The 96,841-nt window shown below is 71.7% G+C and carries 92 protein-coding genes; 41 read left to right on the top strand and 51 right to left on the bottom strand.

The window, feature by feature from the left end; all coding sequences use genetic code 11:
- Positions 1 to 220 precede the first annotated feature (220 nt).
- The gene (locus ACQ0O7_RS29800; RefSeq protein ID WP_430786705.1) at positions 221 to 3,046 is read right to left on the bottom strand and encodes a PAS domain S-box protein; all 2,826 of its coding nucleotides are present in this window, start codon (positions 3,044 to 3,046) and stop codon (positions 221 to 223) included.
- Between the two features lie 108 nt (positions 3,047 to 3,154).
- Here ACQ0O7_RS29800 and ACQ0O7_RS29795 point away from each other — a divergent pair, with 108 nt between their 5' ends.
- Positions 3,155 to 4,507: a chitinase gene (locus ACQ0O7_RS29795; RefSeq protein ID WP_430786703.1), complete on the top strand. Its 1,353-nt coding sequence runs from the start codon at positions 3,155 to 3,157 to the stop codon at positions 4,505 to 4,507.
- A gap of 86 nt (positions 4,508 to 4,593) precedes the next feature.
- On the opposite strand, the gene ACQ0O7_RS29790 is transcribed toward ACQ0O7_RS29795, so the two are convergent.
- The gene (locus ACQ0O7_RS29790; protein WP_430786701.1) at positions 4,594 to 5,436 is read right to left on the bottom strand and encodes a hypothetical protein; all 843 of its coding nucleotides are present in this window, start codon (positions 5,434 to 5,436) and stop codon (positions 4,594 to 4,596) included.
- Between the two features lie 68 nt (positions 5,437 to 5,504).
- Here ACQ0O7_RS29790 and ACQ0O7_RS29785 point away from each other — a divergent pair, with 68 nt between their 5' ends.
- On the top strand, positions 5,505 to 6,209 hold the full coding sequence (locus ACQ0O7_RS29785; RefSeq protein WP_430786699.1) for an AraC family transcriptional regulator: 705 nt from the start codon (positions 5,505 to 5,507) through the stop codon (positions 6,207 to 6,209).
- 11 nt (positions 6,210 to 6,220) lie between these two features.
- Here ACQ0O7_RS29785 and ACQ0O7_RS29780 read toward each other — a convergent pair whose 3' ends face one another.
- Together ACQ0O7_RS29780 and ACQ0O7_RS29775 are read right to left on the bottom strand one after the other, a co-directional pair.
- Positions 6,221 to 7,450, bottom strand: a complete 1,230-nt coding sequence (locus tag ACQ0O7_RS29780) for a TadE/TadG family type IV pilus assembly protein (protein WP_430786697.1) — start codon at positions 7,448 to 7,450, stop codon at positions 6,221 to 6,223.
- Positions 7,451 to 7,458: 8 nt separating this feature from the next.
- Complete coding sequence (locus ACQ0O7_RS29775) at positions 7,459 to 8,454, bottom strand: GlxA family transcriptional regulator (protein ID WP_430786695.1); 996 nt, start codon at positions 8,452 to 8,454, stop codon at positions 7,459 to 7,461.
- Between the two features lie 52 nt (positions 8,455 to 8,506).
- Here ACQ0O7_RS29775 and ACQ0O7_RS29770 point away from each other — a divergent pair, with 52 nt between their 5' ends.
- Complete coding sequence (locus ACQ0O7_RS29770) at positions 8,507 to 9,112, top strand: DJ-1/PfpI family protein (RefSeq protein WP_430786693.1); 606 nt, start codon at positions 8,507 to 8,509, stop codon at positions 9,110 to 9,112.
- A gap of 285 nt (positions 9,113 to 9,397) precedes the next feature.
- Positions 9,398 to 9,925 carry a peptidase M23 gene (locus ACQ0O7_RS29765; RefSeq protein WP_430786691.1) on the top strand — a complete coding sequence of 176 codons (528 nt, stop codon included), beginning with the start codon at positions 9,398 to 9,400 and terminating at the stop codon, positions 9,923 to 9,925.
- 1,152 nt (positions 9,926 to 11,077) lie between these two features.
- On the opposite strand, the gene ACQ0O7_RS29760 is transcribed toward ACQ0O7_RS29765, so the two are convergent.
- Positions 11,078 to 11,602: a CGNR zinc finger domain-containing protein gene (locus ACQ0O7_RS29760; protein ID WP_430786689.1), complete on the bottom strand. Its 525-nt coding sequence runs from the start codon at positions 11,600 to 11,602 to the stop codon at positions 11,078 to 11,080.
- A gap of 208 nt (positions 11,603 to 11,810) precedes the next feature.
- On the opposite strand from ACQ0O7_RS29760, the gene ACQ0O7_RS29755 reads away from it, so the two are divergent.
- On the top strand, positions 11,811 to 12,113 hold the full coding sequence (locus tag ACQ0O7_RS29755; RefSeq protein ID WP_430786687.1) for a GlsB/YeaQ/YmgE family stress response membrane protein: 303 nt from the start codon (positions 11,811 to 11,813) through the stop codon (positions 12,111 to 12,113).
- A 257-nt stretch (positions 12,114 to 12,370) separates the two neighbouring features.
- On the opposite strand, the gene ACQ0O7_RS29750 is transcribed toward ACQ0O7_RS29755, so the two are convergent.
- Positions 12,371 to 13,036 carry a hypothetical protein gene (locus ACQ0O7_RS29750; protein WP_430786685.1) on the bottom strand — a complete coding sequence of 222 codons (666 nt, stop codon included), beginning with the start codon at positions 13,034 to 13,036 and terminating at the stop codon, positions 12,371 to 12,373.
- 212 nt (positions 13,037 to 13,248) lie between these two features.
- Between ACQ0O7_RS29750 and ACQ0O7_RS29745 the strand changes: the two genes are divergently transcribed.
- Positions 13,249 to 14,124 carry a TAXI family TRAP transporter solute-binding subunit gene (locus tag ACQ0O7_RS29745; RefSeq protein ID WP_430786683.1) on the top strand — a complete coding sequence of 292 codons (876 nt, stop codon included), beginning with the start codon at positions 13,249 to 13,251 and terminating at the stop codon, positions 14,122 to 14,124.
- Here the strand turns inward: ACQ0O7_RS29745 and ACQ0O7_RS29740 are convergent.
- The 3 genes from ACQ0O7_RS29740 to ACQ0O7_RS29730 form a co-directional block, all read right to left on the bottom strand.
- Positions 14,114 to 15,472: a sensor histidine kinase gene (locus tag ACQ0O7_RS29740; RefSeq protein ID WP_430786681.1), complete on the bottom strand. Its 1,359-nt coding sequence runs from the start codon at positions 15,470 to 15,472 to the stop codon at positions 14,114 to 14,116. The genes ACQ0O7_RS29745 and ACQ0O7_RS29740 overlap by 11 nt on opposite strands.
- A gap of 9 nt (positions 15,473 to 15,481) precedes the next feature.
- Positions 15,482 to 16,141 carry a response regulator transcription factor gene (locus ACQ0O7_RS29735; RefSeq protein WP_430786679.1) on the bottom strand — a complete coding sequence of 220 codons (660 nt, stop codon included), beginning with the start codon at positions 16,139 to 16,141 and terminating at the stop codon, positions 15,482 to 15,484.
- Positions 16,142 to 16,277: 136 nt separating this feature from the next.
- Entirely contained in the window at positions 16,278 to 16,859 is a 582-nt protein-coding gene (locus ACQ0O7_RS29730; protein WP_430786677.1) for an RICIN domain-containing protein, read from the bottom strand.
- 115 nt (positions 16,860 to 16,974) lie between these two features.
- Between ACQ0O7_RS29730 and ACQ0O7_RS29725 the strand changes: the two genes are divergently transcribed.
- A complete protein-coding gene (locus tag ACQ0O7_RS29725; protein ID WP_430786675.1) occupies positions 16,975 to 17,220 on the top strand; it encodes a hypothetical protein in 246 nt (81 codons plus the stop codon).
- Positions 17,221 to 17,228: 8 nt separating this feature from the next.
- A complete protein-coding gene (locus ACQ0O7_RS29720; protein ID WP_430786673.1) occupies positions 17,229 to 18,323 on the top strand; it encodes a serine hydrolase domain-containing protein in 1,095 nt (364 codons plus the stop codon).
- On the opposite strand, the gene ACQ0O7_RS29715 is transcribed toward ACQ0O7_RS29720, so the two are convergent.
- The 3 genes from ACQ0O7_RS29715 to ACQ0O7_RS29705 form a co-directional block, all read right to left on the bottom strand.
- On the bottom strand, positions 18,206 to 19,423 hold the full coding sequence (locus ACQ0O7_RS29715) for a glycosyltransferase family 4 protein (RefSeq protein ID WP_430786671.1): 1,218 nt from the start codon (positions 19,421 to 19,423) through the stop codon (positions 18,206 to 18,208). The genes ACQ0O7_RS29720 and ACQ0O7_RS29715 overlap by 118 nt on opposite strands.
- A 214-nt stretch (positions 19,424 to 19,637) precedes the next feature.
- Positions 19,638 to 20,603 (bottom strand): helix-turn-helix domain-containing protein, encoded by a 966-nt coding sequence (locus tag ACQ0O7_RS29710; protein WP_430786669.1) that lies wholly within the window; start codon positions 20,601 to 20,603, stop codon positions 19,638 to 19,640.
- A 9-nt stretch (positions 20,604 to 20,612) separates the two neighbouring features.
- Positions 20,613 to 21,590 (bottom strand): alpha/beta hydrolase, encoded by a 978-nt coding sequence (locus ACQ0O7_RS29705; protein ID WP_430786667.1) that lies wholly within the window; start codon positions 21,588 to 21,590, stop codon positions 20,613 to 20,615.
- Positions 21,591 to 21,874: 284 nt separating this feature from the next.
- On the opposite strand from ACQ0O7_RS29705, the gene ACQ0O7_RS29700 reads away from it, so the two are divergent.
- From ACQ0O7_RS29700 to ACQ0O7_RS29670, 7 genes are all read left to right on the top strand, one after another.
- Entirely contained in the window at positions 21,875 to 23,365 is a 1,491-nt protein-coding gene (locus ACQ0O7_RS29700; protein ID WP_430786665.1) for a cellulase family glycosylhydrolase, read from the top strand.
- A 108-nt stretch (positions 23,366 to 23,473) separates the two neighbouring features.
- Entirely contained in the window at positions 23,474 to 24,115 is a 642-nt protein-coding gene (locus ACQ0O7_RS29695) for a maleylpyruvate isomerase family mycothiol-dependent enzyme (RefSeq protein WP_430786663.1), read from the top strand.
- A gap of 186 nt (positions 24,116 to 24,301) precedes the next feature.
- A complete protein-coding gene (gene hppD / locus ACQ0O7_RS29690) occupies positions 24,302 to 25,507 on the top strand; it encodes a 4-hydroxyphenylpyruvate dioxygenase (RefSeq protein ID WP_430786661.1) in 1,206 nt (401 codons plus the stop codon).
- Positions 25,507 to 26,697 carry a homogentisate 1,2-dioxygenase gene (locus ACQ0O7_RS29685; RefSeq protein WP_430786659.1) on the top strand — a complete coding sequence of 397 codons (1,191 nt, stop codon included), beginning with the start codon at positions 25,507 to 25,509 and terminating at the stop codon, positions 26,695 to 26,697. The genes hppD and ACQ0O7_RS29685 overlap by 1 nt, the downstream gene beginning before the upstream one ends.
- The gene (locus ACQ0O7_RS29680; protein ID WP_430786655.1) at positions 26,694 to 27,428 is read left to right on the top strand and encodes a hypothetical protein; all 735 of its coding nucleotides are present in this window, start codon (positions 26,694 to 26,696) and stop codon (positions 27,426 to 27,428) included. The genes ACQ0O7_RS29685 and ACQ0O7_RS29680 overlap by 4 nt, the downstream gene beginning before the upstream one ends.
- Positions 27,425 to 28,558 carry a fumarylacetoacetase gene (gene fahA / locus ACQ0O7_RS29675; protein WP_430786653.1) on the top strand — a complete coding sequence of 378 codons (1,134 nt, stop codon included), beginning with the start codon at positions 27,425 to 27,427 and terminating at the stop codon, positions 28,556 to 28,558. Before ACQ0O7_RS29680 ends, fahA begins: the two co-directional genes overlap by 4 nt.
- Positions 28,559 to 28,622: 64 nt before the next feature.
- Entirely contained in the window at positions 28,623 to 29,090 is a 468-nt protein-coding gene (locus ACQ0O7_RS29670; RefSeq protein ID WP_430786651.1) for an RICIN domain-containing protein, read from the top strand.
- A gap of 13 nt (positions 29,091 to 29,103) precedes the next feature.
- Here the strand turns inward: ACQ0O7_RS29670 and ACQ0O7_RS29665 are convergent, their stop codons facing one another.
- From ACQ0O7_RS29665 to ACQ0O7_RS29655, 3 genes are read right to left on the bottom strand one after another with little or no spacing between them, the layout of a single operon-like run.
- Positions 29,104 to 31,362, bottom strand: coding sequence for an EAL domain-containing protein (locus ACQ0O7_RS29665; protein ID WP_430786649.1), 2,259 nt, complete (start codon positions 31,360 to 31,362; stop codon positions 29,104 to 29,106).
- Positions 31,363 to 31,393: 31 nt separating this feature from the next.
- Positions 31,394 to 31,726 carry a hypothetical protein gene (locus ACQ0O7_RS29660; RefSeq protein WP_430786713.1) on the bottom strand — a complete coding sequence of 111 codons (333 nt, stop codon included), beginning with the start codon at positions 31,724 to 31,726 and terminating at the stop codon, positions 31,394 to 31,396.
- 35 nt (positions 31,727 to 31,761) lie between these two features.
- Positions 31,762 to 33,396: an FAD-dependent oxidoreductase gene (locus tag ACQ0O7_RS29655; RefSeq protein WP_430786647.1), complete on the bottom strand. Its 1,635-nt coding sequence runs from the start codon at positions 33,394 to 33,396 to the stop codon at positions 31,762 to 31,764.
- A gap of 97 nt (positions 33,397 to 33,493) precedes the next feature.
- Here ACQ0O7_RS29655 and ACQ0O7_RS29650 point away from each other — a divergent pair, with 97 nt between their 5' ends.
- Together ACQ0O7_RS29650 and ACQ0O7_RS29645 are read left to right on the top strand one after the other, a co-directional pair.
- Positions 33,494 to 34,039: a TetR/AcrR family transcriptional regulator gene (locus ACQ0O7_RS29650; RefSeq protein WP_430786645.1), complete on the top strand. Its 546-nt coding sequence runs from the start codon at positions 33,494 to 33,496 to the stop codon at positions 34,037 to 34,039.
- Positions 34,040 to 34,118: 79 nt separating this feature from the next.
- On the top strand, positions 34,119 to 34,946 hold the full coding sequence (locus tag ACQ0O7_RS29645; RefSeq protein ID WP_430786643.1) for a S1 family peptidase: 828 nt from the start codon (positions 34,119 to 34,121) through the stop codon (positions 34,944 to 34,946).
- Between the two features lie 403 nt (positions 34,947 to 35,349).
- Here ACQ0O7_RS29645 and ACQ0O7_RS29640 read toward each other — a convergent pair whose 3' ends face one another.
- Together ACQ0O7_RS29640 and ACQ0O7_RS29635 are read right to left on the bottom strand one after the other, a co-directional pair.
- Entirely contained in the window at positions 35,350 to 35,730 is a 381-nt protein-coding gene (locus ACQ0O7_RS29640; RefSeq protein WP_430786641.1) for a YrdB family protein, read from the bottom strand.
- A 79-nt stretch (positions 35,731 to 35,809) separates the two neighbouring features.
- The gene (locus tag ACQ0O7_RS29635) at positions 35,810 to 36,991 is read right to left on the bottom strand and encodes an amidohydrolase family protein (RefSeq protein ID WP_430786639.1); all 1,182 of its coding nucleotides are present in this window, start codon (positions 36,989 to 36,991) and stop codon (positions 35,810 to 35,812) included.
- A gap of 68 nt (positions 36,992 to 37,059) precedes the next feature.
- Between ACQ0O7_RS29635 and ACQ0O7_RS29630 the strand changes: the two genes are divergently transcribed.
- Positions 37,060 to 37,557, top strand: coding sequence for a MarR family winged helix-turn-helix transcriptional regulator (locus ACQ0O7_RS29630; protein WP_430786637.1), 498 nt, complete (start codon positions 37,060 to 37,062; stop codon positions 37,555 to 37,557).
- A 91-nt stretch (positions 37,558 to 37,648) separates the two neighbouring features.
- Positions 37,649 to 38,032 carry a hypothetical protein gene (locus tag ACQ0O7_RS29625; protein WP_430786635.1) on the top strand — a complete coding sequence of 128 codons (384 nt, stop codon included), beginning with the start codon at positions 37,649 to 37,651 and terminating at the stop codon, positions 38,030 to 38,032.
- On the opposite strand, the gene ACQ0O7_RS29620 is transcribed toward ACQ0O7_RS29625, so the two are convergent.
- The 5 genes from ACQ0O7_RS29620 to ACQ0O7_RS29600 form a co-directional block, all read right to left on the bottom strand.
- Complete coding sequence (locus ACQ0O7_RS29620) at positions 37,996 to 38,832, bottom strand: DUF3626 domain-containing protein (protein ID WP_430786633.1); 837 nt, start codon at positions 38,830 to 38,832, stop codon at positions 37,996 to 37,998. The genes ACQ0O7_RS29625 and ACQ0O7_RS29620 overlap by 37 nt on opposite strands.
- A gap of 105 nt (positions 38,833 to 38,937) precedes the next feature.
- Complete coding sequence (locus ACQ0O7_RS29615; RefSeq protein WP_430786711.1) at positions 38,938 to 41,553, bottom strand: cation-translocating P-type ATPase; 2,616 nt, start codon at positions 41,551 to 41,553, stop codon at positions 38,938 to 38,940.
- Positions 41,554 to 41,612: 59 nt separating this feature from the next.
- Entirely contained in the window at positions 41,613 to 41,768 is a 156-nt protein-coding gene (locus ACQ0O7_RS29610) for a hypothetical protein (protein WP_430786631.1), read from the bottom strand.
- A gap of 3 nt (positions 41,769 to 41,771) precedes the next feature.
- Positions 41,772 to 41,927: a hypothetical protein gene (locus ACQ0O7_RS29605; RefSeq protein WP_430786629.1), complete on the bottom strand. Its 156-nt coding sequence runs from the start codon at positions 41,925 to 41,927 to the stop codon at positions 41,772 to 41,774.
- A gap of 28 nt (positions 41,928 to 41,955) precedes the next feature.
- The gene (locus ACQ0O7_RS29600; RefSeq protein WP_430786627.1) at positions 41,956 to 42,621 is read right to left on the bottom strand and encodes a CBS domain-containing protein; all 666 of its coding nucleotides are present in this window, start codon (positions 42,619 to 42,621) and stop codon (positions 41,956 to 41,958) included.
- Between the two features lie 124 nt (positions 42,622 to 42,745).
- Between ACQ0O7_RS29600 and ACQ0O7_RS29595 the strand changes: the two genes are divergently transcribed.
- Together ACQ0O7_RS29595 and ACQ0O7_RS29590 are read left to right on the top strand one after the other, a co-directional pair.
- Positions 42,746 to 43,531, top strand: a complete 786-nt coding sequence (locus ACQ0O7_RS29595) for a DsbA family protein (protein ID WP_430786625.1) — start codon at positions 42,746 to 42,748, stop codon at positions 43,529 to 43,531.
- A complete protein-coding gene (locus ACQ0O7_RS29590; RefSeq protein ID WP_430786623.1) occupies positions 43,528 to 44,145 on the top strand; it encodes a vitamin K epoxide reductase family protein in 618 nt (205 codons plus the stop codon). Before ACQ0O7_RS29595 ends, ACQ0O7_RS29590 begins: the two co-directional genes overlap by 4 nt.
- A 109-nt stretch (positions 44,146 to 44,254) precedes the next feature.
- On the opposite strand, the gene ACQ0O7_RS29585 is transcribed toward ACQ0O7_RS29590, so the two are convergent.
- The 4 genes from ACQ0O7_RS29585 to ACQ0O7_RS29570 form a co-directional block, all read right to left on the bottom strand.
- Positions 44,255 to 44,686 (bottom strand): MmcQ/YjbR family DNA-binding protein, encoded by a 432-nt coding sequence (locus ACQ0O7_RS29585; RefSeq protein ID WP_430786621.1) that lies wholly within the window; start codon positions 44,684 to 44,686, stop codon positions 44,255 to 44,257.
- Between the two features lie 249 nt (positions 44,687 to 44,935).
- Positions 44,936 to 45,547 carry a class I SAM-dependent methyltransferase gene (locus tag ACQ0O7_RS29580; protein WP_430786619.1) on the bottom strand — a complete coding sequence of 204 codons (612 nt, stop codon included), beginning with the start codon at positions 45,545 to 45,547 and terminating at the stop codon, positions 44,936 to 44,938.
- Entirely contained in the window at positions 45,522 to 46,736 is a 1,215-nt protein-coding gene (locus tag ACQ0O7_RS29575; protein WP_430786617.1) for an MFS transporter, read from the bottom strand. The genes ACQ0O7_RS29580 and ACQ0O7_RS29575 overlap by 26 nt, the downstream gene beginning before the upstream one ends.
- A gap of 65 nt (positions 46,737 to 46,801) precedes the next feature.
- Positions 46,802 to 47,104, bottom strand: coding sequence for a hypothetical protein (locus ACQ0O7_RS29570; protein ID WP_430786615.1), 303 nt, complete (start codon positions 47,102 to 47,104; stop codon positions 46,802 to 46,804).
- A 69-nt stretch (positions 47,105 to 47,173) separates the two neighbouring features.
- On the opposite strand from ACQ0O7_RS29570, the gene ACQ0O7_RS29565 reads away from it, so the two are divergent.
- The 3 genes from ACQ0O7_RS29565 to ACQ0O7_RS29555 all read left to right on the top strand — a co-directional run bounded on the left by ACQ0O7_RS29565 (position 47,174) and on the right by ACQ0O7_RS29555 (position 49,840).
- The gene (locus ACQ0O7_RS29565) at positions 47,174 to 48,472 is read left to right on the top strand and encodes a serine hydrolase domain-containing protein (protein ID WP_430786613.1); all 1,299 of its coding nucleotides are present in this window, start codon (positions 47,174 to 47,176) and stop codon (positions 48,470 to 48,472) included.
- 13 nt (positions 48,473 to 48,485) lie between these two features.
- Complete coding sequence (locus tag ACQ0O7_RS29560; protein WP_430786611.1) at positions 48,486 to 49,208, top strand: MerR family transcriptional regulator; 723 nt, start codon at positions 48,486 to 48,488, stop codon at positions 49,206 to 49,208.
- Between the two features lie 371 nt (positions 49,209 to 49,579).
- Complete coding sequence (locus ACQ0O7_RS29555; RefSeq protein WP_430786609.1) at positions 49,580 to 49,840, top strand: hypothetical protein; 261 nt, start codon at positions 49,580 to 49,582, stop codon at positions 49,838 to 49,840.
- 916 nt (positions 49,841 to 50,756) lie between these two features.
- Here ACQ0O7_RS29555 and ACQ0O7_RS29550 read toward each other — a convergent pair.
- Both ACQ0O7_RS29550 and ACQ0O7_RS29545 read right to left on the bottom strand, forming a co-directional pair.
- Positions 50,757 to 51,836 (bottom strand): sensor histidine kinase, encoded by a 1,080-nt coding sequence (locus tag ACQ0O7_RS29550; RefSeq protein ID WP_430786607.1) that lies wholly within the window; start codon positions 51,834 to 51,836, stop codon positions 50,757 to 50,759.
- Positions 51,833 to 52,492, bottom strand: a complete 660-nt coding sequence (locus ACQ0O7_RS29545) for a response regulator transcription factor (protein WP_430786605.1) — start codon at positions 52,490 to 52,492, stop codon at positions 51,833 to 51,835. The genes ACQ0O7_RS29550 and ACQ0O7_RS29545 overlap by 4 nt, the downstream gene beginning before the upstream one ends.
- Before the next feature lie 102 nt (positions 52,493 to 52,594).
- Here ACQ0O7_RS29545 and ACQ0O7_RS29540 point away from each other — a divergent pair, with 102 nt between their 5' ends.
- The 3 genes from ACQ0O7_RS29540 to ACQ0O7_RS29530 are packed head-to-tail and all read left to right on the top strand — an operon-like array spanning position 52,595 to position 55,379.
- Positions 52,595 to 53,467 carry a S1 family peptidase gene (locus ACQ0O7_RS29540; protein ID WP_430786603.1) on the top strand — a complete coding sequence of 291 codons (873 nt, stop codon included), beginning with the start codon at positions 52,595 to 52,597 and terminating at the stop codon, positions 53,465 to 53,467.
- A gap of 47 nt (positions 53,468 to 53,514) precedes the next feature.
- Entirely contained in the window at positions 53,515 to 53,895 is a 381-nt protein-coding gene (locus ACQ0O7_RS29535; RefSeq protein WP_430786601.1) for a hypothetical protein, read from the top strand.
- Complete coding sequence (locus ACQ0O7_RS29530; protein WP_430786599.1) at positions 53,892 to 55,379, top strand: multicopper oxidase family protein; 1,488 nt, start codon at positions 53,892 to 53,894, stop codon at positions 55,377 to 55,379. The genes ACQ0O7_RS29535 and ACQ0O7_RS29530 overlap by 4 nt, the downstream gene beginning before the upstream one ends.
- 5 nt (positions 55,380 to 55,384) lie before the next feature.
- Here the strand turns inward: ACQ0O7_RS29530 and ACQ0O7_RS29525 are convergent, their stop codons facing one another.
- Entirely contained in the window at positions 55,385 to 57,088 is a 1,704-nt protein-coding gene (locus ACQ0O7_RS29525; RefSeq protein ID WP_430786597.1) for a putative bifunctional diguanylate cyclase/phosphodiesterase, read from the bottom strand.
- A gap of 54 nt (positions 57,089 to 57,142) precedes the next feature.
- On the opposite strand from ACQ0O7_RS29525, the gene ACQ0O7_RS29520 reads away from it, so the two are divergent.
- The 4 genes from ACQ0O7_RS29520 to ACQ0O7_RS29505 all read left to right on the top strand — a co-directional run bounded on the left by ACQ0O7_RS29520 (position 57,143) and on the right by ACQ0O7_RS29505 (position 59,696).
- On the top strand, positions 57,143 to 57,958 hold the full coding sequence (locus ACQ0O7_RS29520) for a helix-turn-helix domain-containing protein (protein ID WP_430786595.1): 816 nt from the start codon (positions 57,143 to 57,145) through the stop codon (positions 57,956 to 57,958).
- Complete coding sequence (locus tag ACQ0O7_RS29515; protein ID WP_430786593.1) at positions 57,955 to 58,350, top strand: hypothetical protein; 396 nt, start codon at positions 57,955 to 57,957, stop codon at positions 58,348 to 58,350. The genes ACQ0O7_RS29520 and ACQ0O7_RS29515 overlap by 4 nt, the downstream gene beginning before the upstream one ends.
- Before the next feature lie 123 nt (positions 58,351 to 58,473).
- Complete coding sequence (locus ACQ0O7_RS29510; protein ID WP_430786591.1) at positions 58,474 to 59,112, top strand: DsbA family protein; 639 nt, start codon at positions 58,474 to 58,476, stop codon at positions 59,110 to 59,112.
- On the top strand, positions 59,109 to 59,696 hold the full coding sequence (locus ACQ0O7_RS29505) for a vitamin K epoxide reductase family protein (RefSeq protein ID WP_430786589.1): 588 nt from the start codon (positions 59,109 to 59,111) through the stop codon (positions 59,694 to 59,696). The genes ACQ0O7_RS29510 and ACQ0O7_RS29505 overlap by 4 nt, the downstream gene beginning before the upstream one ends.
- 106 nt (positions 59,697 to 59,802) lie before the next feature.
- Here the strand turns inward: ACQ0O7_RS29505 and ACQ0O7_RS29500 are convergent, their stop codons facing one another.
- The 9 genes from ACQ0O7_RS29500 to ACQ0O7_RS29460 are packed head-to-tail and all read right to left on the bottom strand — an operon-like array spanning position 59,803 to position 70,038.
- A complete protein-coding gene (locus tag ACQ0O7_RS29500; protein ID WP_430786587.1) occupies positions 59,803 to 61,830 on the bottom strand; it encodes a heavy metal translocating P-type ATPase in 2,028 nt (675 codons plus the stop codon).
- A gap of 34 nt (positions 61,831 to 61,864) precedes the next feature.
- Positions 61,865 to 62,227, bottom strand: a complete 363-nt coding sequence (gene cmtR, locus ACQ0O7_RS29495; RefSeq protein ID WP_430786585.1) for a Cd(II)/Pb(II)-sensing metalloregulatory transcriptional regulator CmtR — start codon at positions 62,225 to 62,227, stop codon at positions 61,865 to 61,867.
- A gap of 46 nt (positions 62,228 to 62,273) precedes the next feature.
- Entirely contained in the window at positions 62,274 to 62,558 is a 285-nt protein-coding gene (locus ACQ0O7_RS29490) for a putative quinol monooxygenase (RefSeq protein WP_430786582.1), read from the bottom strand.
- A gap of 46 nt (positions 62,559 to 62,604) precedes the next feature.
- Positions 62,605 to 63,852, bottom strand: a complete 1,248-nt coding sequence (locus ACQ0O7_RS29485) for a glycerate kinase family protein (protein WP_430786580.1) — start codon at positions 63,850 to 63,852, stop codon at positions 62,605 to 62,607.
- Between the two features lie 9 nt (positions 63,853 to 63,861).
- Positions 63,862 to 65,376: an SLC13 family permease gene (locus ACQ0O7_RS29480; RefSeq protein WP_430786578.1), complete on the bottom strand. Its 1,515-nt coding sequence runs from the start codon at positions 65,374 to 65,376 to the stop codon at positions 63,862 to 63,864.
- Positions 65,373 to 66,038 carry a response regulator transcription factor gene (locus ACQ0O7_RS29475; protein WP_430786576.1) on the bottom strand — a complete coding sequence of 222 codons (666 nt, stop codon included), beginning with the start codon at positions 66,036 to 66,038 and terminating at the stop codon, positions 65,373 to 65,375. The genes ACQ0O7_RS29480 and ACQ0O7_RS29475 overlap by 4 nt, the downstream gene beginning before the upstream one ends.
- Positions 66,035 to 67,492 (bottom strand): ATP-binding protein, encoded by a 1,458-nt coding sequence (locus tag ACQ0O7_RS29470; RefSeq protein ID WP_430786574.1) that lies wholly within the window; start codon positions 67,490 to 67,492, stop codon positions 66,035 to 66,037. The genes ACQ0O7_RS29475 and ACQ0O7_RS29470 overlap by 4 nt, the downstream gene beginning before the upstream one ends.
- The gene (locus ACQ0O7_RS29465) at positions 67,482 to 67,748 is read right to left on the bottom strand and encodes a hypothetical protein (RefSeq protein ID WP_430786572.1); all 267 of its coding nucleotides are present in this window, start codon (positions 67,746 to 67,748) and stop codon (positions 67,482 to 67,484) included. The genes ACQ0O7_RS29470 and ACQ0O7_RS29465 overlap by 11 nt, the downstream gene beginning before the upstream one ends.
- A gap of 43 nt (positions 67,749 to 67,791) precedes the next feature.
- A complete protein-coding gene (locus ACQ0O7_RS29460) occupies positions 67,792 to 70,038 on the bottom strand; it encodes a putative bifunctional diguanylate cyclase/phosphodiesterase (protein WP_430786570.1) in 2,247 nt (748 codons plus the stop codon).
- A 95-nt stretch (positions 70,039 to 70,133) separates the two neighbouring features.
- Between ACQ0O7_RS29460 and ACQ0O7_RS29455 the strand changes: the two genes are divergently transcribed.
- From ACQ0O7_RS29455 to ACQ0O7_RS29440, 4 genes are all read left to right on the top strand, one after another.
- Entirely contained in the window at positions 70,134 to 71,894 is a 1,761-nt protein-coding gene (locus ACQ0O7_RS29455; RefSeq protein WP_430786568.1) for a sensor histidine kinase, read from the top strand.
- 81 nt (positions 71,895 to 71,975) lie between these two features.
- Complete coding sequence (locus ACQ0O7_RS29450; RefSeq protein WP_430786566.1) at positions 71,976 to 72,626, top strand: DivIVA domain-containing protein; 651 nt, start codon at positions 71,976 to 71,978, stop codon at positions 72,624 to 72,626.
- Positions 72,627 to 72,675: 49 nt separating this feature from the next.
- Entirely contained in the window at positions 72,676 to 74,262 is a 1,587-nt protein-coding gene (locus tag ACQ0O7_RS29445) for a methyl-accepting chemotaxis protein (RefSeq protein WP_430786564.1), read from the top strand.
- Positions 74,263 to 74,309: 47 nt separating this feature from the next.
- Entirely contained in the window at positions 74,310 to 75,989 is a 1,680-nt protein-coding gene (locus ACQ0O7_RS29440; RefSeq protein WP_430786562.1) for an aminotransferase class V-fold PLP-dependent enzyme, read from the top strand.
- Positions 75,990 to 77,313: 1,324 nt separating this feature from the next.
- On the opposite strand, the gene ACQ0O7_RS29435 is transcribed toward ACQ0O7_RS29440, so the two are convergent.
- Entirely contained in the window at positions 77,314 to 78,162 is an 849-nt protein-coding gene (locus ACQ0O7_RS29435) for a DODA-type extradiol aromatic ring-opening family dioxygenase (RefSeq protein ID WP_430786560.1), read from the bottom strand.
- A 139-nt stretch (positions 78,163 to 78,301) separates the two neighbouring features.
- Here ACQ0O7_RS29435 and ACQ0O7_RS29430 point away from each other — a divergent pair, with 139 nt between their 5' ends.
- Positions 78,302 to 78,754 (top strand): CAP domain-containing protein, encoded by a 453-nt coding sequence (locus tag ACQ0O7_RS29430; protein WP_430786558.1) that lies wholly within the window; start codon positions 78,302 to 78,304, stop codon positions 78,752 to 78,754.
- Between the two features lie 16 nt (positions 78,755 to 78,770).
- Here the strand turns inward: ACQ0O7_RS29430 and ACQ0O7_RS29425 are convergent, their stop codons facing one another.
- The 3 genes from ACQ0O7_RS29425 to ACQ0O7_RS29415 form a co-directional block, all read right to left on the bottom strand.
- Positions 78,771 to 79,643 (bottom strand): hypothetical protein, encoded by an 873-nt coding sequence (locus ACQ0O7_RS29425; protein ID WP_430786556.1) that lies wholly within the window; start codon positions 79,641 to 79,643, stop codon positions 78,771 to 78,773.
- Between the two features lie 70 nt (positions 79,644 to 79,713).
- Positions 79,714 to 80,244 (bottom strand): substrate-binding domain-containing protein, encoded by a 531-nt coding sequence (locus ACQ0O7_RS29420; protein ID WP_430786709.1) that lies wholly within the window; start codon positions 80,242 to 80,244, stop codon positions 79,714 to 79,716.
- A 12-nt stretch (positions 80,245 to 80,256) separates the two neighbouring features.
- On the bottom strand, positions 80,257 to 80,388 hold the full coding sequence (locus ACQ0O7_RS29415; protein WP_430786554.1) for a hypothetical protein: 132 nt from the start codon (positions 80,386 to 80,388) through the stop codon (positions 80,257 to 80,259).
- A gap of 233 nt (positions 80,389 to 80,621) precedes the next feature.
- Between ACQ0O7_RS29415 and ACQ0O7_RS29410 the strand changes: the two genes are divergently transcribed.
- Positions 80,622 to 81,740 (top strand): TIR domain-containing protein, encoded by a 1,119-nt coding sequence (locus ACQ0O7_RS29410; RefSeq protein WP_430786552.1) that lies wholly within the window; start codon positions 80,622 to 80,624, stop codon positions 81,738 to 81,740.
- Between the two features lie 8 nt (positions 81,741 to 81,748).
- Here the strand turns inward: ACQ0O7_RS29410 and ACQ0O7_RS29405 are convergent, their stop codons facing one another.
- The 3 genes from ACQ0O7_RS29405 to ACQ0O7_RS29395 all read right to left on the bottom strand — a co-directional run bounded on the left by ACQ0O7_RS29405 (position 81,749) and on the right by ACQ0O7_RS29395 (position 84,025).
- A complete protein-coding gene (locus ACQ0O7_RS29405; RefSeq protein WP_430786550.1) occupies positions 81,749 to 81,967 on the bottom strand; it encodes a DUF397 domain-containing protein in 219 nt (72 codons plus the stop codon).
- A 464-nt stretch (positions 81,968 to 82,431) separates the two neighbouring features.
- Positions 82,432 to 83,046, bottom strand: a complete 615-nt coding sequence (locus ACQ0O7_RS29400) for a hypothetical protein (RefSeq protein WP_430786548.1) — start codon at positions 83,044 to 83,046, stop codon at positions 82,432 to 82,434.
- Positions 83,047 to 83,116: 70 nt separating this feature from the next.
- Entirely contained in the window at positions 83,117 to 84,025 is a 909-nt protein-coding gene (locus tag ACQ0O7_RS29395) for a Scr1 family TA system antitoxin-like transcriptional regulator (RefSeq protein WP_430786546.1), read from the bottom strand.
- Between the two features lie 269 nt (positions 84,026 to 84,294).
- Between ACQ0O7_RS29395 and ACQ0O7_RS29390 the strand changes: the two genes are divergently transcribed.
- Entirely contained in the window at positions 84,295 to 84,729 is a 435-nt protein-coding gene (locus ACQ0O7_RS29390; protein ID WP_430786544.1) for a DUF4231 domain-containing protein, read from the top strand.
- A gap of 85 nt (positions 84,730 to 84,814) precedes the next feature.
- Here the strand turns inward: ACQ0O7_RS29390 and ACQ0O7_RS29385 are convergent, their stop codons facing one another.
- A complete protein-coding gene (locus ACQ0O7_RS29385; RefSeq protein ID WP_430786542.1) occupies positions 84,815 to 87,607 on the bottom strand; it encodes a glycoside hydrolase family 2 TIM barrel-domain containing protein in 2,793 nt (930 codons plus the stop codon).
- Positions 87,608 to 87,626: 19 nt separating this feature from the next.
- Positions 87,627 to 88,520: a hypothetical protein gene (locus tag ACQ0O7_RS29380; protein ID WP_430786540.1), complete on the bottom strand. Its 894-nt coding sequence runs from the start codon at positions 88,518 to 88,520 to the stop codon at positions 87,627 to 87,629.
- A gap of 134 nt (positions 88,521 to 88,654) precedes the next feature.
- Between ACQ0O7_RS29380 and ACQ0O7_RS29375 the strand changes: the two genes are divergently transcribed.
- Positions 88,655 to 90,169: an alpha-N-arabinofuranosidase gene (locus ACQ0O7_RS29375; protein ID WP_430786538.1), complete on the top strand. Its 1,515-nt coding sequence runs from the start codon at positions 88,655 to 88,657 to the stop codon at positions 90,167 to 90,169.
- Between the two features lie 2 nt (positions 90,170 to 90,171).
- A complete protein-coding gene (locus ACQ0O7_RS29370) occupies positions 90,172 to 90,900 on the top strand; it encodes a copper homeostasis protein CutC (RefSeq protein WP_430786536.1) in 729 nt (242 codons plus the stop codon).
- A gap of 26 nt (positions 90,901 to 90,926) precedes the next feature.
- On the opposite strand, the gene ACQ0O7_RS29365 is transcribed toward ACQ0O7_RS29370, so the two are convergent.
- The 4 genes from ACQ0O7_RS29365 to ACQ0O7_RS29350 all read right to left on the bottom strand — a co-directional run bounded on the left by ACQ0O7_RS29365 (position 90,927) and on the right by ACQ0O7_RS29350 (position 95,788).
- Entirely contained in the window at positions 90,927 to 92,009 is a 1,083-nt protein-coding gene (locus ACQ0O7_RS29365) for an FUSC family protein (protein WP_430786534.1), read from the bottom strand.
- A 91-nt stretch (positions 92,010 to 92,100) separates the two neighbouring features.
- A complete protein-coding gene (locus tag ACQ0O7_RS29360) occupies positions 92,101 to 93,087 on the bottom strand; it encodes a WxL protein peptidoglycan domain-containing protein (RefSeq protein ID WP_430786532.1) in 987 nt (328 codons plus the stop codon).
- 56 nt (positions 93,088 to 93,143) lie between these two features.
- Positions 93,144 to 95,015 (bottom strand): fibronectin type III domain-containing protein, encoded by a 1,872-nt coding sequence (locus tag ACQ0O7_RS29355; protein ID WP_430786530.1) that lies wholly within the window; start codon positions 95,013 to 95,015, stop codon positions 93,144 to 93,146.
- Positions 95,016 to 95,113: 98 nt separating this feature from the next.
- On the bottom strand, positions 95,114 to 95,788 hold the full coding sequence (locus ACQ0O7_RS29350; RefSeq protein WP_430786528.1) for a hypothetical protein: 675 nt from the start codon (positions 95,786 to 95,788) through the stop codon (positions 95,114 to 95,116).
- Positions 95,789 to 95,901: 113 nt separating this feature from the next.
- On the opposite strand from ACQ0O7_RS29350, the gene ACQ0O7_RS29345 reads away from it, so the two are divergent.
- The gene (locus ACQ0O7_RS29345; protein ID WP_430786526.1) at positions 95,902 to 96,651 is read left to right on the top strand and encodes a hypothetical protein; all 750 of its coding nucleotides are present in this window, start codon (positions 95,902 to 95,904) and stop codon (positions 96,649 to 96,651) included.
- Positions 96,652 to 96,841: the final 190 nt, after the last annotated feature.

Below are 96,841 nucleotides of genomic sequence, written 5' to 3'. Positions count from 1 at the left end.
GGGAGCGGCGCACCGGACGCGGCACACGACGGCGAGCGGCGCACCGGAACGCGGCACACGACGGGGAGCGGCGCATTCGCCCGGCGGTCGCCGGACGGTCCGGTGTGCCGCCCGGCTCGCGCGGACGAGGCGGGACGATCCGATTTCCAGGACCCGGTCGGCGTACCCCCCAAGGGGTTGAGAAACGACGGAGGCCGGGAGATGGGCGCGGAACCGGTGGTCACGGACTGTCGGGCTGGGGGGCGCGCTCGCCCGGCGGCAGTGCGCAGACCTTCAGCACCTCCTGGCAGAGATTGTCCAGGCGGGAGACCGAGCGGGCGATCGCGGTGACCGCCCGCTGCTGCGGTGGGGCCAGCTCGTCCGCACCGCTGAGCAGTGACTCGGTGTAACCGCTGATCGTGGTCAGTGGGGTACGGATCTCGTGCGACAGGATGCTCATCAGGTCGCGTTTCATCGCGTCCGCCTCGGCCAGCGCGGTGTTGGTGTGCTGGAGTTCGGCGTTGCGCTCGCCGAGGGCGCGGTTGGCGACGTCCCGGTCGCGTTCGGCCGACACCCGGGCCGAGATGTCGGTGACCGCGGTGATGATGGTGGCCGGCCGGTCCAGGTGGTCGCGCAGCAGCGACACCCCGATCTGCGCCTCCACGATCCGGCCGTCCGCGGCGATCAGCCGCTGGTGCCGGTCGCCGCCCGCGTCGCCGACGAACAGGCCGGCGGCGGCCGCCCAGTTCAGGTGCCTGTCGTCGGGGTGGGTGAGGCTGTCGATGGTTCGCCCGGCCAGTTCGTCGGTGGCGTAGCCGAGGATGCCGGCGAGCGCCGGATTGGCCTGGATGACCGTGCCGTCGACGTGCAGCATCGCCTGCCCGACGGTGGAGAGCGCGAACTGGGCGTGCAGCAGCCGCTCGCGGTCGGCCAGCGCCGACTCGGCCTTGCGGCGGTCGGTGACGTCCAGGTTGACCTCCAGGATCGCGGCCGGCGCGCCGTAGTCGTCGTACTGCACCGACTGATGGCTGTGCACGGTCAGCCGGGTGCCGTCGCTGCGCAGCTGGTCCAGCTCGCCCTCCCAGCGGCTCTCCCCGGCCAGCCCGGCGTCCACCTCGGCCCGGCCGGCCGGGTACCGGGTGTCCAGCAGCCGGTCGCTGCTCTTGCCGACGACCGCCGTCGACGGCCAGCCGTAGGTCAGCTCGGCGCCGGTGTTCCAGCCGATGATCCGGGAGTCCAGGTCGCGGACGATCACCGCGATCGGGGCCAGGCGCAGCAGTTCGGCCTGCTGCTCGGCGACCGCCTTCGCGTGGTGACGTTCGGTCACGTCGGAGCAGAGGCCGTCGACGAACAGCCGGTCGCCGTCGCGCCGCGGCACACCCCGGGTCCAGATCCAGCGGGTCACCCCGTCCAGCCCGGCCATCCGGCACTCGATCTCGGCGGGCTGCTCGTCGCGGAGCTGGTCGACGTACCGGCGGTAGTTGTCCAGATCGTCGTCGTGGATGTTGCGGGCCAGGTGCTCGGTCATGTCCTGCTCGGCGGTGACCGTCTCCAGGCCGGCGCCGAACACCGCCTGGATGTTGCCCTGTGCGTGCACGGTGCGGGCCTGCCCGTCCGGCAGCAGTTCCACCGTCCACAGGAAGTCGGTCAGGTTGTCGACGATCCGGGCCAGCGAATCCCGCGCCACCGCCAGCTCCCGGTCCAGGTCGGCGGCGCGGCGCCGTTGCACCGCCTGACCGATGTACGCCGACACGCTCTCCAGGCTCGCGATCAGCTCGTCGTCGCGGACGTCCCGGCGCCGGTGATCGGCGATCATCAGCACCCCGACCACTTCGGCGCCGTCCCGCACCGGCACCGCCGCGACCGCGTGCAGCCCGGCCTCCCCGGCTTCGGCGGCCCGCGGCAGGTCGCTGCTCGGCAGGTCGGCGATCCACTGCGAGGCGCCGGCCGCCCACACCGTTCCGGGCACACCCACCCCGGGGGCGTACGCCCGGGTCACCTCCATCAGGGTGGCGATCTTCGGATCGGTGCTGTAGACCGCCAGCCGTTCCAGGCACGACTGGTCCGGGGTGCGGTGCCAGTATTCGAGGTACGGCCAGCCCAGCCGGCCGCCCAGCCCGGTCACCACGTCCCGGGCCGCCTCCTGCGCGGTGCCGCCCTGCAGCAGGATGCCCGCGACGGCCTGTTCGGTGTCGCGCAGATGCTGGGTGCGTTTGCGGTCCGAGATGTCCCGGACGAAGGTGTGAAAGGCGTGCCCGTCCGGGTCGACCAGGACCGACAGCGCGAGTTCGGCGGGGAAGACCCGGCCGTCGCGGTGCAGCAGTTCCACCTCGACCCGCTGCCCGGCCATCGCGGCCTCGGTGAGGTTCTCCAGCCCGGCCGTGTCGGCGCGCAGCCGCTCCGGGATGATCAGCTCGATCACCGGCCGCCCGATCGCCTCGGCGGCGGTCCAGCCGAAGGTCTGCTCGGCGGCCTGGTTCCAGCCGGTCACCACACCCCGGCTGTCGCCGGCGATGAAGGCGTCCAGGGTGGTGTCGACGAACCGCTGCGAGCGGGCTGCCACCTGCTCGGTCTCCCGGGTGGCCATCCGGGCGGCGATCTCCGAGGCGGCGGCCAGCCCGAGGTCCTCCATCAGCTCGATGTCGGCCGGCGACCAGATCCGGGGTTCGTGGTCGACGACGCAGAGGGTGCCGAGCACGGACCGGTCCGGGGATCGCAGCGGTACGCCGAGATAGGCGATCGCCTGGTACTCCTCGATCGACGGGTTGCCACCCAGCACCGGATCGATCCGGGCGTCGTCGACGGAGAGCGTCCGGCCCGACTCCACCACATGCTTGCAGTAGGAGTGCGAGAGTGGAATCTGCCGGGTGGCGGCCAGTTCGCCGGCCAGCCCGGTCCCGGCGGCGAAGTACTGCCGGTCGGCCTCGACCAGGGAGACCGCCGAGACCGGCGCGTTCAGCAGGCGGGAGGCCAGCGCGGTGAGCCGCTGCAGGGCTTCCGAGGGCGCGCCGTCCACCAGGCCGGTCGCGTCCACCTGCGCCAGCCGGGCCGGGTCCTGCACCGCCATGCCGAGCTCTGCCGTCTGTGCCGCCACGTCAGGTATGTCGGCACCGGGGGCGCAGACTTGACAGGGCGAACTGTTTACTTCTTCAGTTAACAGTCCTAATAATTAGCCATGCGTCGATCAGTGATCCTGGCGGTGGCGGCGACATTGGCCGCCGCGTGCTCAACCGTCTACGTGGCGGCGACCGCTAGTGCGGCCGTGGCCTGCGCCCCGGCCTGGAGCGCCACCTCCGTCTACGTCAAGGACAACGTCGCCTCCAAGGGTGGCCACAACTACACGGCCAAGTGGTGGACCCAGGGTGAGGATCCGGTCCTCAAGAGTGCGCAGTGGGACGTGTGGGTCAACAGTGGGGCCTGCGGTGGCGGCCCGTCGCCCAGTGCGTCCTCCTCTCCCTCCGCCTCGCCTACCCCCACCCCGAGTACCTCCATCCCCACCGGTGGTGTCCCGCGGCGGGCGCTGATCGGATACCTGCACGCCAGCTTCGCCAACGGGTCCGGCTATGTGCGGATGGCCGACGTGCCCGCCGACTGGGACATCGTCAACCTGTCCTTCGGTGAACCCACCACCGCCACCTCCGGCGACATCCGGTTCACCCTCTGCCCGGTCGCCGAATGCCCGAACGTGGAGTCCGAGGCCGAGTTCATCGCCGGAATCCGGGCCAAACGGGCGGCCGGCAAGAAGGTGCTGCTCTCCATCGGCGGGGCCAACGGCCAGGTGCAGCTCACCACCACCGCGGCCCGGGACGCGTTCGTCCGCTCGGTCAGCGCGATCATCGACAAGTACGGCCTGGACGGCGTCGACATCGACTTCGAGGGCCACTCGCTGTCCCTCGACACCGGCGACACCGACTTCCGCAACCCGACCACGCCCGTCATCGTCAACCTGATCAGCGCGGTCAAGAGCCTCAAGGCACGGTACGGGGCCGGCTTCGTGCTGACCATGGCACCGGAGACGTTCTTCGTGCAGCTCGGCTACCAGTACTACGGGTCGGGGCCGTGGGGTGGGCAGGATCCGCGCGCCGGCTCGTACCTCCCGGTGATCCACGCCCTCCGGGACGACATCACCGTCCTGCACGTGCAGGACTACAACTCCGGCTCGATCATGGGGCTGGACGACCAGTACCACTCGATGGGTGGCGCCGACTTCCACATCGCGATGACCGACATGCTGCTGGCCGGCTTCCCGGTGGCCGGCAACCCGGACCGGGTGTTCCCGCCGCTGCGCGAGAACCAGATCGCGTTCGGCGCCCCCAGCTCGGTCAGCGCCGGCAACGGGTATGTGGCGCCGTCCGCGGTGCAGCAGGCGGTGACCTGCCTGGTGAAGGGTTCCCAGTGCGGCTCGTACACCCCGCGCAGCGGCCTGAACCCGGACTTCCGCGGTCTGATGACGTGGTCGATCAACTGGGACCGGTTCTACGGCTGGGAGTTCAAGAACAGTCACCGCCCCTTCCTGAACGGCCTGTAGTCACGGTTCGATGAACCGCGGTGNCCGCCGCGGCGCTTTCGTGTGCCGACTTGCGGCTCGATTCGAGCCGTAAGTCGGCACACTTTCTAGAGGCGCCGGTAGGAGCGGAGGGTATCGACCGCCTGGACCGTCACCATGCCGCGCCACTCCAGGCGGGACGCCTCGCTCGGCGGCTCCCAGGTGACCGCCCAGCCGCCGTCCTCCTGCTGACCGGCGGCCAGATGATCCAGATGTGCGCCGATCTGCTCGTCGGTGAAGAATCGGCGCCACGGCGAATCGGCAGTCGGCGCGATCTGCAACGGCGTCAGCCCGTACTCGCCCGGCCGCGGCATCGGGTGGAACGACTCGTGCGCGCTCAGCTGATCGATGACGGCCGGGGCCTTCGCCAGCGCCCGCTCCCGGTCCGGCACGTGCGCCAGGAACACCAGCACCTCGGACAGCGCGTGCGCCTCGTCCGGCAGCTCGCCCGACTCGATCACGTCCCAGCAGTACCGGCTCGCCTCCGCCCGCCACGGGTGATCGACCCCGAGCCGGTGGAGGAGCCCGGCCAGCCCGGCGGTCGGGTTGACGCCCGGCACATACGTCCAATCGGTCCAGTGCGCGGCCCGCGGATAGTCCTCGATGACCGGAGACGCCAACGGCACCGCACCGTCGACAGTGACCGTGGTCAGGTAGTCGCATGCCGCCCTCACCATGTCCTCGCCGGCCGCCCCGACGGTGGCCAGCGCCTGGAACGCCACCTCGGCATCGATCGGAAGACTGGCCGGGCAGCGTTTGTCCGGTTCCAGCCCGTGACCGAAACCGCCGTCGTCGTTCTGATGGGCGCGCAGCGCGCGGACCACACCCGCGCGGTCGCCGGCGAAGAGGCGACGTTCCAGCAGACGTGCCTCACGGTCCAGAAAGCGGCTCGCGGCCGGAAGGATGCTCATACCCGCAACGCTAGAGCGCGGGCCCGGCGGCGGTCTTGAAGAAAACGGCCGCCGGGGATACTGGGCTCATGGCCTACACCGAGTGGCAGCCGCCGCCCGCCCTGCGCCCGGCGGTCGCCTGCCTGTGGCACCGCGACGTGGCCGGGGCGTCGGTGCCGGGCCTGATCCTGCCGGACGGCTGCGTGGACCTGATCTGGCAGAGCGGCCGGGGCGTCTTCCTGGCCGGCCCCGACACCAGACCGATTCCGACCACCCCAGGTCGAGATCACACCCTGATCGGCGTACGGCTGAGGCCCGGCGCCGGCGGCACCGTCCTGGGCCTCCCGCTGGACGAGGTGCGCAATCTCCGCGTCGACCTGTCCGACCTGGCGGCCACCCCCGCCCGGCCCGTTCCACCGGACCTGTCCCCGGCCGCGGCGCTGCGCCGCCTGGTGGCGCTGACCGGCGCGTTCGTCGCGGAGCGCCCGCCCGACCCGGCGATGATGGAAGCGGCCCGCCTGCTGTCGGACCCGGCGGCCCGGGTGCACGAGCTGCCCGCCCGGCTGCACCTCAGCGAGCGTCAGTTACGCCGCCGTTTCACCGCGGCCGTCGGTTACGGGCCGAAGACCCTGCACCGGGTGCTGCGCTTCCACCGTTTCCGGCACCTGCTCGGCACCACCCCGGGCCGCGGCCTGGCCGAGCTGGCGGCGGCGGCCGGATACACCGATCAGGCCCACCTGACCCGCGAGTCGGTGGCCCTGTCCGGCCGCACCCCCACGGCCCACGCCGGCTGACCGGGCACGCCTCAGCCGATCCGCCCGACGACCGTCGCGCCGAAGTTGCGGCCGTTGCCGAAGACCGGCGAGTGGCGGGGCAGCAGCACCTTGGTGAAATAGCCGTAGATGCAGCTGCCGGTGCCGCACAGCACGGTCTGCAGCGCGCCCAGCAGGCTGCCGCTGAGCAGGCTGGTCACGCCGGTGAGCACACCGCTGAGCAGCCCGGTGTAACCGGTGACGACGAACGGCGCGAACCCCACGATGTGGTACTGCGGGGCCAGCGACACCAGCTCCGGCACGATCTTGTCGAAGATCGGCACCAGGATCGGGGCGCCGGCGGTGCGCAGCGCCTGCAGCTTCTGCGCGCAGTACACGCCGACGAGCAGGCCGGACAGCACGAACGAGCGGGGCAGGTCGTCCACCTTCAGGTCGATCATGCAGTCGGCGTCCGGCGGGGTCAGGTCGGGGTTGGAGAGCCAGACGTACCCGCGGGGCCGGGTCAGGTCCACCGGGGTGGTGCAGGACGGCAGCGGCAGGCCGAGCGCGGTCAGCGGCAGCACCTGCGGGATGGCGCTGTCCTGGCCGGGAGCCGGGCTGGGCAGGCCGATCAGCTGGAACAGGCCGATGTCGTTGAGCAGCGTACCCAGCGGGTTGTAGAAGACCTGTCCGTTGTTGGTCATCCGCTCCCAGTCGCAGAGCGAGATGCCCAGGGCGAACACCTTGTCGACTGCCGGCGGCCCCCAGGCGACCCGGGCGCACGCCCCGACCCGGGTGCCCTGGTAGGTGCCGCCGGTGGCGACTCCGGCGAGGGCGGGCGGGATGATGGTGCCGCCGGTCCGGGTGATGGTGCTGGTGCGCACCTCGACCCAGTTCCCGGGGTAGGTGCCGACCGGGATCGGCGGCCGGGGCAGGCACTGTTTGGTGGTGTTCCAGGTGGGGCAGCCGGTGTCGTTGAAGCACAGCTGGGCGGCGGTCTGGCCGTCCAGGGCGTTGTTGCGGGCGTACGTCCCGGCGACCGTTGTCTGCGCGGCCGGGGTGCAGGCGGTGGGATCGTTGGCGCAGTTGATCGCCACCTTGAACGAGGCGGCGTCGGCCCCGGAGATCAACTGCTCACGTTCGTGGTAGAGCAGTCCGACATCGATCACCAGCGCACCCGAGCCGAACAGCACCGCGCTGCCGAGGAAGAGCGCGACGATCACGGCTACCCCACCGTGCTCGGAATCCCGTTTCCGCCGCCGCCGGATGAATGTGGTGAACACGCCCCGACTCAATCAAGGCCGGGACGGCTCCTCCGGCGGTCCGGCACATCTTGACCCCCGGGGGCCACCCGGAAGGCGGCCCGGTAAGCGAGCGGACTGGTGTCGTACGCCCGCCGGAACTGCAACCGCAGGTTGGCCGCACTGCCCAGCCCGGTCCGCCGGGCGATCTCCTCCACCGTCAGATCGCCGGACTCCAGCAGGATGCAGGCGGCCCGCAGCCGGGCGGTGATCAGCCAGGCGCGCGGGCTGGCGCCCAGCTCGGCGGTGAAGTCCCGGCTGAGCGTGCGGGTGGACAGCATCGCCCGGCGGGCCAGATCGGCCACCGTGATCGGCTGATCAAGGTTGGCCAGCGCCCAGTCGGTGACCTCGCGCAGCCGCCCGCCGGCCGGTGCGCTCGAGGCCAGCCGGAACTGCGCCTGCCCACCGGCCCGGTGCAGCGGGGTGACCATGTGCCGGGCCCGCCGCACCGCCGCCTGCGGCCCGTGGTCGAGGCCGATCAGATACAGACAGAGATCCAGCCCGGCGGCCAGCCCGGCACTGGTCAGCACGCTGCCCTCGTCGACGTAGAGGACCCCCGGATCGACCTCGACGGCCGGGTGCTCGCGGGCCAGGTCAGCGGCGTGCACCCAGTGCGTGGTGGCCCGGCGCCCGTCCAGCAGCCCGGCCTGGGCCAGCGCGAACGCCCCGCTGCAGATGGAGGCGACCCGGGCGCCGCGCCGGTGGGCGGCCCGCAGCGCGTCCAGCGCGATCTCCGGCACCGGGCCGCGCCGGAACCCGGGCACGATCACCGTGTCGGCGGCGGCGACCGCCTCCAGCCCGGCCTCGACGGTGATCCCGAACCCGGGCGTGGTGGTGGCGACCGGCCCGGCCGCCGTCGAGCAGAGCACCGCCCGGTAGCGGCCCAGCCCCTCATGACCGAACACCTGCGTGGCGATGGCCGCGTCGAACGCCACCACCGGCGGCAGCGCCAGCACCGCCACCAGCTTGGCCGATTCCTCACGCATGACGGCAAGCATGCCACTGGCGGGCCACCCGGCCGGCGGCGACGCTGGACCGATGAGAGTGGAGATCGTGGTCTTCGACGGATTCGACGAGCTGGACGCGTTCGGCCCGTTCGAGGTGCTGGCGGCGGCCGGCTTCGACGTGGCACTGGTGACCGCACACGAGCCGGGCCCGGTCACCAGCATGCGGGGCGTCCGGGTGGACGTGCCCACCCCACTGGGCCGGCCGGACGCGGTGGTGGTGGCCGGCGGCGGCTGGCTGAACCGGGCCGCACACGGCTCCTGGGCCGAGGCCCGGCGGGGTGTGCTGCCCCGGCGGCTGGCCGAAGTGGCCGGATCGGCCCGCTGGATGGCCTCGGTCTGCACCGGGAGCATGCTGCTGGCCGAGGCCGGCCTGCTCACCGGGCGCAACGCGACCACCAACCGGAACGCCTACGGCGAACTACGCGGGTACGGCGTGACCGTGATCGAGGAACGGGTGGTCGACGACGGCGACCGGATCACCGCCGGCGCCCTGTCCGCCGGCCTCGACCTGGGCCTGTGGCTGACCGAACGCGAACTCGGCCCGGACCGTGCCGCCCGGGTCGCCGCCAGCCTCGACTTCACCAGACGCGACCCGGTGTGGACCCGGACCAGCATCGGGATGGCCGGCGCCACCTGACAGCCGGGCCGGCCGGCGCCACCTGACAACCGGGCCGGCCGGCTCCCGCGGCAGCTGCCCGGCGGCGATCGGCAGGGCGTCACCGCCGACCGCCGGCCGGCCTCGACCACGCCGATCCGAGGCCGCCCGCTGCACCCCGCCCGGCGAGTCGGTGCCGGATCCCCGGCCGCCCGCTTCATCCCGCCCGGTGGCCACATTGATCGCAGAACTGTCCGGTGGGGTGAGGCGCCGCATGCCATCCGATCGATATCGTGCGAGCGGTTCGCGTTCCTGGAAGGTTCCGTCTTGCGCCTGCTCCTCACCGTAGTCGTCTCCGCCCTCGCCACCCTCCTGGTGCTCTCCCAGTTCCGGACGGCCGACGCCACCGTCGGCTGCCCCTCCCCCGCCGCCGCGCCGTCCACATCCTCCGAGTTGGACCGCTGGAGCAAGGAACAGGTGGCCAACGCCCGCATCATCGTCGAGATCGGAGCCGAACGCCGCATCCCGGTCCACGGCCAGGTGGTCGCGGTGGCCACCGCCCTGCAGGAGTCCACGTTGCGCAACCTGCGCGGCGGCGACCGGGACTCGATCGGCCTGTTCCAGCAGCGGCCCAGTCAGGGCTGGGGCACACCGAAGCAGCTGTCCGATCCGGCCTATCAGACCGGGAAGTTCTACGACAAGCTGGTGAAGATCAAGAACTGGGAGAAGATGCGCCTCACCGACGCCGCCCAGGCCGTGCAGATCTCGGCGTTCCCGGAGGCCTACGCCAAACACACCAAAACCGCCACCCGCCTGGTCACGGCCCTGTCCCCGTCCCCGGCCGGTTGCGGCTGACCCCCGGACCCGGTCGGCGCCTGCCCGGTTGGCGTCCGTCTCCGGGCAGGATTCTCCCTCTTCCCACCTTTTCGGTACGCCAGTAGGGCCCACACCGATCGGGACGCTCTGTCCGGTCCCCGCAAGGTGGGCGCCACTCCAGACCGCCCAGCGACCGCCGGGCCGAATGCGGTGGTCGCGGGATACACCGCAGCCCGCGGTAGCGGGCCAGTGACCAGCGGCGCGGCCCACCACCGGCCCCGAGCTCGGGTCCGCCGCTCCAGGCGGCGTCCGGCGGGCCGGGTCACGCGGTCCGAACCGCGCAGGGCGGGTCGCGCAGGCCGGGCCCCATGGGGCGGACCGCGTGGACCGGGCCGCATGGGGCGGACCGCATCGGGCGGGTCGCGTGGGCCGGGCCGCACGAGGCCGACCGCACGAGGCGAGTCTCGCGGGGCGGGTCAGCGCTCGGCGACGCGCCTCCGCATACCGGTCGACACCAGACAAGTTGTTTCCGCTGGGGGCAGTGCTCGGTGACGCGTCGTCGTGGGCTGCGTTCTGGTCTCGGTGGGCGATGGTTGCGGTTGGTAGCCATGGCGGCCGGTGCGGTCACGGTGTCGTCGACGCCACTCGCGGTAGCGCTCCCCTCAAGACCGCCTTCTCCGGCTGATCTTGTCCGATTTCCACCGATAAGAGCCGTCTTCCTTTAGCCCTCCCGCCCCACTCCCGCGAGATTTCACCGCAATTACTACCTCAGCGGCGATCTTGGAGGATTTACCACCGAATTCGGTGGTAAATCCTCCAAGATCGCCGATTTTCTGGTTGTTGCGACCGGCGGCGCGCTCCTCACGCGCCACACGAATGACACATATACATTGAATTAGATCAAAACGATCGGCATCAAGGGCTCGGTGGGCCGCCTCGACCGTGATCGACTTGCGTGCGCCCCGGGGCCGTGCGGAAGACACCACAACCGCAAGCGTTGCCGAGTAGCAACGACAGGCGGCCGCGAGCGGGTACAGGCGAGCGCGAGACGGGCTGTGTGCGCATGTGGGTGCGTCAAAGCGTGGGGCGGGTGAGCGTGGGGCGTGGGGCGTGGGGCGTGGAGCGGGGAGCGGGGAGCGTGGGGCGTGGGGCGTGGAGCGGGGAGCGGGGAGCGTGGGGCGGGTGAGGGCTTCAGTGGGTGGGGGTTCGGGCTCGGTGGCGGCGGACTGCGTCTCGGTTGCCGCAGGAGGGGGAGCAGTAACGCTGGCGGCCGGTGCGGCTGAAGTCGGCGAACGGGCGGGTGCAACCGGTGGCTGCGCAGCGGTTCAGGCGGTGGATGCCTCGGCCGGACAGGTGCTGGGCGGTTCCCACGCTGATCAACGCCCGTAAGGCGGCCGACAGCGGTAGGGACTCGTCTCGATAGTGGACGTGCCAGCCGTCGCCTGCGTGGTCGGTCAGGCGGGGGTGGGCTGAGGAGGCGGCCAGCAGCACGTTCAGGCGGCTGGCCCGGGTGTTGTGGTCGGGGGCGTCGATCACGGTCAGCCAGTCGGTCAGGAACGAATTCAGCTCCGTCAGGTCTCCGGCGTGGACCGGCATGTCCACGGTGAGACCTGCCGCACGGCAGCGGTCGGCCAGCTCGGCGGCGGTGGCGGGTGGGTCGGTCAGCAGGGCCAGGGCCAGCCGGACCGGCTCCTCGCCGTAAGGGTTGATCCGCATAATGGCATTACACCATGCTGGGTGGCATGCATCGACCAGAGGAAGATCACGTCTGGGGTACCCGGTCCAGTCATTTCACCAGCGAGGGGCGGGTCCGCTATCAGCACTGCGCTTGCGGCCGGTGGCGGGTTCTCACCGAGCGGCTCGGTGCCGCGACGTTTGACGCGCCTGTCACCCTGGGCATCGGTGGACCTTGAGGGGAGGCGCTGTGGACGCTCAGGATTATGTGACGGCGATCGTGTTCGGCGCGATCATCGGAGTGGTGGCGCGGGCCGTGTTGCCCGGGCGGCAGAGTATCGGCGTGATCCCGACGGTGCTGATCGGGATGGGTGCGGCGGTGGCCGGCACCTGGGCGGCGGATCGGTGGGAGCTGCACAGTGATCTGCTGTTCACCGTGGCGGGGCGCGGGTACGACTGGGCGGTGATCGGGGTTCAGGTGGGCATCGCGGTGGTCGGGGTGGCGATCGCGGCCCTGATGGTCAAGGCGTTCGACACCGAACGCGAGAACTGAGACACCACGCGCGAACTGAGACACCACACGAGAGCGAGATGCCACGCGAGGGCGAGATGCCACGCGAGAGCGGGATGGCACACGAGAGCGGGATGCCACGCGCGGACGAGACACCGCACGAAGACAAGACGTCGTGGGGACGGGACGCCGCGTGAGGACGAGAGCGCCGCGCGCGGCGGGCGATCAGAGGGTGGACATGGAGCGCTCGACCGCCGGACAGGACGGTCGAGCGCTCACCCCCGTACCGCAATCAAGGTTTAGACCAGGGCGTTGTCCCGCAACCGCAACCGGGGCGGGGTCGCCGGGAGTAGGTCGGCGGCGTCGGCGGGCACGGTGACCACCACGCAACCGCTGCGCCTGGTGACCTCGGCGGTCACGCCGAGCAGCCGGGCCGCGCGGACCAGGACGGCCGCGATCTCCTGGTCCCGGATCATCACGGACAGGATGTGCCGGCGGCGGCGGTGACCGGCGGCCAGTAGCGCGGCCCGCCAGGCGGCCTGGGCGAGGGTGAGGCGCTGGGTGTTGCGGGGTGAGGAGGCGCCGAGGGGTTCGGCGCCGAGCAGGGCCTGCCGGCCCTGACGCCAGGCGGCGTCGAGCATCCGGGAGGTGGCGTGCCGTTGTGATTCGTGGACCAGGACGCGTTCCACCGAGTAGCGGCGGCGCTCCCCGCCGGAGCGGGTGTCCCGCCGGGTCATGCAGCCGAGGCCGGCGAGCAGGAACTCCAGGCGTTCGGCCGGGTCCTCCCGGTCGAATTCGGCGAGTGCCTCACCGGCGCGCGGTACGGCTTTCAACGGGCCCGGCCGGAGGGTGCGGCTGGTGTCCACACACTCGACGAGGCAGGCCGACTCGAAGGCGGCGGGTAGCGCGCCGGCGAGTACGACGGCGCGTGTGGCGGCGTGATCCAACGTCGCGGTACGGTCCATCGACCTCTCCTCTCCCGTGGTTTGTCACGCCACCGTCTCCGATCGGCCGTTCGGCCGGTACACCCGTGACGCAGACTTGAGGGAAACTTGCGCGGACCGGGCCCTCCCGCGTAGGGAAACACAGTGATCTTGGAAGCACCGTGACCCTCGGAAGCACCGTGACCCTCGGAAAAAGCCGCCGGATGGCGTTGGCCGGTCTGACCCTACTCCTCATGATCACTGCCTGTGGTCGCAGCGAGACGCAGGAGCGTCAGGTGCGGATCGCCACCGGTAGCCCGACAGCGGTCTACTACGCGATCGGTGCCGCGCTGAGTGGGATCATCGAGCAGGAGCTGCCGAACGTGGACGCCAGCGTGCTGGTCACCGCGGCGTCGGCGGAGAATCTCGAACTCGTCACCCGGGGTGCGGCCGAGGTGGGTTTCACCCAGTCCGACGTGCTGGTCACCGGTGGGAAGCCGAAACCGTCGATGGTGGCGCTCGCCCGGGTCTACGACGATCTGCTGCACCTGGTGGTCCGGGCGGACAGCGGGATCGAGGAGCTGTCCGGGCTGAAGGGCCGCCGGGTGTCGGTCGGCGCGCGTGGTTCGGGCACCACGGTGACGGTGGACCGGCTGCTGTCGGTGGCCGGGATGTCGTCGTCGATCAAGCGCCGGGAGCTGAGCCTGGACGATTCGATCGCGGCGATGCGGAACCGGGAGATCGACGCGTTCTTCTTCTCCGGCGGGCTGCCGGTGAACGGGATCAAGAAGGCCGGCGGGGAGATCGGCATCCGGCTGATCGGGCTGTCCGACTGGGCGGCCGAGTTGCGCCGGGTCTACAGCGACGTGTACGTGGTGCGGGACGTCCCGACGTCGGCCTACTCGGTGCCCCCGGTGGCCACGGTGGCGGTGCCGAACCTGCTGGTGGCGTCGGAGACGATGCCGGAGGATCTGGCGTACGACCTGACCCGGCTCCTGATGGAACGCCGTGGCGCGCTGGCCACCGCGCATCCGGCCGCCGAGCGTCTCGACCTGCGGGCGGCGATCTCGACGTTGCCGGTGCCGCTGCATCCGGGGGCGGCACGCTACTACCGGTCGGTCAAGCCGTGAAGCGGATCGTCGCGGCCAGGCCGCCGGAGTCCGCCGGGGCCAGGGTGAACCGCCCGCCGGAGGCCTCCACCAGCACGGTGACGATGGACAGTCCGAGGCCGGCGCCGTCCACGTTCTGCGCGTCCGGGGCCCGCCAGAACCGTTCGGTGGCCTGACGGCACTGGTCGGCGGTCATCCCGGGGCCGGTGTCCCGGACGGTCACCTCCGCTCCCCCGTCCGTCGCCGTCAACTCCACCTCGACCCGGCCGCCCGGCGGGGTGAACTTCAGCGCGTTGTCGATCAGCGCGTCGAGGGCCTGGTCCAGCGCGGTGGCCACCGACCGGATCGGCACCGGCTCGTCGGGCACGTCGGCGGTCAGGTCGACTCCGCGCCGTTCGGCCAGTGGCAGCCAGGCTTTGACCCGGTCGGTGGTCAGCCCGGCCGCGTCGGCGATCTCCAGCCCGGGACGGCCACGTTCGGCCTGGGCCAGGGCCAGCAGCCCGTCCAGCACCCCGGCCAGCCGGTCGGTCTCCTCCAGCGCCGACTCCCGGTCGGCCCGCAGGTATTCGTCGTCGTAGTGGCTGCCCAGGTCCTCGATGCGCAGCCGGAGCACGGTGAGCGGGTTGCGCAGCTGGTGGCTGGCGTGGGCGACGAACTCACGCTGCCGCTGCATCGCCTCGGACACCGCGTCGGCCATCTCGTTGAAGCTGGCCGACAGCCGGCGCAGCTCGGGCGGGCCCAGGCCGGGTGGCACCCGGGCGGCGCTGTCGCCGGCGGCGATCTCGTGGGCGGCCGCGTCCAGCCCGGTCACCGGTTTGAGCACCCAGCCGGCCAGCCGGTGCGCGGTGGTCAGGCAGGCGGCCACCGCGAGCACCCCGACCAGGGCCAGCACCAGCCACACCGACAGCACGGCGCGGCGGCTGCGGTCGGTCGGTGAGACGGTCAGGATGACACCCAGCACGGCGCCGCCGTCACTGATCGGGACGGCCACCACCAGCGGTTCGCGCTCCCACGGCCACAGGGTGGCGGGGCTGCCGACCTGGTGCCCGGCGAGCGCCCCGCGGATCGCCGGCTCCGGGTGCTCCGGGAACGAGCCGTAGACGCTGAGCAGCCGCTGGTCCTGGTCGACGAGCATGGTGCCGATGCCGTACAGCTCCTGGTAGCGGCGCAGCTCCTCGGTGAGGGTGTCCAACTCGCCGCTGCGGACCGCGGGCGCGGCCAGTGAGGCGAACCGGGTGGCGTCGGCGAGCCGGTCGGCGACGGCACGCTCGGTCTCCCGGCTGGCCACCGTGACGGCCAGCGGGATCTCCAGGGCGAGCAGCGTGATGCACAGCAGCAGCAGGTAGGTGACCACCAGCCGCCTGCGCACCCGACCTCCCTACGTTGCCCGCAAACGGTAGCCGACGCCCCGGACGGTCTGCACCAGGTCGGCGTCTCCCAGTTTGGTACGCAACGAGGCCACGTGGACCTCCAGGGTGTGTTTGCCGGACCAGGTGGTCTGCCAGACGTCCAGCATGATGCGCTCGCGGGTGAGTGCCACCCCGGGCTGGCGGGCCAGTGAGGCCAGGATGTCGAACTCCTTGCGGGTCAGGTTGGCCGGGGTGCGATGCACCTCGACGGTGCGCGCGCCGAGGTCGATGCGCAGCGGCCCGACCTGCACGATCGTCGGGGCGGCCGGGGCCTGCCGGACCGAGCGGCGCAGCAGCGCCTCGATCCGGGCCTGCAGCTCGGCCATCGAGAACGGTTTGACCACGTAGTCGTCGGCGCCGGTGCGCAGCCCGGTGACCCGGTCGCGCTCCTCGCCGCGGGCGGTGACGGCGATGATGCCCAGGTGCTCGTTGCGGGCGCGCAGGGTGCGGCACACGTCGAGGCCGTCGCCGTCGGGCAGGTTGAGGTCGAGCAGCACCAGGTCGGCGGGTGCGGCCTCGAGGGCGGCGGTGGCCGTGGCGGCGTGCTCCACCGCGTAGCCCCGGCGTTGCAGCATCGAGGTCATCACCGCACCGACCCGGCGGTCGTCCTCCACGAGCAAAATCCGCATCGGTCTCCGCCCCCTCGTCGATCGAAGGCCGAACGGTAATCGGCGTTTGTTTCCGGGAGACGTCCGGAAACCACTCGCAGCATATTGGCCCTTGACAGTAAGCACCATCTGTCAGGCACGTAATGCAGGACGCCCCTTACTGGGCCTTGCCGTTGTCGACGAACACGTAGGTGGTCAGCAGCGGAGCGTCACCGAGCTCCTCGACGATCAGACCGGACCTGGTGATCTGCAGGAAGGCGCTGCCGCTGGCGATCGAGTGGATCGGGCGTTTCCCGCCGTCCTTCTCGCCGTTCGGGGTGATCGACCACAGCTGATCGGCCTTGCCGTCGCAGGCGGCGGCCACCACGGTCAGCGAGCGGGATCCGTTGTTCTTGACGGCCAGGCACTCCGGGTCCGCCTCGGCGGTCTCGATCCGGTAGCCGTCGCCGGCCGGGGTGAGCACGAAGAGCGCACGGGGCGCGTCACCGTCGGTGATGCCGAGGTTGCCCCGCTCGTCCAGGGCGACGATGCCCTCGGAGGACTCGATCGGTTTGATCACCACTTGCCGCTTGCCGTTCAGGATCGGGTCGCTCGCCGGCGGCACAGTCGTGGTGGCCGATGCCGATGCCGAGGCCGGTGCGGGAGCCGGGGTCGGGGCCGCAGTCTTCTCCTCAGCGCACGCCTGCTGGGTCAGAGCGAGAGCGGCGACGGCGGTGATCATGCCGAGTCTGCGGAGCACGGGATTCCCCTTCATCTGTGGACCTGCGGTGCCGACGATCCTTCCCGGACATCAGGGTCGGCGAATCACACATTCGTGCCGTCCGCCGCCGGGCACTGACGGTTCCTCCCACCCGGTGACCGTTGTGGATCAGCGTCTACGACGAGATCCGCGACTTCCCGCCGTCCCGGTGGGCCCGGATCCCCCCGAACAGGCCGGGCTGCCCCGGCACCGCGAGCGCCGGGCCGCCGGCCTGGACCACCGCCGGACCGTCCGGTCCGGCGGCTGCCTCGACGACCCCGAGGTCCACACCGTCCAGACCACCGGGATCTTCCCGATGCGGGCCGACGTGCTGCCGATCGCCGACTGGATCAACCGATAATCAACACCATGATCGAGGTGTACGGGCGGGTCGCTCCCGGATTCGAGGCGGTTCGGGAGGAGTTCGGGCGGCTGGTGCGGTCCGAGGCCGTGGAGGGTGGGTCGCAGCTCGCCGTCTATCGGCACGGTCTGCCGGTGGTGGACCTGTGGGTCGGCGAACAGCAGGCGGTGACCAGTGTGTTCTCGGTGTCGAAGGGGGCCGCGTTCCTGGTCGCCGCGCTGCTCGTGCAGGAGGGCCGGCTCGAACTGGACGCTCCGGCCCGGAGCCTGCCGTTTCCGCTGACCGTGCGGGAGCTGCTCGGGCACCGGTCGGGGCTGATCGGGGTGGCCGGGCTCAGTGTCGCCGAGGCGGCCGACGACCGGGTGCTCGCGGCCCGGCTGACGGGCACCGCACCGTTCTGGGCGCCGGGCACCGCCACCGGGTATCACGCGCTGACCATCGGGGCGCTCCTCGACGCCGAGCTGCGGGCGGTCACCGGGCGGTCGATCCGGGAGTGGTACGAGGAGCGCCTTCGGGTGCCGTACGACATCGATCTCTTCCTGGGTCTTCCGGAGGATCAGCGGCACCGGTTCCGGCCGGTGTTCCCGGCGCCCGGCCCGGCGTGGATCCCGGAGCCGGGCTCGGCGGCGGCGGCCACTCTCGGCGCGTTCGACCTGGTCACCTTCGGCAATTCGGCGGAGGCGCTGGCCGGTGGGCAGGCGTCGGCCGGTGGGGTGGGCAGCGCGCGCGGGGTGGCCCGGATGTACGCGGCGGCGATCGGGGCGCTCGACGGCCGGCCCGCCCTGCTGCGCCCGGAGACGATCCGGGAGTTCGCCGCACCGTACTCGCTCGGGGTCGACCTCGTCATCGGCGAGGCCGACCACTACGCGCTCGGGTTCGAGAACCCGGCCACCCGGTTCCCCTGGGCGAGCCGGCACACGCTGGGGCACAGCGGCGCCGCCGGATCGGTCGGCTGGGGGGATTTCGAGAACGGGATCGCGTACGGCTACGTCCGGCGCGGGTTCGGCGGGCCGGACACCGGCACCCTGTCGGCCGGTGTCCTCGCCGCGGCCAGGTCGGCGAACAGCTCCTCCCAGAGCGGCACGATCGCCGGCATCGCGTAGGCGGCGCCGGTCACCGCGGCCGCCGCGCCCAGCCGGTCGCGTTCGCTCGCGTCCTCGATGAGGCGGATGATCCCGGCGGTCAGGGCGTCCACGTCCTCGGCCGGGATCAGCAGGCCGTTCGCGCCGTCGTCGACCACGTCGGCCGGGCCGGTCGGGCAGTCGAACGACACCACCGGCAGGCCGGCGCCCATCGCCTCCAGCAGCACCATCGGCAGGCCCTCCTTGCGGGAGCTGAGCACGAAGATCGACGCCTTGGCGAACTCGCCGTCCAGGTCCCTGGTCAGGCCGCGCAGCCTGACCGTGCCGGTCAGGCCGTGCTTGTCGATCAGGGTGGTGAGCCGCTGCCGCCACCGGCCCTCGCCGAAGATGTGCAGCTCCCACTCCGGGTGGGCGGCGTGCACCGGTGCGAACGCCCGGGTGAGCAGGTCGAAGCCCTTCTGCCGGCCGAGCCGGCCGGCCGCGATCACCACCGGGGCGCGGCCGGGGGCGGGGACGGGCCGGGCGGTGCGCGCCGGGATGCCGTTCGGGATCCGGCTCAGCGGCACACGGTCACCCAGGGCCGCCCGGTACGACTCCAGGTCCTTGCGGGTCAGCACGGTCACCGCGTCCAGGCGCGGGTAGGCGCGGGCGATCCGCTGCTGGAGCCGCCGGCGGTAGCTGCCGAAGTTCATGTGGTCCTGACCGATCCGGTACAGGCGGCGGGGTGCGAACCAGGCGGACAGCAGGTTCAGGGCCGGGCGGGTGGTGATCAGCGCCCCGTCACGCTGGGAGCGCATGTACCGGATCACCGACAGGTCGACCCACGGGTCGAAGCGGCTGTACCGGAAGTCCCGGCCGTGCGGCAGCGGGTTGCGCAGCAGCCGGGTCCGGTTGAACGGCCGGGCGCCCGCGCCACCCCAGCGGGTGCCGTCCGGTTTCAGGTCGGTGAGGGACACCAGCCGCACCCGGGGGTCCAGGGGCAGCGCGGGCTTCTCCCCGGTCCGGTAGACGCTGGCGATCTCCACGTCGTGGGTCGCGCACAACGCGTTGGCCTGATTGAAGACCGTACGGATCGTTCCGCCGACCGCGTACGCGTTGTGCAACAGGTACCTGATGTTCACCGGCCACAACCTAGGGCGTGCCGTCAACAAACCTGCGAGAATACACAGATTCGCAGCTCACGGGTGATGCTGGAGCAAAGTGGACGGTCCGGGGTGGCGCGGACGGGACGGGGCCCCCGATCCGGGTGGGGCCGTGGGGCGTACCCCGCGACGTCGATCACGAATCCCCTCCGGACGGAGGCGGCGAAGGACGCACCCGCGGAGTCCATGCCCCTCAATGCATGCGGTGCAGGTGCCTCAGGGTGAGGGCCAGCCGGGCGCGGAGCAGGCCGTGCGGGTCGTGCAGGCTCCAGCCGAGCAGGTGTTCGGCCTGGGTGACCCGGTCCTGGAGGCTGGAGTGGTGCAGGCGCAGCCGGGTCGCCGCGGCGCGCAGGCTGCTGGTGGTGGTGATGGCGTACAGGGTGGCGGGCAGCCAGGGCGCGGTGGCCGCGGCCTGGTCCAGGGCGAGCACGTCGGGGACCGCGCCCGGGTCGGGGACCGACGCCAGCACCGCCAGGGCGCCGAGCTCGTCGTGGCGTACCACCGGTTCGCCGGGGTCGTCGTCGGTGCCGGCGGCGGTGAACCGGACCGCGATCAGCGCCGCCCGGTAGGACGCCGGGAGTTCCAGCACCGGGACGGTGGGCCCGATGCCGGCCCGGTTCGCCGCCGGGTCCGCGGTCGCCGCCCGCACGGCGACCTCCCCGGTGTGCTCGACCAGCGCGTACGCGGACCCCTCCAGCCCCAGACGGCGCCCCGCCAGCAGGCGTGACTCGGGTGGCGCGGACGCGTCGACGAGCAGTTCGGCCAGGGCCGGGTCGCCGGCGGCGGGGGCCCGGCCGCGGGTGCGGTCCAGGACGGTGCGGGCCGCGCCGGCCGCCCGTTCCAGCACCATCGCGTCGACCGGGCCGGGCGTGCCGGAGCGTTCCAGCCACAACCCGGCGGTGCCCAGGTCCAGGTGTGGCCAGTCGGCGGCGGCCGGTTCGGCGACGGGGGCGGCGACACCGTCCGGCAGCATCCGGATGTGGACGCGCCGGGCGGTGTCGTCGAGCCGGGCCGGGCAGCCGGCCAGCACCGCCGCGCCGCGGACGATGCTCTGCAGGCCGGCGCCGGCCTCGACGAGACCGTCGAAGTAGGCGATCACCCGCACGGCGGCGCTGGCGTCGGCGTCCAGCGCGGCCAGGCGTACGGCCAGGTCTTTCATGGTCCGAATCTACGAGTTGAGCAGGCGGTCCATCCAGCGGATCCGGGCCTGCCGGGCGTCCTGGGACAGGGCCGCGCTGGGCACCATGCTGTCGAAGCCGTGGAACGCGCCGGGCCACACGTGCAGTTCGGCCCGGCCGCCGGCCTGCCAGATCCGGCTCGCATAGGCGACGTCCTCGTCCCGGAACGTCTCCGCGCTGCCGACGTCGATGAACGCGGGCGGCAGACCGGACAGGTCGGCCGCGCGGGCCGGCGCGGCGTAGGCCGGCACGTCCGGACCACCGGCCGCGGCACCGAGCAGCGCACCCCATCCGGTCCGGTTGGAGATCCGGTCCCAGACCCCCAGCCCTTCCATCTGTACGGCGGAGGCCGACTCGTTGCGGTCGTCCAGCATCGGGTAGATCAGCAGTTGCCCGAGCAGTGCCGGCCCGTCCAGGTCGCGGGCCATCAGCGCGAGGGCGGCGGCCAGTCCGCCACCGGCACTGGCCCCGGCGACGATCAGCCGTCCGGGGTCGTAACCCAGTTCCGCGGCGTGCCCGGCGGTCCACAGCAGCCCGGCGTAGCAGTCCTCCACCGGCCCGGGGTGCGGGGTCTCCGGGGCGAGCCGGTACTCCACCGACACCACCACCAGCCCGAACCGTTCGGCCAGGTCCTGCATCTCACCGACCCCGGTCCGGTTGTCGCCGATGATCATCCCGCCGCCGTGGGTGTGGTAGACGCAGCCGAGGGTTCCGGTGAACGCGGTCGGCCGCAGGATCAGCAGCGAGATGTCCGGCGCCCCGGCCGGCCCCGGCACGGTGCGCTCCTCGACCGTGAACCGCCCCTCGCGCCGCAGGTCGTCGTCGGTGACCGGGGCGAGCACCGCGCCCTGCCGCATCGGCGGGATCATCTCCGGCGTCAGCGACGGCGGGATCTGCTCGCCGACGGCGCCGAGGGCGGCGGCGAGTTCCGGATCGAACGGGACGGGCGAGGGAACGACGGTGGTCACGGCGGCCTCCTTGTTAACCCCGGATCACCAACGTGTGACCGGTGTCACCAGCATGCGGTGCCACCCGGCCCTGATCGAGCGCCATCCGGCGGATTCCCCCCGCCATTCGGCGGGTGCTCACCCCTGATCGAAACGGTTTCCGGCCCGTTGCAATCCACAGTGTCTCGACCGGGCCAGGCTCCCCAAGTGCAACCGCGATGCCCTTAGCGAGAACCTCTCCCAGCGGCGGCGCGCGACCGAAGAAGAGTCCGACACTCGATCCGGTTCTTCGAGAGAGGCTTCGCATGCGCCGTGCCGTCCTCCGTGCCACCGTCCTGACCTCCGCGCTGCTGTTCAGCGGCGTGGCGATCCCGGCCACGGCCGCGACGGCGGGTGGCGTCCCGGAGAAGAAGGCGGTGAAGGCCGCGGCGCCCACCCTGGCCGGCCGGCTGGCCGCGACCCGGGCCGCGAAGAGCCTCAACTACTACCCGTCGAACGCCGCCTGGTCGTCGATGTGGACCGAGTTCGACGCCAAGCGGATCGAGGCCGACCTGGCCAAGATCGCCGGGCTGGGCGCGGACAACGTCCGGGTGATCGTCTTCCCGCAGGCGTTCGGCTACCCCACCCCGAAGGCCAAGTACGCCGATCGCCTGCGGGCCTTCGTGGCGGCCGCCGACAAGCACGGGATGACCGTCAAGCTGACCCTGTTCGACTGGTGGGACGGCTACTCCGACGCCGCCAACAGCATCACCTGGGCCAAGGCCGTGATCGCGCCGTACGCCGACGACCCCCGGGTGATCGCGGTCGAGCTGAAGAACGAGTTCCAGCCCGACGACACCGCCGCCGTCGGATGGGTGCGCAAGCTGATCCCGGCCGTCCGCGCCGCCGCCCCGACCATGCCGCTGACCCTGTCGGTCGACGGCGGCACCGGTGCCCCCGGCATGGCGAAGATCAAGAAATCGCTTGCCGGTACGCCTCTCGACTACTACGACTTCCACTTCTACGGCAGCTCGGAGCGGGCCCTCACCGAGATCCGGCGCGCCCAGCAGGCGGTCGCCCCGTCGCCCGTCGTGATCGGCGAGACCGGGCTCAGCAGCGACGCCGACAGCGAGGGGGAGCAGGCCGCGTACCTGGCCCGGGTGTTCCGCGCGGCCCGGGAGGCCGGGGTCGGCTCGGTGTCGCCGTGGACGTTCACCGACTTCGCCGACGGGGCCATCCCGGGCAACTCGCAGGTGGCCGGGAAGCCGGTCCAGTACCGGTTCGGCCTGCACCGCACCGACGGCACCCCGAAGGCCGCGGCCGCCGTGGTCCGCGACCACTGGACCACCGGCAGCACCCCGAACAGCATCCTCGACCTGGGCTTCGAGGCGCCCGGCGGCGAATCCCCGTGGCGGCCGAACCAGACCGCGGCCGGCAAGGCCGTGACCGCCACCGGCATGGCCCGGACCGGGAAGTACGCGGCCCGGTTCAGCAACACCACGCGGACGTCGGCGGGCCTGCCCTCGCTGGTCACCTCACCGATCACACCGGTGCAGGCCGGTCACCGCTGGCGGGCCGAGGCGTTCGCCCGGGGCGCCGGCGCCACCGGCACCACCGAGATCACCCTGAGCTGGTTCGACGGCGACGGCAAGTGGATCTCCCAGCACACCTCGAACCGTCTGCCGGCCGGCAACAGCGGCTGGACGAAACTGTTCGTCGAGGCGGTCGCCCCGGCCGGCGCGGCCGGCGTCCAGCTGCACCTGAAGTCCGGCGACAACAAGGGCACCGTCTGGTTCGACGACGTCGCGATCTCCTGACCGGGGTGCACCCACCCCGGGGCCGGTCCGGACGTTCCCGACCGTGACAGGCGACCGGGCCGTCGTCGGAGTCGAACGGTGGGGAGGTGGGCGGTAGCGTCGTCGGTCATGGACAAGGACGACATCTGGGCCGTGGTTCACCGGGAGCGGGCGGCGCTGGCCCACGATCTGGAGTCGCTGACTCCGGACCAGTGGGCCGCACCGACCGCCTGCCCCGGCTGGGACGTCCACGCCGTGGTGGCGCACCTGGTGGACAGCGCCAGGGCGACCTGGTGGAGCTTCGCCCGCGACATGATCGCGGCCCGCTTCGACTTCGACCGCCAGAACGAGCTGGGCATCCACCGCGAACGCCACCCGGACCCGTCGTCCACCCTGGCCGCGCTACGCTCCGTGACCGACCGGACTAGCACTCCCCCGGCCCCGCTCGCCACCCGCCTGGTGGAGGCGTTCGTGCACGGCGAGGACATCCGCCGTGCGGTGGGCCGCACCGGCGACTACCCGCCGGAGGCGGTGGCGGCGGCACTGACCCTGCAGTTGCGCACGTCGGCGCGGATGGGCGGCGGCCGGGAGCGAGCCGCGGATCTGCGCCTGGTGGCCACCGACACCCCGCTGTCCCACGGCACCGGCCCGGAGGTGGCGGGCACGGCGCTGGCCCTGTTGCTGGCGGTCTCCGGCCGTCCCCTCGATCCGGCCGAACTGACCGGCCCCGGAGCGGGGTCCCTGCCGGCCCGGGGACCGGAGAGACGATGACCGCCCCGCGCGCCACCGCTCAGCCGTGACCGGGATCGGTGCCACGCCGGTGGGCAGATTGTCCAGGGCTTCCGGCTTTCGGCGGGCAGCTCTGGGCAGAGTGCCCTACCGATCTTGAGCGTGTTGTGCATCACCTTCGGGTTTTCCATGCTGGGGCTCTCAGCACCGCGGCTGGAGGGAGCACCGATGTCCGTCAACGAGACGCTGACCAGTGAGGAACGGCTCGCCGAACTCGACCTGGACACGTTGAAGCAACTGGTCGGGCTGGTCGAGTACGACTCGGCCGGGGATCCGTTCCCGGTGACCGGGTGGGACGCGATCGTGTGGGCGGTGGGCAACGCCACCCAGACCGCGCACTTCTTCCAGTCCGCGTTCGGCATGGAGCTGATCGCCTATGCGGGGCCGGAGACCGGCAACCGCGACCACATGGCGTACGTGCTGAAGTCCGGCGCCATCAAGTTCGTCATCCAGGGTGGGGTGGATCCGGACAGCCCGGTGATCGGCCATCACGCCCGGCACGGCGACGGCATCACCGACATCGCCCTGTCGGTGCCCGATGTCGACAAGTGCGTCGAGCACGCCCGCGCCCAGGGCGCCCGGGTGCTGGTGGAGCCGCACGACGTCACCGACGAGCACGGCACGGTGCGCATCGGGGCGATCGGGACGTACGGCGAGACCCGCCACACGCTGATCGACCGCAGCCGCTATACCGGACCGTATCTGCCCGGTTATGTCGCCCGGACCTCCGCCCGCCAGAAGCGTCCCGGCGCGCCCAAGCGGATCTTCCAGGCCCTGGACCACGTGGTCGGCAACGTGGAGCTGGGCGCGATGGACGAGTGGGTGGACTTCTACAACCGGGTGATGGGCTTCACCAACATGGCCGAGTTCATCGGCGACGACATCGCCACCGACTATTCGGCGCTGATGTCGAAGGTGGTGGCGTCCGGCAACCACCGGGTCAAGTTCCCGCTCAACGAGCCGGCGCTGGGCAAGAAGAAGTCGCAGATCGACGAGTACCTGGAGTTCTATCGCGGCCCGGGCGCCCAGCATCTGGCGCTGGCCACCAACGACATCCTGCGGGCGGTGGACGCGCTCCGCGAGGAGGGTGTGGAGTTCCTGGCCACCCCGGACTCGTACTACCAGGACCCGGAGTTGCGGGCCCGGATCGGCGAGGTCCGGGTGCCGATCGAGGAGCTGCAGAAACGTGGCATCCTGGTGGACCGGGACGAGGACGGCTACCTGCTGCAGATCTTCACCAAGCCGATCGGTGACCGCCCGACGGTGTTCTTCGAGCTGATCGAGCGGCACGGCTCGCTGGGCTTCGGCAAGGGCAACTTCAAGGCCCTGTTCGAGGCCATCGAGCGGGAGCAGGCCAAGCGCGGGAACTTCTGATGGCCCACTACCAGCGGGCCGGGCACATCCCGGCGAAACGGCACACCCAGCACCGCGACCCGGACGGGCGGCTGTACTACGAGGAGCTGATGGGCGAGGAGGGGTTCTCCTCCGACTCGTCGCTGCTCTATCACCGGCACGTGCCGTCGGCGGTGTCGGCGGCGCGGGTCTGGCAGCTGCCCGACCAGGCGGTCACCGCCAACCAGCCGCTGCTGCCCCGGCATCTCAAACTGCACGAACTGTTCGCCGGCGAGGAGTGGAAGTCCTGCGACGCGGTGCGGGACCGGCGGCTGGTGCTGGGCAACGCGGACGTCCGGATCAGTTATGTGGTCGCGGGCACCACGTCGCCGCTCTACCGCAACGCGACCGGCGACGAGTGTGTCTTCGTCGAAGCGGGCACCGCCACCCTGGAGACCGTCTTCGGCGATCTGCCGGTGAAATCCGGGGATTACGCGATCATCCCGCGGGCGACCACCCACCGGTGGGTGCCGTCGGGGGATGGACCTCTCCGGCTCTACGCGATCGAGGCCAACAGCCACATCGCACCTCCGAAACGCTACCTCTCCCGGTACGGGCAGTTCCTCGAGCACGCCCCCTACTGCGAGCGCGACCTCCGCACCCCGGACGGGCCGAGGATCGTCGAGGACCGGAACGTCGAGGTGTTCATCAAGCATCGCGGCGACGGGCCGGCCGGTCTCGCCGGGAGCGTGCACGTGCTGCCGCACCACCCGTTCGACGTGATCGGCTGGGACGGGTGCCTCTACCCGTACACCTTCGACGTCGCCGACTTCGAACCGATCACCGGCCGGGTCCACCAGCCGCCGCCGGTGCACCAGGTCTTCGAGGGCGCCAACTTCGTGATCTGCAACTTCGTCCCCCGCAAGGTCGACTACCACCCCCTGGCCGTGCCGGTGCCGTACTACCACTCGAACGTCGACTCCGACGAGGTGATGTTCTACGTCGGCGGCGACTACGAGGCCCGCAAGGGCTCCGGCATCAACGCCGGCTCGGTGTCGCTGCACCCCGGCGGGCACTCGCACGGCCCGCAGCCGGGGGCGATCGAGGGCAGCCTGGGCGCCGAGCGGTTCGACGAGCTGGCCGTCATGGTGGACACGTTCCGGCCACTCGGGCTGGGTGAGGCCGGACGGCTCTGCGACGACGGGGTGTACGCCTGGACCTGGGCCCGATGAACCCGCTGTTCACCGCGTTGTTCGACGACGCGGCCCTGTTCCCGCCGGCGTCCATGGGCCTGCCGGAGGCCCTCGCGGCGCACCGGGCCCGGCGGGATTCGGCGCTCGCCCCACTGCTCGGGCCGTTCGTCTGCCCGGTGTCGCGCCTCGGCGAGGTCACCGGCGTGCGTGTCGCGGTGGTGCTGCCGACCGCGGACACGCCGGTGCCCCACCACCCGTCGATCGTGGCGGTCGAGGCCCCGGAGGCGGTCCCCGGCCCGGTCACCACCTACTCCGAGCTGCCCTGCGCGGAGATCGACGCGATCCGCCTGGCCGCTCTCCGGGCGGCGGGTCTGCGACTGAAACTGCGGACCGGCGGTGTACGCGCGGAGATGTTCCCGTCCGAGGACGTCCTGGCCCGGGCACTGTGGAACGCGGTCCGCGGTGGCATCGCGTTCAAACTCACCGCCGGGCTGCACGACCCGATCCGCCACCGTGACCCGGTGACCGGATTCGAACACCACGGTTTCCTGAACGTGCTGCTGGCCACCGCCCGTGCGCTGCAGGGCTACGACATCCAGCGCACGCTCGCCGACCAGGACGGCGAACGGGTGGCCGCGGGTGTGGCCGGCATCGACGAGGTGCTGGCCAAGGCGGTCCGGCACCACTTCATCAGCTTCGGCACGTGCAGCGTCACCGAGCCCGTCGACGGGCTGCTGCGCTACCGGCTACTCCCGGAGGATCCACGTTGAGCCACCCTCTGCCGTACGGGGTCTTCGCCACCCCCGACGATCCGCGACCGCGTACCGGCGTGGCGGTCGGTGACCGGGTCCTCGATCTGCCGGCCACCGTCGCCGCGCTGGACCCGTCGTTCGCGCCGGTGGTCGCCGGGCCGTCGCTGGACGCGCTGCTCGCCGCCGGGCCATCGGTGTGGGCCGCGTTGCGAGCCGCGCTGACCGGCTGGGTCGACGCCGAAGCACCGGTCGTGTGGGCCACCGATCCGAGCATGCGCCTGCCGTTCACGGTCGCCGACTACGTCGACTTCTACGCCTCCGAGCAGCACGCCACCACCATCGGTCGGATCTTCCGGCCGGACCAGGAGCCGCTCACCCCGAACTGGAGGCACCTGCCGATCGGCTATCACGGCCGGGCCGGCACGGTGGTCGTCTCCGGCACCGAGATCGTCCGCCCGTCCGGTCAGCGCCGTGGGCCGGACGGCCCGGTCTTCGGCCCGTCGCAGCGCCTCGACATCGAGGTGGAGCTGGGTTACGTGGTGGGCACGCCGTCCCGCCTCGGTGAGCCGGTGCCACTGGACCGGTTCGCCGAGCACGTCTTCGGGGTGTGCCTGGTCAACGACTGGTCGGCCCGGGACATCCAGGCTTGGGAGTACGTCCCACTGGGCCCGTTCCTGGGTAAGAGCTTCGCCACGTCGGTCTCGCCGTGGGTCGTACCGCTGGCGGCTTTTGATCATGCTCGTGTTCCTGCCCCGGAGCGCACCGAGGCGTTGCTGCCCTATCTCGACGACGCCGAGACCGAGCCGTGGGGGCTGGACATCCGTTTCGAGGTGCGGCTGAACGGTCACCTGATCTCCGAGCCGGTGTTCGGCGGGATGTACTGGACCGGCCCGCAGATGCTCGCCCACCTGACCGTCAACGGGGCGTCACTGCGGACCGGCGACCTGTACGCGTCGGGCACGGTCAGTGGTGGCTCACCCGGTTCGCTGATCGAGCTGACCTGGAACGGCCGTGATCCGCTGACGTTGCCGGACGGCACCACCCGCACGTTCCTGGCCGACGGCGACGAGGTGGTGATCTCGGCGACCGCGCCCGGACCTGGCGGATCGGTGATCAACTTAGGTTCAGTAATCGGACGAATCAGCTGAAATCCGGCGTCCTCCGTGGCTTGATGAAGCTTGTCGCCATTCGGGTCCACGGAGGACAGCCGTCATGAGAGCCCTGCTCAGCACCGCCCTGATCATCGCCCTGATCGGCAGCTCCACGCCGGCCGGAGCCGACGACGGCGGCCTGCTGATCGTCAACAAGGCGTCCGAGAAGTGCCTGACCGTCGGCGTCGGCGACAACACGATGATCACCCAGTGGACGTGTGCGTCCGGCGACGCGTTCCAGCGCTGGGAACTCCTCGGCGGCGACCACGTGAAGATCCGCAACAAGGCCACCCGGGCCTGCCTGACCGTCCACGGCTCCGGCAACGGCGCCCTGGCGTCAGCGGCCCCGTGCGACGAGGCCGGCCGCTGGCGCCTGGCCGACCGCAAGGGCCGCTGGTGGGAGCTGCGCCCGGCCGGCACCAGCCGCTGCCTGGACCTGAACGCGGCCAGCCGCTCCGACGGCGCGGCCGTCCAGCAGTGGCGCTGCCGCCGCGGCGCCAACGACAACCAAACCTGGCTCCTGGTCTGAGCGCCACACGAACCTACGAGGGCGCCGGCACGCCGAGACGGTGCGCTCCTTCCACCTCGGCGGCGCGCAGCGGTTTGCCGTACAGCCAGCCCTGGGCCAGATCACATCCCTGGACCCGCAGCCAGTCCCGGTGCACCTCGGTCTCCACCCCCTCGGCCACCACCCGCAGGCCGAGGGCTCCGGCCATCGCCAGCACCGCCCGTACGATCGATTCGTTCGGTCCCCGGGTTCCGACGTCGGAGACGAACGAGCGGTCCAGCTTGACGATGTCGACAGGCAGCCGGTTGAGATAGCTGAGCGACGAGTAGCCGGTGCCGAAGTCGTCGACGGCCATCGTCACGCCGATCCGGTGCAGTTCGGTGAGGGTGCTGAGGGCGCTCTCGGCGTCCTCCATCACCCCCGACTCGGTGATCTCCAGCCAGAGGGCGTCGGGGGGCAGGCCGGTGTCGGCGAGCACCTCGCGGACCGCGGACACCAGATGCCGGTCGCGGAGCTGGCGGACCGACACGTTGACCGAGATGTGCAGCGGGCGGGCGCCGGGCGGCCGGGCCGCGCGCCAGGCGGCGAGCTGGGCGGCGGACTCCCGCAGCAGCCAGTCGCCGGCCTCGACGATCAGGCCGGTCTCCTCGGCGACCGGAATGAACCGTAGCGGGGACACCGCGCCGAGTTCCGGATGCTGCCAGCGCATCAGGGTCTCGAAGCCGTCGAGTTCACCGGTGGCCAGGTCGACGATCGGCTGGTAGGTGGCGTACAGCTCGCCCCGGGCCAGCGCGCCGCGCAGCGCCTGCTCCAGGGTCATCCGCTCCAGCAGGTCCTCCCGCAGCGAGGTGTCGAACAGGGCGTACGCGTTGCGCCCGGCGCCTTTGGCCTTGTACATGGCGGTGTCGGCGTCCCGGATCAGTTCCAGGGCCTCGGCGCTGCCGGCGGCCTTGGCCACACCGATCGAGGCGGACACCACCACACTGCCGACGGACAGTTCGAACGGGCGGGTGAACAGGTTCAGGATCCGGCCGGCGACGGCCTGGGCGAGGATGCTGTGCGACGGGCCGGCCAGGGCGATGACGAACTCGTCGCCGCCGACCCGGCAGACCAGGTCGGTGCTGCGGATGGTGCCGCTGAGCCGGTCGGCGACCGCGCACAGCAGCTCGTCGCCGACCTGGTGCCCCCAGTGGTCGTTGACCATCTTGAACCGGTCGAGGTCGAGGAAGAGAAGGCTGATCTCCTGCCGGGAGTCCTCCGCGGCGGCGCCCCAGGTGGCGATGGTGTCGCTGAGCAGTTCCCGGTTGGGCAGGTCGGTGAGGGCGTCGTGGGTGGCCCGCCGCCGGATGGCGCTCTCCGCCCGGGCCCGCGAGTTGTGCGAGTGCACCACCCGGAACAGCACGGTCACCACGAGGGCGGCACAGAGCAGCACCCGGACGACCGCGTCGGCGGTTCCGCTGAGCGGTTCGACGATCGACGCGGTCACCGGCAGGAGCAGGACCACGGCGATCAGTACGGTACGAGCCCGCGACAGCGTGCCGACCACGATGTGCTGGGGTTCGGTGAGGGTGCGCATCGACGGGTGGGCGCTGGCCGCGCCGAACATCAGGAACCCGCCGGTGTACAGCACCTCGATCTGGTCGATGGGGATGTCGGCCAGGTTGCCGTCCCGGATGGTGTAGAGCAGGTCACCGCTGAACAGGCAGGCCGCCCCGCCGAGGAACAGCCACAGCGACGGGGCCCGGGAGCCGCCGGCCAGGGCCAGCTGGACCACCAGGACCAGCAGCACCACGTCGATGACCGGGAAGAACGTGTTGGCGATCTGCCACGCGACCAGCCCGGCCCGGTCGATCGCCGGGATCACCAGGTAGATCCAGGTGGTGCAGGCGGCGGCCAGCCCGACGAGGACGGCGTCCACCCAGGCCGGGTCGTCGCGGTCGGCCCGGCGGTGGCGCAGCATCGAGGTGAACGCGGCGGCGGTCAGCAGGTAGCCGGGCACGATGAAGACGTTCGGGATCAGCGCGGCCGGCGTCGGCGGGGAGTCACCGGCGCCCGGCACCAGGGCGCGGGTGATCAGCCCGGCCAGGAAGAGCAGCCCGCAGGCGCTGATGTACCGCCACGGGCGGCGGTCGGCGGGCAGGGCGACGCGCAGGGTGCCGTACAGCATCCCGGCCATCCCGCACAGGATCCCGGCCAGGTTGATCGGTCCCCACAGGCTCGGCGGGAGGACCGGGTGCAGGCCGAGGGCGAGGACCCCGGCCGCGACCAGCAGCCAGGCGGGCGCTCGGGTCACATCCTGATGTTCGACGCCCCCGGCGCTCGGCTTAACGCCCCGGTGGGGCGATCACCGACAGTTCGAGGATCGGCGGGAGGTCCGCCACGCCGGGCCCGCCGGCCTCGATCCAGCCGGTCAGGTCGTCGAGCACGTCATCGTCCAGCACCAGCCCGAACCAGACCGGGCGGGCCCCGGCCCGGCGGGCGTCCGGCCGGGGGTGCACCACGATGACGTTGGACTGGGCGCAGACGTCCAGGCAGAGGCTGGTGCGCACCCGGTGGCCGGGTTCCAGAGCCGACCGGAGCACGGTGAGCTGGCCGTCGTGATCGACCTCCGGGTGTTTCCGCACGCTGCCGCAGCAGCAGTCCCGGCACACCGTCACCGTGCAGCCCAACCGGCTCTCCCCTGGCTCCGGGTTCACCCTACGGCGGGCCGCCGCCCGACCGCGGCGCGGGCCGCGCGGTAGCCGAACACGACGGCCGGGGCGATGGTGGCGCCCGGTCCCGGGTAGGTGCGGCCCATCACCGAGGCCGTGGTGTTGCCGGCCGCGTACAGGCCGGGGATCGGTTCGCCCACCGCTTTCAGGACCCGGCCGTCGGCGTCGGTGAGCAGGCCGCCCTTGGTGCCGAGGTCGCCGGGCACCAGCTGGACCGCGGTGAACGGCCCCTTCTCGATGGTGCCGAGGTTCGGGTTGGGTTTGACCCGGGGGTCGCCGTAGTAGTTGTCGTACACCGTCCGGCCCCGGCCGAAGTCCTCGTCGACACCGCTGCGGGCGAAACCGTTGAACCTGTCCACCGTGGCGCGCAGCCGGGCCGGGTCCATGCCGAGGCCGGTGGCCAGCTCGTCGAGGGTCTTCGCCGACCGTACGACGCCGGTCTCCCGCATCTTCCCGGTGCCCTGGAGGAAGGCGTTGAACAGGTAGCGGCGCCGGTGCCGGGTGTCCAGGATCAGCCAGCTGGGGATCGCCGGGACGGTCCTGTTCCGCTCCAGGATGGCGTGCCCGAAGTCGATGTAGCTGGCCGACTCGTTGGTGAACCGGTCGCCGGCCGAGTCGACCACGATGCTGAACGGCATGGACCGCTCGGAGAGCACGAACTGGTGGTGGCCGGCGCCGACCGGCACCGACGCGCCCCACCAGGCGTCGTCCATCAGCGCGAGTTCGGCTCCGGCGTCGCGGGCGATCCGGATCGGGTCGCCCAGGTCGCCCTCGGCGGCCGAGCTGTAGCCGGGGACGCCGTGGTGTTCCTGCCGCCAGGCGGTGTTGTTGGCGAACCCGCCGGCGCCGAGGATCACCCCGCCGAGGGCGCGGACCCGGGTGCCGTCGCCGACGGTCGCGCCGAGCACGGTGCCGTCGCCGTCCTGGACCAGGCCGGTCAGCGGGGTGCTGAGCAGCACCTCCACCTTCTGTTCCAGGAGGATGGCCATCAGGCTGCCGCTGAGCGCGCCACCGATGCCGAACAGGCGTTTGCCGGTGACCAGGCCGCCGAGGGTGCGCAAGACGAACCGGGCGCCGCGCACGAAGCCGCTCGGGGTGGACCAGGCCCGCGACAGCAGCCACACGTCGTCGGTCTTGAGCGGGGCCGGGATGCTGTCCCGGCCGCGGAAGGTGGCGAACCAGTCGCCCAGTCGGCGGGTGTCGAACGGTTCGGACTCGATGCCCCGTCCGGTCATGCCGCCGGGCCGGTCCGGGTAGTAGTCGGGGTACTCCTTGGCGGCGGTCCACCGCACGCCCAGTCCGGCCAGTAGCGCGTACACCTCGGGAACGGTCTCGACGAACGCCCGGCGCCGCTCCGGGGAGCTGGCCGGCCCGGCCTCGCCGATCGCCGCCTCCATGTAGGTGAGGGCCTTGTCCACCGAGTCGCCGGGGACCAGGGGGTTGGTCGGCATCCACAGGCCGCCGCCGCTGAGCGCGGTGGTGCCGCCCCATTTGGCGGTGCTCTCCACCACCAGCACCCGGGCTCCGGCGTGCGCGGCGGTGATCGCCGCGGTCAGCCCGGCCGCCCCGGTCCCGACGACCAGAACATCGACCTCACGATCCCAGGTGTACGCCATGATGCCCCCTGCTTGAGTAGCCGATCGGCTAGTTCGGTGGTGATCGGAAAGCTAGCCGGTCGGCTAGCCTCTGGCAAGGGGCGTTACGCTGTCCCGGATGGCCGGGAGACGTGCACGGGAAAGACTGTTGTCCGCGGCTGTGGAGCTGTTCGCCGAGCACGGGGTCAGCGGCACGTCGCTGCAGATGATCGCCGACCGGCTGGGGGTCACCAAGGCCGCCGTCTACCACCAGTTCCGGGCCAAGGAGGAGATCGTCCTGGCGGTGATCGAGCCGCCACTGCTGCGGCTGGCCCCGATCGCCGAGGCCGCCGGCAAGCGCCGCTCGCCCGCCGCCCGCCGGGACACCGCGCTGGCCGGGATCATCGATCTGGTGGTCGAGCACCGGCGGATCGCCGCCGCGCTGAGCTTCGATCCGATGGTCAACCAGCTGGTCCGGCGGCACGACGCGATCAAGGTGCTGGAGTGCCTGCAGGATCTGCTGACCGGACCGGACCCGTCGGACGCGACCCGGGTGGCGGTGACCATGGTCAGCGGCGGCCTGATGATCGCCGGCACCGATCCGCGGCTGGCCGCCCTGGACGACGCCGCGCTGCGCGATCACCTGCTGGCCACGGCCCGCCGGGCACTGCGCAGCCGCTCATAGATCTATTGACACGTCTGAATATCTAGTGCGAGTGTTCCGGCACCGGGAACACCGGCCCCCCGCTGTGAAGGGATCCTTCATGCGCCTCCGACGGGCACTCGCACTCGGCATCGCCGCACTCTCCGCCACCGCCGCCGTCCTCACCGGCACCACCACCCCGGCCCTCGCCGACGACGCGGTCACCCTGGCCAACACGATCGCGCTCAGCAACTGCTCGGCCTCCCTGGTCCGCTTCCCCACCTCGGTCAGCACCGACAGCGCGATGATGCTCACCAACGGGCACTGCTACGAGGGCGGATTCATCACCGCCGGCCGGGTCATCCAGAACGTGTCCAGCACCCGCTCCGGCACCCTGCTCAACAGCTCCGGCGGCGCCCTCGGAACAGTCCGCGCCAACCGCGTCCTGTACGCGACGATGACCGGCACCGACGTCGCCCTGTACCGGCTGAACACCACGTTCGCGTCGCTGAGCAGCACCTACGGCGCCACCCCGCTGACCATCTCGGCCAGCCGCCCGACCGCCGGCACCGCCATCGGCATCCCGTCCGGTTACTGGCGCGAGGTGTGGAACTGCTCCATCGACGGCTTCGTGCCCACCCTCCGCGAAAGCCAGTGGAACTGGACCGACTCGATCCGCTACGACGCCGCGTGCGACACCATCGGCGGCACCTCCGGCTCCCCCATCGTCAGCCAGGCGAACAACCAGCTGATCGGCATCAACAACACCGGCAACGAGGACGGCGCCTCCTGCACCCTGAACAACCCGTGCGAGGTGGCCGCCAACGGCGCCGTCACCGTCCGGCCGGGCCGCAGTTACGGCCAGCAGACCTACTGGTTCACCACCTGCGTCTCGTCCACCCGCACCATCAACCTGTCCCTGACGGGTTGCCTGCTCCCCAAGCCGTGAGCCCCCGAGCGCCACACGGTGGGCCGGGACGCTTCCCCCACCCCGGCCCACCACCCGACCATGATCCCCGCGCGTGTGATCACGTCCGGCCCCCGGCCCGACGGCATCGCACACAACCGCCGGCCGTGATCGGCTGCCGGGCCCCGGGCAACGCCGAGAGCACCCCGGCCGTCACCATGCGCGGCTACCGGGCTTCGCCTCCGGCCACGGGAACCGGCCCGGACGCGCCGGACCTCTCCTAGGTTCTGTGTGGCGGATCGCGCGGGAGCGAGGCGAGGTCCAGGTGGTGGCTGGCGTCAGCCGGACGAAGGTCGCATACCGGTGTTGTATGTGGCCTTCGTCCGGATGCCGTCCGGCGCCGGCTGGGCCACGCCGCAGCCCCACGCGATCCACCACACAGAACCTAACGGCCCGGGGCGGCGATCCGGCTCAATGCCGCGATGCCGATCCCGGCCGCGGCCACCAGCAGGATCCCGGTCCACGGGTGACCGGCGGCGGCCACTCCCGCGCCGGCGGCGGCGAACAGCACCGCCTCCGCCAGGAAACGCCACGGCTCGGGCAGGCGCCGGGTCGCTCGCGGGCCGATGAACAATCCCCACCCGGCGATCGCGACGGCGGGCGCGAGGATCGCGAGCGCGATCCTCAGCACGAGCGGACCGGGAAGCACCGCGCCCGCGTAGAGGAGTGCGCCGAAGAGCACCAGCTCGGTGAGGAACCGGGTCACCAGCACGACGCCGCGCCATCCGGTCAGCGGCAACGGTTCCAGTCCCTCGGTCGTCGACATGCGGCGCAGCGTAGTACACCGGCGGATCCCGGGGCGCCCGCCGCAGTCCATTCCGGACGGCCGTCCGGAATGGACGGTCTCACCGAGGTCCCAGTGGGGCCGCCTGCCGGCGCAGCGCGGCCAGGTCGAGGTCCACGAGCCGTCCGGCGCGTTTGCGGATCCGGCCGTCGACCACGACGGTGTGCACGTCGCCCGGCCCGGACGTGGTCACGATCGCACCGCTGAGATCACCGTCCAGGTGTGCGAGACCGTCGAGCAGGATCAGGTCGGCGCGCCGTCCCGCCGCCAGCACGCCGACGCGGTCGCCGAGGCCGATCGCGGCGGCGCCGTCGACGGTGGCGGCGGCCAGGAACGCGCCGGCCGGGTGCGCCGTTCCGGTCTCCAGCCGGTGCGCCCGGAGAGTGGCCCGCATCGTCTCGAAGAGGTCGGCGGGCGCGTCGACCATCACGTCGGTGCCCAGTCCGGGGCGCATCCCGGCGACGGCCAGCCGGGTGTACGCGGATGGCCCGTGCCCCATCGTCGCCTCCACGACCGGGGTGACCACGGCGTGCGCGCCGGTGTCCGCGAACAGTGCCGCCGTCGCCGCGGTCACCTGGTTGACGTGCACGAGTTGCAGGTGTGGGCCGAGCAGCCCGGCGGCACGCAGCCGGTCCAGTTCACCGGGACCGCCGCCGGCGTGCACCGCGACGGTCATGCCCAGGTCGCGGCCCCGGCGGATCGCGGGTATCGCGGACTCCCACCCGTCCCGGTCCGAGCCGAACACGGCCAGCCCACCGGTGATCGTGCCGGTGAGGCCCGCCAGCCGCCGGACGTCGGGCTCGTCGTCCGGGTTGGTGTGCCCGACGACCGCGCGGATGCCCGCCTCCCGGTACGCCTGAAGCACCGCGTCGGTGTGTTCCGGCGTCCGGGTGGTGTTGCTCCAGTCGAAGACGGTGGTGATCCCCGCGTTCAGGGCCTCGGCCGCCCCGAGCAGGGCCGCCAGCCGGGCTTCGGCCGGACCGTACCCGGCGAGGGCCCGGCCCAGCACCACCCGGAGATACCCGGGCAGGGCCCAGTCCGGCCCGGCGCCTCGCAGCGCCGCCTGCCAGACGTGCCGGTGCGCGTCGACGAGCCCGGGAACGATCACCAGCCCGGTGGCGTCGACCACCTCGCCCGCCGTCGTCTCCCGCGGCGCGTGCATGTCGACGATCACGCCGCCGTCGATCGCCACGTCGGCGCGGGTCCCGTCCACGAGTCGCCCGCCCCGGATCAGCAGTTCCATGCCCACTCCTTAGAAAGCTTTTGGTAAAGCTATCTGTAAAGCTTTCTGGGCGCCACTACGATGGAACGATGGCCGGGGACACCACAGACGAGATCGTCGCCTCCTGGGATCGCGAGGTGCCCGGGGTGGCCGGCGACGCGTTCGCGCTCGGCAAGCGGGCGTCCCGGCTGGCCGCGCTGCTCAGCGCCCCCGTCGAGGCCACACTGACACGGTTCGGGCTGACCAAGGCCGAGTTCGACGTCCTCGCCGTGCTGCGGGCCGCCGGCAGTCCGTACCGGCTGCGGCCCTCGACGCTCTCCCAGCGGCTCCTGCTCACCTCCGGCGGCACCAGCAACGTGCTGCGCCGTCTGGCCGCCGCCGGCCTGGTCGAACGCGACCCCGACCGGTCCGACGCCCGCAGCTCGTGGGTGCGGCTCACCGACCGCGGCGCCGAGACGGCCGAGCAGGCGGTCCGGGCCGCGACCGCGGCGCAGGCGGCCGCACTCCGCGACGTCCCGGCCGCGACGGTCCACGCCGCGTCAGAAGCCCTCCGGGCCGCCCTGATCGCCCTCGACGACATCCCCTGATCGGGCCTCCCCGGCCGGGCCGGTGGTGGGTTGCGGCCGGACCGGAGCGGGCATCAGGTGATCGATCGGCGCCGCTATCGGGGGAGGCGACATGCGGAGGATGCTGTTCTTCCTGATCGGAGTGGCGGTGGGCGCCGCACTCCTGATCATTCTGAGTGCGGGCAACGGCGCGGGAACGCCGTTCGGCATCGGGTTCTTCACCTTCCTCACGGTGGGTTCGGCGATCGGTGGCCGGTGGGGGCCCGGGCCGATCGCCCGTGGGGTCCGGGCGCCGTTCCTGTCCGCGGCCGGGGTGACCATCCTGGTGTTGTGCGTCCCCACGGTCGGCCTGCTGCTCTGGCGGCCGTTCCTGGGTGACGTCGTGCCACTGGGATGGTTCCTGCTCTGCATGGCGGTCGCCGGCCTCCTGATGATCCCGGTCGGCCGGATGGGCCGGGATCAGCGGGCGGAGGGCCGGCCGAACCGGGCGGTGTAGTGCCAGACCCGTTTCAGGGTCTGTTCACCGGCCAGTCCGCCGTGGAGCGCCTCGCCGATGATCCGGGCGTCCAGAACCCCGTCCCGGGCGATGCGGGAGGCGACGTCCACGATGTGCGGGCCGCGATAGCCGGGGTGGGCCGCGATGTCCCCGATCCGGGCGCGGAACCCGTGATGCCACGCCACCGGAACCCCGAACAGGCGCGCGTCCGCCTCGACCGCCGTCCCACGGAAGCACGGATCCAGCACCAGGGCCTCCACGTCACGGGTGAGGACGACTCCCCCGTGCACGTGCGCCTCCACATAGTCGTCGAGCGGTTCCCGGTCGTCGGCGTCGGCGAGGGCGGTCAGCGCACAGCGGTCGGCGACGCCCAGGTCGGCGGGTTCGAACACGCTGTCCGGATAGCAGAACGTGGTCCGCGCCAGGGTGTCCGCGGTCAGGCGCAGGTGTGCCGACCCGAACCGGGGTGAGCCACCGGCCGGCCGCCCCCGGTGGTTGAGCGAGCCGTAGACCGGGCGCTCGGCCGGCGCCGCCTCGTCGTAGACGCCGCCGAAGAGCCGGCTCTCCCACCGCCACCGGTCCCCACCGGGATGGCAGGTCACCAGCCCGTTGCTGGTGCCGGTCTCGAACTGGGACCGGTACCGGCCGCCGGCGGCCATCGCCCGCAGGATCGGCACACCCCCGGCCCGGCGGTCCGGGTGGAAGTGCACGGTCACCCGCCACGACGGATCGATCCGGTCACCCCGGGCGAGACCGCGGACATGGGCCACGGCAGCCGTGGCGCGGGAGAAGGACGTCACCCGGAGCAGTCTCGCGCACCGGCCGCCAGACCGCTTCCGGGGTCCGCCCGTGTGCCGACTCGCGGCTCGATGCGAGCCGGGAGTCGGCACACGGGCCGGCCTCGATCACGGGCGGTTTCCGGCGAGGCGCAGGAGGGCGCCGGGGACGAGCGCGACCGCGCAGCACGCCAGGATCGTGACGGCGTCCAGCGGCTCGGTGCCCAGCAGCGCGCGCAACGGCTCGAACATCACCCCGGCCACCTGGAGCAGGGCGCAGACCGCGACCGCCGCGAGCAGGGCGCCGTTCCGTGGGGTGCCGGGCTTCGGGTGGGCCCGGACGGCCAGTGCCACACCCAGCTGGGACAGGCCCAGGACCAGGAACATCACCGACTGCCACGGGCGATCGGCATGCATCGCGACCACCCCGGCGGCCATCGTCACGGTGGCCAGCAGGAGCGCTCCGGCCACTACCGCCCGGAGCAGCCCGGCGCCCAGCACCGACTCCTGCGGGGAGCGCGGCCGCCGGGTCAGCACGCCGGCCTCGGCCGGTTCCGCCCCGAGGGCCACCCCGGGAACGCCGTGGGTCAGCAGGTTGATCCACAGGAGCTGGGCGGGCAGCAGGGCCACCGGCATGCCGAACAGCGGGCCGAGCAGCATCACCACCAGCTCGGCGGCGCCACCGGAGAGGGCGTACCGCAGGAATCTCCGGATGTTGTCGTAGATCCGGCGGCCCTCGCCGATCGCGGTGGCGACGGTGCCCAGGTTGTCGTCGACGAGGACGAGTTCGGCGGCCTGGCGGGCCACCTCGGTGCCGCTGCCCATCGCCACGCCGATGTCGGCCCGGCGCAGCGCCGGTGCGTCGTTCACGCCGTCGCCGGTCATCGCGACGATCTCGCCCCGGTCCTGGAGGGCGCGGATGATGTCGAGTTTCTGTTCCGGGCGGGTCCGGGCGTACACCCGGGTGGTCGCGATGCCGGCGGCGGCGGAATCGCCCGCGCGGCGTGCGGCTGCGGTATCGCCCACGCCGCCCTCGGCCACCGTGCCACCGACGCCGCCCTCGGCCACCGTGCCACCGACGCCGCCCTCGGCCACCGTGCCACCGACGCCGCCCTCGGCCACCGTGCCACCGTCGGCGAGGAGGCCCAGACTGTCGCCGATGGCGGTCGCGGTCCGCGGGTGATCGCCGGTGATCAGGATCAGCCGGACACCGGCCCGCTCGAACGCCTCCGCGGTGTCCCGGGCGGTGGCGCGCAGCGGGTCGCCGATGCCGACCAGGCCGATCGGCTCCAGCTCCGGGCGGGTGTCCGGGGCGTCCGAGACCGCAGTGGCCAGGGCGAGCACGCGCAGCCCGTCGGAGGCGAACTCGGCGGCGGCCGGGAGCAGCGGTGACGCCGGGTCGAGGACGGCCTCCGGCGCGCCCTTGCACACCGTCAGGAACTCGCCGGACGGCAGCCGGTGAACCGTGGTCATCCGGCGGGTGTCCTGGTCGAACGGGATCTCCGCGACGCGCGGCGCGGTGCCGCGCTCGGCGTCCGGGTCGACGCCGCAGCGGTGCGCGAAGGTGAGCAGGGCGGCCTCCATCGGATCGCCGGCGGCGGCCCATCCGGTACGGTCCCCGTCCGGCGCGAGCAGGGCGGCGTCGTTGCACAGCGCTCCGGCGCGGGCGAGTTCGCGCAGGGACGAGGTGTCGCCGACGACCGGGAGCCCGGCGATGGTGTCGCCGTCGATGGTGCCCTCCGGGTCGTAGCCGGAACCGGACACCGTGCTGCGGTGGCCGCCCGCGGTGATCGCCCGCTGGACGGTCATCCGGTTCTCGGTGAGGGTGCCGGTCTTGTCGGAGGCGATCACGGTGACCGAGCCGAGGGTCTCCACGGCGTGCAGCCGGCGCGGAATGGCACTGGTCCGGGCCATCCGCCGGGCGCCGAGCGCGAGGGCCAGGGTGACCACCGCGGGCAGGCTCTCCGGTACGGCGGCGACCACCAGGCTGACCGCGGTGATCCCCATCTGCGTCACCGGCTGCCCGGTCAGCACGCCGACGGTGAACACCAACGCGGACACCACGACCGCGGCGGCGCCGAGGATCCGGCCGAGGGCGGCGATCCGTCGCTGCAGTGGGGTGGGGCCGGGGCGGGTTCCGGCGACGAGTTCGGCGATCCGGCCCAGTGCGCTGGAGGTGCCGGTGGCGGTCACGGTTCCGGCGGCGCGACCGGCGGCCAGGATCGTACCGGCGCCCGCGGTGTCCCCGGCGTCGTGGTGGACCGGCACCGACTCGCCGGTCAGCGCCGACTCGTCGAAGGTGGCCTGCCGGGCCTCGACCAGCTCCAGGTCGGCCGGGACCACGTCGCCCGCCTCCAGCAGCACGTGATCGCCGCGGACCAGCTCGGCCGCGGGCACCACGTGGTCGGTGCCGTCGCGGACCACCCGGGCGGCCGGCGCGGCCATCCGGTCGAGGGCGGCGATCGCGGCGTCCGCACGGACCTCCTGCACCACGCCGATGACCGTGTTCACCACCACCACCAGCAGGATGATGATGGTGTCGGGAAGGTCGCCGAGGACGGCGGTGACGACTCCGGCGGCCAGCAGCAGCGCCACCAGCGGATCGGTGAGCTGACCGCCGATCCGTCGCCACACGGTCCGCGGTGGTGGCGGGGCCACCGCGTTCGGCCCGTCGGTGTCGAGGCGCTGTCGTGCTTCAGCGCTCGTCAGCCCGTACGCAATCGTCCTGGTCGTCATGCTCGTCACCCTCTCCAGGCCCCGGCCGGTGCGGTGACCACCGCACCGGCCGGGNCCGGGTCGGATCATCAGAAACTGGAGATATCCGGCTGTCGACAGGCATCACCGCCTCTCTGCGGGAGGGCGCCGATCGCATACGGTGAGCGCTCGGCGACGATCAGGAGCACGCTGCCGGCCGCGCGGGCGGCCAGGAACAGCGCGACGATCAGCAGTACGGCCTCCATCGGTCAGCCGGCCAGGAGGACCGGGCAGTGCCCGCGCCGGGTGAGCGGTTGCGGTCCGGCCGCCGGCAGCCCGGCGGGTCCACGGGCCGGCGCCAGGGGATCGGCGACCCGCCTGCCGGGGTTGCCGATCTCACCCAGGCAGGTGTCGAGGACGGTCATGGCGGCGCCCCTCTCTGCACACAGTTCTCTAGATCGCGGCCATCGCCTGGTCGTCGACGTCGAACTCGACGGTTTCGGTCACCTCGACCACGCCCGGGATCATCCGGATCCGGCGGGCCGCCAGAATCGCCGTCGACCAGCGCTCCACCCGGCCGGTCAGGGTGACCGCGCCACGCTCCACCACAGCGGTGATCGTCGACCAGTTCTCGGCCAGCAGCGCCTCACTCAGCGCGACGGTCACGTCGGCGCGGATCTCGTCGTCCGGGCGCTGGTGCTCCTTGAGCAGGTCTCCACGGCTCACGATGCCGACCAGCCGGCCCAGGTCGTCGAGGACGGGCAACTGCTTGACGCCGGCCTCGGCCATCCGCCGGGCGGCCACCGGCACACTCGTCGACGTCAGCGCGATGACCGTGGGTGAGGTCATCAGCTCTCCGGCCGTACGGCCGGCGGCCTTGCGGTGTTGCCGTAGCTTGCGCCGCTCGAACCAGCGCGGGCGCTCCGAGCCGACGAATTCGATCTTGCGGAGCAGGTCCGATTCGGACACCACCCCGAGTACGTGCCGGTCCGCGTCCACCACCGGCACCGCGTTCACCCGCCGGCTCGCCAGCAGATCGGCCACATCCCGGTACGGGGTGTCCGCCTCCACCGCGGCGACATCGCTGGTCATGACGTCGTTGACATGCCAAAGCCTCATCGTGATCCCTCCGCCTTCGACGCTAGGCGCGCACCTCCCCCGCTGTCAGGGACCGTCGGGCCCGCCGGTTAGGGACCTTGGGCCTTAGTGGGCCTGTCCGATTTCTCGCAGCCTGGACTTCGGAATGTCGGAATCGGGCGGCTGGAGTGTGGACGCGGTGGGCAAGCAGGCACGGAATCGGTCCAAGGACCTGCGTAAAGGCCAGGCGGCGATCGCCCAGCGGCGCGGCTCCGTCAACCCGGTGATGATCATCGGACTGGTGATCATCGTGGCCCTGGTCGGCACGATCGGGTTCATGGTGTTCCGGGCGGCCGCCGGCGGCGACACGGCCACCGGTGCGCTGGTCACCCCGGCCGGAGCGACCGCCGAGGGCGCGCTCGTCGTCGGCCGGGAGTCGGCGCCGGTCAAGCTGGAGATCTATCTGGACTACATGTGCCCGTACTGCGGCAAGTTCGAGCGGGCCAACAACACCGAGATCGACAAACTGATCACCGACGGTACGGTCCGGGTCGAGCTGCACCCGCTGGCCTTCCTCGACCGGTTCTCCCAGGGCACCCGGTACTCCAGCCGGGCCGCCAACGCCGTCGCCACCGTCGCCGACCGGGCACCCGGCAAGGTGATGGCGTTCAACAAGGCGCTGTTCGACAACCAGCCCGATGAGGGCACCGACGGTCTGGACGACACCCGGATCGCCGAACTCGCCGTCCAGGCCGGCGTGCCGCAGGCGGTCGCCGACGTGCTCGACGACGGCATCCACGCCACCTGGGTGAAGCAGGCCAACGACGCCGCCTTCGACGCCGGCGTCACCGGCACCCCCACCGTCAAGATCAATGGCCAGAAGTGGGAGGGCGACCTCTACAACGCCGGCCCCCTCACCCAGGCCGTCACCGCCGCGGCCGGCAACCAGTGAGCACCCTGGGCACCGTCCGGCGGCTGCGCCACTCCAACGCCTGGATCTTCGGCACCATGCTGTTCTCGGCATGCCTGAGCCTGCTCGCGTCGTTCGTCCTCTCGATCGACGCGGTGGTGCTGGCCGCCGACCCCGGCAAGGCGCTGTCCTGCGACATCAACGCGGTGATCAGCTGTGGGACGGTGGCCCAGTCGTGGCAGGCCCAGCTGTTCGGCTTCCCCAACGCGTTCCTCGGCCTGGTAGCCGAGCCGGTGGTCATCACGATCGCCGTGGCCAGTCTCGGCGGGGTGCGCTTCCCGCGCTGGTTCATGGTGTCCGCCCAGGCGGTGTACACGCTCGGGGTGCTGTTCGCGTACTGGCTGTTCTACGAGGCCATGGTCGACATCGGCGCGCTCTGCCCGTGGTGCCTGCTGGTGACGGTCTCCACCACCCTGGTCTTCGCCACCCTGACCCACGTGAATCTCCGGGACGACAACCTGCCGGTGCCGCCGAGCTGGCGGGCTCCCCTGAAGTCAGCCATCCAGGCCGACCTGGACGCCGTCCTGGTGACGATCTGGCTACTGGTGCTGGCCTTGCTGGTGGTAGCCAGATACGGCACCCAGCTGTTCGCCTGAATCCGCCCTGCTTCGGGAAGGCGGGGACGGCGGCCGGCCACGATCCGCCGACCGTGCTCGCCCACCCGGCATCCGGCATGAGAAACGGCTGGGTGTGGGGCCACGCCGGCTACCGGGTGGCCTCCGGCCTCGTGCTCAGCCAGGTGGTGGCGCGGCGGGACGAGGCCCGGGACAGCCAGGCGTCCTGGATCACCTCGGTCAGCTCCTGGCGGGACAGTTCGCCGATCCTGGACGCCCGCAGCAGCACTGACAAGTGACCGTTGAAGTGGGGTGTGGTGAAGAACGGGGAGTTCTCGTCCTGGACCAGGGACTGTTTGTCCGCCTCTGAGGGCACCCAGAAGACGATCACGTCGGTGTAGCGTTCGCCGGTGGCCGGGTCTACCGCGTCCGGGCGTGGGGTGCGGAAGAAGACGAACGACTTTCGGCCCACCTGGTAGCTCGGGTTGCCGTCCGTTCCCCACTCGACGGTGACGTGGGGCAGAGCTGAGGCCAGTTCGTCGACATCCTCGATGCGCGCGGGAACGCTACCGTCATCGCCCATCTCGCCACCGTAACCCGCCCCCGGCCACCAGCCCGCCGGCCCGGCCGGACCGGCTCGGCGGTTCCACCCGCCGGTGGGCGATCTGGAGGGCGGTGAGCAGCGCATTCGCCCGGCGGTCGCCGGGCGGTCCGGAGTTTCGCCGGGCTTGCGGGGACGATGGGGGGCTACCCGATTTCGGTGGGGCCGACGGGCGTACCTCCGCGTGGTTCGAGGGGGACGCCGGACCGCGAGTGGGGGGCGGACCTCGGGTCAGGCGGTGGCGTGGATTCGTTCCACCGTGCCGGCGCGGTCGCGCAGCGCCTCGATGACCCGGAAGCCGGCGGCCTCGACCAGCGGGCGCTGGCGGCGGGTGAAGTGCTCGCCGGCGGTTCGGATGGTGATCCGTTCCAGGAGCCACTGGGCCGCGAACACCGGGGGCCAGGTGCTCGCCACATGGTCCAGGAGTAGAAGCCGGCCGCCGGGCACCAGCACCCGGCGCATCTCGGTCAATGCCGCCGCCGGATCCGGGACGGTGCACAGGGCCAGGGCGCAGACCGTGGTGTCGAAGGTGCCGTCCGGGAACGGCAGGCGGGTGGCGTCGCCCTCGTGGAACTCCACCGCGCGGTTCAGCCGGGACGCCCTCGCCCGGGCCTGGCGCAGCATCGCGGGGCTCAGGTCCAGGCAGGTCAGCGACACCGCCGGCGGATAGTGGGGCATGGTCAGGCCGGTGCCCGCGCCGACGTCCAGCACCCGGCCGTGGGCGCGGGCACCCAGCCACTCCCGGCCGCCACGGAACCAGTGACGTTCGACGAAAGCCATCTGCCTGTCGTACGACGGGGCGGTGCGATCCCACACCTCACGGCTCTTCGCGGTACGGTCCACGGCCCCTCCTGTCTCCGTCCGATCCCACCATGGTGCGCCCGGACCGCGACGAACCGGCGGCCGCCGTCACGATCAGGGCCAGCGCGCAGGCGCACAGCACCGGCCCGGCGCCGAGCCGGTCGGCCAGCGCGCCGAGCACGTTGTTCGTCACCAACAGTGGCACGCTCTGGGCCAGCACCACGACCGACTGCACCCGGGCCAGGTGGGTCTCCGGTGTGCCGCCCAGGATCAGCGGGCCGATGTGGGCGGCGAACAGACCCGACCCGGCACCCACCAGCACAGCCACCGGAACCGCGATGACCAGCGCCGGCGCGGCGGCCAGTCCGAGCACCGCGCCGCCGGCCAGGGCCAGACCGCCGCACGCGGCGACCGCGGGCCGGCCGGACGCGCCCCGCACGGTGACGGTGACCGCGACCGCCGTCATGCCCAGGGCCACCGAGCCGGCCAGCAGCCCGCCGGCATCAGCGCTCCACTGTCGCTGGATCGCCAGCAGGGGCACGAGCAGCGCGGGAACCGGCAGCAGGAAACCCGCGGCGGCGGCGACCAGTCCCAGGGCCCGGCGCAGTTCCGGATCCGACCGGACCACCCGGAGGCCGCCACCCGGCGCGGCACCCCGGGGCAGCGCGACGGCGCCGGTGACCCGTGGCCGCAGCATGATCAGGACGACGGCCATCACCAGGAACGTGCCGGTGTTGACGAACGCCGCGGCGGCCGGCCCGGCACCGGCCACCACCAGGCCGCCCAGTGACGGGCCGGCGAACGCCGCGACCTGGCCGACCGCCTGCCGGGCCGCCATCGCGCGGGCCAGCGACTCCGGGCCGACCAGCAGCCGGGGCATCGAACCGGAGCTGGGCAGGTGGAAGGCGTCCACGGTCCCGATCACCAGGGCGATGCCGAGCAGCAGCCACGGCTGCACCCCGACGGTGAGGACCGCGGCGCCGAGCAGCGCGGTCGCCACCGCCATGGTCAGATCGGCGGTGATCATCACCCGCCAGGCGCCGACCCGGTCGGCCAGGGCACCGCCGGTCAGCAGCAGCGCGACCCGGGGCAGGGTGATCGCGGTGAGCACCGCACCGGCGAACGCGCCACCCCATCCGGCGGCGCTCCAGGTGATCCCGAAAGCGGTGATCTGCGAACCGAGCAGGGACAGCGCCACGCCGCCCAGCCAGATCCGGTAGTGGTACGGCATGACGCTCCCGGCCGGGCTCGGATTCCTCGAACCGGGTCAGGATCGGGCCTCGAGCAGGTCGAGGGTCAAGCCGCCAAACGGATCAGGAAGTTGCCGCCGAGCATCAGCACGTCGGCGCCGGCCACCAGGGCCATGCTGCGGTTCAGCCGCTGGGCGGCCACCTCCGGTTCGAGGGAGCCGGACATGCCCTGGAGGGCGAGCACGATCGCGGCCAGCACCAGCGGGATCCCGCCGATCAGCAGGAAGCCCATCGGGAACGGGTCGTCGCTGCCGGTCACCAGCAGGGTCAGCATCACCGCGGGCACGATGCCGAAGAGGACCACGGCGAGTCCGGCGTACCAGCGCAGTGGCGCGATCGAGTTCGTCACCCGGGGAATCTTAACGACGCGGAATCGGGCTTGACCTTGCCCCAGGGGTAAGGCTCGACGATCGTTGGCATGACATTCGAGAAGCGCATCGCGGAATTCGTCGAGCAGAGTGGTGTCCCGGGTTTCGTCGCCGGGATCGAGCGGGCCGGGCAGCGGGAGATCGTCGCGCACGGGATCGCCAGCCTGGCCTCCGGGGCGCCGATGCGGGCGGACACCGGATTCCTGTTCGGATCCATCACCAAGATCATGACGACGGTGCTGGTGCTGCGGCACATCGACGACCTGGACGCGCGAGTCGTCGACCTGATGCCCGAGTTCCGGCTGACCACCGCGGGCGCCGCCGAGCGGGTCCGGGTCCGGCACCTGCTCGACCACACCAGCGGGATCGACGCCGACCTGTTCTTCCCGGAGGGGAGCCTGGCGACGTACGTGGAACGGCTCGGCCGGGAATGCGGCAGCCTGTTCGAGCCCGGCGAACTCGCCAGCTACTCCAACGGGGGGATGATCGTCGCGGGGCGGCTGCTCGAAGTGGTGACCGGGCGGGCCTACCACGACCTGCTCCGCGACGAGATCTTCGCCCCGGCCGGCATGACCACCTGCCTCTCCGCCGGCGAGGCCATCCTGCGCTCGACCGCGATCGGGCACTTCCCCACCGCCGAGGGCACCCGGCCGGCCGAGATGTTCATGCTGCCCGGCACCTGGGCGCCGGCCGGGGCGACCCCCATCGGCACCGTCGCCGACCTGCTGTCCTTCGGGCGGGCCGTCGGGGACGGACGGTTGCTGCCGGAGACGTCGGCGGCCCGCATGCGGTCCGTCTCGATCGATCTGGGTACGCCGGTGATGTCCGCCATCGGACTCGGCTGGCTGATCCGGACCGTCGGGGACACCACCGTGCTGACCATGTCCGGCGCGTCGCCGGGTGGGGTGGCGGTGCTGGCCGTGATGCCCGAGAAGGATCTGGTGTTCGCCGGCTTCGGCAACGATCCGCGGGCCCTCTCGCTGTTGGACGAGCTGGTGGAGTCGCTGGCCGGATCCCCGGATCCGGGCTCCTTCTCCCCCGTCCCCCAGGACCTTCGCCGGTACGAGGGGACATACCGCTCCGACCAGTTGCGCATCGATGTGCGGGCGGTCGGCGGGGAGCTGGAGGAGACCATCACGTACGAACCGTCCGATGCCGATCAGGAGCGGATCTTCACCGGGTTCGTCGGGGGGCCGTTCTCGGCGCCGCCGATGCGGTACGTGCCGGTCGGGGACGGACTGTTCGCCCCGGCGGGGATGCCGGTGTCCCCGCATTACCTGGTGGCGTACCTCCGTGGGGGTATGTACCGATGCTCCGGCGGGAGGATGACGCGCCGTGTCGATGTCTGACACTCTTCGTGGCATGAGCGGACGGCATCTGTTGACCATCGGGCAGGTCGCCTCCTACGCGGGGGCCAGCATCAAGGCGGTACGCGTCTACCACGATCGTGGGCTGTTGCCGGAGCCACCACGGGACGCCTCCGGTTATCGGCGCTACGGGGCGGACCACGCCGTGCAACTCGTCAAGATGCGGACGCTGGTGGAGGCCGGGGTGCCGCTCGCCCGGATCCGGGAGCTGCTCGACGCCGGCCCCGGCGAGTTCGCCGCCGCCATCGGAGACATCGACACCGCGCTGCAGGAGCGCGCCGAGCGGATCCGGGTCGCCCGCCAGCGGATCGCGCAACTGCACAGCGGGGATCGGCTGTTCGTCTCCGCCGAGGTCGCCGCCTACCTGGACCGGCTGCGTGCCCTGGGCGTCAGCGAGCGGACGGTCCTGCTGGAGCGCGAGCTGTGGATCCTGCTGCAGTCGGTGGCCCCCGCACAGGCCGCCGCGTGGGTGGCCGACAAGCTGGCGGCGATGGAGGACCCGGAGTTCCAGCAGCTGTACCGGGAGTACGACACGGCCTACGACTGGTCCCCCGACGATCCATGGCTGGCGTCGCTTGCCGCACGCACCCGGGACTGGTTCGCCGCCCGCAAACCGGAGGACAAGCCCTCGACCGAGACCACAGCCCTGCTCGCCACGGCCACCGCCGAGGCGGCGTCCCCGGCGTGGACCCGGATAGCCGAGCTGGCGGCCCAGTGAGGGGACCGACGGCCCTGGCCCTCTGACGGCGAACTGCGATAACCAGGAGAGAGGAGGTGGAAGCCATGATCACGTCATTCGACGGTCGTCAGTCAGCCGAGCCCCTGCCCACCATCGTCCCCTCGTCCCCGCCCCACGACGGTGTGCCACCAACGGCCGGCGTCGCGCCTGCCGTCATGCCCTCGCCGGTCTTCGGACCGCCGGCCGTTGCCGCTTCGCCGCCGGCCGCCGCGGCTCCGGCGGATTCCAGTGGGCCGCCGGTTATCGGCGACCGATCTGGCGACCCGCCGGCCGCGGGTTCTGAAGAACCGCCTGTCGCGGTCGGTGTCGTGCCGGTTCGGCACGGTGAGCGTCCGATCGGTGCCTGGATCGTGACCCCGGACGGAGTCGTCTACCGGCCGGTCGTCGATCTGGCCAGGATGACCGGGACCTTGCTGGCCACGATCGGTGCGATCGCTGTCGCGGTGGCCGTCAGCACCGCGGCGGCCCACCGCCGGCCAGAGATCGGCACGGTCACCATGGGCCCGGGCGGCTGGGTGAGTGTCAAACGGGCACCGACCCCACGACTACGTCCCACCGAGCGCCGCCCCTGGTGGGCGCACCTACTCGGCGCTCACCGCGTGAGGGTCTGACCGGTTCGTCCAGGACGAGCGCTCAAGGTCCACTGTCCTCCGACGCCGCCGAGTCCCGCCGCTCCCGCCGCTGATAGGGCGACCGGCGATGGGGGCTGCTGTCAGCCGGCGACGATGAGCCGTTTGCCACCGAGGAGAAGTCTTCTCGGCGCCCTGCCCGCTCTCCGTCAATTCCCCGCGCGACTGTCCACCTCCTTCTCAACCAGTCCGATCTTGGTGGATAACCACAGAAGAATCCTCTTCTCGGCCGCGGGCCCACCCGCGGCCAATTCCCCACGCGAATGCCCGCCTTCAAGCTTCACCCCGGCCGATCTTGGCGGATTAACCACCGGAAAGAGCCTTCGTCTCGGCCGCGGACCCGCCCACGGCCAATTCCCCACACGAATGCCCGCCCTCCGGCTCCACCTTGGCCAATCTTGGTGGATTTACCACCGTTTCCGGTGGTAAATCCACCAAGATCTCGACTGAGCGGGTCGCCCGCGCGAGGGATTGACCGCAAGTGATTAGGCGGCCGAGAAAAAGACTGAAAAGAGCCTTTTTCATGAGTCTCACGCAAGATCTTTGCAACCGGGTTCAGGGGCACGGACTCACAAGGATGCACACACGGCCGAACCCTTTTGTGCGCATTTCCAGCCTCACCAATGCTGGCCTGGGTGAGAAACAAGGTTGCAATGATCTTGATCAGAACTCACGACCAAGAGCCCTTTTTCTCGGCTGCTGGCCGCCCGCGATCAATTCCCCGCGCGAGTGCCCGCCTTCCAGCACCGCCCTGGCCAATCTTGGTGGATTTACCACCGGAAACGGTGGTAAATCCACCACAGTCTCGGCTGAGCGGGTCGCCCGCGCGAGGGAATGACCGCAAGTGATCGGGCGGCCCTGGAGAGAACCTGGAAATGGTGGCCTTGCGCCGGGGCATCTACGGCGGCGGGCCCGGCGGGAGGGTCACCTGGACCCGCAGGCCGTCGCTGCCGGTGGACGATGCGGTGATCAGACCCTGGTGGGCTTGCACGATGGATCTGGCGATGGACAGGCCCAGGCCGGCGCCGCCGCTGTGGTCGATGCGGGTGCCGGCCCGGCGGCGGAACGGCTCGAACAGGGCCGGCACGTCCTCGGGGGGCACGTCGTCGCCGGTGTTGGACACGGTCAGGGCGGGGGTGTCGCCGACCCGTACGTCGATGGTGCCGTCCCTGCGGTTGTATTTGACGGCGTTCTGCACCAGGTTGGTGACCAGGCGTTCGAGCAGGACCCGTTCGCCGTGCACGATGCGGGGGCGCAGGTCGCTGGTGATGGTCACGCCGGCTTCCAGAGCGCGTTTGCGGTGGCTGTCCAGGACCGCGGCGGTGATCTCGTCCAGGCGCAGTGGGGTGCGGGTCATCAGGCCGCGGTCGCTTTCGCTGAGCACCAGCAGGCCTTCGATCAGGCGTTCGTTGCGCTCGTTGGTGGCCAGCAGCTGGTCGGTGAGCAGTTCCAGCTGTTCGGTGGTGAGTTCCTCGGCCATGCTGACCTCGATCAGGGTGCGCTGCACGGCTAACGGGGTGCGCAGTTCGTGGGAGGCGTCGGCGGCGAACCGGCGCTGCGCCTCGTAACCGGTGGCGATCCGGTCCATCATGTCGTCGATGGTGCGGCCGAGGACGGCCAGTTCGCCGGTGCCGGGGCCGGGGCGCAGCCGGTGGCCGAGGTTCTGCGGGCCGACCACGCCGATGGCCGCGGTCACGTCGCGCAGGGGGCGCAGGCACCAGCGGACCAGCGGCCAGCAGGCGGCGAGCAGGGCGAGCAGGACCAGGCCGGAGAGCAGTAGTCCGGGGATGCTGGGCCAGCGGAACACGATGACGCAGGGCAGGGGGCTGTCGTTGTACGGCATGCCCACGCACCAGCCGGGGCCGATGTTGCGCCACACGTCCAGGATCAGGTCGACGATCAGCGGCCGGAGCTGGGCAACGACCAGCACGATCGCGCACAGGGCGAGGATGCGGCGGGCCGGGGAGCGGCTGGTCACGACACGATCCGGTAGCCGGCGCGGCGCACCGTGTGGATGGCCGGCGGGTCGCCGAGTTTGCGGCGCAGGGTCATCACCGTCATGCGTACCGTGTTGGTGAACGGGTCGGTGTGTTCGTCCCAGGCCTGTTCGAGCAGTTCCTCGCTGCTGACCAGGCGCCCGCCGGCCCGCATCAGCACGTGCAGCACGGCGAACTCCTTCGACGACAGGGTGAGCAGCCGGCCGTCGCGGGCGACGGTGTGCCGGGTGCTGTCGAGGACGATGCCGCCGAGTTCCAGGATCGGCGGCAGGGCGGGGCCGGAGCGCCGGGACAGCGCCTGCACCCGGGCGGCGAGTTCGGCGAACGCGAACGGCTTGGTCAGGTAGTCGTCGGCGCCCAGCCCCAGTCCTTCGACCCGGTCGCGGATGCCGGCGGCGGCGGTGAGCATCAATACTCTGGTGCCGTCGCCGGCGCCGACGACGTGGCGGCACACCTCGTCGCCGGTGCGGCCGGGCATGTCCCGGTCGAGGACCGCCACGTCGTACCGGTTGACGGTGAGCCGTTCCAGGGCGGCCTCGCCGTCGTAGACCACGTCGACGGCCATCGACAGCCGCCGCAGCCCTTCGGCGACCGTGTCGGCGAGCAGCCGCTCGTCGTCCGCGACCAGCACGCGCATGCGAGTCCCTTCGAAAACGCCAGGTTTCCACACCGAAGATAAGTGGCTCGTAAAGACCGTTCTGACGGTCGCCGGACGGTCCACCCGGAAACATGACCGGCCATGTTCACCAGGCTCTTCGTCACCGCTGTCGTGGTCTCCGCTCTCGCCGTGCCGTGGTCGCCGGCGCCGGCCGGGGCGATCGCGAACGGCACCGGCGTCAAGGACGGCGATCACCGGTTCGCGGTGCTGCTCACCATGACCGGGTTGCCGGCCGACGATGGCGGCACCCGGGACAGCTGGTGTTCCGGCGCCCTGATCGCACCCCGCTGGGTGATCACCGCGGGGCACTGTTTCCGGGATGCCGGCGGGCGGCGGGTGAGCCGGACGGTGGCCGAGCGCACCGTGGCCGTGCTGGACCGCACCGAGCCGCGCGGCCCGGGCGGGCGGGAGGCCGAGGTGGTCGCTGTGGTGCAGGCGGACGGCGCGGACGTGGCGCTGGCCGAGCTCCGCGATCCGGTCACCGGCGTGCCTACGATCCGGGTGGCAGGCGATCCGCCGGTACGCGGTGAGGTCCTGCGCCTGACCGGGTTCGGCCTGACCGGCGCCGACGGTGGCGGCTCCCCGCCGGATCGGCTGCAGACCGGGCTGTTCACCGTCGACGCGTTCGGCGATTCGCTGGTCGAGACGTCCGGCCGGGAGCCGCACCGGGACACCAGCCCGTGCCCGCACGATTCGGGTGGCCCGTATTTCCGGGAGTCCCCGGACGCGCCCCCGGTGCTGGTGGCGGTGGTCAGTTCCGGTCCCGGGTGCCCGCACACCGGCCCGGATCTCAGCGCCCGGGTCGACAACCTGGCCGGGTGGATCACGGAGACCACCACGTCACAGCGTTCCACCGTGCCGGTGGCGGCGGCCGGAGCCGGGGTGGGCGCGGCGGCCCTGGTGATCGTCTGGGCGGTGCTGCGGCGGCGCTCCGGAACCGGGGGTTCCCCCTAGGCACAGAACCGGATCCGATGATCACTCTCCGTCAGTACGGTACGGGGGTGTCCACAGTGAAGCGATGGCCGATCGTCCTCGTCCGGATCCTCGCCCTGACGATCCTCGTGCAGGTGCTGGCCCAGGCCGCGCTGGCCGGCGGGTTCATCACAGGGGAGGTGGGCTGGCTGACCGCGCACAGCGTCAACGGCTCCGTCGTCATGATGACCGCCATCCTGCTGTGGTGTGCGACGGTCCTGCTGTTCCGGCCGGGCCGTGGCCCGTGGTGGCCGATCCTGTTCAGCGCGGTCCTGTGGTGGCTGTGCACGATCCAGATCGGCATCGGGTCCGCCCGGATGGTCGGCATCCACATCTTCCTGGGCTCGCTGGTCCTTGCTCTGACCAGTGGTTTCACCTGGTGGGCACTGAGCTTTCGGGGGCACCGGTGAGCCTCACCCGGCGTGGCCTGCTCACTGTCACCGGCGCCACCGGCATGGCGATGATCGCGGGGTGCGGCCGCCCGGAGGACGGGCCGGGCACCGGTGAGCTGGTCACCAGCGAACTGCCGTTGCCGCCCCGTTTCCAGGTGGAGCTGCCGCTGCCACCGGTGGCCCGGCCGACTCGGGTCTCCGCCACCGCCGACCACTACACGGTGACCCAGAGAGCCACGGAGATCGAGATCATCCCCGGTACGCGTACCGGCATCTGGGGTTTCGACGGGGTGTTCCCGGGGCCGACGTTCCGGGGCCGCAGCGGCCGGGAGATGGTGGTGACGGTGCGCAACGAGTTGCCGGTGCCCACCTCGACCCACCTGCACGGCGGTGTCACCCCGGCCGAGTCCGACGGCTTCCCCACCGACCTGATCCTGCCGGCCGGCTACTCCCCGCCCCCGCCGGACCATCACGGCGCCGGCGGGCGCCACCACGACACCAGCCGCGACTACCGCTACCCGTTGAACCAGCCGGCCGCCACGCTCTGGTACCACGATCACCGGATGGACTTCACCGGTCCTCAGGTGTGGCGCGGCCTGGCCGGGATGTTCCTGGTCACCGACGCGCACGAGGAGTCGCTGCCCCTGCCCCGCGACGACCGGGACCTGCCGCTGATGATCTGCGACCGGGCGTTCGAGGCGGATGGTTCGTTCAGGTACCCGGCGCACGGCGGCGCCGCGATGCCCGGCGCCTTCGGCGACGTCATCCTGGTCAACGGGGCACCGTGGCCGCGTGCCGAGGTGGCCGCGGTCCGCTACCGGCTGCGCCTGGTGAACGGCTCCAACGCCCGCCGCTACCGGCTGCGGCTGGAGCGGGGCGCGCTGACCCGGATCGGCAGCGACACCGGGCTGCTCGCCGCGCCGGCGCCGTGCGAGGACGTGCTGCTCGCGCCGGGTGAGCGGGCCGACGTGATCGCCGACTTCACCGGCCTGGCCGCCGGCACCGAGGTCACCTTGCGCAACACGATCGGCGCCGGGCCGGCCGATGCGGTGATGCGGTTCGTGGTGACCGGGCCGGCCGCCGACGACAGCCGGATCCCGGAGCGGCTCGGCGACGTCGAGGTCCTTCACCGGGGTCTGGCGGTCACCGAGCGGCAGTTCGACTTCCGGTTCGGCGCGGGCCGGTGGCAGATCAACAACGTGCCGTACGATCCGGCCGGCAGCCTGTGCGCGCCCCGGCTCGGCACGGTCGAGTTGTGGCGTTTCACCAGCGACTTCCATCATCCGGTGCATGTGCACATGGCGCACTTCCAGGTGCTGTCCCGTGGGGCGCGCGGGCCGGAGCCGGCCGACGCGGGCTGGAAGGACACGGTGGACGTGCGGCCGTACGAGACGGTTCAGGTGCTGGTGAGATTCGCCGGCTATCGTGGCCGGTACATGCTGCACTGCCACAATCTGGAGCACGAGGACATGGCGATGATGGCCAACTTCGACGTGCTTTGAACCGGTCAGACGGGGCTGAGGCCGGGCGCCGGGGTGAACGCGTTGGCCGGCAGCGGGCGGCTGAAGTGGAAGCCCTGCAGCTGGTCGATGCCGAATCCGGTCAGGGTGCGGGCGGTGGCCTCGTCCTCGACCCCTTCGGCGACCAGGGTGAGGCCGAGCCCGTTGGCCATCCGGGCGACCGCTTCCACGATCACCTGTTCCTGCGGTTGTTCGTGGATGCCCATGATGAAGGACCGGTCGAGTTTCAGCTCGTCCAGCGGCAGTTTGCTGAGCAGCGCGAGGGAGGTGTAGCCGGTGCCGAAGTCGTCCATCGCGACCCGTACCCCCAGGTCCCGCAGGGTGGCCAGGCGCCGCGCGCTCTCCTCGGGCCGGGTCATCACCGCGCTCTCGGTGATCTCCACGATCAGGGCGCTGCCGGGCAGCCCGGTCTCGGCCAGCCGGCGGGCCACCGCGCCGACGATGTGGTCGGAGGTGAGCACCGGCGCGGCCAGGTTGACCGCGACCGGGACCGGCAGTCCGGCCCGGTGCCAGAGCGCGGCCTGGACGGTGGCGTCGGCCAGCACCCGGTCGGTGAGCCGGTGGATGACGTCGGAGCGTTCGGCCTGGGGCAGGAAGGCGCCCGGGTAGAGCAGCCCGCGCCGCGGGTGGGCCCAGCGGACCAGGGCTTCGAAGGAGACGATCTCGCGGGTCCGCGCGTCGACCAGCGGCTGGTAGTGCAGGACGAGTTCGCCGCGGTCGACGGCCTCCCGCAACTCGGTCTGGATGCCCAGGTCGGCGACGAGTGGTGAGGGCCGGGCCGGGTCCCACAGTTCGACCCGGGTGCGGTCGCGTTTGGCGGTGTACATCGCCGTGTCGGCGGCGGCGAGCAGCTTGTGCACCCCGTCCATGCCGGCCTGCCCGGTGTGTGCGACACCGAGTGAGGCCTCGACCGTGATCGGCACCCCGGCCACCGGGAACGGGCCCTGGATGGCGTGCAGCACCCGTTCGCCGATGTGCCGCAGCGCCTCCGGCAGGGCGTCCGGGCCGTGCATGGCGGTCAGCGGCGCGGTGTCGAAGAACAGCACGAACTCGTCACCGCCGAGCCGGTACGCGGCGCCGTCCGAGCACTCCCGCCGCAGTGCGCCGGTGACGTGCTGGAGGAGTTCGTCGCCGTACCGGTGGCCCAGGGTGTCGTTGATCTCCTTGAACCGGTTCAGGTCGATGATCGCGAGCGCGGCCGACGCCCCGTTGCCGAGGGCCGCGGTGACCGTCTCGGTGAGCATCCGCCGGTTGCCGAGCCCGGTCAGGTCGTCCTGGTGGGCCATCGTCTCGTAGCGCCGGCTCAGGTAGTCCACCAGCGGCCCGACCAGTGCGGTGCCGAGCCGGCCGTCGCCCAGGTCGACCACCACCGGCAGGCCCTTGCTGCCGATCGGCCGGGCCAGCGCGGCGCGGGCGGCGTCGTCCCAGGCGGTGTCGCCGGGCAGGACCAGGGCCGGCTGGTGGCAGAGCACGCGCAGGGTCTGCCGGTGCAGCAGCGGCCGGCCGAACCCGAGCCGCCCGGTCAGGGCGGTGTGCAGGTGGGCCCGGTCGAGCAGGAAGATCCGCCCGTCCACCCGGGTGACGATGCCGGGCAGGTTCTCGTCGTCGCCGAGCACCGCCTCGATCCGGGGGATGGCGGTGCCGGCGTCCCAGACGGTCGCGGGCACGGCGAGTTCCGCGAGTGTCGGCATGCCCCTGCGAATCGGCCGGGGCGGCGCCCGGCTGAGAAGTCCTACCCTGGGAGAATGCGCTGGGCATCGGTCGACGTCACCGTGGGGCGCGGGCCGCTGCCCGTGCCGGCGCGGATGGCCGGTTTCCGGTACCGGTCGGCGGCCCCGGTGGATCTGGCGATGATCGCGCACCCGGCGGTGACGCTGCTGTTCGACCTCAGCGGCGCCCTCGTCCACGACACGCCCGGCGGACGCCGGCACGGTGATCTGGTGGTGGGCCCGCTTCCCGGCCCGGTCCGGCTCTGCGGCCGCGGACCCGGCGAGGTCCTGCAGGTGCGGTTGGCCCCGGGCGTCGCGGCCGGCGTCGTCGGTGACCCGCTTGCCGGTACGATCGTCGCCCCCGCCGATCTGTGGGGCCGCGACGCCGCCCTGCTCACCGAACGGTTGCAGGCCACCGGCTCGTGGCCGGAGCGGTTCGCGCTGGTGGCGGGGTTCCTGGCGGCCCGGTCGGTGCATCGCGGCGTCGATCCGGAGGTGGCGCACGTGTGGCGCCGGATGCTGCGGACCGGGGGCCGGGCCCGGGTCGGCGACCTGGCGGCCGAGGTCGGCTGGAGCCGCCGGCGGCTGTGGCAGCGGCATCGCGCGCAGCTCGGCGCCACCCCGAAGCAGGCGGCCCGGCTGATCCGGTTCGACCGCGCCGCCCATCTGCTGGCGGCCGGCCGTTCGCCCGCCGTGGTGGCCGCCCTGGGTGGCTACGCCGACCAGTCGCACCTGCACCGGGACACCCGCGAGTTCAGCGGGCTGACCCCGGCCGGGGTGGCCGCCGCCCCGTGGCTGGCGATCGACGACGTGGCCTGGCCGCACAGAATCTCTTCAGGATCCGGTGGTTGACTGTCGCCGTGACCATGTCCCCGCCCCGTTCCGGCCGTGTGCCGGTTGCGCTGGCGGCCGTGGTCATGCTGGTTCTCCTGCTCGCCGCCAGTGCACTGTTCTCCGCGGCCAGCGAGCACCACGCCCGTGACGGTGTCGCGCCCGCCGGGGTGGTGCACCTCGCCGGGCAGACCTTCTGCGAGCCCGGCAGTCCCGGCCATCAGGTGCACGGTCACCAGCACGGCAACGACTGGGCGCCGAACCCGGAGCCGCGTCCCGGCCCGGCCGGTGAGCTGACCGAGGTCGCTCTGATGCCGGTCGTGGTGACCCACGCCGTTGCGGTGACCGAGGTCGCCGTCACCGAGATGCCGTCCGGCGTGGATCCGGAGAGGTCCGGCCTCCTGCGGGTGTAGCAGACCCCGCACGCCCGTTTTTCCCGGTTTTTCACACCCTCTTGGAAAGGGATCTCCATGTCTGCGTCCAAAAATCGGACAAAAGCCTCCAAAGCCACCAAGCAGTTGACCAGGAAGCCTGGCATGAGCACCAACCTCAAAGCCACCCTCGGGGTGCTCGCCGCGGCGCTGACCGTGGTGCTGCTGGTGGTCGCGACCAAACTGACCGATCCCGAACCGGCCTCCGCGGCCCAGGTGGTGCGCGCCGACAGCCACCGGCTGTCCACCGCCGCCGACGACCGGATGACCATCGTCGAGTTCCTCGACTTCGAGTGCGAGGCGTGCCTGGCGGCGTACCCCGGGGTGGAGAGGTTGCGCGCCGAATACGGCGACCGGATCACCTACGTGGTCCGCTACTTCCCGATCGCCAGCCACCCGAACGCCTACACCGCCGCGCACGCCGCCGAAGCCGCCGCCCGGCAGGGCAGGTTCGAGGAGATGTACGTCAAACTCTTCGACAACCAGAACGTCTGGGGACACCAGGCGGAATCCCAGGCCGCGGTCTTCGAGGGGTACGCCACCGAACTCGGCCTCGACCTGGCGAAGTTCAAGGCCGACGTGGCCAGTGCCGACGTCGCCGACCGGGTCGAATCCGACGCCGAGGACGGGATCTCGCTGGGCGTGTCCGGCACCCCGACGTTCTTCGTCAACGGCCAGAGATACAGCGGGCAGCCCACGTACGAGGCGCTCAAGGCCACCGTCGACAAGGCCCTCAACCAGTGAGACCACAGCTCACCGACCGGCTCGTCGGCTGGATCCTGACCGTCGGCGGCCTGCTCGGGGCGCTCGCCGCCTTCGTGCTGACGGTCGAGAAGATCGCCCTGCTGCAGGATCCGTCGTACACCCCCAGCTGCTCGATCAACCCGGTCCTGTCCTGCGGCTCCGTCATGGTCACCGAGCAGGCGGCGGTCTTCGGCTTCCCCAACCCGCTGATCGGCGTCGTCACCTTCCCGGTCGTCGCCGCCACCGGTGTGCTGCTGATCGCCGGGGTCGCGCTGCCCCGCTGGTGGTGGCTGTCGGTGCAGGCCGGGGCGCTGTTCGGGGTCGGGTTCGTGCACTGGCTGTTCGTCCAGAGCCTGTACCGGATCGGGGCTCTGTGCCCGTACTGCATGGTGGTCTGGGTCGTGATGATCGTGATCTTCAGCTATCTCACGCTCGCCAACCTGGAACGTGGTCACCTGCCGGCCCCCCGCCGCCTGGTCGAACCGCTGCTGCGGGTGCACAGCACGATCCCGCTGCTCTGGCTGCTGATCCTCACCGGTCTCATCGGGGTCCGCTTCTGGGACTACTGGAGCACCCTGCTGTGATCCCGCGCCCACCGGTGACGGCCGGGGCCGGGCCGTGTGCCGATCCGCGGCTCGATTCGAGCCGCGGATCGGCACACGAACGGCGACCGCTGGTGGCCGGTGTCGATCAGCCGACCGGGATCGCTGCCGGGCCGGGCGGCTGCGCGGCCGAAGCCGAGGTGGACGCGGATGTCGAGTCAGGGCCGGCACGGCGCCGGGAACGGGCCGCCCGGACACCGTTGAGGATCACGAACACCTCGGCGACCTCGTGCACCAGGACCACCTGGGCCAGGCCCAGCACGCCGGACAGGGCCAGCGGGAACAGCACCACGATGATCGCCAGCGCCAGGCCGATGTTGCCGGTCATGATCCGGCGGCCGCGCCGGGCGTGCGCCAGCGCCCGCGGGATGAGCCGCAGGTCGTGGCCGGTGAACGCGACGCCCGCCGACTCCACCGCGGCGGCCGAACCGGTCGCGCCCATCGCGATGCCGACACTGGCGGCGGCCAGCGCGGGGGCGTCGTTGATGCCGTCGCCGATCATCGCGGTCGGCGCGGCCCGGCCGGCGGCCTCCACCACGGCGGCCTTGTCCCGCGGCAGCTGTTCGGCGCGGACGTCGTCGATCCCGGCCCGTGCCGCCAGGGCGTGCGCGGTGCGGGAGTCGTCGCCGGTCAGCATCAGCACCGTGATGCCCTGCGCGCGCAGTCCGGCGACCGCCTCGGCGGCCTCCGGGCGCAGCTCGTCGCGGATCCCGACGGCCCCGGCGACGGTGCCGCCGATCTCCACCAGGATGACGCTCATCCCCTGGCCGGTCATCGTGTCGACGGCGGCGGCCAGCGGTCCCGGGTCGATCCAGCGCGGGCTGCCGGCCCGGACCGCGTGGTCCAGACGGCCGCTGACGCCGTGCCCGGCGTGCTCCTCGACGTCGGTCACCGGTGCGCGGTCGCCGGTGGCGGCGGTGATCGCGGTGGCCAGCGGGTGGGTGCTGTGGGCTTCCAGGCCGGCGGCGACGGCGAGGACCTGTTCCCGGGTGAAGCCGTCACCGGTCCGCACCGCGACCACCTCGGGACGGTTGCGGGTCAGCGTGCCGGTCTTGTCCAGGGCGACCGTCCGGATCGTGCCGAGCCGTTCGAACGCCTCCCCGGACTTGATCACCACACCCAGGCGGCTGGCCGCGCCGATCGCCGAGACGACCGTCACCGGCACCGCGATGGCCAGGGCGCACGGCGACGCCGCGACCAGGACCACCAGGGCGCGCTCGATCCACAGTCCGGGCTCGCCGGTCAGCAGGCCGAACACCGCCACCAGCGCCGACGCGATCAGCACCAGTGGTACCAGCGGGCGGGCGATCCGGTCGGCCAGCCGGGCCCGCTCGCCCTTGCGGGCGTGTGCCTCCTCGACCAGCCGCACGATGGTGGTCAGCGAATTGTCCCGGCCGTCGGCGGTCGCCTCGACGTGCAGGACGCCGGAGCCGTTGACCCCACCGGCCGGCACCGCGTCACCCGGGCCCACCCCGACCGGGATCGACTCGCCGGTGACCGCCGAGGTGTCCACCCCGGACCGGCCACGCACCACCACGCCGTCGGTGGCGATCCGCTCCCCCGCGCCGACCACCAGGATGTCGTGGGCGCGCACGTCGGCGGCGGGTACCGTCACGTCCCCGGCCGGCCGGGACAGCCGGGCGGTCGCCGGGATCAGCGACAGCAGTGCCCGCAGCCCGTGCCTGGCCTTGTCCATCGCGCGGTCCTCGAGGGCCTCGGCGATCGAGAACAGGAACGCCAGCGCGGCGGCCTCGGCCAGGTGCCCGAGCGCCACCGCACCGGCCGCCGCGATCGTCATCAGCAGGCCGACACCGGTCCTCCCCCGCAGCAGCCGGCGGATCGCGCCGGGCACGAACGTCCACGCCCCGGCCGCCAGCCCGCCGGCGAACAGCGCGGCGGCGGGCAGAGCCGGGCCGCCCCGGTCCAGCAGGTAGCCCGCGACCAGCAGCATCCCGGACGTGGCGGGCAGCCGCAGGGCCGGATCCCGCCACCAGACCGGTGGTTCGCCGTGGTGATCGTGGTGGCCGCCGGGCACCGCACCGCAGTCGCCGGCGACCGTCACCGGCTCCTCGGCGACCGTCACCGGCTCGTCGTCACCGCAGCACTCCCCGCTCACCGGGCCACCTCGCCGGGCTCGCGGCGTCGCCCGCTCACCGGGTCGCCGTGCCGGGGCCGCAGCACAGCGGGACCGCGCAGTCGCCGTCGTCGCAGACGGTGCCGTCGTCGACGGCCAGGACCACGTCGACCAGTGCGGTCAGTGCCCTGGTCAGGTGCGGGTCGGACAGCTCGTACCGGGTCTGGCGCCCCTCCGCGACGGCGACCACCAGGCCGCAGCCACGCAGACAGGCCAGGTGGTTGGAGACGTTGCTGCGGGTCAGGCCCAGCTCCTGAGACAGCGCGGCCGGATAGCCGGGCCGCTCCAGCAGGCTCAGCAGAATCCGTGACCGGGTCGGGTCGGCCATCGCCCGCCCCAGCCGCGACATGGCGTCGACGCGCGTCTCACTGGTCAGCATCTGCTGAACTATACAGCGAATGCTGACCAATGGCGGGAGGCGGCCGTTACGGCGCCTCCACCGACGACACCCGGTATCTGCGGACGTCGGCCCCGAGGATCGGTGGCAGTTCCGGCTCCGGGCCGCCGGACTCCCGGAAGGCGAGCAGGTCCGCGTCGCTCTCCCACCGCTCGTACACGTTGATCCGCCCGTCGTCGACCGGATCCGCCGCCTGCACGAAATCGAGGCATCCGGGAGCGGCCCGGGCCAGCCGGTTCACCTCGGCGACGGCGTCCAGATAGGCGCCCCGCCGCTCCGGCGCGACATGCAACTCACCCGCGATGATGATCAAGACTCGCCCTCCGGCCGGTTGTCGTGACGACGAGCCTCGCACAGGATCAGCGGGCGGCGATGGCGGCGCCCAGGACGATCAGGCGCAGGGCCCGTTCGGCGGCGTCGCGCAGCAGGGGTTCGGCGTGGGCCACCGCGTACTCCATCGGCATCGGCATCGGCGGCAGGGCCACGATCGAGTCGATGCCGATGTCGCGGACCGATTCGGCGCCGTCGCGCAGCGAGCCGGCCAGGGCCAGGACCGGGGTTCCGGTGCGCTGGGCCCGGCGGGCCACCTCGGCCGGGACCTTGCTCATCCGGGTCTGGCTGTCGATGGCGCCCTCGGCGGTGATCGCCAGGTCGGCGCCGGCCATCAGGGCGTCCAGGTCGAAGCCGGCCAGGCCGCTGTCGAGCAGGGCGGTGAAGCGGGGTTCCAGGCGGGCGCCGAGCACCGCGGCCAGGCCGGCGCCGAGCCCACCGGACGCGCCGGTGCCCCGCCCGAACCGCACGTCCAGCAGGGACCCGGGAGGTGCGGCGAAGGCCGTCCCGGAGACCCCGGAGACGCCGGGGTCACGCCCGAGGGCGTCGCGTTCCAGAATCGTCGCCCACCTGTCGTAGGCGTGCGCGAGCTGTTCGATCTGGGCGGGGGTGGCGCCCTTCTGCGCGGCGAACACCCGGGCCACCCCGCGCGGGCCGCAGAGCACGTTGTCGGGGTTGCAGGCGACCACGATCTCGGTCCCGGCCAGCGCCGGATGCAGGCCGCTCAGGTCGAGGCGGTCGGCGGCGGCCAGGGCCCCGCCGCCGGCGGGCAGGTCGTCGCCGTTCGCGTCGAGGATGCGGGCGCCCAGGGCCTGCAGGGCGCCGGCGCCGCCGTCGCTGGTGCCGGAGTCGCCGCAGCCGATCAGGATGCGGCGGGCGCCGGCGTCGAGGGCTGCGGCGATCAGTTCACCGACACCGCGGGTGGTGGTGCGGGTCGGGTCGCGGCGGTCGGCGGGCACCAGGCGCAGGCCGGCCGCGCTGGCCATCTCGATCACCGCGGTTCCGGTGGCGGCGCCGCCGAGCCGTCCCCAGGCGGCGGCCACCGGGTCACCGACCGGGCCGGTGACCACGGCCGGGACCAGGGTGCCACCGGTCGCGGTGACCAGGGCCTCGGCGGTGCCCTCGCCGCCGTCGGGGACCGGGACGGCGTCGATGTGCGCGCCGGGCAGCACCCGGCGGACCCCGGCGGCGATGGCCTGGGCGACCTGGGTGGCGCTCATGCTCTCCTTGAATCCGCTGGGTGCGATGAGGATCCGCTGCGGGACGACCATGGGCATGACGATCAGCTACTTTCCGAGTTGCAGTGGCAGGCCGAGCAGCGGCCAGACGAACCAGGTGAAGGCCAGGACCAGGACGATCGTGGCCGGCGCGAGCAGGGTGGACAGTCGCCGCAGGTCGGCGGGGGTGTAGGTGGGCACGCCCTCCAGGCGGGCGAACATGCCGACCGGCTTGGCCGAACTGGGCAGGGTGTGGCAGAAGCCGGCCGCGGCGGTGGAGGCGAACGCGGCGGCGGCCGGGTTGACGCCGGCCAGCGGGGCGACCGCGACGACCACCGGGATGAGCACCGCGGAACGCGCCGAACGGGACTGGATGAGCAGGTGCGCCAGCGCCGACACGACCACGATGACGACCACGAACAGGCCCGGTGAGGTGCCGCCACGGAACGGGCCGAGCAGGGCGCCTGCCACCCATCCGGCGGCGCCGGTGGTGGTCAGCGCGGTGCCCAGCGCCAGGGTGGCGGCCAGGAACAACAGCATCGACCACGGTACGGTCTTGAACCCGCTGTTCAGGGTGGTCGACCCGTAGCGGGGCGAGGTGGCGACCAGGGCGCCGATCAGGGCGACGATCGCCGGGTGTACGCCGTGCAGCGGCTCGGTGCACCACAGGGTGACGACGGCGGCCAGCAGCAGGGCGGCTCGTACCTCGTACACGCTGAGGGGTCCGGTGACCGGCTGGGCCGGATCGTTGTCCATGTCGGCGACGGTGAGCCGGACCGGGGTGCGGCGTTCGGCCCGGTCGGTGAACATCCACAGCACGATCTCGGCGCAGACGTGACTGCACGCCAGGGCCAGGGGCAGGCCGAGCAGCATCCAGGTGACGAAGTCGAAGCCGGTGCCGGTGGCGGCGGCCACCACCTGGCTGGTGACCAGGTGCGCGCCGGCGCCGAGCAGGGATCCGACGGCGGACAGCAGGATGACCGACGGGATCAGCAGGGCGAGGGCGCGTACCAGCCGGGGCCGGTCTTTGAGAACGGCGGCCAGTGCGGTGAAGACCGGGACCGCGAGGGCCGCCCGCCCCGACGTGGACGGCATCGCGAACGTGGTGACCACCATCGACGCGGTGACCAGGTGCACCAGCTGGCGCGGGGTGTCGGCGCCGGCGACCACGAACGCCGCGGCCCGCCGGGTGAGGCCGGAGGAGGTGAGGCCGGCGGCGATCACGAACGCGGCCAGCAGCAGCCAGATCGTCTCGTCGCCGAGGGTGGCGAACAGGCCCTCGGTGCTGATCACCCCGGCCAGCACGAGCAGGGTGGCGGCGCCGAGTGCGACGTACGTGTCGTCGACCTTGGTGAAGGTCCAGAACCAGACGGCGGCGGCGAACACCAGCAGGGTGACGGTGGCGTCGCCGCCCGGGCCGGCACCGCTGAGGGTGGCGAACCAGCCGAAGACGGCGGCGATGGCCAGACCACCGAGCGGCAACAGGATCCGGCCGGCATTACCTGTCTGAGCTACGGCTAGCCGTAGCTCAGACAGGTTTGCCGAGGTGTTCTCCGGCGGTGACGTGGTGTAGGAGACGGTCATCGCAGCCGGTATCCCATGCCGTACACGGTCTCGATCCGTGCCTCGCCGACCTTCTTGCGCAACGTCCGCACATACACGTCGACCACGTTGGACGCCGGGTTGTAGTCGTATCCCCACACGTGCGCGAGGATCTGCTCGCGCGACAGCACCTGGTCGGGGTGTTTGAGGAACATCTCCAGCAGCCCGAACTCCCGGGCGGTCAGATCGACCACCCGTTCACCGCATTCGGCCCGCCGGGTCCGCAGATCCAGCGCCAGGTCACCGTGTTCCAGGCGGGTGCCGGCGCCGGCCGGGGCGGGTGCCGCCTCCTGCAGCCGCACCCGGATCCGGGCCAGCAGCTCGGCGAACCGGAAGGGTTTGGACACATAGTCGTTGGCCCCGCCCTCCAGCCCGGCGACGGTGTCCTCGACGGCGTCGCGGGCGGTCAGCACGATCACCGGCAGCCGCAGCCCTTCGGTGCGCAGCTGGCGCAGTACCGCGAAGCCGTCCATCACCGGCAGCCCGATGTCCAGGACGACCAGGTCGAAGCCGCCACCGCGGGCGAGCAGCAGGGCGGTGCCGCCGTCGGCGACGTGGGTGGTGTGGAAGCCCGCCGAGTGCAGGCCCTTCTGCACGAACGAGGCGATGTTGACGTCGTCCTCGGCGATCAGGATGCGGCTCATCCGGGCACCTCACTGGTGGTCGGCGCGGGCAGGTCCAGGCCGAAGGTGGCGCCCTCACCGGGGGTGCTGCGCACCCAGGCCCGGCCGCCGTGCGCGTCGGCGATGGTGCGGACGATGGCGAGCCCGAGTCCGGCGCCGGCGCGGGTGGCGTGCCGGGCGGCGGATCCGTGGTGGAACCGTTCGAAGATCACTTCGGCTTCTCCGGGTTGCACGCCGGGCCCGGTGTCGGACACCCACAGCAGCAGCCGCCGCTGGGCGCCGGGGCCTTCGAAGCGGGAGCCCATCCGGATCTCGTCGCCGGCGCCGGTGTGCTGCACGGCGTTGGCGGCCAGTTGCAGCACGGCCTGGGTGACCCGCTGGCCGTCGATGGTCGCGGTGCCTTCGGCGATGTCGCCGAGCAGCCAGGTGCGGTCGGCCAGGGCCTGGCATTTGGCTTCCAGGTCGAGCATCAGGTCGGTCACCTCCACCGGGCGTACGTTGACGAAGTCGGGTCGTTCGGCGCGGGCCAGCACCAGCAGGTCGGAGACGATCCGGCTCATCCGGGCCAGTTCGTCGTCGACCAGGCGCAGGGTGTGCGCGCGTTCGGCCGGGTCGTCGCCGAGCAGTTCCAGGTGCCCGCGGATGACGGTGATCGGGGTGCGCAGTTCGTGGGCGGCGTCGTCGACGAAGCGCCGTTGCAGCCCGTACGCCTCTTCGAGCCGGTCCAGCATGGCGTTGAACGTCTCGGCGACCGCGGCGATGTCGTCGCGCCCGTGGACCGGCACCCGGGCGGTGAGGTCGCGTTCGCCGATGTCGGCGGCCACCTTGTGCAGGTCGCGGACCGGGGCGAGGATGCGCCCGGCGGCCAGCCAGCCGATCACCAGGGTGAGGGCGAGTCCGCCGAGGGCGACCAGGCCCATCAGCCGGATCACCCGGTCGGTGGACTCCTGCCGCTGCTCGGTGAAGATCGCGATGACCAGGGAGCCCTGGGCCGGGTCGGCGTCGATGTCGACGCGGCCCCAGCGCATCGGCCCGGCCGGGGTGTCCTCGGTGCCGTACCGGACGGCCGGGTCGCTGAGGCGGGCCAGCAGGGCGGCGTCGGATTTCAGGTCGTACGGCGAGGTCTCGAATCCACCGCCGCGCCGGTCGGCCTCGACCAGGTAGGTGCCGGCCTGCCCGAGCAGCACCTCGTCGTCGTCGGGGTGCTGGCGGCCGACGAACACCTGCAGCACCCGTTCGGCGGAGGTGAACGGCCGGGCGGTGTTCGGGTCGACGCCCTGGGCCAGGAACGCGGCGAACTCCTCGGCCTCCTGGCTGATCTCGGCGTTGGCCCGGCGTTCGCCGTCGGCCAGCAGGGCGCTGCGCACGGTGACCAGCACCGCGGTCAGCGCGATCAGGGTGGACAGCAGGATCCAGCCGGTGATCCGCCAGCGGGCCGGGACCGACGAGCCGCGGGCGGCGGGTTCAGTCGTCATCGAGGTCGTCGTCATCGTCGTCGCCGGTGGGCGTGGGCCGGGGCGCGCGTTCCACACCGGGTTCGACCTCGGGCGCGGACGGGCCGGCCGACGGCACGGTGGACGGGTCGGGGCCGGGCTGGAACGAGATCTCGATGGGTGCGGTCGGCAGCGCGGGCGGTCCCGGTGGCCGCGTCATCGCCTGACTGGCGACGGCGAGCAGCACCGGGACCGCGAGCACCGCGACCAGGATGAGCAGGCGGGACAGAACTTTCACAGCACCCAGCGTGCCGACCGGTTGTGATCAGGTCATGAGAACGTCATGAGGATGTCTTCATAGTCGCGCCCATCTCCTCGTGCAGCAGCGCCACCATCTCCCCGGCGCTTATCGGTCTCGCGAACAGATAACCCTGGCCGTACGTGCATCCCAGGCCGGTCAGCAGCGCCTGCTGGTCGGGGTCCTCGATGCCCTCGGCGACGGTCTGCAGCCGCAGCGCCCGGCCCAGCCCGACCACCGCCTCGGCCAGCGCGGCGTCCTCCCGGTTGGCGGTGATGCCGTCCACGAACGCCTTGTCGATCTTGAGGATGTCGATCGGGAACCGGCTCAGGTACGACAGCGACGAGTACCCGGTGCCGAAGTCGTCGATGGCCAGGCGCACCCCCAGCTCCCGCAGCCGGTGCAGCACCACCACGGTCGCGTCCACGTCCACCATCAGCATCGACTCGGTGATCTCCAGAACCACCTTCTCCGGCGCGATCCCGGTCTCGGCCAGCACCGACCGGACGGTGTCCAGCAGCCCCGGCTCCTGGAACTGCCGGGCCGACAGGTTGACACTGACCCGCATCCCCGACGCGCCCGGGATCTCCCGGTGCCAGCGCGCCATCTCCTGGCAGGCCACCCGCAGCACACCCGCACCGAGCGGGACGATCAGGCCGGTCCGCTCGGCGTGCGCGATGAACTCGTTCGGCCCCAGCAGCCCACGCTCCGGATGCTGCCAGCGCACCAGCGCCTCCACCCCGATCGGCCGGCCCGACGGCAGGTCCACGATCGGCTGGTAGACCACCACGAACTCGTCCCGGTCCAGCGCACGTTCCAACTCGGTCCGCGCCTCGGCCTCGGCCACCGCCGCCGCGTACATCGACGCCTCGAAGACCACCGCCCGGTCCCGGCCGCTGTTCTTGGCCGCGTACATCGCCAGATCAGCGTCCCGGATCAGCTCGTCGGTCAGATCCACGTCACCGGCCCGGCCCGCCTCCACACTGGCGATGCCGATGCTGGCGGTGCTGCTCAGCGTGCTCCCACCGACCCGGACCGGCTCACGCAGCGCGGCCAGCAGCCGCTGCGCCAGCCGGTGCAGGCCCGCCTCGTCCAGATCCTCCACCAGCACCGCGAACTCGTCGCCACCGAGCCGGGCCAGGGTGTCCTCCGGCCGCACCGCCTGCGATATCCGCCCGGCCAGGGCCCGCAGGAACTCGTCCCCGGTCATGTGCCCGAGCGTGTCGTTGACCTTCTTGAAGTCGTCCAGGTCGATCAACAACAACGAGACCCGGCCCGCCGTACGGGCCCGCTCCCTCGCCGCCGAGCCGATCCGGTCCCGCAGCAGCGCCCGGTTCGGCAGCCCGGTCAGCGGATCCTCCACGGCCTGCCGGTCCAGCTCGGCGTGCAGCGCCTTCTGGGTGCTGACGTCCCGGATGGTCAGGATGACCGCGCCGATCAGCGGGTCGTGCAGATGGTTGGTGCCGATCACCTCGACGTCGATGTAGCCGCCGTCCTGCTGCCGGCTGCGCGACTCGATCCGGTCGGTGTGCCGCGGCGGCGCGGCGATCAGCGCGGCCAGGAACGCGCTGACACGTTCCTTCTCGTCCGGGTGGACCATCGCGGTCAGCGTGTTCAGATCCAGCTCACCGGTCTCGTGGCCGAGCACCCGCCCGGACGACGAGCTCACGTACCCGACCCCCTCGGTGTTCACCGCCAGGATCGCGTCCGAACCGTTCTCCAGCAGCGCCGACGTCCGGTACGCCACCTCGTCGCGCTGAGCCTGCTGCAGCCGCCGGTTGTTCGTGGTCAGCGCACACAGCACGACCACCACCAGCATCACGCACACCTGCGAGGCGTTCAGCAGGCTGACCGGCGAATGATGCGTCGACATCACCACCACGAACCCGGCGATACCCGTCGCACCCACCCACAGCCCGTCACGGACCCCGCAGGTGGTCGCCGCGGCCACCGACACCGCGATCGCACCGGCCGGGAACATCACCGTGCCGGCCGGATCGGCCACCGAGAACAGCGCCAGCACCCCGAGAGCCACCGCGTAAACCCACGCCGCCTCGGTACGGATCCGCGGCCGGGTAGCCCACCGCTCCCACGGCAGCCGGGTGGCGATCAGCAGCGCCACGATCGCCAGCGCCAGCGGCACCAGCGCCCACCGGTGCCGGGCGTCCCAGTCGAACGCGGTGCGGACCATGCCCATGCCGGTCAGCGCCGCGGTGATCCACAGGTTGTGCCGGATCTGCCGGGCCAGATGGCCGTGCTCCCGCGACTCGAAATTCGCCCACCGCTTCACGGGCGGTTCCATCGGCTGCCGCAGCGCCCAGATGAGAGCCTTCACGGAACCGGAAACGCCTGATCATTAGCGGTCGGCGTCCGTAGGATCGGCCCGTGCGACGTCGTTCCGGCCCGGGTGCCCGGCGTTCGCTGATCACGCTGCTCGCGGTGTTCCTGATCAGCATCACCGCCACCGTGGCCGTGGTCGGGGCGCTGCGCCGCGGCGCCGACCGGCTCGTCGCCCAGCGCGCCGACCAGCAGGCCGAGGTGATCACCGACGCCATCACCGGCCAGGCCCGCCGCTACCACGAGCACCTGGCCCAACTCGCCGCGTCCCTCGGCGCCCAGGCCCAACTGGAGGCATCCGAGTTCGCCGCGATCACCGCACCGCTGGCCGGGGCGGTGCTGCCCGGCGTCACCGGGGTGGCCTACGTGGTCGCGGCCGAGGACGCCGAGGTGGACCGGGTCCAGGCCTACTGGCGTGACCGCGGCGTCACCGGACTCGACCTGCGGCCCCGCGCCGACGGCACCCCACCCCACCTGTTCTTCGTGCTCAGCCAGGCCTTCGACGGCATCCGCACCCCGGCCGGCGCCGACCTGTCGGTGGTTCCCGAGGCGGTCGAGGCACTGCGGACCGCCCGGGAGAAACGCCGGGTCATCACCAGCCGGCCGTACCGGCTGCTCAAAGACCTCAACCGGACCGCCACCGACCAGGAACCCGGTTTCGTCCTCGCCGCCGCCGTGTACGCCACCTCACCGGCCGCCGACAGCGGGAGCTTCCGCGGCTGGGTGCTGCTCGGCGTCCGCAGCGGCGCGTTCCTGCGCCAGGCCGTCTCCGCCGAGGCCGGCAACCTGGCCACCGTCGAACTGTCCTCGCTGGCCGCCGGAGCCCGCACCCCGATGGCCGTCTGGCGCCCGGCCGGCCGGATCGACACCACCCTCGGCATCCGCGAGCGCACCGTCGAGATCCCGCTCAGCACCTGGCAGGTCACCGTCGCCCCGACCACCGGCCTGACCCCACGCGGCAAGCTGCCCCCCGACGTGGTCGCCGGGCTCCTCGGCACCCTCATCACCCTGCTGCTGATGGCGCTGACCGCCGCCCTGGTCACCTCCCGGGAACGCGCGCTGCGCCGGGTCGCCAACGCCACCGCGGTCCTGCACGCCGACATCCGCCGCCGCGAGGAGGTGGAGGCCCAGCTGCGGCGGCGTACCGCCGAACTGAAGGGTTTCGCCGGGATCGTCGCGCACGACCTGCGCGGCCCGCTGGCCCGGATCACCGGATACCTCGGCTTCCTCCAGGACGACCTGGACGACACCCTGGAAGATCAGCAACGCGACTACCTGAACCGGGCCGGGACCGCCGCCCAGCGGATGAGCACCCTGGTCGACGACCTGCTCGGCTTCGCCGTCGCCGACCACCAGCGGATCGCCCGCCGCCCGGTCGACCTGAACCGCCTGGTCGCCGAACTGGTCGCGGAGGGCTTCAGCCGGCCGGCCACCGTCCAGGCCGACCCGCTGCCCACCGTCGACGGCGACGAATCCCTGCTCCGGCAGGTGTTCGCCAACCTGATCGGCAACGCCGTCAAATACACCGACGCCTCCCGCGAACCCTGGGTCCACCTCAGCGGCGGACCCGACGGCGACGGCTGGCGCGTCGACGTCGAGGACCACGGCATCGGCATCCCGGACCGCCAGAAGGAGGCCGTCTTCACCGCCTTCACCCGCGCCGACGGCAGCGAGGACTACCCCGGCACCGGACTCGGCCTGGCCATCGTGCACCGCATCGTGGAACGCCACGGCGGCACCGTCCGGATCACCGACAACCCCGGCGGCGGCAGCCGCTTCCACCTCACCTTCCCGCCCCGCTCCCCCTGACACCCGCTGTTCGGGGGATCCGATCACGGGCGGATCGGCGTAACGTGTGCGGCTCCGCGACGGTGTCTCCAAGGGAGCAGCATGCCGCTCACCCCCGCTGACATTCACAACGTCTCCTTCACCAAACCGGCCGGTGGCCGCGGTGCCTACGTGGAGGAGGAGGTCGACGCCTTCCTTGACGAGGCCGAACGGGAACTGGCCCGGCTCCTCGCCGAGAACGGCGCGCTCAAGGGCATGGTCGGGCCCGCCGGCCCGGCCGGCGACTACGAGGAGATACGCCTGCTGGCCGGCCGCCTGCAGCGGATGGAGCAGGAACGCGACGCCGCCGAACAGCACGCCCGCGACCTGCGCGCCGAACTCGACCACGCCCACCAGGCCGGCACCCGCCCGGCCCCCGGCGGCGGCGACCTGCGGGTGCTCGCGATGGCCCAGCGCACCGCCGACGACCACCTGCGCGACGCCCAGCGCGAATCCGAGGACCTGATCGCCGACGCCCGGGACCGGGCCGGCCGGCTCGCCGACGAGGTCCGGGCCCGCGCCGGAGAGATCGAGGACCAGGCGGTCCGCCGGCACGCCGACGCCCTCGACGGGCTGGCCGCCCGCCGGGCCGCGATGCTCGACGAGATCCAGCAACTGACCAGCCTCGCCTCCTACTACCGCGACGCCCTGCGCCGCCACGTCGACGGCCAGCTCGCCGACGTGGAGCGCGCCCCGATGCTCGGCCCGGCCTGAAACCGGCAAGTCGGCCGCACGGAGGTCCCGGTCGGCCTACCTTGGCAACGTGCCCTCGTTCGCCGATCTCAGCGTCCGGATCAAGGTCCTCGGAGCCGTCGCGGTCGCCGCCGCGGTCGCCCTGGTGGTCGGTCTCACCGGGCTGTTCGCCCTGGCCGAGACCAGCGACCGGGCCAACCTCATCTCGGAGAGCAACGTCGCCAGCATCAAGGCCGTCGGACAGCTCCGCGCGGTGGTGTCGCAGGCCCGGGTGGACGTCACCAACCAGGCGCTGTCCCCGGACGCCGCCGTCGCCAAGGGCTACGTCGACGCGTTCGCCGCCGACAAGGAGGCGTTCACCGCGGCGATGGCCGCCTACCGCTCCAGCATGCCGGCCGGCGACCCGGACACCACGGCCCACCTGGAAGCCCAGTGGCAGGAGTTCGTGTCGCTCGCCGAGGCGAAACTGCTGCCCGCCGGCACCCGCAACCAGCTCGCCCTCTGGTCGCAGGTCCGCGACACCGAGGCCGCGCCGATCATCACGGCGATGTCCGACGACCTCGCCGAACTCGACGCCACCGAGACCGCCGACGCGGCCAAGAACGCCGAAGCCGCCAGATCGTCGTACGAGTCCAGCCGCACCACCCAGATCGTGCTCCTGGTCGTCGGGCTGATCGCCGCCCTCGGCATGGGCCTCTGGGTCGCCACCAGGATCGTCGGATCACTGGCCGCGGTCCAGCGCGTCGCCGAAGCCCTCGCCACCGGCGACCTCACCCAGAACACCGGCCTGACCAGCAAAGACGAGACCGGCCGGATGGGACGCGCCCTCGACACCGCCACCGCCTCCCTGCGCGACGCGGTCTCCACCATCGAAGGCTCGGCCGCCTCCCTGGCCGGCGCCTCCGAACAGATGACCGCCACCGCCGCCCAGATCTCCACCTCGGCTCAAGAGGCCTCCCAGCAGTCCCAGGCGGTGTCCAGCGCCGCCGAGGAGATCTCCCGCAGCGTCGACACGGTGTCCGCGGGCAGCGAGGAGATGGGGGCCTCGATCCGGGAGATCTCGCAGAACGCCGCCGAAGCCGCCCAGGTGGCCAACGAGGCGGTCAACCTGGCCGCGTCCACCTCGACGACGATGAACAAGCTGGGTGACTCGTCCGCCGAGATCGGCAACGTGATCAAGACGATCACCGCGATCGCCGAACAGACCAACCTGCTCGCCCTCAACGCCACCATCGAAGCCGCCCGCGCCGGCGAACTCGGCAAAGGCTTCGCCGTCGTCGCCTCCGAGGTCAAAGACCTCGCCCAGGAGACCGCCCGGGCCACCGAGGACATCTCCAAACGTGTCGAGACCATCCAGGCCGACACCGCCGGCGCGGTCATCGCCATCGAACAGATCTCCGAGGTCATCGGCCGGATCAGCGACTTCCAGACCACCATCGCCTCCGCCGTCGAGGAACAGACCGCCACCACCGCCGAGATGAACCGCAGCGTCAGCGAAGCCGCCACCGGCACCGGCGACATCTCCCGCAGCATCACCGGCGTCGCCCAGGCCGCCCAGAACACCAGCCTCGGCGTCGCCGAGACCCAGCAGGCCATCGCCGAACTCGCCCGGATGTCCGCCGAACTGACCACCCTGGTATCCCGCTTCCGGTTCTGACGCCGACCGACCCCCGGAGCGCACACTGAACCCGTCATCGATTTACGGTGATCGATCGCGGGCAAGGGGGCCTGGGCGTGGACATGCTGGAACGAATCCGCAACGCGATGATCGGAACCGGGCGGACACTCGACGGGCCGTTCGGTCCCCGCCGCATCACCTACGCCGACTGGACCGCCTCCGGGCAGCCCCTCGACTTCATCGAGGACTTCCTGCGCGACCACGTACTCACCCACTACGCCAACACCCACACCGAAGCCTCCGCCACCGGGGCACAGACCGGCGCACTCCGCGAGGAAGCCCGGCAGATCATCCACCGGGCCGTCCACGCCACCCCCGACCACGTGGTCATCTTCTGCGGATCCGGGGCCACCGGGGCGGTCGCCAAACTCGCCGGAATCCTCGGCCTGCGGATCCCGGAACAACTCGATCACCGGTACGGGCTCAGCGCCCACATCCCCGCCGCCGACCGCCCCGTGGTGTTCGTCGGGCCGTACGAACACCACTCCAACGAACTGCCCTGGCGCGAATCCATCGCCGACGTCGTCGAGATCGACGCCGACCACACCGGGCACGTCGATCTCGACGTGCTCGGCGAGGCTCTGACGGCGTACCGCAATCGTCCGCTCTTGATCGGAAGTTTCTCCGCCGCCTCCAACGTGACCGGCATCCGCACCGACACCACCGCCGTCTCCCGGCTGCTCACCCGGCACGGCGCCCTGTCCGTGTGGGACTACGCCGCCGCCGGGCCCTACCTGCCGATCACGATGACCGGCAAGGACGCCGTCATGCTGTCACCGCACAAATTCGCCGGCGGCCCACAGACCCCCGGCGTGCTGATCGTCCACCGGCGGCTGCTGACCAACCCGGTACCGGTGGTACCCGGCGGCGGCACCGTCGCCTACGTCGACCCGTCCGGCCACCGCTACCTCGACGACCCGGTCGCCCGCGAAGAGGGCGGCACCCCGGCCATCGTCGAATCCATCCGCGCCGGCCTCGTCTTCGCCGTCAAGGAAACCGTCGGCACCACCCTCATCGAAGAACGCGAACAGGCGCTGTGGCGGCGCGCCCGCGACCGCTGGACCACCGAACCCGCCATCGAAATCCTCGGCGACCCGCACGCCGACCGGCTGCCCATCGTGTCGTTCCAGATCCGCGCCGGCACCCTCCACCTGCACCACCACTACGTCGCCGCCCTGCTCAACGACCTGTTCGGCATCCAGGCCCGCAGCGGCTGCTCCTGCGCCGGCCCCTACGGCCACCGCCTCCTCGGCATCGACGAACACCGCTCCCGCTCGTTCCGGGACGCCATCCTCGACGGCTGGGAAGGCGTCAAACCCGGCTGGAGCCGCCTCAACCTCAACTACTTCGTCTCCGACACCGTCGCCGGCTACCTGATCGAAGCCGTCCTGCTGATCGCCCGGCACGGCGCCCGACTGCTACCCCAGTACCGTTTCGACCCGCGCACCGGCCGCTGGACCCACCGCCGCCACACCCGGCCCACCGTCCGCCTCGCCGACCTGCGCCTGCACCCCGACGGCACCGTCACCACACCGCCGGTGCCGCGCCAGCGCGCCGGCGAGAACGCCCTGGCCGGGTATCTGTCTGAGGCCCGCGCACTGCTCGCCGCCCATCCCGTTCCCACCGACGGGGTACGCCTCGACCTGCCCACCGACGTCGAGAAGCTGCGCTGGTTCCTCCTCCCGGACACCTGCCTGCTCCCGTAGACCTGTCCGCTCCCGCAGACCTGTCCGCTCCCGCAGACCTGTCCGCTCCCGCAGACCTGTCCGCTCCCGCAGACTTGCCTGATCCCGCAGACCTGCCCGCTCCCGCAGACCTGGTAGACCTGTCCGCTCCCGCAGACCAGCTCGGGACATCCACCGCCCCGGTGATCGCCGTCTCCGCCCTCGACCCGCCCCGCTGCCAGCGCCGCCCAGCCGGTTCGCCGCGAACCCTGTCACCAGCGGGCGGATACATGACAACCCCGTCGCAATGACAACCGCGCCCCGGGTGCGACCCGCCACACCCGCTTGCCTTCCTAGGACTCTAGTTCGCTAGTCCTAGCAAACCGCCCACCTTCGAGCAAGCGGGCTCCGCCGCCACGACGGCGGCCAGGACAGCGACGGCGACGGCGGCCAGGACAGCGACGGCGACGGCGGCCAGGACAGCGACGGCGACGGCAGTCAGGACGGCGACGGCGGGGCCCCGGCGACGGCGACGGCGACGGCGACGGCGACGGCAAGATAGAACGTTCTGTCTAGCAAGCAGCACCAACAAACCCTGCAAAGGCAATGGCTCCTGCTTGGCCACCGCACCGCCACCACTCCCGAACGGTGATCACTCGCCAGCAACAGTGCCTTTTATGAGGTCTATCGCATCACGCTTCCCACCCAGCGCCGGTCCTGGGGGATTTACCACCGCAAAGAGTCGTGTTCTCGGCTACCTGATCACTTGCGGTCAATCCCTCACGCGGGCGACCCGCTCAGCAGAGATCTTGGGGGATTTACCACCGGAAACGGTGGTAAATCCCCCAAGATCGGCCAGGGCGAGACCGGAGGGCGGACAATCGCGCGGGGAATTGACCACGGACGGGCCAGCAGCCCAGAGGAAGACTCAAAACGGTGGCAAATCCTCCAAGATCTACCGGGAAGCGAACATTCGCGCGGGCGACTGGCCGTGCGGACCGATGACCGACGATACAAATAGGGCGATCGCTACCGAAATGCCCCCGTGGAGGGTGAAGAGCTCCCCGACACGGAGAAGTTTCGAATGCGGCGATGACACGGCCGGGGCCGCCCAGTGCGAGGGCGGGCCGGTTGGAGAACGGCGGAAGGCGAGGTGAGGGCAGCACGGAGTGGGGCTACGGCCGGGCGCGCCGGGGCGGGCGCCAGCCAGGACAAGCACAGGTCAGGACGAGCACTGGCCAGGACGAGTGCAGGTCAGGACGAGTGCAGGTCAGGACGAGTGCAGGTCAGGACGAGTGCAGGTCAGGACGAGTGCAGGTCAGGACGAGTGCAGGTCAGGACGAGTGCGGGCCAGGACGAGTGTGGGTCAGTGGACCAGCAGGGAGCGGATGGAATTGCCCCAGAACATGCGGTCGATGGCCGACTCGGCGGTCGTCGGGTCGGCGGCCGCGCCCATGGTCAGCAGCAGCGGGACGAAATGGTCGGCTGTCGGGTGGGCCACCTGGGCACCGGGGGCCTTCGCCCGGTAGTCGGACAGGGCGTCCACGTCACCACGCCTCACCGCGTCGGCCGCCCACTCGTCGAAGGCCTCGTTGTAGCCGGCCAGGGACGGATCCCGCATCACCGCGAAACTGTGTGTCATGAAGCCGGAGCCGATCACCAGGATGCCCTCGGATCGGAGGGCGCGCAGGCGTTCGCCGAGGGCGAGCAGTGCCGCCGGTTCCAGGCTGGGCATGGAGAGCTGGACGACGGGGACGTCGGCGGCCGGGTACATCGCCATCAGGGGGATGAACGCGCCGTGGTCGAGCCCGCGGTTGACGAACTGGTGGACCGGGCCGGTGCCGCCGAGCACTCCGGCGATCCGGTGGGCCAGGTCGGTGGCGTCGGGGGTGGCGTACGGCAATGTGTAGTAACGCGGGTGGAAGCCGCCGAAGTCGTAGTAGAGCGGGGTGCCGGCGGCCGAGCCGGAGAGGGCGGCCGGCGCGTTCTCCCAGTGTGCGGAGACGACCACGATGGCCCGCGGTTTGGGCATGGTCTGGCCCCAGGTGAACAGGTCGTCGAGCCAGCGCGGGTCGTCGAGGGTGGGTGGGGCGCCGTGGCTGACGAACAGGGCGGGCAGGGCGCCGTCGGCGGGTTCCCATCGGCGCTGCGCACGTGCCTGCGGCAGCACCCGGGCGAGGAGTGCGTCGTAGGCTGCGGCTGGGCTGGTGTCCATGGGGTGACCGTACGACCAGAATACTTAAAGGTGCAAGTGATCAACCGCACCGCAACCGGCGTGCACCGGCCCGGTGATCACCGCGCCGGGCCGGGGGCCGAAGGCAACGGTGTGCCCGTACCACCGAAAGGGTCTTGATTTGAGCCAGCTCCTCAAGCGTCTCGCCTCGGCCCTTCTCGGCACCGACCCGAACGCTCCGGAGCCGGGTCCGGCGGTGACGCTGGAGAACCAGATCAACAAGCTGATCAACGCCGAGCGGGCCCGGCACGGCTGCGACGAGCTGACGGTGCATCCGCGGATCACCGCGGCGGCCCGGTCGCACAGCAGGTGGATGGCGGCGACCGGGCGGTTCTCGCACGCCGGCAAGGGTGGTTCCCGGTTCGTCAGCCGGGTCCGGGCGGCCGGCTACAGCCAGCCGTCGGCGGAGAACATCGCCTGGGGGAACCGGACCGCGTCGGCGGTGGTGGCCGGGTGGATGAAGAGCCCGGGGCACCGCGCCAACATCCTGAACCGCGAGTCCCGCACGGTCGGTGTCGGCGTGGTGTTCACCGCGAACATGACGCCGTACATCACCCAGAACTTCGGCTACTGAGGGCAGGAACGAAAGCTCAGGTGAGCGCGTCCACCACCTCGGTCGCCCGCTTCTCGTGCTTGTCGTAGGCGTCCGGCAGCGCCGACCGCTGGACGGTCTGCGCGGCCTCGCCGAGTTCCAGTTCCTCCCAGTCGTCCACCTTCACCAGCCGGCTGTAGAAGGCGCCGGCGGCGTAACTGGGCGTCATCAGCTCCTTGACCGATCCCCATCCCTGGCTGGGCCGCTGCTGGAACAGCCCGAGGGAGTCGAAGTCGTCGCCGCTGCCCTCGTTCGGCCGGTCCAGTGAGGCCGGGATGGTGTCGTTGGCCAGGTTGCGCAGGCTGGATTCCTGCAGCCCGGTCATCACGGCCACCAGCATCGCCCGGCGGGGCAGGTCACGCTGTTGGGCGACCCGCACGATGACGGCGGCGTTGTTCATCTGCGTCTGGTTGAGGCCGCTGACCGGTTTCGGCGGCCGGGGCGACGGCGAACGGGACGCCTTGGCCGATTTCGCCGACGGGGAACCGGAAGCGGACGCCGACGGGGCCACCCGCACCCCGCCCCGGCCGGCTGCCGGCGGCGCGCCGTCCCGCTGGTCCAGGGCCGCCCCGACCGGAACCGGCGACGATCCGGGCAGTCCGGGGCCGCCGAAGGCCACGATCCCGCCGACAGCGGCGCCCGCCACACTCACCGCGGTCAGCAGGGTCACCGTGCGGCCGGCGCGGCGGCGGGCCCGGCGGCGGCCCTTTCGGCGCCGCCGGTCCGGCCAGTCGGCCTGATAGATGTCCGGACCGCCGGGTTCGGCGAGGCCGCCGGACTCGACGAACTCGACACGTTGCCGCGGGATCGCACCCGTCCGCCGGTACCGCGCGGGGTCGGTCGTGTTCTCCGCAAGGTGTGCCGGTGCCACGAAGCCTGACCGTCCTTCCGTAACCACCATGTCGTCTTCAAGGCATTACGGAGGGATGGCGGCCCGCGGTTCAACCGGAGACGTTCACGTTTTGCGCGATGCCCGAACCGTTGAGGACATCAAGACCGAAGAGCCCGCTTGGGTACGCCGTACCGGCCGCGCCGAACCAGTCCCGCCGATGACCGCGGCCCCGTCCCGGGACACCTGGCTTCGCGGGTCGGTGCGGGCCGGGGATCTCCCCCGATCCGCGCGGGACGAGCACGGTCGGCACGACGTGGGTGGTGGGCTCCCACGTGTCGCCGTCGAGGCGGCGGAAGATGAGTTCGGCGGCGGCCCGGCCCATCCGGTACGGGTCCTGGGCCACCACCGTCACCGCCGGTTGCAGCAGGTCGGCGAGGGGGAAGTCGTCGTACCCGACGAGGGCTGTCCGGTCCTGGCCGCCGATCTCGCGCAGCGCCCGGATGGCGCCGATGGTGACCGGGTTCTGCGCGGTGAAGTACGCCGTGGGCGGTTGCGCCGAACCCGCCAGGTGCCGTGCCGCCGCCCGGGCGGCGTCCTCGGTGTGCAGGTCGTGGACGATGTGGCCGGTCCGGGGCCGGATGCCGTGCTCGCCTCACGTCTTCGAGGTGGCCGACCGCATCCACATCCAGCGGCTGGGCCGCGGCGCCGGGGTGATCACCCCGCGCTCGCACACCATGCCGGAGGCGGTCGCCATCATGACCGGCGCCACCACCCTGGCCGACACCCCGGTCGCTCTTGACGTCCCAGCGCCACGCTTTCGCTCCCGCACGGCCGCCGCACGTCACGGGTCCGGCAACCGCCGGCACGGCTGCGGACCCGAATCGCACCACGGAGTGTTTCTGCCTTCCGATATGGCATAAAGCACCGCGACGGGCGATCCTGAAACGACTGTGTCAGACGGATCCGGCACCAAGCCGGATTCAGGCATCGATCACCGTCGGTCATCCGGAGATGCGAATGATCAATGTCTTCTTGAGCTGGTCTGGAAAACAGAGCGAAGAGGTCGCGAAGATCCTTTATCGCTGGCTTCCCAAGATTCTCACTTACACCGATCCGTTCATGTCCAAGAACATGACGAAGGGCACGAGATGGCTTGAAGAGATGACCACGAAGCTGGAGGGATCGAGTTTCGGCATAATCTGCGTGACAGCGGAGAACTATCGAGCCCCCTGGCTCAATTTCGAGGTCGGCGTGCTGTCCCACAAACTGCAGAAGGCACGGGTCACCCCGTTTCTGGTCGGTGTCGACGTCCAGGATGTGAACGGGCCGGCCACCGAGATCTTTCAGGCCGCAACCTTTGCCCGGGATGAGGTCTACCAACTGGTCACCAGCATCAACGATCACGTCGAGGGCGAAGGCCGGATAAAGCCGGAACTCCTGCCGGAGATCTTCGAAACCTGGTGGCCCCAACTCGAGGAACAGCTGAACGCCCTTCTCGCCGCCCCTGCACCGGCTCCACCAAAGCGCTCCGACCACGAGTTGCTCACCGAGGTACTGGTGGCGGTCCAGGCACAGAGCCGGTTGCTCGCCGACCCCGGAACCCTGCTTCCCGCCGCCTACCTGAACGATGTCATGGCCGAGATCGCCCAGCGACAGTCCGCCGGGACAAGCGGGGACGAGACCGGGCCGCTGTCCGCGATAGAGAACGCGCGCATCTCGGTGTCGGGAATCCTGAACTGCGGTATCGGCGACTCGGTGGACGCCGATCAGCCGGACGCGTTCCTGAAGCACCGGCAGAGCGATCGGGTCCGAATCCGGCGGATCATCGTCACCGACGACGAGGGCGGCCCTCACGACTTCGTCGAACGGATCATCGACCAGGCGAAAGAACAGCGGAATTACGAGGTCAAAGTGATTCGGGCATCCGCCGCGAAGGCTTTGGGTGCCTGGGCGTTCTCGGTCGTTGACCACCGGATCATCGTCATCAGACTTCCCCACAACCGGGCGTTCGCGATCCGCGGCGACCGGGCCGCCGAGCTCCTTTCCGAGCAATTCGAGACATTCTGGGCGGCAGCAGAGAGTCCCCACGCGGGCGCCGGAGTTCCGGGCCAACGCCTCAGCGCCGGAGATTCATGAGTTCGCGCTCAGGCCGGCGTCTGCGGTTTCCCATCCGATTGGCCGGACTTCGCAAATGTCAAGAATTCACGCCAGGCCTCCACCGTAAATCGCAAAAGGGCGACGTTCGGGTTCTTCGAATCCCGGACCAATACGGAATCGGCCGTCCGCGCTACCTCGACACAGCCACTCAGGCCACTTCTCGAACTCTTCCTCCAGTTCAGCGGATCGATGTCGGCGTCGCCCACGCGTCCTCCTGGATAAGCGCTCCACACGAATGAAACCGGGCGCGAGAAGATTCTCATGCTCACCGCATTGCCCGCCACCGGAGCCCACTGCGACAGTGTAGAAGTACGTCTATGCCAGAACTAGACTCCGAGTTTCTCTCCCGATTCGGGATGACCAAGGTGGAAGCTACGCGTTGCCCGATACGGGTTGTATCCCGCAGAGCATGCCGCCGAGGGCGGCCACGGCGTTAACGTGGATGACAGCAGAACGGCTGGATGGAGGCGGCGTGACGAGAGCAGCGCCCGACGATCACCTCAACCGTGCACGTTTCCACAGCAGGAGCGAGTGGAACCGACGACGAGCCGGATGGCCACGTGTTCTCGTGTTCTGCGTTCTCGCCGGAGCTTTCGCAGTCGGTCTCGCATACATCTTCGGAGGGATCAGCGCAGCGGTCCTCGGCCGACGCACTTTCGCGACATCGGTTCTACAGATTCTTGGCATCATCCTCGTCGTGGTGGCGGCCGGCCTGACGGCGGATCGAGTGCTGGAAGCCGTCCGGCGGCGTGCCGACGCGGTCGTCCGTCGTCGACTCCAGACGGGGCTCGTAGCGCGCGGCCGGGATGATCGGCCCGAGACCGGCACCGCGATTGTTCGCGTCGGACCGCTCCGGTGATTCGGGGCTCCCACGACGACGATCAAGGAAGCGGCGGCGCAATGCCACCACACCGGCCGCGGTGATGCCCAGGAGCAGGATCGCCACCCACATCGGCACGGCCATCACCGGGCGCAGGTCCAGTTCCTTTCCTGCCAAGGCCATCACGATGGCCACCATAGACAGCATTCCGACCACGGCGATCACGACGACCGGCCAGATCACCATGCGCTCGACCCGGCCGGAAGCCTGCCTGTCGTGCAGCGTGTCCCTGATCATCTCGAGGACGAACATCAGGCACTGACGGGCGGTCACCCGGAGATGTGGTGACTTGCGCGATCCGAGGTGGCCGTCCATCCCGAAAGGCGGCTCCTCATCATCGCCTGGCCGACCGTCCTGGGAGTTCGGGATGTCATCGCGGCTGCTGTCGTCGTTGTCCAGCGTCACGCGTGGCCCCCTTTCACGACTCGGACCGACCCGCGGCCCTGACACGGGTCATGAGGGATGGAATTCGTTCTCAGCTGAGTTCCGGCACCGATCGGATGACGGAGTCCAGGATGGCGCCGGTCTCGACGTCCGGAGGCACCGTCTCCTTCAGCGATGCGAACAGGTCGGCGTATCGGGCCACCTCGTCGCCGTCCTCTTTGATCACGACGTCACCCTCGGGGTTCTCGAAGTACAGCATCGGTTCCAGGTCTCGCTCCTCGAACTCGATGATCTCGAACGGTCCACGAAGCGCGCGGTAGGCGCCCAGCCGAAGCGGTACCACCTGGATCGATATGTTCGGATTCAGGTCGGGCTCGATCGTCTCGCCCGCAGCACGCCGGCCTCTGGTATTCAGCCGCCTCAGATGGTTGATCTGCGCCCTCATGCCGGCGAATCCCCGGCTGCCGTTCTCGTTACCGACCCAACGATGGAGCACGCCCTCATCGACGATGAACGCCATTTTGGGGCCCTCGGGGCCGAGCAACGGCGCCGCCCGTTCGAACCGCGCGTTCACGATCCGGTCGGCCAGGTCGGCGGCGACGCCGGGCTCGAGCAGGCCGTTGACGATGCCGGTAGCGTAGTCGTCAGTCTGAAGAACGCCCGGAACGAACTTTGTCTCGTACTGCCGGATCGCCGTCGCGTAGGCCTCATAACCGAGCCATTCCGCGAAATCCTTGGTGAGCACATCCCGGTACCTGCTCGCCACCGTGGGACGCCGGCTGAGCCGCGCCAATTCGATCAGCTTCTTCGTCTGCTCGGTGAGGGAGGGGTATTGAGTCAGCAACGCCATCAGGTCGGAGGTCTGCACGCCGACCTGACCGTTCTCGATCCGCATGATCTTGGATGGCGACCAGTCGAGTTCCTCCGCCACCTCGGCCTGGGTTCGCTTGGCGTTGAGCCGCGCCAGCCGAAGGGTGAGGCGAAGCTGGCGCTTCGCCACCGCCGGTCCTGGTTCCCTCGTCGGCATCGCGGCCCTTAACTCCTACCACTGGCTCCCAGTACGTCCCGATCATGACCTCTCAGATCTGCGGATCGGGAATCTGTGATGTCACAGAACCGGATGTCACAGATTCAGATGTCACAGGCAGAGTACTCCTTCGAGGCGCCCCGGAACGCTCGTCCTCGGCTTCCCGCGGCCCGCACAGATGTTCAGAACCCGCGAAACGGCTCATAACGCCTTTCGGACCCGTCACGCACCGGGGAGGCACCATGGATCAGCGCTCTGAGCAGCATGACAACGGGTATGCACGGAACATCGCCGACGCGTCGTTCGAGTGGTACCAGCGGGCCGCGACGAAATCCCGGAAACTCCATCAGGGGACCGCGGCCTCGATACAGATCGTTGCCGCCGCCATCCCGGTCGCAGCGGTGCTCTCCCCGCAGAGCGCACTCGTTCCCGCAGTCCTCGGAGCGGTCATCGTCATCCTGACCGGGCTACGTTCGATCTTCGACTGGCAGGAGAACTACATCCGGTTCAGTGGCGCACGAGAGGCGGTGGAAGCCGAACGGCGCCGCTATCTGACCGGTGCGGAGCCGTACGCCGATCCCTCCGCACGGGATCAGAAGCTCGTCGCGGCGGTGACCCGGATCGAGCAACAGGAGATGAAGGCCTGGTTCAAAGTCGTCGAGGATCGCCAGCGATGAACACCGGCGCCCGCAGATCGCTATCGGACACGCTCCCCGAGGGACCGGACGCAACTGACACGCCCGGCCCCTCGCGCTGTGCGACTCAGCGCGAGCGCAGCACCACCCGCAGGCGCTGGGCGGACGGGGCCAGCCGGTACTCCGGCAGGACGCCCTGGCCGCACGAGGCGGTACCGACGCCGGCGACGGCCGCGTCCAGGGAGATCCAGGTGGACGTGGCCGGCGGCAGTTCGTGGTCGTGGGTGGTGGCGGCGATCAGCTCGCGGGACCACGGGCGCACCGTCAGCGGCACGTCCACGCCGGAGATCCGCAGGCCGGCGCCGTCGCCCAGGTCCACCGTCGCCTCGTCGGCGCGGCGGGCGCCGTGCTCCTGCGGGCGCACGGTGCGCACCGCGAACTCGTCCCGGCCGGCGGTGAACGTGCCGTACCGGGCGCCCTGGCCGGTGTCCGGGTACTGCGGGCCGGGGCCGTACCCGGTCCAGGTCACCCGCGACGTCGGCCGGTCCAGGCGCAGGTCGACACCGGCCCGGGCCCAGTCGCACGGCCAGGCGCCGTACGGCGTGACCTCCAGATCGAGGTCGAGCCGGGTGCCGTCGCTGGTCCACCGCCAGGTCAGGTCGGCGCCGCAGTCCAGGATCGGCAGGCCATGCCGGGTCCGCACGACAAGCGTGCCGCCGTCGGTGGTGATGTCGACCAGGCGGGTGCGCAGGTCGTGCAGCCGGGCGGCGGCCCACCGGTCGGCCATCGGCGGCAGGTGCCGCTCGTCCCAGCCGGTGCCGCGATCGTTCTCGGTCGGTGCCCGCCACACGCTGAAGCCGACGTCGTGCAGTTCGAGGTCGCCGAGCCGCACCGGCATGCCGGTCCGCTCGTCGAAGACGGCCGGGCCGAGGCGCAGCCCGTCCCGGACCGGAACGGTGGCCTCCACCGGAGCAGGGGCCGGACGCCGCGGCACGTGCTGGGCCCACGCCACCTCGTGGCCGGTCTTGCGGTCCCGCAGCGAGACCTCGACCAGACCGGCCGGACCCGGATCGAGGGGTACGCTCCCGGACGCTCCCGCCGCCACCACCGGCAGCTCCAGTGGCGACGCCGAGCCGTCGACGGTGAGCGTCGCCTCCAGGTGTGCCAGGTCGAGGCTGTGATAACGGTTGACCAGCGTCAGCGTGGACCGGTCCGGGGCGATGGCCAGCTCGACCGGGGCGAACACCCGGGCCAGGTCGGCCAGCGCCGGGCCGGGGGTCTTGTCCGCGTGCACCAGGCCGTCGATGACGAAGCTGCCGTCGTGGACGCGTTCGCCGAAGTCGCCGCCGTACAGCTGGACGGTCCGGCCCTCGGCGGTGGTCCCGGCGTACAGGGCGTGCTCCACCCACTCCCAGATGAAGCCGCCGGCCAGACGCGGATACCGGTGGAACAGCTCCTGGTACTCGCTGAGCCCGCCCGGCCCGTTGCCCATCGCGTGCGCGTACTCGCAGAGCACGAACGGCAGGTTCCGCGGCGACGCGACGGTGCCGGCGCCGATCTTCTCCACCTCGCCGGTCAGCGCGTACATCCGGGAGTAGACGTCGGTGTAGATGGACCGGCGGTCGCCCTCGTAGTGGACCAGCCGGCCGGGGTCGCGGTCCTTGGCCTGCACCGCGATCGCGTCCAGGTTGGCGCCGGTGCCGGACTCGTTGCCGAGTGACCAGAACAGGACGCTGGCGTGGTTCTTGTCGCGTTCCACGGTGCGGTGCATCCGGTCCCGGTAGGCGTCCAGCCACATCGGCTCGTCACTCGGGTTGCCCCGCCAGCCGGCCGACTCGAAGCCGTGCGTCTCCAGGTCGTTCTCCACCATCACGTACAGGCCGAGTTCGTCGGTCAGGTCGAGGAAGGCGGCGTTCGGCGGGTAGTGCGAGGTGCGTACCGCGTTGATGTTGTGCTGTTTCATCAGCAGCAGCTCGGCGCGGGCGGTCTCCAGGTCGACGGTGCGGCCGTGGTGCGGGTCGTGTTCGTGCCGGTTGACGCCGCGCAGCAGCAGCGGCCGCCCGTTGAGCAGCAGCACACCGTCCTCGACGTGCACGGTGCGGAATCCGGCGCGCAGTCCGGCCGACTCGCCGGGGGTGCGCACGCTCACGTCGTACAGAGCCGGGGTCTCGGCGGTCCAGGGGTCGACGGACCGGAAGTGGTGGACCTGCCCGGCCGCCGCGTCGTGCAGGCCGAGGGCGGGGACGCTGATGGTGGCCGGCCCGTCCGCGTCGACCTCGACGCGCAGCGTGCCGGAGCCGTCCCGGTGGTCGTAGGAGGCGTGCACGAAGACGTCGCGGATGCCGCCGTCGGGCCGGGCGAGCAGGGTGACGCTGCGGAAGATGCCGGGCATCCACCACATGTCCTGGTCTTCCAGGTAGCTGTGCGCGGACCACTGGGCCAGGCGGACGAACAGAACGTTCGGTCCACCGCGCAGCACCTCGCTGACATCGAACTCGGTCGTCAGCCGGCTACCCCGCAGCGTCCCCAGCTCGACGTCGTTGAGCCACACCGTGGCCGCCCCGTCCACCCCTTCGAACCGCAGCACCGACCGGTGGGCGAGCACCGCGGCGTCCGCCTCGAACTCCAGCCGATGATCGGCGACCGGGTTGTCGTCCGGCGGGTACGGCGGGTCCAGCGGGAACGGGAAGTCCGCGTTGGCGTAGGTCGGCGTGCCGAACCCCTGCAACGGCAGGTGCCCGGGAACCCGGATCGGCGCCCACTCCCCCGCGTCGGTGATGTGCCGCGGGCTCGGGTACCGGCGGACCTGCCAGATGCCGTCGAGCGACTGCCGCGGCGCGTCGGTGTCCAGGTGGGCGCGGGCGGGCAGGCCGCCACGGCCGGGCTGTGGGGAGGCCAGATCGGCGTGGAACGTTGTCACAGTTGATCAGTCTTTCTGTTCAGAGCCGGGCCGCGAGAGCCAGGGCCCCCTCGACCGGTGGTGCGGTGAGCACCCGGAGTGCCAGGCCGGGCGCGTGCACCCGGAGCCGGGCGGTGAGCCGGTCGCGGAGTTCACCCTGTGCGGTGAGCACGCCCCCGGCCCCGACGACCACGTCACCGCGGGCGCCCCGGCGGCGCAGCGCGGCCAGATTGCCGGCCAGCACGTCGGCGGCCTCGTCGACGACAGCGGCGGCCAGCGGCGAGCCATGGTGCAGGGCGTCGAAGACGAGCGGCGCGTGCCGGCCCCAGTCGTACGGGTCGGCGGCGGTCACCGCGACGGCCAGCTCACCGGGGGTGCTCGTATCGTAGGCGGCGCAGAGCAGCCGGACCGCCGGATCGGCCAGCGCCGTCTCCGGGCGGTCCCTGTCGGCCAGCCGCAACCCGGCCCGGACGGTCTCCCGGACCAGGGCGGAGGCGCTGCCCACGTCACCGAGCAGGGAGCCGTGGCCGTCCGCGCTGAGCAGGACACCGTCGCCGTCGGCGCCGAGCGCGATGGCGCCGGTGCCGACGATCAGGGTGAGGCATTCGGTGAGGCCGGCCGCCGGGCCGAGCAGCTCGGCGTCGTTGACGACAAGCACCGTGCCGGGCAGTCCGGCGGTCAGTTCGGCGACCGCGCGGGCGCGCTGCTCGGCGGTGTCGAGACCGTGCAGACCGACGGCGATCCGGTACGGGCCGGTCACCGTCGCGCCGATCAGGGTGATCAGCCGGCCGAGGTTGGCCGGGTCGTCGAAGAGCTGGCCGTGCCGCCAGGTCGCGGACGGCACCACGTGGTCCCGGCGGGTGCCGCCCTCGACGACGGCGAGGTGGGTCTTGGTGCCGCCGACGTCGACGCCGACCGTGGGAGTGTCCGGCAAGGTTCTCTCTCCGATGATCGTGATCGGTTCGTGATGTAACCACGGATCGGCGGGACCGCTCAAGGGTCTGTTAACCGGATCTCGCCCCGGACCAGCCCTGGCAGCGTCACCGCGGGCTACGGCATGATCAAGTAATGGGAGAACGCACCACGGCCCGGCTGACCCTGCACCCGGCGTTCCGGATCGGCACGGTCGACCGCCGGCTGTTCGGCGGCTTCGTCGAACACCTGGGCCGGCACATCTACGACGGCATCCACGAGCCCGGCCACCCCAGCGCCGGCCCCGACGGATTCCGCCGCGACGTGATCGAGCTGGTCAAGGAGCTGGGCGTCACCACCATCCGGTACCCGGGCGGCAACTTCGTCTCCGGCTACCGCTGGGAGGACGGCGTCGGGCCGCTCGACGGCCGGCCGCGCCGGCTGGACCTGGCCTGGCACACCACCGAGACCAACCAGGTCGGCCTGCACGAGTTCCAGACCTGGCTGGACCTGGTCGGCAGCGAGCTGATGCTGGCCGTCAACCTCGGCACCCGCGGCGTCCCGGAGGCCACCGCCCTGGTCGAGTACGCGAACGTGCCCGCCGGCACCGCCCGCAGCGACCAGCGCCGGGCCAACGGCCGCGACGAGCCGTTCGGGGTGACCATGTGGTGCCTGGGCAACGAGATGGACGGCCCGTGGCAGCTCGGCCACCTCAGCGCCGACGACTACGGCAAGCTGGCGTCCCGCGCCGCCAAGGCGATGCGGATGGTCGACAACCGTCTCGAACTGGTGGTCTGCGGCTCGTCGAACCGGGACATGCCCACCTTCGGCACCTGGGAACGCACCGTCCTCGAACACACCTGGGACGACGTCGACTACATCTCCTGCCACGCCTACTACCAGGAGACCGACGGCGACCTGGCGAGCTTCCTGGCCTCCGGCGTCGACATGGAACGCTTCATCGCCTCGGTGGCCGCCACCATCGACCACGTCGCCACCGTCAAACGCTCGGACAAGAAGGTGAAGATCTCCTTCGACGAGTGGAACGTCTGGTACTTCACCCGCTGGAACGACGTCGAGGGCACCTTCCCGATCGACCACTGGCCGGTCGCGCCCCGGCAGCTGGAGGACGTCTACACCGTGGCCGACGCGGTCACCGTCGGCGGCCTGCTGATCACCCTGCTCAACCACGCCGACCGGGTCACCAGCGCGTCGCTGGCCCAGCTGGTCAACGTGATCGCCCCGATCATGACCGAACCGGGCGGCCCGGCGTGGCGGCAGACCACCTTCCACCCGTTCGCACTGACCGCGAAAGCCGCCCACGGCACCGCCCTGTCCGTCTCCCTGGACACCGGCGCCATCCCCACCGCCAGATACGGCGACGTGCCCACGGTGGCCGCCGCCGCCACCACCGACGGCACCGCCCTGCGGCTGTTCCTGCAGAACCGGGCCACCACCGAACCCACCACCGTCACCGTCGACCTGACCGGTTTCGGCACGTTCACCACGGCCACCGCGACCGGGATCTGGGACGAGGACCCGTACGCCGCCAACACCCTGGAAGACCCGGAACGCGTCGTCCCCCGCGCCAACGAGACGATCGAGCTCATCGACGGTGTCCTCACCATCGAACTGCCCCCGGTCTCCTGGACGGCCGTTACCATCCTCTGATCATGAGGACTGTCGCCTTCGAACTCGCCGTCCAGGACACCCACGGCGTGGCCGTCGCCGCCCGGCTCGGGGTGGACCGGATCGAGCTGTGTTCCGCGCTCGCACTCGGCGGGCTGACGCCCTCGATCGGCTTCGTCGAAGCGGCCGCCGGTGGCCCGCCGGTGCACGTGCTGGTGCGGCCCCGGCCCGGCGGATTCGACTACACACCCGCCGAGACCGATCTGATCGTCGCCGACGTGCGGCACGCGGTCGCGGCCGGGGCGAGCGGCGTGGTGATCGGCGGACTGCGCGGCGACAAGATCGACACCGGGCTGGTGGAACGGGCGGTGGACGCCGCGGGCGCCGCCGAGGTCACCTTCCACCGCGCGTTCGACATGGTCGCCGACCCGCTCACGGCTCTCGACGACCTGCACCGCCTGGGCGTGCACCGCGTCCTGACCTCGGCCGGCGCCGACGCCGTCGCGGACGCGCTGCCCGCCCTGACCGCCCTGGTCCGGGCAGCCGCCGGCCGCATCGAGATCATGGCCGGCGGCGGCGTCCAGCCGCCGATCATCCCCGCCCTGCTCCGGGCCGGTGTGGACGCGGTGCACGCCTCCGCCAAACACGCCGTCCCGGACACCCTTCCGGTCGCCCTGGGCACGGCGGCCCCGGCCGGCGCCCCCACCCGCGAGACCACCGACGAGCCCCGGGCCGCCCGCATCCTGACAGCCCTCCGAAACCCCGGGGCGTAGGACGTCGCACCGGGTCCCCGGCCCGTTCACGGATGCCAGCCGATCGCCTCGTCGACCCGGCTCAGCACGTCCTCCTCGCCGTCGATGCCGCGGAGCAGGTCGACCGCGGTGATCCGGACCTGGCCGACGATCATCGTGACCGGTGGCGGCGGCTCGCTCTCCAGCAGTTTCGCGGCGATCCGGACGGCTTCCAAGGCGTCCGCGTCGGCCTGCGCGGCGTGCCGCCCCGGGTCGTCGCGGCCGGTCAGGTCGGCGGCCAGGGCGTCACCGGCTGCCCGGACCGCGTTCGCCAGCGCCCGGATCGCCCGGCCCAGCTCCGGCGGAGTGCTGGTGTGCAGGCGGGTCAGGGTGGCCGCGTTGCGGGCCAGCACCCCCACGTTGGCGACCACCAGGTCCAGGTGGTGGGTGGTGGCCTCGACGTTGCGGACCTGTTCGAGCCGCCGTCGCCGGCGCAGGTGCAGCCGCAGAGTCTCCCCGGCCGCCAGCGCCGCCGCGTGCAGTCGCTCGGCACAGCCGTTCATCCGCTGGGCCCGGTCGAGGACGTCGTGGGCGGCCCGCTCGTCGCAGTTCTCCAGGGCGTCGCGCAGGGCGCCGAGCAGGTCGGCCAGGTCGGCGTACGTCTGCCGGGCCTCGGTGACCAGCGGCGCGAGCGGCCGGCGGGCGGCGGCGAGCTGGCTGACCGCGATGGCGACCGCGCCACCGATCAGCGCGTCGGCGAACCGGTACGGGATCAGGTTGCCCTGGGGCGCCGCCGCGACCACCAGGTAGAGCGCGGACAGCGCCGCCTGCACGACCAGCGTGCTGCTCGCCCCGGCGGCCAGCATCGGGGTGATGGTCAGCAGCAGGACCACGAACAGGGCGACCGCCCCGGTGCCGAGGGTCAGCACCACCAGTTCGGCCACCAGCACCCCGGCGGCCACCCCGAGCACGATCTCGGTGGTCTGCCGCAGCCGCCGGCCGCGGGTCTCGCCGAGGACGACGAGCGCGGCGGACGGGGCGAAGATCGGGTCCGGATGCCCGATCAGGTCGGCGGCGATCAGCCACGCGACGGTGGCCGCGGTGGCGGCCGCCAGCGCCCGGGGCGCGGCCTGGCGAAGCCGTCGGATCATCTGCACGGCCGATCGCCCTACCCGCGATCCCGATGATCCACTCGCGACCCGCGCATCCGGTGGGGGGACTCACTACCGGGTCCCCGGCGGCTCAGCCCGCGGTCTCCTTCTCCCGCAGCGCCTGCTCGACCGCCTCGCGGACGCGAGCGTCCTCGCGCTTCCTGCGGCCGGCACGCCGCCGGGCGATCAGGATCACCGCGACGATCAGCAGGAGCAGCAGGGCCAGGTAGGTCCACGGCAGGGCCGGCGTGTGTGCCGTGGCGGTGACCGGGTCCAGGGCTGTCGTCGAGCCGGACGCGTCCGTCAGCAGCGGGGTCACGGTGACCGTGCCGGTCAGCAGGACCGCCGGGGAGACGTCCGGGACCGGGACCGTCACCTGCCATGACTCGCCGGGCAGGAGTTCCGGTGGGGCGGCGATCGCGGCGGCGCCGGTGCGGAACCAGCCGAACGGGCCGCTGACCGTGACGGCCTGCCGGGCGGACTGGACGGCGTTACCGGTGTTGTGCAGGGTGTACGAGACGGTGGCCGCGGAGTCCCGGTAGTCGATGCCGAGGTTCTCGACGGCCAGAGCGGGGGCCAGCGCGCCGGCGACCCGGATCTTCATCTTGATGCCGAGCCGGCGTTCCACGTCGACCGGTGCGGTCCGGTCGGCGGCGGTCAGGGAGGTGACGATGCCGCCGACGTGGTCGCCGGGGGTGGCGTTGCCCGGGACGCTGATCCGGAACGGGATCTCGGCGATCCGGCCGGGAGGGACGGTCACGGTGCTCTGCTCCGGCCGTACCCAAGCGCCGATGTTCTTCGATTCGTCCGCCCCGGCGAGCAGATCGAGCCGCCCGGCGTCGGTGGTGTAGCCGTCGGCCGCGTAGACCGCCAGCGTCACCGGCTCGGCGCCCCGGTTGGCGACGACCATCGTGTCGGTGCTGGTCGCGCCGGGGCTGATGTCGTAGCTGAAGCTGGACCGTTGCGCGCCACCGGTGCGCACCGTCCAGGTGACCTCGCCGGGGGCGGCGTGCGCGGGGGCCGGCCCGGCGGTGATCGCCAGGGCGGTCAGCAGGACCGCGGCGGTGTGACGAAACATGCGTGACTCCTCGGGAGGGTGGGCGGGCGCCGGGGCACCCGCCCACCGGGGTGCGATCAGCTGCTCAGCGCGGTGATCGTCAGGGTGGTGCGGTAGTTGCCCTTCGCGGCCTCGCCCGGGATCCGCAGATCCAGGTCGGCGCCGAGCACGGCGGTGCCACGGGCGTGTCCCTGCTCCGCGTGGCCGAGGCCGCGGGAGATCGACAGGCCCTTGCCGCCGTCGTCGTAGCCGGAGGCCACGCGGGCGCCGGCGACCGCGCCGGCGCCTTCGGTCGCGAGGTACGGACCCCAGCCCAGGTACGAGCCGGAGAACCTCTTGTCGCCGTCGGTGAAGTCACCCGCGCTCGCCGAGAGTGACCACGGCGAGAGGGAGCGGCGGCTGTCCGACACCTTGATCGGGTTGATCTTTCCGGTGGCGGCGAAGTACTCGCCGCCGGTCTCCACCGCGGTGCCGAGGTCGACCAGGCCGTTGTGCCCGTCGATGGTCCACCCGAACTCGCCGGGGGCCGCCGTCGGCACGCTGACCTGAATCTGCTGGCCGTCACCGTGGTACGGGCGGACGGTCACCTTGTCGACGACCGACCCGACGGGCTGGCCGGCGGCCGCGGCGCTGCGGACGTTCTCCACGACCAGCTTGTCGTTGCGGACCTGAACCTTGACGTACGAGCGCTCGCGCTCCTGGTTCTGGACCGAGTTGTACCAGTAGTTCTCCGGCTTCAGCGGGTCCGGCCCGTTGGTGCCACCGGCGTCCGGCCTGGTGATGTCGTAGTACTTCGAACCGGAGGCCGAGTTCGAGGTCACGTACAGCACGCCGCCGGGCCCGGCGAACACCTCGGCCTGGCCGGGCTTCTCGTCCGGGTTCGCCTTCTGGCCGTTCTTGATCAGGTAGCTGCGGGTGTAGACGTGGTCGTGGCCCTGCAGCACCAGGTCGACGCCGAGGTCGGAGAAGGTCTTCGGGAAGTCGGCCCGCCGGACCTTGGCGTCACCGTCCTTGGCGTGCGCGGCGGCGGAGTAGATCGAGTGGTGGTAGACCAGGACGGTCCACTTCGCCTCGGCGCCGTGCCGGTTGATCACATCGGTGACGTACGCGACGTGGGCCGCGTCGCCGCCACCACCCTGCGAGGTGGCATAGGAGTTGCTGTTCAGGTCGATGAACAGGGTGTCCTTGTAGATGTACCAGTAGTTGCCGCCCGAGGTGTTGGACGACGGGTTGCCGTTGGAGTAGTAGGCGCCCGAACGGTCGGTGTTCGGGGTGTACAGGTGCTGCTCGTACGCCTTGCCGCCGACGTCGTGGTTGCCGATGGTGGCCACCCACGGGTACTGGCGCAGCCTGTCGGAGGCCAGGAAGGCGTTCCACTGCGCTTCGGTGTTGGCGGTCTCCACCTGGTCGCCGCCGGACACCAGCAGTTCGGCGTCCGGGTTGGCGGCCAGCGACACGTCCAGGGTGTCGGTCCAGCCGGCCTGGTCGCGGGCCACGTTGCCGGACGCCCCGATCTGCGGGTCGCCGTAGAACAGGAAGTCGTAGTCGCCCTCGAAGTCCTGCGTCTTGAACGTGTACGCCGGGGACCAGCCGTCCACCGAGCCCACCCGGTACGAGTACACGGTGTGCTCGGCGAGGCCGGTGATGGTGGCGTGCCGGTGGTAGCCGCCGCTGCTGGCGATGTTGGCCGAGCCGAGCGCGGCGAACGTCTGCGCGCCCGCCGGGAACTCGCCGGCGACCACCGCGGAGGCCGGGGCGAGCTGCACCGACTGGGTGGTGTCGGCCGACGAGTACCAGGTGACGATGCGCTGGGTCTCGTCGGCGCCGACGCCGAGGACGATGGCGCTCAGCGTGGCCGGGTCGGCGGCGTGGGCGGGTACACCCGTGCCACCGACGGCCACCGCCACCGCCAGGGCCACCACCCCGTTGCGGATGAGGTGCGTTCTCATCGGTTTCCGTTCCGTAGATTCGCTTCCCATTGGGAAAGTTCTGGAAGCGGAGATCAACCTGGTGCGGCCCGGTGAACCGGCCATGAACAAGATCAAGATCATTGATTGCGTACGCCGGAAGACCTCCGCCGTCGCCACAGCCACCATCCGAGGGCGGCCGGAATCAGCGGGATCAGCAGGTACCACAGCGCGGCCGGTGAGTGTCCGATGGAGAGCTCCGGGGCGGCCGCGTCCAGAGTGGCGGTGCCGGAGCGGCCGTCGATGTCGTACGTCACCAGGGTTCTCGTCTCCCGGACGTAGTCCTCGGACGCCGGGAAGAGCGCGCTGCGCAGGGCGTGGCCGGTGGTGCCGGGGCAGGTCCAGTCGAGGACCAGAGTGGTGTACGGAACGTTCTCCCTCGTGCCCATCCGGAACCCGCCGGCCCGCGCCGGCACACACGCCTCGCCACCGGCCGCCACCGTGAAACGCTCGGTCACATACCCGACCGCGGCCGCGGCGTGCGCGTCCAGCGCCGCCGCCTGCCCCACGGTGTCGTCCGCCTCGAACGCCGCGGTGCCCTCCCGGAACAGCCCGTCATCGGCGCGGAAATCCGCGGCCGAGACGACGAACAGGTCGTACTCCAGCTCCAGAGTGGTCCGGACGGTGCCGCCCCCATCGGTGGTGACACCGGCGTAGACGGTCGACGAGAAACCGTGGGCGGCGGCCGGGCTCGCGCCGATTCCGATCAGGACCGCGGCGGCGAGGGGAACGAGCAGGCGGTGGAGCGATGACATGCGAAGGCACGCTGCACCCCTCGGGTTAACAAGATCATGATGTCCGGCGAACCGCTGGCGACAACTCGGCGCCGCCCCTGGACATGCAGCGGATCCGGGGTAGGAAGGCAGTCGTGCACCACCTTCACCGGGCCGTCGTCCTGCTCGCCGCGACCGCCGTCCTCACCGCCTGCGCCAGCCCCGACGACTGGTCCCGGCCCCGTCCGGTACCGCCGCCGATCGGCGTCCTGGGCCCCGGCTTCACCGATCCGTCGGCACCACCCACCCCGGAGGCGGTCGTCACCCCGAGCCCCGGCTCCTGGTCGGCGGTCCGCCCACCCGCCGGCTACCGGGTGGTCCTGTTGACCACCCCCGCCGGCGCGGCCACGGCTCCCGCAGCCGGCGCGGCCACGGACACGGACGCGGCTCCCGCAGCCGGTGCGGATGCCGCCTCCGCGGATGACGCGGACGTCACCTCCGCGGATGACGCGGACGCCCCGACGGCGGCGCTGGCCGAGGCGGTGCGGGAGTGGGCGTCGGCCGAGGACGTCTCACTGAAGACGGTGACCGCGGACGTCACGAAGCCGGTCGACGCCATCGTCGACGCCATGGAGTTGCGCCCGGATCTGATCGTCAGCGCGGGTGATGCCCTGATCGAGCCTTTGGCCCTGGTCAGCCCCAGCCACCTGGATCAGCAGTTCCTGGTGATGGGCGCGCGGATCCCGGAACCGACCGTCAACGTGACAGCAGTCGACTGGACCGGAACCCCGTCGGCAGCGAGCCCGCAGTCGTTCACCCCCGACCGCTGCGCCGCCGCCATCCGGGCCGGCACGGCAGCAGTCCTGCACGACCTGACAGGCATAGTCCTCTGGCTGGCCCCATAACCACGTGCCACCTTCCGGTCCATTCCGAACCGCAACGCGGCACACAACCCGACACCCACACCCGCGTGCCACCTTCCGGCGCATTCCGGACCGCAACGCGGCACACAACCCGACACCCACACCGGCGTGCCACCTTTCGGTCCGATCCGAACCGCAACGCGGCACGCGACCCGACAACCACCACGGCGTG

The organism is Actinoplanes sp. G11-F43, assembly GCF_050589265.1.
In the GTDB taxonomy this organism is placed as follows: domain Bacteria; phylum Actinomycetota; class Actinomycetes; order Mycobacteriales; family Micromonosporaceae; genus Actinoplanes.
Note: the sequence above shows the minus strand (reverse complement) of the source record. Positions and strands in the feature narration are given on the sequence as shown.

Bases quoted from the DNA above. Each gene is read 5' to 3' on its own strand.
- ACQ0O7_RS29800 (WP_430786705.1), bottom strand. From the start codon at position 3,046: ATGGCGGTGCAGGACCCGGCCCGGCTGGCGCAGGTGGACGCGACCGGC.
- ACQ0O7_RS29795 (WP_430786703.1), top strand. From the start codon at position 3,155: ATGCGTCGATCAGTGATCCTGGCGGTGGCGGCGACATTGGCCGCCGCG.
- ACQ0O7_RS29790 (WP_430786701.1), bottom strand. From the start codon at position 5,436: ATGAGCATCCTTCCGGCCGCGAGCCGCTTTCTGGACCGTGAGGCACGT.
- ACQ0O7_RS29785 (WP_430786699.1), top strand. From the start codon at position 5,505: ATGGCCTACACCGAGTGGCAGCCGCCGCCCGCCCTGCGCCCGGCGGTC.
- ACQ0O7_RS29775 (WP_430786695.1), bottom strand. From the start codon at position 8,454: ATGCGTGAGGAATCGGCCAAGCTGGTGGCGGTGCTGGCGCTGCCGCCG.
- ACQ0O7_RS29770 (WP_430786693.1), top strand. From the start codon at position 8,507: ATGAGAGTGGAGATCGTGGTCTTCGACGGATTCGACGAGCTGGACGCG.
- ACQ0O7_RS29760 (WP_430786689.1), bottom strand. From the start codon at position 11,602: ATGCGGATCAACCCTTACGGCGAGGAGCCGGTCCGGCTGGCCCTGGCC.
- ACQ0O7_RS29750 (WP_430786685.1), bottom strand. From the start codon at position 13,036: ATGGACCGTACCGCGACGTTGGATCACGCCGCCACACGCGCCGTCGTA.
- ACQ0O7_RS29745 (WP_430786683.1), top strand. From the start codon at position 13,249: ATGATCACTGCCTGTGGTCGCAGCGAGACGCAGGAGCGTCAGGTGCGG.
- ACQ0O7_RS29735 (WP_430786679.1), bottom strand. From the start codon at position 16,141: ATGCGGATTTTGCTCGTGGAGGACGACCGCCGGGTCGGTGCGGTGATG.
- ACQ0O7_RS29720 (WP_430786673.1), top strand. From the start codon at position 17,229: ATGATCGAGGTGTACGGGCGGGTCGCTCCCGGATTCGAGGCGGTTCGG.
- ACQ0O7_RS29710 (WP_430786669.1), bottom strand. From the start codon at position 20,603: ATGAAAGACCTGGCCGTACGCCTGGCCGCGCTGGACGCCGACGCCAGC.
- ACQ0O7_RS29700 (WP_430786665.1), top strand. From the start codon at position 21,875: ATGCGCCGTGCCGTCCTCCGTGCCACCGTCCTGACCTCCGCGCTGCTG.
- ACQ0O7_RS29695 (WP_430786663.1), top strand. From the start codon at position 23,474: ATGGACAAGGACGACATCTGGGCCGTGGTTCACCGGGAGCGGGCGGCG.
- hppD (WP_430786661.1), top strand. From the start codon at position 24,302: ATGTCCGTCAACGAGACGCTGACCAGTGAGGAACGGCTCGCCGAACTC.
- ACQ0O7_RS29685 (WP_430786659.1), top strand. From the start codon at position 25,507: ATGGCCCACTACCAGCGGGCCGGGCACATCCCGGCGAAACGGCACACC.
- ACQ0O7_RS29680 (WP_430786655.1), top strand. From the start codon at position 26,694: ATGAACCCGCTGTTCACCGCGTTGTTCGACGACGCGGCCCTGTTCCCG.
- ACQ0O7_RS29670 (WP_430786651.1), top strand. From the start codon at position 28,623: ATGAGAGCCCTGCTCAGCACCGCCCTGATCATCGCCCTGATCGGCAGC.
- ACQ0O7_RS29655 (WP_430786647.1), bottom strand. From the start codon at position 33,396: ATGGCGTACACCTGGGATCGTGAGGTCGATGTTCTGGTCGTCGGGACC.
- ACQ0O7_RS29650 (WP_430786645.1), top strand. From the start codon at position 33,494: ATGGCCGGGAGACGTGCACGGGAAAGACTGTTGTCCGCGGCTGTGGAG.
- ACQ0O7_RS29645 (WP_430786643.1), top strand. From the start codon at position 34,119: ATGCGCCTCCGACGGGCACTCGCACTCGGCATCGCCGCACTCTCCGCC.
- ACQ0O7_RS29640 (WP_430786641.1), bottom strand. From the start codon at position 35,730: ATGTCGACGACCGAGGGACTGGAACCGTTGCCGCTGACCGGATGGCGC.
- ACQ0O7_RS29635 (WP_430786639.1), bottom strand. From the start codon at position 36,991: ATGGAACTGCTGATCCGGGGCGGGCGACTCGTGGACGGGACCCGCGCC.
- ACQ0O7_RS29630 (WP_430786637.1), top strand. From the start codon at position 37,060: ATGGCCGGGGACACCACAGACGAGATCGTCGCCTCCTGGGATCGCGAG.
- ACQ0O7_RS29625 (WP_430786635.1), top strand. From the start codon at position 37,649: ATGCGGAGGATGCTGTTCTTCCTGATCGGAGTGGCGGTGGGCGCCGCA.
- ACQ0O7_RS29610 (WP_430786631.1), bottom strand. From the start codon at position 41,768: ATGGAGGCCGTACTGCTGATCGTCGCGCTGTTCCTGGCCGCCCGCGCG.
- ACQ0O7_RS29605 (WP_430786629.1), bottom strand. From the start codon at position 41,927: ATGACCGTCCTCGACACCTGCCTGGGTGAGATCGGCAACCCCGGCAGG.
- ACQ0O7_RS29600 (WP_430786627.1), bottom strand. From the start codon at position 42,621: ATGAGGCTTTGGCATGTCAACGACGTCATGACCAGCGATGTCGCCGCG.
- ACQ0O7_RS29595 (WP_430786625.1), top strand. From the start codon at position 42,746: ATGTCGGAATCGGGCGGCTGGAGTGTGGACGCGGTGGGCAAGCAGGCA.
- ACQ0O7_RS29585 (WP_430786621.1), bottom strand. From the start codon at position 44,686: ATGGGCGATGACGGTAGCGTTCCCGCGCGCATCGAGGATGTCGACGAA.
- ACQ0O7_RS29575 (WP_430786617.1), bottom strand. From the start codon at position 46,736: ATGCCGTACCACTACCGGATCTGGCTGGGCGGCGTGGCGCTGTCCCTG.
- ACQ0O7_RS29565 (WP_430786613.1), top strand. From the start codon at position 47,174: ATGACATTCGAGAAGCGCATCGCGGAATTCGTCGAGCAGAGTGGTGTC.
- ACQ0O7_RS29560 (WP_430786611.1), top strand. From the start codon at position 48,486: ATGAGCGGACGGCATCTGTTGACCATCGGGCAGGTCGCCTCCTACGCG.
- ACQ0O7_RS29545 (WP_430786605.1), bottom strand. From the start codon at position 52,492: ATGCGCGTGCTGGTCGCGGACGACGAGCGGCTGCTCGCCGACACGGTC.
- ACQ0O7_RS29540 (WP_430786603.1), top strand. From the start codon at position 52,595: ATGTTCACCAGGCTCTTCGTCACCGCTGTCGTGGTCTCCGCTCTCGCC.
- ACQ0O7_RS29525 (WP_430786597.1), bottom strand. From the start codon at position 57,088: ATGCCGACACTCGCGGAACTCGCCGTGCCCGCGACCGTCTGGGACGCC.
- ACQ0O7_RS29520 (WP_430786595.1), top strand. From the start codon at position 57,143: ATGCGCTGGGCATCGGTCGACGTCACCGTGGGGCGCGGGCCGCTGCCC.
- ACQ0O7_RS29510 (WP_430786591.1), top strand. From the start codon at position 58,474: ATGAGCACCAACCTCAAAGCCACCCTCGGGGTGCTCGCCGCGGCGCTG.
- cmtR (WP_430786585.1), bottom strand. From the start codon at position 62,227: ATGCTGACCAGTGAGACGCGCGTCGACGCCATGTCGCGGCTGGGGCGG.
- ACQ0O7_RS29485 (WP_430786580.1), bottom strand. From the start codon at position 63,852: ATGCCCATGGTCGTCCCGCAGCGGATCCTCATCGCACCCAGCGGATTC.
- ACQ0O7_RS29480 (WP_430786578.1), bottom strand. From the start codon at position 65,376: ATGACCGTCTCCTACACCACGTCACCGCCGGAGAACACCTCGGCAAAC.
- ACQ0O7_RS29475 (WP_430786576.1), bottom strand. From the start codon at position 66,038: ATGAGCCGCATCCTGATCGCCGAGGACGACGTCAACATCGCCTCGTTC.
- ACQ0O7_RS29470 (WP_430786574.1), bottom strand. From the start codon at position 67,492: ATGACGACTGAACCCGCCGCCCGCGGCTCGTCGGTCCCGGCCCGCTGG.
- ACQ0O7_RS29450 (WP_430786566.1), top strand. From the start codon at position 71,976: ATGCCGCTCACCCCCGCTGACATTCACAACGTCTCCTTCACCAAACCG.
- ACQ0O7_RS29435 (WP_430786560.1), bottom strand. From the start codon at position 78,162: ATGGACACCAGCCCAGCCGCAGCCTACGACGCACTCCTCGCCCGGGTG.
- ACQ0O7_RS29410 (WP_430786552.1), top strand. From the start codon at position 80,622: ATGATCAATGTCTTCTTGAGCTGGTCTGGAAAACAGAGCGAAGAGGTC.
- ACQ0O7_RS29390 (WP_430786544.1), top strand. From the start codon at position 84,295: ATGGATCAGCGCTCTGAGCAGCATGACAACGGGTATGCACGGAACATC.
- ACQ0O7_RS29375 (WP_430786538.1), top strand. From the start codon at position 88,655: ATGGGAGAACGCACCACGGCCCGGCTGACCCTGCACCCGGCGTTCCGG.
- ACQ0O7_RS29370 (WP_430786536.1), top strand. From the start codon at position 90,172: ATGAGGACTGTCGCCTTCGAACTCGCCGTCCAGGACACCCACGGCGTG.
- ACQ0O7_RS29365 (WP_430786534.1), bottom strand. From the start codon at position 92,009: ATGATCCGACGGCTTCGCCAGGCCGCGCCCCGGGCGCTGGCGGCCGCC.
- ACQ0O7_RS29360 (WP_430786532.1), bottom strand. From the start codon at position 93,087: ATGTTTCGTCACACCGCCGCGGTCCTGCTGACCGCCCTGGCGATCACC.
- ACQ0O7_RS29355 (WP_430786530.1), bottom strand. From the start codon at position 95,015: ATGAGAACGCACCTCATCCGCAACGGGGTGGTGGCCCTGGCGGTGGCG.
- ACQ0O7_RS29350 (WP_430786528.1), bottom strand. From the start codon at position 95,788: ATGTCATCGCTCCACCGCCTGCTCGTTCCCCTCGCCGCCGCGGTCCTG.